Annotated in this window: 90 protein-coding genes, 3 pseudogenes and 1 riboswitch (1 of these 94 only partly in view); of the genes and pseudogenes, 46 read left to right on the top strand and 47 right to left on the bottom strand. The window is 68.5% G+C overall.

Translation table 11 applies throughout. The annotated features are described in order from the left end of the window. A protein-coding gene (locus ACWF82_RS09650; RefSeq protein WP_452499728.1) for a FadR/GntR family transcriptional regulator crosses the window boundary here: on the bottom strand, positions 1–278 show its 5' portion. Its footprint begins 394 nt before the window's first position; only the first 278 of its 672 coding nucleotides appear in the window; the start codon lies at positions 276–278; its stop codon lies off the left edge, out of view. Between the two features lie 263 nt (positions 279–541). Between ACWF82_RS09650 and ACWF82_RS09655 the strand changes: the two genes are divergently transcribed. Together ACWF82_RS09655 and ACWF82_RS09660 are read left to right on the top strand one after the other, a co-directional pair. Next, complete coding sequence (locus ACWF82_RS09655) at positions 542–2,203, top strand: 2-isopropylmalate synthase (protein ID WP_452500044.1); 1,662 nt, start codon at positions 542–544, stop codon at positions 2,201–2,203. Between the two features lie 159 nt (positions 2,204–2,362). Then, positions 2,363–3,256, top strand: coding sequence for a haloalkane dehalogenase (locus ACWF82_RS09660; RefSeq protein WP_452499729.1), 894 nt, complete (start codon positions 2,363–2,365; stop codon positions 3,254–3,256). 18 nt (positions 3,257–3,274) lie between these two features. Here ACWF82_RS09660 and ACWF82_RS09665 read toward each other — a convergent pair whose 3' ends face one another. Next, complete coding sequence (locus ACWF82_RS09665) at positions 3,275–4,282, bottom strand: YeiH family protein (protein WP_452499731.1); 1,008 nt, start codon at positions 4,280–4,282, stop codon at positions 3,275–3,277. Between the two features lie 108 nt (positions 4,283–4,390). Here ACWF82_RS09665 and ACWF82_RS09670 point away from each other — a divergent pair, with 108 nt between their 5' ends. The 3 genes from ACWF82_RS09670 to ACWF82_RS09680 all read left to right on the top strand — a co-directional run bounded on the left by ACWF82_RS09670 (position 4,391) and on the right by ACWF82_RS09680 (position 6,944). Beyond that, a complete protein-coding gene (locus tag ACWF82_RS09670) occupies positions 4,391–4,984 on the top strand; it encodes a YdcF family protein (protein WP_452499733.1) in 594 nt (197 codons plus the stop codon). A 37-nt stretch (positions 4,985–5,021) separates the two neighbouring features. Beyond that, positions 5,022–5,978 carry a LysR substrate-binding domain-containing protein gene (locus ACWF82_RS09675; protein WP_452499735.1) on the top strand — a complete coding sequence of 319 codons (957 nt, stop codon included), beginning with the start codon at positions 5,022–5,024 and terminating at the stop codon, positions 5,976–5,978. A gap of 132 nt (positions 5,979–6,110) precedes the next feature. Then, the gene (locus tag ACWF82_RS09680) at positions 6,111–6,944 is read left to right on the top strand and encodes an IclR family transcriptional regulator (RefSeq protein WP_452499737.1); all 834 of its coding nucleotides are present in this window, start codon (positions 6,111–6,113) and stop codon (positions 6,942–6,944) included. 5 nt (positions 6,945–6,949) lie between these two features. Here ACWF82_RS09680 and ACWF82_RS09685 read toward each other — a convergent pair whose 3' ends face one another. Further along, positions 6,950–8,647, bottom strand: a complete 1,698-nt coding sequence (locus ACWF82_RS09685) for an FAD-binding dehydrogenase (protein ID WP_452499739.1) — start codon at positions 8,645–8,647, stop codon at positions 6,950–6,952. 38 nt (positions 8,648–8,685) lie between these two features. On the opposite strand from ACWF82_RS09685, the gene ACWF82_RS09690 reads away from it, so the two are divergent. Then, positions 8,686–8,901, top strand: coding sequence for a hypothetical protein (locus ACWF82_RS09690; RefSeq protein ID WP_452499741.1), 216 nt, complete (start codon positions 8,686–8,688; stop codon positions 8,899–8,901). Between the two features lie 230 nt (positions 8,902–9,131). Beyond that, entirely contained in the window at positions 9,132–9,746 is a 615-nt protein-coding gene (locus tag ACWF82_RS09695) for a cutinase family protein (RefSeq protein ID WP_452499743.1), read from the top strand. Between the two features lie 18 nt (positions 9,747–9,764). Here ACWF82_RS09695 and ACWF82_RS09700 read toward each other — a convergent pair whose 3' ends face one another. Further along, positions 9,765–10,367, bottom strand: coding sequence for a TetR family transcriptional regulator (locus tag ACWF82_RS09700; protein ID WP_452499744.1), 603 nt, complete (start codon positions 10,365–10,367; stop codon positions 9,765–9,767). Between the two features lie 141 nt (positions 10,368–10,508). Here ACWF82_RS09700 and ACWF82_RS09705 point away from each other — a divergent pair, with 141 nt between their 5' ends. The 5 genes from ACWF82_RS09705 (at position 10,509) to ACWF82_RS09725 (ending at position 14,312) form a co-directional block, all read left to right on the top strand. After that, positions 10,509–11,735 carry an alkane 1-monooxygenase gene (locus ACWF82_RS09705; RefSeq protein ID WP_452499746.1) on the top strand — a complete coding sequence of 409 codons (1,227 nt, stop codon included), beginning with the start codon at positions 10,509–10,511 and terminating at the stop codon, positions 11,733–11,735. Next, positions 11,735–11,911: a rubredoxin gene (locus tag ACWF82_RS09710; RefSeq protein WP_452499747.1), complete on the top strand. Its 177-nt coding sequence runs from the start codon at positions 11,735–11,737 to the stop codon at positions 11,909–11,911. The genes ACWF82_RS09705 and ACWF82_RS09710 overlap by 1 nt, the downstream gene beginning before the upstream one ends. Beyond that, positions 11,908–12,090 carry a rubredoxin gene (locus ACWF82_RS09715; RefSeq protein WP_365040097.1) on the top strand — a complete coding sequence of 61 codons (183 nt, stop codon included), beginning with the start codon at positions 11,908–11,910 and terminating at the stop codon, positions 12,088–12,090. The genes ACWF82_RS09710 and ACWF82_RS09715 overlap by 4 nt, the downstream gene beginning before the upstream one ends. Then, positions 12,087–13,280, top strand: coding sequence for an NAD(P)/FAD-dependent oxidoreductase (locus tag ACWF82_RS09720; RefSeq protein ID WP_452499749.1), 1,194 nt, complete (start codon positions 12,087–12,089; stop codon positions 13,278–13,280). Before ACWF82_RS09715 ends, ACWF82_RS09720 begins: the two co-directional genes overlap by 4 nt. 147 nt (positions 13,281–13,427) lie before the next feature. After that, positions 13,428–14,312, top strand: coding sequence for an NmrA family NAD(P)-binding protein (locus ACWF82_RS09725; RefSeq protein WP_452499751.1), 885 nt, complete (start codon positions 13,428–13,430; stop codon positions 14,310–14,312). Positions 14,313–14,369: 57 nt separating this feature from the next. Here the strand turns inward: ACWF82_RS09725 and ACWF82_RS09730 are convergent, their stop codons facing one another. From ACWF82_RS09730 to ACWF82_RS09750, 5 genes are all read right to left on the bottom strand, one after another. Beyond that, complete coding sequence (locus ACWF82_RS09730) at positions 14,370–16,400, bottom strand: SDR family oxidoreductase (protein WP_452499753.1); 2,031 nt, start codon at positions 16,398–16,400, stop codon at positions 14,370–14,372. Between the two features lie 277 nt (positions 16,401–16,677). Continuing rightward, positions 16,678–17,781, bottom strand: a complete 1,104-nt coding sequence (locus tag ACWF82_RS09735; protein WP_452499755.1) for a glycosyltransferase — start codon at positions 17,779–17,781, stop codon at positions 16,678–16,680. Further along, a complete protein-coding gene (locus ACWF82_RS09740) occupies positions 17,778–19,109 on the bottom strand; it encodes a glutamate-1-semialdehyde 2,1-aminomutase (RefSeq protein WP_452499757.1) in 1,332 nt (443 codons plus the stop codon). The genes ACWF82_RS09735 and ACWF82_RS09740 overlap by 4 nt, the downstream gene beginning before the upstream one ends. Then, positions 19,109–20,392 carry a GNAT family N-acetyltransferase gene (locus ACWF82_RS09745; protein WP_452499759.1) on the bottom strand — a complete coding sequence of 428 codons (1,284 nt, stop codon included), beginning with the start codon at positions 20,390–20,392 and terminating at the stop codon, positions 19,109–19,111. Before ACWF82_RS09745 ends, ACWF82_RS09740 begins: the two co-directional genes overlap by 1 nt. 17 nt (positions 20,393–20,409) lie before the next feature. Next, a complete protein-coding gene (locus ACWF82_RS09750) occupies positions 20,410–21,489 on the bottom strand; it encodes a hypothetical protein (protein WP_452499761.1) in 1,080 nt (359 codons plus the stop codon). Positions 21,490–21,712: 223 nt separating this feature from the next. Here ACWF82_RS09750 and ACWF82_RS09755 point away from each other — a divergent pair, with 223 nt between their 5' ends. From ACWF82_RS09755 to ACWF82_RS09780, 6 genes are all read left to right on the top strand, one after another. After that, on the top strand, positions 21,713–22,543 hold the full coding sequence (locus ACWF82_RS09755) for a glycosyltransferase (RefSeq protein ID WP_452499762.1): 831 nt from the start codon (positions 21,713–21,715) through the stop codon (positions 22,541–22,543). Between the two features lie 5 nt (positions 22,544–22,548). Then, complete coding sequence (locus ACWF82_RS09760) at positions 22,549–23,916, top strand: O-antigen ligase family protein (protein ID WP_452499764.1); 1,368 nt, start codon at positions 22,549–22,551, stop codon at positions 23,914–23,916. A 125-nt stretch (positions 23,917–24,041) separates the two neighbouring features. Continuing rightward, positions 24,042–24,974, top strand: coding sequence for a glycosyltransferase family 4 protein (locus ACWF82_RS09765; protein WP_452500046.1), 933 nt, complete (start codon positions 24,042–24,044; stop codon positions 24,972–24,974). Further along, positions 24,971–26,566: an oligosaccharide flippase family protein gene (locus ACWF82_RS09770; protein ID WP_452499766.1), complete on the top strand. Its 1,596-nt coding sequence runs from the start codon at positions 24,971–24,973 to the stop codon at positions 26,564–26,566. Before ACWF82_RS09765 ends, ACWF82_RS09770 begins: the two co-directional genes overlap by 4 nt. Positions 26,567–26,570: 4 nt before the next feature. Further along, the gene (locus tag ACWF82_RS09775) at positions 26,571–27,542 is read left to right on the top strand and encodes a beta-xylosidase (RefSeq protein ID WP_452499768.1); all 972 of its coding nucleotides are present in this window, start codon (positions 26,571–26,573) and stop codon (positions 27,540–27,542) included. Then, entirely contained in the window at positions 27,529–28,617 is a 1,089-nt protein-coding gene (locus ACWF82_RS09780) for a glycosyltransferase family 4 protein (protein ID WP_452499769.1), read from the top strand. The genes ACWF82_RS09775 and ACWF82_RS09780 overlap by 14 nt, the downstream gene beginning before the upstream one ends. Here the strand turns inward: ACWF82_RS09780 and ACWF82_RS09785 are convergent. Further along, the gene (locus tag ACWF82_RS09785; RefSeq protein ID WP_452499771.1) at positions 28,607–29,704 is read right to left on the bottom strand and encodes a class I SAM-dependent methyltransferase; all 1,098 of its coding nucleotides are present in this window, start codon (positions 29,702–29,704) and stop codon (positions 28,607–28,609) included. The two genes, ACWF82_RS09780 and ACWF82_RS09785, sit on opposite strands and share 11 nt — an antisense overlap. A gap of 14 nt (positions 29,705–29,718) precedes the next feature. On the opposite strand from ACWF82_RS09785, the gene rfbC reads away from it, so the two are divergent. Continuing rightward, positions 29,719–30,282, top strand: a complete 564-nt coding sequence (rfbC, locus tag ACWF82_RS09790) for a dTDP-4-dehydrorhamnose 3,5-epimerase (protein ID WP_452499773.1) — start codon at positions 29,719–29,721, stop codon at positions 30,280–30,282. Here rfbC and ACWF82_RS09795 read toward each other — a convergent pair. The 4 genes from ACWF82_RS09795 to ACWF82_RS09810 are packed head-to-tail and all read right to left on the bottom strand — an operon-like array spanning position 30,260 to position 33,988. Beyond that, positions 30,260–31,294, bottom strand: a complete 1,035-nt coding sequence (locus ACWF82_RS09795) for an NAD-dependent epimerase/dehydratase family protein (RefSeq protein ID WP_452500048.1) — start codon at positions 31,292–31,294, stop codon at positions 30,260–30,262. The genes rfbC and ACWF82_RS09795 overlap by 23 nt on opposite strands. 2 nt (positions 31,295–31,296) lie before the next feature. Continuing rightward, complete coding sequence (locus tag ACWF82_RS09800) at positions 31,297–31,947, bottom strand: PIG-L deacetylase family protein (RefSeq protein ID WP_452500050.1); 651 nt, start codon at positions 31,945–31,947, stop codon at positions 31,297–31,299. Further along, entirely contained in the window at positions 31,944–32,720 is a 777-nt protein-coding gene (locus ACWF82_RS09805; protein ID WP_189034294.1) for a glycosyltransferase family protein, read from the bottom strand. Before ACWF82_RS09805 ends, ACWF82_RS09800 begins: the two co-directional genes overlap by 4 nt. Next, a complete protein-coding gene (locus tag ACWF82_RS09810) occupies positions 32,717–33,988 on the bottom strand; it encodes a methyltransferase domain-containing protein (RefSeq protein WP_452499775.1) in 1,272 nt (423 codons plus the stop codon). The genes ACWF82_RS09805 and ACWF82_RS09810 overlap by 4 nt, the downstream gene beginning before the upstream one ends. Positions 33,989–34,474: 486 nt before the next feature. Here ACWF82_RS09810 and ACWF82_RS09815 point away from each other — a divergent pair, with 486 nt between their 5' ends. Then, positions 34,475–35,974 carry a sugar transferase gene (locus tag ACWF82_RS09815; protein WP_452499776.1) on the top strand — a complete coding sequence of 500 codons (1,500 nt, stop codon included), beginning with the start codon at positions 34,475–34,477 and terminating at the stop codon, positions 35,972–35,974. Positions 35,975–36,015: 41 nt separating this feature from the next. Here ACWF82_RS09815 and ACWF82_RS09820 read toward each other — a convergent pair whose 3' ends face one another. From ACWF82_RS09820 to ACWF82_RS09830, 3 genes are read right to left on the bottom strand one after another with little or no spacing between them, the layout of a single operon-like run. After that, the gene (locus tag ACWF82_RS09820; protein WP_452499778.1) at positions 36,016–37,647 is read right to left on the bottom strand and encodes an ABC transporter permease; all 1,632 of its coding nucleotides are present in this window, start codon (positions 37,645–37,647) and stop codon (positions 36,016–36,018) included. Next, the gene (locus ACWF82_RS09825) at positions 37,644–38,579 is read right to left on the bottom strand and encodes an ABC transporter ATP-binding protein (RefSeq protein ID WP_452499780.1); all 936 of its coding nucleotides are present in this window, start codon (positions 38,577–38,579) and stop codon (positions 37,644–37,646) included. Before ACWF82_RS09825 ends, ACWF82_RS09820 begins: the two co-directional genes overlap by 4 nt. A gap of 3 nt (positions 38,580–38,582) precedes the next feature. Beyond that, entirely contained in the window at positions 38,583–39,230 is a 648-nt protein-coding gene (locus ACWF82_RS09830; protein WP_452499782.1) for a TetR family transcriptional regulator, read from the bottom strand. A 100-nt stretch (positions 39,231–39,330) separates the two neighbouring features. Between ACWF82_RS09830 and ACWF82_RS09835 the strand changes: the two genes are divergently transcribed. Beyond that, positions 39,331–41,262 (top strand): acyl-CoA dehydrogenase family protein, encoded by a 1,932-nt coding sequence (locus ACWF82_RS09835; protein ID WP_452499784.1) that lies wholly within the window; start codon positions 39,331–39,333, stop codon positions 41,260–41,262. On the opposite strand, the gene ACWF82_RS09840 is transcribed toward ACWF82_RS09835, so the two are convergent. The 3 genes from ACWF82_RS09840 to ACWF82_RS09850 form a co-directional block, all read right to left on the bottom strand. After that, a complete protein-coding gene (locus tag ACWF82_RS09840; protein WP_452499786.1) occupies positions 41,259–41,864 on the bottom strand; it encodes a phosphatase PAP2 family protein in 606 nt (201 codons plus the stop codon). The two genes, ACWF82_RS09835 and ACWF82_RS09840, sit on opposite strands and share 4 nt — an antisense overlap. A 22-nt stretch (positions 41,865–41,886) precedes the next feature. Then, positions 41,887–42,765 carry a nuclease-related domain-containing protein gene (locus ACWF82_RS09845; RefSeq protein ID WP_452499788.1) on the bottom strand — a complete coding sequence of 293 codons (879 nt, stop codon included), beginning with the start codon at positions 42,763–42,765 and terminating at the stop codon, positions 41,887–41,889. 112 nt (positions 42,766–42,877) lie between these two features. After that, on the bottom strand, positions 42,878–44,266 hold the full coding sequence (locus tag ACWF82_RS09850; RefSeq protein ID WP_452499790.1) for a DUF2252 domain-containing protein: 1,389 nt from the start codon (positions 44,264–44,266) through the stop codon (positions 42,878–42,880). A gap of 121 nt (positions 44,267–44,387) precedes the next feature. Between ACWF82_RS09850 and ACWF82_RS09855 the strand changes: the two genes are divergently transcribed. The 7 genes from ACWF82_RS09855 to gcvP all read left to right on the top strand — a co-directional run bounded on the left by ACWF82_RS09855 (position 44,388) and on the right by gcvP (position 51,487). Beyond that, positions 44,388–45,023 carry a CDP-alcohol phosphatidyltransferase family protein gene (locus ACWF82_RS09855; protein ID WP_452499792.1) on the top strand — a complete coding sequence of 212 codons (636 nt, stop codon included), beginning with the start codon at positions 44,388–44,390 and terminating at the stop codon, positions 45,021–45,023. Between the two features lie 42 nt (positions 45,024–45,065). Then, complete coding sequence (gene gcvH / locus ACWF82_RS09860) at positions 45,066–45,464, top strand: glycine cleavage system protein GcvH (protein ID WP_379308096.1); 399 nt, start codon at positions 45,066–45,068, stop codon at positions 45,462–45,464. Positions 45,465–45,641: 177 nt separating this feature from the next. Beyond that, the gene (odhI, locus tag ACWF82_RS09865) at positions 45,642–46,127 is read left to right on the top strand and encodes an oxoglutarate dehydrogenase inhibitor Odhl (protein WP_110041099.1); all 486 of its coding nucleotides are present in this window, start codon (positions 45,642–45,644) and stop codon (positions 46,125–46,127) included. A 70-nt stretch (positions 46,128–46,197) separates the two neighbouring features. Further along, positions 46,198–46,986: a transcriptional regulator FtsR gene (gene ftsR, locus ACWF82_RS09870; protein ID WP_452499794.1), complete on the top strand. Its 789-nt coding sequence runs from the start codon at positions 46,198–46,200 to the stop codon at positions 46,984–46,986. Positions 46,987–47,143: 157 nt separating this feature from the next. Beyond that, on the top strand, positions 47,144–47,617 hold the full coding sequence (locus ACWF82_RS09875; RefSeq protein WP_379033723.1) for a bifunctional nuclease family protein: 474 nt from the start codon (positions 47,144–47,146) through the stop codon (positions 47,615–47,617). A 170-nt stretch (positions 47,618–47,787) separates the two neighbouring features. After that, complete coding sequence (locus tag ACWF82_RS09880) at positions 47,788–48,345, top strand: MerR family transcriptional regulator (protein WP_189034281.1); 558 nt, start codon at positions 47,788–47,790, stop codon at positions 48,343–48,345. A gap of 76 nt (positions 48,346–48,421) precedes the next feature. Next, a riboswitch (glycine riboswitch) is annotated at positions 48,422–48,521 on the top strand. A gap of 128 nt (positions 48,522–48,649) precedes the next feature. After that, positions 48,650–51,487 (top strand): aminomethyl-transferring glycine dehydrogenase, encoded by a 2,838-nt coding sequence (gene gcvP / locus ACWF82_RS09885; protein ID WP_452499796.1) that lies wholly within the window; start codon positions 48,650–48,652, stop codon positions 51,485–51,487. Between the two features lie 51 nt (positions 51,488–51,538). Here gcvP and ACWF82_RS09890 read toward each other — a convergent pair whose 3' ends face one another. Next, positions 51,539–52,144 carry a TetR/AcrR family transcriptional regulator gene (locus ACWF82_RS09890; protein ID WP_452499798.1) on the bottom strand — a complete coding sequence of 202 codons (606 nt, stop codon included), beginning with the start codon at positions 52,142–52,144 and terminating at the stop codon, positions 51,539–51,541. A gap of 73 nt (positions 52,145–52,217) precedes the next feature. Here ACWF82_RS09890 and ACWF82_RS09895 point away from each other — a divergent pair, with 73 nt between their 5' ends. Continuing rightward, positions 52,218–53,696 carry an ABC-F family ATP-binding cassette domain-containing protein gene (locus ACWF82_RS09895; protein WP_452499800.1) on the top strand — a complete coding sequence of 493 codons (1,479 nt, stop codon included), beginning with the start codon at positions 52,218–52,220 and terminating at the stop codon, positions 53,694–53,696. Continuing rightward, entirely contained in the window at positions 53,689–54,534 is an 846-nt protein-coding gene (locus tag ACWF82_RS09900) for a Vgb family protein (protein ID WP_452499801.1), read from the top strand. The genes ACWF82_RS09895 and ACWF82_RS09900 overlap by 8 nt, the downstream gene beginning before the upstream one ends. A 123-nt stretch (positions 54,535–54,657) precedes the next feature. Here the strand turns inward: ACWF82_RS09900 and ACWF82_RS09905 are convergent, their stop codons facing one another. The 3 genes from ACWF82_RS09905 to ACWF82_RS09915 all read right to left on the bottom strand — a co-directional run bounded on the left by ACWF82_RS09905 (position 54,658) and on the right by ACWF82_RS09915 (position 57,231). Continuing rightward, positions 54,658–56,325 carry a VWA domain-containing protein gene (locus ACWF82_RS09905; RefSeq protein ID WP_452499803.1) on the bottom strand — a complete coding sequence of 556 codons (1,668 nt, stop codon included), beginning with the start codon at positions 56,323–56,325 and terminating at the stop codon, positions 54,658–54,660. Positions 56,326–56,437: 112 nt separating this feature from the next. Then, entirely contained in the window at positions 56,438–56,692 is a 255-nt protein-coding gene (locus tag ACWF82_RS09910) for a WhiB family transcriptional regulator (RefSeq protein WP_189034276.1), read from the bottom strand. Beyond that, complete coding sequence (locus ACWF82_RS09915; RefSeq protein WP_452499805.1) at positions 56,689–57,231, bottom strand: HNH endonuclease; 543 nt, start codon at positions 57,229–57,231, stop codon at positions 56,689–56,691. The genes ACWF82_RS09910 and ACWF82_RS09915 overlap by 4 nt, the downstream gene beginning before the upstream one ends. Before the next feature lie 61 nt (positions 57,232–57,292). On the opposite strand from ACWF82_RS09915, the gene ACWF82_RS09920 reads away from it, so the two are divergent. Both ACWF82_RS09920 and ACWF82_RS09925 read left to right on the top strand, forming a co-directional pair. Beyond that, a complete protein-coding gene (locus ACWF82_RS09920) occupies positions 57,293–57,505 on the top strand; it encodes a hypothetical protein (protein WP_452499807.1) in 213 nt (70 codons plus the stop codon). A gap of 110 nt (positions 57,506–57,615) precedes the next feature. Continuing rightward, entirely contained in the window at positions 57,616–58,317 is a 702-nt protein-coding gene (locus tag ACWF82_RS09925) for a DUF4232 domain-containing protein (protein ID WP_452499809.1), read from the top strand. A 17-nt stretch (positions 58,318–58,334) separates the two neighbouring features. Here the strand turns inward: ACWF82_RS09925 and ACWF82_RS09930 are convergent, their stop codons facing one another. Continuing rightward, positions 58,335–59,624 (bottom strand): acyl-CoA dehydrogenase family protein, encoded by a 1,290-nt coding sequence (locus ACWF82_RS09930; RefSeq protein ID WP_452499811.1) that lies wholly within the window; start codon positions 59,622–59,624, stop codon positions 58,335–58,337. Positions 59,625–59,626: 2 nt separating this feature from the next. Continuing rightward, the gene (locus tag ACWF82_RS09935; RefSeq protein ID WP_452499813.1) at positions 59,627–60,316 is read right to left on the bottom strand and encodes a TetR/AcrR family transcriptional regulator; all 690 of its coding nucleotides are present in this window, start codon (positions 60,314–60,316) and stop codon (positions 59,627–59,629) included. Positions 60,317–60,562: 246 nt separating this feature from the next. On the opposite strand from ACWF82_RS09935, the gene ACWF82_RS09940 reads away from it, so the two are divergent. Then, positions 60,563–62,740 carry a malate synthase G gene (locus tag ACWF82_RS09940; protein WP_452499815.1) on the top strand — a complete coding sequence of 726 codons (2,178 nt, stop codon included), beginning with the start codon at positions 60,563–60,565 and terminating at the stop codon, positions 62,738–62,740. Between the two features lie 305 nt (positions 62,741–63,045). Here ACWF82_RS09940 and ACWF82_RS09945 read toward each other — a convergent pair. Continuing rightward, positions 63,046–63,120 (bottom strand): annotated as a pseudogene (locus ACWF82_RS09945) (Lsr2 family DNA-binding protein); the annotation flags it as partial. 378 nt (positions 63,121–63,498) lie between these two features. Then, a pseudogene (locus ACWF82_RS09950) lies at positions 63,499–64,566 on the bottom strand (IS3 family transposase). Positions 64,567–64,730: 164 nt separating this feature from the next. Between ACWF82_RS09950 and ACWF82_RS09955 the strand changes: the two are divergent. The 3 genes from ACWF82_RS09955 to ACWF82_RS09965 are packed head-to-tail and all read left to right on the top strand — an operon-like array spanning position 64,731 to position 67,967. Further along, positions 64,731–66,095: a hypothetical protein gene (locus tag ACWF82_RS09955; RefSeq protein ID WP_452499817.1), complete on the top strand. Its 1,365-nt coding sequence runs from the start codon at positions 64,731–64,733 to the stop codon at positions 66,093–66,095. A 7-nt stretch (positions 66,096–66,102) separates the two neighbouring features. Then, positions 66,103–66,879 (top strand): hypothetical protein, encoded by a 777-nt coding sequence (locus ACWF82_RS09960; RefSeq protein ID WP_452499818.1) that lies wholly within the window; start codon positions 66,103–66,105, stop codon positions 66,877–66,879. An 8-nt stretch (positions 66,880–66,887) separates the two neighbouring features. Beyond that, positions 66,888–67,967, top strand: coding sequence for a HEAT repeat domain-containing protein (locus tag ACWF82_RS09965; protein WP_452499820.1), 1,080 nt, complete (start codon positions 66,888–66,890; stop codon positions 67,965–67,967). Between the two features lie 225 nt (positions 67,968–68,192). Here ACWF82_RS09965 and ACWF82_RS09970 read toward each other — a convergent pair whose 3' ends face one another. Then, positions 68,193–69,035, bottom strand: a complete 843-nt coding sequence (locus ACWF82_RS09970) for an AAA family ATPase (RefSeq protein ID WP_452499822.1) — start codon at positions 69,033–69,035, stop codon at positions 68,193–68,195. A gap of 1,044 nt (positions 69,036–70,079) precedes the next feature. Here ACWF82_RS09970 and ACWF82_RS09975 point away from each other — a divergent pair. From ACWF82_RS09975 to ACWF82_RS09985, 3 genes are all read left to right on the top strand, one after another. Continuing rightward, on the top strand, positions 70,080–70,430 hold the full coding sequence (locus ACWF82_RS09975; protein WP_452499824.1) for a hypothetical protein: 351 nt from the start codon (positions 70,080–70,082) through the stop codon (positions 70,428–70,430). Between the two features lie 130 nt (positions 70,431–70,560). Further along, the gene (locus tag ACWF82_RS09980; protein ID WP_452499826.1) at positions 70,561–70,824 is read left to right on the top strand and encodes a hypothetical protein; all 264 of its coding nucleotides are present in this window, start codon (positions 70,561–70,563) and stop codon (positions 70,822–70,824) included. A 123-nt stretch (positions 70,825–70,947) separates the two neighbouring features. Then, a complete protein-coding gene (locus tag ACWF82_RS09985; protein ID WP_452499827.1) occupies positions 70,948–71,178 on the top strand; it encodes a hypothetical protein in 231 nt (76 codons plus the stop codon). A gap of 40 nt (positions 71,179–71,218) precedes the next feature. On the opposite strand, the gene ACWF82_RS09990 is transcribed toward ACWF82_RS09985, so the two are convergent. Next, a complete protein-coding gene (locus ACWF82_RS09990) occupies positions 71,219–72,163 on the bottom strand; it encodes a CPBP family intramembrane glutamic endopeptidase (protein ID WP_452499829.1) in 945 nt (314 codons plus the stop codon). 213 nt (positions 72,164–72,376) lie between these two features. Here ACWF82_RS09990 and ACWF82_RS09995 point away from each other — a divergent pair, with 213 nt between their 5' ends. Then, a complete protein-coding gene (locus ACWF82_RS09995; RefSeq protein ID WP_452499830.1) occupies positions 72,377–72,790 on the top strand; it encodes a hypothetical protein in 414 nt (137 codons plus the stop codon). Between the two features lie 807 nt (positions 72,791–73,597). Here ACWF82_RS09995 and ACWF82_RS10000 read toward each other — a convergent pair. From ACWF82_RS10000 to ACWF82_RS10010, 3 genes and pseudogenes are all read right to left on the bottom strand, one after another. Beyond that, entirely contained in the window at positions 73,598–74,641 is a 1,044-nt protein-coding gene (locus ACWF82_RS10000) for an extracellular catalytic domain type 1 short-chain-length polyhydroxyalkanoate depolymerase (RefSeq protein ID WP_452499832.1), read from the bottom strand. Between the two features lie 36 nt (positions 74,642–74,677). Next, a complete protein-coding gene (locus tag ACWF82_RS10005; RefSeq protein WP_452500058.1) occupies positions 74,678–75,052 on the bottom strand; it encodes a hypothetical protein in 375 nt (124 codons plus the stop codon). A gap of 136 nt (positions 75,053–75,188) precedes the next feature. Continuing rightward, a pseudogene (locus ACWF82_RS10010) lies at positions 75,189–75,809 on the bottom strand (alpha/beta hydrolase); the annotation flags it as partial. Positions 75,810–76,221: 412 nt separating this feature from the next. Here ACWF82_RS10010 and ACWF82_RS10015 point away from each other — a divergent pair. After that, entirely contained in the window at positions 76,222–77,313 is a 1,092-nt protein-coding gene (locus ACWF82_RS10015) for a CSLREA domain-containing protein (protein WP_452499834.1), read from the top strand. Here ACWF82_RS10015 and ACWF82_RS10020 read toward each other — a convergent pair. The 5 genes from ACWF82_RS10020 to ACWF82_RS10040 all read right to left on the bottom strand — a co-directional run bounded on the left by ACWF82_RS10020 (position 77,310) and on the right by ACWF82_RS10040 (position 82,384). Beyond that, positions 77,310–77,981, bottom strand: coding sequence for a TetR/AcrR family transcriptional regulator (locus tag ACWF82_RS10020; protein WP_452499836.1), 672 nt, complete (start codon positions 77,979–77,981; stop codon positions 77,310–77,312). The genes ACWF82_RS10015 and ACWF82_RS10020 overlap by 4 nt on opposite strands. Before the next feature lie 112 nt (positions 77,982–78,093). Then, complete coding sequence (locus ACWF82_RS10025) at positions 78,094–79,356, bottom strand: diacylglycerol/lipid kinase family protein (protein ID WP_452500052.1); 1,263 nt, start codon at positions 79,354–79,356, stop codon at positions 78,094–78,096. Between the two features lie 108 nt (positions 79,357–79,464). Continuing rightward, on the bottom strand, positions 79,465–79,896 hold the full coding sequence (locus tag ACWF82_RS10030) for a DUF7144 family membrane protein (RefSeq protein ID WP_452499838.1): 432 nt from the start codon (positions 79,894–79,896) through the stop codon (positions 79,465–79,467). Further along, complete coding sequence (locus tag ACWF82_RS10035; protein WP_452499840.1) at positions 79,893–81,746, bottom strand: glycoside hydrolase family 15 protein; 1,854 nt, start codon at positions 81,744–81,746, stop codon at positions 79,893–79,895. The genes ACWF82_RS10030 and ACWF82_RS10035 overlap by 4 nt, the downstream gene beginning before the upstream one ends. A 104-nt stretch (positions 81,747–81,850) precedes the next feature. Further along, positions 81,851–82,384 (bottom strand): hypothetical protein, encoded by a 534-nt coding sequence (locus ACWF82_RS10040; protein ID WP_452499841.1) that lies wholly within the window; start codon positions 82,382–82,384, stop codon positions 81,851–81,853. A gap of 615 nt (positions 82,385–82,999) precedes the next feature. On the opposite strand from ACWF82_RS10040, the gene ACWF82_RS10045 reads away from it, so the two are divergent. Next, positions 83,000–83,371, top strand: a complete 372-nt coding sequence (locus tag ACWF82_RS10045) for a YybH family protein (RefSeq protein WP_189028039.1) — start codon at positions 83,000–83,002, stop codon at positions 83,369–83,371. A 21-nt stretch (positions 83,372–83,392) separates the two neighbouring features. On the opposite strand, the gene ACWF82_RS10050 is transcribed toward ACWF82_RS10045, so the two are convergent. After that, positions 83,393–83,734, bottom strand: a complete 342-nt coding sequence (locus ACWF82_RS10050) for a hypothetical protein (protein WP_452499843.1) — start codon at positions 83,732–83,734, stop codon at positions 83,393–83,395. Positions 83,735–84,009: 275 nt separating this feature from the next. On the opposite strand from ACWF82_RS10050, the gene ACWF82_RS10055 reads away from it, so the two are divergent. Next, positions 84,010–84,711, top strand: a complete 702-nt coding sequence (locus ACWF82_RS10055) for a hypothetical protein (RefSeq protein WP_452499845.1) — start codon at positions 84,010–84,012, stop codon at positions 84,709–84,711. Here ACWF82_RS10055 and ACWF82_RS10060 read toward each other — a convergent pair. The 8 genes from ACWF82_RS10060 to ACWF82_RS10095 form a co-directional block, all read right to left on the bottom strand. Then, a complete protein-coding gene (locus tag ACWF82_RS10060; protein ID WP_452499846.1) occupies positions 84,701–85,039 on the bottom strand; it encodes a 4Fe-4S dicluster domain-containing protein in 339 nt (112 codons plus the stop codon). The genes ACWF82_RS10055 and ACWF82_RS10060 overlap by 11 nt on opposite strands. Then, complete coding sequence (locus ACWF82_RS10065; RefSeq protein WP_452499848.1) at positions 85,036–86,625, bottom strand: FAD-binding protein; 1,590 nt, start codon at positions 86,623–86,625, stop codon at positions 85,036–85,038. Before ACWF82_RS10065 ends, ACWF82_RS10060 begins: the two co-directional genes overlap by 4 nt. Positions 86,626–86,686: 61 nt before the next feature. Beyond that, positions 86,687–87,622: a TauD/TfdA dioxygenase family protein gene (locus tag ACWF82_RS10070; RefSeq protein WP_452499850.1), complete on the bottom strand. Its 936-nt coding sequence runs from the start codon at positions 87,620–87,622 to the stop codon at positions 86,687–86,689. Between the two features lie 105 nt (positions 87,623–87,727). Then, positions 87,728–89,068, bottom strand: a complete 1,341-nt coding sequence (locus tag ACWF82_RS10075; RefSeq protein WP_452499852.1) for an LLM class flavin-dependent oxidoreductase — start codon at positions 89,066–89,068, stop codon at positions 87,728–87,730. A 14-nt stretch (positions 89,069–89,082) separates the two neighbouring features. Next, positions 89,083–89,979 carry an ABC transporter permease gene (locus tag ACWF82_RS10080; protein WP_452499854.1) on the bottom strand — a complete coding sequence of 299 codons (897 nt, stop codon included), beginning with the start codon at positions 89,977–89,979 and terminating at the stop codon, positions 89,083–89,085. Beyond that, positions 89,972–90,832 carry an ABC transporter ATP-binding protein gene (locus ACWF82_RS10085; RefSeq protein ID WP_452499855.1) on the bottom strand — a complete coding sequence of 287 codons (861 nt, stop codon included), beginning with the start codon at positions 90,830–90,832 and terminating at the stop codon, positions 89,972–89,974. The genes ACWF82_RS10080 and ACWF82_RS10085 overlap by 8 nt, the downstream gene beginning before the upstream one ends. Next, positions 90,829–91,911: an ABC transporter substrate-binding protein gene (locus tag ACWF82_RS10090; RefSeq protein ID WP_452499857.1), complete on the bottom strand. Its 1,083-nt coding sequence runs from the start codon at positions 91,909–91,911 to the stop codon at positions 90,829–90,831. Before ACWF82_RS10090 ends, ACWF82_RS10085 begins: the two co-directional genes overlap by 4 nt. A gap of 312 nt (positions 91,912–92,223) precedes the next feature. Beyond that, entirely contained in the window at positions 92,224–92,964 is a 741-nt protein-coding gene (locus ACWF82_RS10095; RefSeq protein WP_452499858.1) for an IclR family transcriptional regulator, read from the bottom strand. A 212-nt stretch (positions 92,965–93,176) separates the two neighbouring features. Here ACWF82_RS10095 and dhaK point away from each other — a divergent pair, with 212 nt between their 5' ends. The 3 genes from dhaK to dhaM all read left to right on the top strand — a co-directional run. Then, positions 93,177–94,178, top strand: a complete 1,002-nt coding sequence (dhaK, locus tag ACWF82_RS10100) for a dihydroxyacetone kinase subunit DhaK (protein WP_452499860.1) — start codon at positions 93,177–93,179, stop codon at positions 94,176–94,178. Further along, positions 94,178–94,798 carry a dihydroxyacetone kinase subunit DhaL gene (gene dhaL, locus ACWF82_RS10105; protein ID WP_452499862.1) on the top strand — a complete coding sequence of 207 codons (621 nt, stop codon included), beginning with the start codon at positions 94,178–94,180 and terminating at the stop codon, positions 94,796–94,798. Before dhaK ends, dhaL begins: the two co-directional genes overlap by 1 nt. Beyond that, a partial coding sequence (gene dhaM, locus ACWF82_RS10110; RefSeq protein WP_452499863.1) for a dihydroxyacetone kinase phosphoryl donor subunit DhaM occupies positions 94,795–95,289 on the top strand: 495 nt, incomplete at its 3' end. The genes dhaL and dhaM, both read left to right, overlap by 4 nt.

Consider the following 95,289-nt stretch of genomic DNA (forward strand, 5'->3'; position numbering starts at 1 on the left):
GCGGCGATGGTGGCGCCGCGCAGGACGACATCCCAATCCTCGGTGACATCGAGCGCGGTGACGAACACACCGGCGCCCTGCCTGCTGTCGAGCACTCCCTTGCCCGCCAGCTCCCGGATCGCCTCGCGCAAGGTCGACCGGCCGACGCCCAGCTGGGCGGCGAGCGCCGTCTCGCCGGGTAATCGGTGACCCAGTGGCCACTCTCCGGCACGGATCCGCGTGAGAAGGAGCTCGGCCGCTTGTGCGGCCAACGGCTGACGCCGTACCTGCGATATCACCCGAAAACCTCTCTACTTGTCTGAGGAGTTGTGGTAGAAGTGTACCCATCATGACGCACACCGCGCTTCTCCTCGGCCGCCACGGCGGGGCCTGACCGACCGGCCGCCCCGCCGTGGGGCTCTGTCGTGGCCGGTCGCCGTTATCTCGTGGCCCGATGTGGCCAGGAAGCAGAACAGTCATGAGTGCATTTCCCACCTTGGTGACCCCCGCCGGCGCCGTCGCCGCCGGCGCGCCCGCCTGGAACCGGCAGCGGCATTCGGCCATGCCGTCACACCGCTACCGCGATGTCCACCGGCGCGTGGAAGTTCCTGGTGGACAGCGGGACTGGCCGGACGCCCGGATCATCACCGCCCCGCTGTGGGTTCCGGTAGACCTGCGCGACGGCAATCAGGCGCTGGCCGAACCGATGGATCCCGACCGCAAGGGCCGGTTCTTCGAACTGCTGGTCGCCATGGGGTACAAGGAGATCGAGGTGGGCTACCCCTCCGCCTCACAGACCGATTTCGACTTCGTGCGGCTGCTGGCGCACTCGCCGATCGCGCCACCCGATGTGACCATCGTTGTGTTCACGCCCGCTCGCCGTGACCTGATCGAACGGACCGTCGAATCGGTACGCGGCATCACCAACGAGGTGGTCGTCCACCTCTACACCGCCACCGCGCCGGTCTGGCGGGACGTGGTGCTCGGCAAGGATCGCGGGCAATTGCGCGAGCTGATCCTGGACGGCGCCCGCGCTGTTCTCGCCGAGGCAGGCGACCTGCCGAACGTGCGCTTCCAGTTCTCGCCCGAGGTGTTCAATCTGACCGAACCCGACTTCGCCCTGGAGATCTGCGACGCGGTCACCGAGCTGTGGCAGGCCTCCCCGGAGCGGCCGGTGACCCTGAATCTGCCTGCGACAGTGGAGGTCGCGACACCGAACATCTACGCCGACCAGATCGAGTACATGCATCGCAACCTGGCGCGCCGCGACGGGGTGATCTTGTCGGTGCACCCGCACAACGACCGGGGGACCGGCATCGCCTGCGCCGAACTGGCCGTCCTGGCCGGCGCGCAGCGGGTGGAGGGCTGCGTGTTCGGCAACGGTGAACGCACCGGCAATGTCGACATCGCGACGCTGGCGCTGAATCTGCACGCGCAAGGCGTCGACCCGATGGTCGACTTCTCCGACATCGACGAGATCCGCCGCACCGTCGAGTACTGCACCCGGCTGCCCGTGCACGAAAGGCATCCGTACGTGGGCGATCTCGTGCACACCGCCTTTTCCGGAACGCACCAGGACGCGATCCGCAAGGGCATGGCACACCATCGCACACGCGCGGCCGAAGCCGGAGTCGCCGAGCGCGAGATCGATTGGCAGGTCCCGTATCTGCCGATCGACCCCGCCGACATCGGTCGCTCCTACGACGCCGTGATCCGGGTCAACTCCCAATCCGGCAAGGGCGGCATCGCCTACCTGCTGCAGACCGGGTACGGGCTGGACCTGCCGCGGCGTTTGCAGATCGATCTCGCCCGCCGGGTGCAAGAGCACGCCGACGACACCGGTGTGGAGGTCACCGCCAAGGAGCTGTTCACGCTGTTCGAACAGGCCTACACGTCGGCCGAGCCGCGAATCGCTTTGGCGCAGTGGCGGGTTGCCGAGGGCGCCACGGAGATCGTGCTCGAGATCGACGGTCGCGAACTGTGTTCGGTGCATCGCGATGTCGGCCCGGTCGACGCGGTGACGACCGCCCTCGCCGCGGCGGGATACCCCGTGGAGATCCTGGGTCTGACACAGCATTCGGTCGGCCAGGGCGCCGACAGCACGGCCGTGAGCTACCTGGAATACCGGGTGGGCGGCCGCACCGGCTGGGCCTACGGCCGGAGCAAGTCGGTGATCGCGGCGTCGCTCGACGCGGTGATGAACGCGGTGAACGCGCGAACGTAGGCCGTGAGTGGGGCGGCGGAGTGACCGTCGCCCCACGTGACCCGGCAACGATGGCCACGAAAAACCTGTGGGCGACAAACGAATTCAGGCCGACTCGACGACGGGGGCTACCGAGATCTCGGGTACGACACCTGTAGTCTGGCGTCGGAGGGAGGACTCATGATGATCGACTTTGTTCCCGACCGGAACCTGTACCCGTTCGAGTCCCGGTGGTTCGACTCGTCCGCCGGCCGGGTGCACTACATCGACGAGGGGACCGGACCGCCGATCCTGTTCTGTCACGGCGCTCCGTCGTGGAGCTTCGTCTACCGCCACATCGTGCGGAACCTGCGGGATCGGTACCGATGTATCGCCGTCGACAATCCGGGCTTCGGATTGTCCGAACGTCCCGCGGGCTACGGCTACACCGTCGCCGAGCACACCGCCGTCCTCGGCGAGCTGATCGATCACCTGAAGCTCGACGACTTCGTCGTGATGGGCCACGACTGGGGCGGACCCATCGGCCTCGGCGCGGCCACCACTCGCGCGGATCGGGTGCGGGGAATCGTGCTGGGCAACACCGTGTTCTGGCCGATGGAAGCGCTGGCCAACAAGGCGTTCAGCACGATCATGAGCAGCAGGCCGATGCAGCGGCGGATTCTCGAACAGAATTTCCTCGTCGAGCGCGTCCTGCTGGCAGAACTGGGCCGCAAGCTCACCCAGGCCGAGGCCGACCACTACCGCGCGGTACAGCCCAGCGCGGAAGCCCGGTGCGGACTCGCCGCGACGCCCAAGGAGATTCGCGCCGCACGTCCGCTCCTGGACCGGCTCGCCCGAGACGTGCCCGCCCTGCTCGGCGACAAGCCGACCCTGCTGGTCTGGGGCATGAAGGATATGGCGTTCCGTCCGAATGCCTATCTTCCGCGCATGCGTACCGTCTTCACGGATGTCGACGTAGTCGAGCTGCCGCGGGCGGGCCACTTCATTCAGGAACACGAACCGGACGTGATCACGGCGGCGATCGCCCGGCGATTTCCGGCGAGTGGATCTTCGGAACCATCACCTGGCCGGTGAGGGACGGATCCGCGCCGTTCAGCACCAGCCGGTGAGGAACATCAGGCCCAGGCTGGCTACACCGAGGATCAGGCCGAGCGCGCCACCGAGGAGCAGGGGGCGGATACCCGCGCTGCGGAGCCGCTCGACGCTGAACGAAGTACCGATCGCGGCGAGGACCGCGGCGATGAGCCAGCTGCTGGTCGTGGCCAGCGGTGCGGTCAGCGCGCCGGGCAGGATGCCGAGGCCGGCGACGATCGAGGCGGCCAGGAACAGGACGACGAACAGGGGGAACGCCTGGCGCAGCGAACCCGCGGGTGCGCCGGTCTCCTCGACGAGGTGACGACGCCCGACGTGCAGGCCCAGACACAGCGGAATGATGGCCAGACTCCGCACCAGCTTCACGATCACCGCGAAATGCGCCGCACCTGTGCCGAAGACGACGCCCGCCGCCAGCACCGAGGAGGTGTCGTTGATCGCGGTTCCCACCCACAGGCCGAACGCTTCCTGCGACAGGCCGAGTGCGCGGCCGAGCGGCGGATACACCAGCACGGCAGTGACATTGAAGACGAAGATGGTGCCCAGCGCGTAGGCGACCCGCTGTTTGTCCGGGCGCAGTACCGCGGTTGCCGCCGCGATCGCGGACGCGCCGCAGATCGTCGTCCCCACGGCCACCAGCGTCGCCGATTCCCGGTCGACCGCCAGCATCCGGCCGACGCAGAACGCCGCCACCGCGCCGACGACGAGCGTCCCGAGCAGCACGAGCGCCGTCTCCCGTCCCACGCTCAGCACCGACCCCAGCGGCAGCCCTAGCCCGAGCAGCACGATCGCCAGCCCGAGCAACCGCTGCCGGGCGACCTCGAGCCCTGGACCGAACAGCTCGTCGGTCGACTCCTGCCGCCGCAGCACCATCCCGGCGGCTGCGCCCGCACCCAGCGCCAGTACGGGAGCACCGATCATCGGCAGTGCCTTGCCGACCGGCGTCGCCACGGTAGCCACGAGTGCGGCGAGGGCCAGACCGGGAGCGAAGGTGCGTACGCGATTCACTCCACTACCTTCGCCGCACCGAAGAATAGGAGGTAGAGGCCGGTTTCCGAGGAGCTCATAATTATGGCTTATGGGATGGGGGTTCGGTGGGTGTGCTTTCCTGGAGGGGTGCGGAAACGAACCCGGCTGACGATCGCCGCCGGTATCGGTCTGATGCTGTGGGGTGAATGGGCGAACTGGCGCGCGTCCCGGCGGGGCGTCGGGCCCGTGCGCGCCGGGTCCGAGGCGGTCGTTGTCCTCGGCTATCGCAACACGGGGGAACGAGCCAACGCCATGAACCGGTGGCGGGTCCGTGCCGGTTTGCGTTCCATCGACCCGGGTGCGACCGAGACCCGCCTCGTACTGTGCGGGGCAGCCTGCGCGGGCCCGGTACCGGAAGCCACGCTGATGGCGGAGTACGCGACACAAGCGCGCGGATACCGCGGGGAACTCGTGCTCGAGGATTCGAGCCGATCCACTTGGGAGAACATCGCTTTCGCGATCCCGTATCTGAAGGACGCCGACCGGATCAAGATCGTCTCACTGCCCACCCACGCCGCGACGGGCCGCGACTACCTCGCGGAACAGAGCCCGGAACTGGCCGTGCGCCTCGTCCCGGGACGGGAATACCGATTCGGCGAATGGATGCCGCTGAAACCGGTCGTCGCCCTCTACGGCGTGGTGAAGGATCTGCGCCACCGACTCCGCTCCGGCGACGCCTGATGCGGAGCGACAGCGCCGCCTCACCCATAATCGGCGCATGACGCTGCCACCCGGAGCCCCCGATCTGGAGGTGCTCGACCTCCTCGTATCGGTGTCCGAACTGGGCAGCCTGGGTGCCGCCGCCCGCAGACACGGCATCAGCCAGCCCGCGGCGAGCATGCGGATCAGCGCGCTGGAACGCCGGATGCGGGTGAAACTGCTCGACCGGGGGCCGACCGGCTCCGAGCTGACCGACGCGGGCCGCGCCGTCGTCGACCACGCGCGCACCGTCCTCGCGGCCGTGCGCGATCTCGTCGACGACGTCGACCGCCTGCGCGCGGCCCAGGCCCCGCGCCTGCGCATCGCCGCCTCGAAAACGATTGCCGACCACCGCATTCCACACTGGCTTGCCGCGCTGCGCACCGACCATCCCGAGGTCCTGATCTCCCTCGAAGTGGAGAACTCGACCCAGGTCGCCGCCCTCGTCCGCGACGGCGTCGCCGACCTCGGATTCGTCGAAGGCCCGCATCCACCCGCCGGTCTCGGCAGCCGGGTGCTCGGCACCGACGACCTGGTCGTCGTCGTGGCGCCGGACCACCCGTGGGCACGCCGCACGACACCGGTCGCCCTTGCCGAATTGGCAGGCACCGCACTGCTGTGGCGCGAACCCGGCTCCGGCACCCGCGACACCGTCTGGGATCTGCTCAGCACCGCCGCGACACCCACCGGACCGGCCGCGGAACTGGGATCGGCCGCGGCGATCGTCGCCGCGGCCAGAACAGGTATGGCGCCGGCCGTCTTGAGCCGTTTGATCGCGGCACCCGATCTCGCCACCGGCGCCCTGGTCGCCGTTCCGTCCGCCGACGCTGCCCGGCTGACCCGCAAATTCCGCGCCATCTGGCGCCGCAACACCCCGCCCTCTGGGCCGGGCGAACTGCTCGTAGAACGCGCTGCCCAGCTGGAGAATGCCCGATCGCGGACCCGGCGCCCGTCGTCGAGGCAGGAACCGGCATAACCCCGAACCTGCTCGGCAACACGTGACGGGGTTACGGAATCGCCTGGTGAACCGGATGGTCCAGCGAAATGGTGCAGAAGCGGAGCAGACAGCTCTAGTCTGTATCCGCTACACACTGTGGAGGTTGGATCAATGACGGTCGAGATCGTGACCGAGCCGGCGCCGGAGGACCTGTGGACCGGATCAGGTCGGGCCGCCGGAGGTCCGCCGACGTCGATGATCGAGCGGATGACGCTGATCCTCGACGCGTTCGATGCGACCACCCCCACCCTCACCCTGCTCGGCTTGGCCGAACGCACCGGACTGCCGCGCTCGACCGTGCACCGCATCCTCGACCAGATGATCCGGCTGCGCTGGCTCGCACACACTCCCGGCGGCTACCGTCTCGGCCTGCGCGTGCTCGAACTCGGCGGGCTGGCCGCCGAGCACAACGAATTGCGCGAGGTCGTCGGGCCGCTGCTCTACGACCTCAGCCAGCGCACCGGCCTGATCGGTCACCTCGCCGTCCTCGACGGGCGTGAGGTGCTGTTCCTCGACCGCGCGGGCGGACGCAGCCAGGTCGCCATCCCGACCCGCGTCGGCGGCCGACTGCCCGCGCACTGCACCGCACTCGGCAAAGCCCTGCTGGCGACCCTCGAACCGGGCATCGCCGAAGGCTCGCTGCGTGGCAACGCCACCCCGCGCACGGCCCGCACGATCGTCGATCGTGCCGAACTGCATCGCGAACTCGCCCGCATCCGCAACCGGCAGGGCGTCGCCGTCGACACCGAGGAATCGATGCCCGGCGTCGGCTGCGTGGCGGTGCCGATCCGCGGCCGTGGCGTCGCGCTGGCCGCTATCTCGCTGTCGGGCACGGTGAACGGCGACCGCAGCGCACTCGACACCGCCCGGCTGGCGCGGGCACTGGCCGAGGTCGCCAAGGAAGCGGCACGCGCCCTGGCACCCCGGCACGGCCGCCCCCTCTAGACCACTCAGTCCGCCGCGCGGTGCTTCGCCATCGCACGGCCCGCCGCGCGACCGGAGAAGATGCAGCCGCCGAGGAACGTGCCCTCCAGTGCGTTGTAGCCGTGCACGCCGCCACCGCCGAAGCCCGCGACCTCACCGGCCGCGAAGAGACCGGGGAAGGCCGAGCCGTCGGGACGCAGCACCTGCGAGTCGAGGTCGGTCTGCAAGCCGCCCAGCGTCTTGCGGGTCAGGATGTTGAGCCGCACCGCGATGAGCGGGCCCTGGGCGGGGTCGAGAATGCGATGCGGTTTGACGACCCGGCCCGCCTTGTCGCCGAAGTACTTGCGCGCGTTGGTGATCGCGGCGAGCTGGGCGTCCTTGGTGTAGGGATTGGTGACTTCGCGGTCTCTGGCCACGATCTGGCGTTCCAGCTCGGCCGCGTCCAGCCGGGGGCCGCGGGCGATCTTGTTCATGCCGTCGACGAGGTCGGCGAGCGAATCGGCGACGACGAAGTCCACGCCGTGCTGCTTGAACGCCTCCACCGGGCCCGGCGCGCCCTTGGCGACCCGGCTGCGCAACGTGAGCTTGAGATCCTTGCCGGTGATATCGGGATTCTGCTCCGACCCCGACAGTGCGAATTCCTTCTCGATGATCGTCTGGTTCAGCACGAACCACGAGTAGTCGTACCCGGTCGACAGGATCCGGCGCATGGTCTCGTTGGTGTCGAAACCGGGGAAACACGGTGCGGGCATGCGGGTTCCGTTCGCGTCGAACCACAGCGACGACGGACCCGGAATGATCCGGATGGCGTGATCGGGCCAGATCGGATCCCAGTTGTTGATGCCCTCGGTGTAGTGCCACATCCGGTCGCGGTTCACCAGGGCGGCGCCGGCCTGCTCGGAGATGCCGAGCATCCGGCCGTCGACATAGGCCGGTACGCCCGAGATCATCGTCTCCGGGCAGGGGCCGAGGCGTTCGGTGGGCCAGTTGCGGCGGATCAGCTCGTGCGCGTGCCCGATGCCGCCCGAACTCACCAGGACCGAGGGCGCGTGGAAGGTGAACTCGCCCACCACATCCCGGTTGGAGGCGACGCCGCGTTCGGTGTCGCTCGGCGCGAGAACGCTGCCGCTGATCCCGGTGACGGCGCCGTCGTCGACGATCAGCTCGTCGACGCGATGCCGAAACGCGAAGCGCACCAGCCCGCGAGCCTCACCGGCAAGCACGGGTTCGAGGAAGACCCGGACCACCTCGGGTCCGGTGCCCCAGGTGAGGTGGAACCGGGGCACCGAGTTGCCGTGCCCGTCGGCGAGCCCGCCGCCACGTTCGGCCCAGCCGACCAGGGGTGTGACGCGTAAGCCCAAGGCGTGCAGGTAGTCCCGCTTCTCCTCGGTCGCGAACCGGACGTAGGCCCGCGCCCACTGACGCGCCATCCGGTCTTCGTCCTCGCGGTCGAAACCCGCCGAACCGAGCCAATCCTGCAGTGCCAGGTCGTAGGAGTCCTTGATGCCGAGCCTGCGCTGCTCGGGGCTGTCGACGAAGAACAGGCCGCCCAGCGACCAGAAAGCCTGCCCGCCGAGATTGGCGCGGTTCTCCTGGTCGACCACCAGGACTTTGCGTCCCGCCAGCACCAGTTCATGGGTGGCGACCAGGCCTGCGAGGCCGGCTCCGACGACGATCGCGTCGGGGATGAAATCGTCGGTGTCTTCTGGCACAGTGCTCGGCATGCTACGGAACGTAGCAGCATCAGAGACTTGGGGAATCCATGAACGTCCGAACCCGCACCGGCGCCGCCGTGCTCGTCCTCGCGGTCGCCGCCGGTCTGGGCGCCACCTCCTGCTCGCGCAGCGAGCGCTGGTGCGAACGTGACCAGGGCGACGTCCTGGTCGAGAACTCCTACTGCGAGCGCGGCGTCGCCGGCTACGAATGGGAGCCCGACCACGACAAGCCCAAGAAGAAGAAAAAGCCCAAGAAGCACTGACCGCGTCGGCGGCCTTGTGCCGCAGGCGATCCGAGACCTGAACGTGGCGCAAGAGATGCCGAGTTCACGTCGAGTCGATGCAGGTCAACGGGTATTCCATCCTTGAGCGCGCCGAATATCGTTGCGGTGGACGGTGATCGCTCTTTCTTTATTTCTCACAACGGCGTGAGTGGGTGGATGCCATGACCTATCGAAAGGTAATTCGGAACGTCGCAGGACATACAGCGCGAGTGCTGTCGGTGTTGCTACTGGCCGTCGGAATCGGGACAGCGATGTCCCCCGGGCTGACAGCGTGGGCGCAGAGTTGCGCCACGCTGGATGTCGTAGTCGCCCGCGGCACAAACGAACCCGGCTATCTGGGCTCGGTCGTTGGCGACCCGCTCTACGCGGTACTCAGCGCGCAGCTGCCGGTCGACACCTCAGCCCACCGGGTCGAGTACCCGGCGGACCTGCTGGTGCCCTCCTCGGTCTCCGACGGTACAAGGGCGATGACCGGCCACCTGCTCGCGCAGGCCGCCGCGTGCCCCGACCAGCGGTTCGTGCTCGTCGGCTACTCGCAGGGCGCGGCGGTGACCCACGGCGTCCTCGGCTCGCCTGCGATGATGCTGCTGCCGGGAATGTACGTGCTGCCGCCCTGGATGTCCGACCGGGTCGTCGCGGTACTGCTGTTCGGCGACCCGCTCCGGCTCGTCGGCGCCACCGTGGCGCCGTTGTACGCCGACCGCACCGCGAACTATTGCACCGCAGGTGATCCGGTGTGCGCGGGCGGTATCTTCCCGACCGCGCACGGCGCCTACGGCTGGGCGTTCGCGAACGCGGCCGGGCAGGTGAACGGTCGGCTGTGAGCCCGCTGCCCGCCGTCGTCAGGCGGCGGGCAGTACGCCGGACAGGACGCGCCCGATTTGCGTCACCGCGCGGTCGACGCTTCCGGTCGGCTGGAACAGATGGCTCAGGGTCAGCCGGACCATGATCTCCACGACCGAGGTGAGTTCCTCGTCGGACAATTCCGCGAGCAGGTGCAGCTCGCGCACGGTGCCGGTCAGCGCCGCGACCGCGCGGCCGAGAACCGGTTCCGGTTCGCTCATCAGGGCGGGCAGCAGGGCGGTGTCGCCCTCGCCGCGGGCCGCGAGCACGGCCTTGATCAGGGTGTTGTCGCCCGCGTTGCGCAGAGCGTAGTCCGCGGCCGCGGTCATGCCCGCGATCATGTCCGCCGGATGCGCGGCCAGCGTCTCGGCGATCCCGGCCAGGTAGACGCCGAGCTCACGCTCGATCAGCGCGTCCGCGAGTGCCTGCTTGGTGCCGATCTCCTTGTAGAGGACTGGCCTGCTGATGCCGACCTCCTTGGCCACGCGCGACATGTTGACCGCGCCCCATCCCTCGGTGACGACCATCGTGCGGGCGGCGTCGAGCATGCGGTCGCGCAACAGCTGACGCATCTCGGCTTGGAAGTTCGGCGATTCGACCACCCGACCATCGTACATGTGCTATCGAATCTGCTTCATCATTGACATTCTCCCAAAAAATGTATTCACTGAGAACACATCGCGCTATGTTGTAAACGAACACGGCAATGTCCGAGCTTGTGTCTCGGCGATCAGGAGAACGACATGACGACATCTCGCATCGACGACCACGAAGGGTCGGCGGCAGTCCTGCACTGGCGCGATCCCAAGCGCTACCTGTGGCTGTTCGGCCTGGTCGCGCCCAGTTCCGCGCTGCTGGCCTCGGCCTTCGTGCTGGCCTTCAACCAGCTGGGTTGGGAGTCGGTCGCGCCGGTCTGGTGGTGGCTGGGGCCGCTGCTGGTGTACGTGTTGCTGCCGATCCTGGATCGCTTCTTCGGTCCCGACGGCAAGAACCCGCCGGAGGAGGTGATGGAGCTGCTCGAGAACGACCGGTACTACCGGTACTGCACCTACGCCTACATCCCGCTGCAGCTGGTGAGCCTGGTCTTCGCCTGCTACCTGTGGTCGGCCGACAACCTGTCCTGGCTCGGCATCGACGGCGGCCTCGGCGTCGTCTCGAAGATCGGCCTGGCCTTCACCATCGGTGCCATGGGCGGCATCGGCATCAACACCGCGCACGAACTCGGCCACAAGAAGGACGAACTGGAGCGCTGGCTGTCGAAGATCACCCTCGCCCAGACCGGGTACGGCCACTTCTACATCGAGCACAACCGCGGCCACCACGTGCGGGTGTCCACCCCGGAGGACCCGGCCAGCGCCCGCTTCGGTGAGTCGTTCTGGACCTTCCTGCCGCGCAGCGTATGGGGCAGCCTGATCTCGGCGTGGGAGCTCGAGCGCACCCGCCTCGCGCGACTCGGCAAGGGGCCGTTCACGATGCACAACGATGTGCTCAACGCGTGGCTGATGACGGTGGTGCTGTGGGCGGTGCTGGTCGCGGTGTTCGGTCCGGTGATCCTGCCGTTCCTGCTGATCCAGGCGGTGTACGGGTTCTCGCTGCTGGAGACGGTGAACTACCTCGAGCACTACGGTCTGCTCCGGCAGAAGACCGCCTCGGGTCGCTACGAGCGCTGCACCCCCGAACACAGCTGGAACTCCGACCACATCGTCACCAATATCTTCCTCTACCACCTGCAGCGGCACAGCGATCACCACGCCAACCCGACTCGCCGCTATCAGACGCTGCGGCACATGGACGGCGCGCCCGAACTGCCCAGCGGCTACGCCAGCCTGATCGGCCTGGCCTACCTGACGCCGCTGTGGCGCAAGGTGATGGACCCGCGCGTGCTCGCGCACTACGACGGCGACATCACCCGCGTGAACATCCAGCCCGCCAAGCGGGACCAGGTCCTGGCGAAGTACGGAGCGCGCTGATGGCTGCCTACCTCTGTCCCGTGTGCGGCTACCGCTACGACGAGCAAACCGGCGCTCCCCGTGAGGGTTTCCCCGCAGGCACGGCATGGTCGGCGATTCCCGACGAGTGGTGCTGCCCCGACTGCGGTGTCCGCGAGAAGCTCGATTTCCAGCTGAGCGAGGAGGTTTCGCGATGAACGACTACAAACTGTTCCGGTGCGTGCAGTGCGGTTTCGAATACGACGAGGCGCTGGGCTGGCCCGAGGACGGCATCGAGCCGGGCACCCGCTGGGACGACATCCCCGACGACTGGTCGTGCCCGGATTGCGGTGCCGCCAAGGCCGACTTCGAGATGCTCGAGGTGAGTCGCGGATGAGCGCCAGGATCGTCATCGTCGGTACCGGTGTCGCCGGTGCCACCGCGGCCCAGACGCTGCGGCGCGAGGGGTACGACGGCGAGATCGTCCTCGTCGGCGCCGAACCGGACCTGCCGTACCGTCGGCCCGCGGTGTCCAAGGAACTCCTGTCCGGCACCGCGTCGTTCGACCGCGCGGTGCTCAAGCCGGTGAAGTTCTGGACCGACAACCGGATCGACCTGCGCCCCGCCTTCGGCGTGGAAGCCGTCGACATCGACCGTGCGACAGTGCGATTGGGTACCGGTGAGGTGCTCGGCTACGACAGCCTGCTGCTGGCCACCGGGGCGCGGGCCCGGTCGATCGGCACCGCGTCGAGCCGGGTGCACACGCTGCGCGCCCGTGCCGACATCAGCGCACTCCGCACGGCCGTCGTCGAGGGTGGTTCGCTGCTGATCGTCGGCGGTGGACTGATCGGCTGCGAGGTCGCGGCCACCGCCCGCGGGCTCGGCGCGCAGGTGACACTGCTCAACGCCGGTCCGGCACTGCTGGATCGGGTGGTGCCCGCGGCGGTGTCGGAGCTGGTGCGGCGCATCCACGTCGAACACGGTGTGGTGGTCGAGAACGATGCCGCGACAACGCAACTCGCCGACACCAGCGACGGCGTCACCGCCACCACCGCCGACGGGCGCACCTGGTCGGCGGCCGCCGCGCTGGTCGCCATCGGCTCTATCCCCGAGACCTCGCTGGCCGAGGCCGCCGGCATCGCGGTGAACAACGGCATCATCGTCGACCAGCACTACCGCACGTCGGCCCCCGGTGTCTTCGCCGCCGGTGACGCCACCACCGGATTCCACCCGCTCCGTGGCGAATTCGAACGTGGTCAGCACTGGAACTCCGCCTTGACAGCCGGCGCCGCGGCCGCCATGTCCATCCTCGGCCACCCGGCCGCGGACACGGAAGTTCCGTGGGGCTGGACCGATCAGCACGGTGTCTCGATGCAGTTCGCGGGCTGGGTCCACCCGCACGACGAACTGGTCGTCGACGGTGACCTCGACGCCAGGGACTTCCTCGCCGTGGCACTGCGCGACGGCCGCCCGGTCGGGTCGGTCGCCATGGGCAGGCCGCGTGAGCTCCGCGCGACCCGCCCCCTCATCGCCGCAGGTGAACGATGGCAGTTCGGTGCGCCACCGGCCCCGGTCGCCGTCAGCTGACACCGCGGCACCAGACGCCCTCTTCGCTATGGGATGTCCGCAGGGGGGACATTCGCGGGGAGGGCGCTGGTCAACGCCTGGGCGCGGAGTGTTCCGGTGCAGGAATCGCGGCCGGAGACTGACCGCAATCGGTCGTAGCGTGTAGGCATGGGAGACAGCGCACACGAGATGAGGATTGTCGTCACCACACCGCTCGGGCATGTGGGCTCACGCGTGGTCCGGCTGCTGGTGCAGGCGGGGGTCCGGCCGACGGTGCTGATGCGAGACCCGTCGCGGCTGGATGCGGCCACGCGCGACTATGTCGAGGTGGTGCGGGCCGACCAGGGTGATCCGGCGGCGGTGGTGGCGGCCACCCGGGGCGCGGATCGGCTGTTCTGGGTCGATCCGCCCGCACTCGTCGACGGTGATCCGGTCGCCGGGTACGCGCGGATGGGGGAGTCGGCGGCGCGAGCGGTGACCGAGAACGGGATCGAGGCCACGGTGTTCCTCAGCAGTATCGGCGCCGAGAAGCGTTACGGGGCAGGGGAGATCGACGGACTGGCGCGGACCGAGGAACTGCTGGACGCGACCGGGGCGAACGTACTGCATCTGCGGTGCGGCTACTTCTTCACCAATCTGCTCACCCAGCTCGACGAGATCCGCGCGGGAACATTGTCCACGCCGTGGCCGCTCGACCACGCAATGCCGTGGGTCGATCCACGCGACATCGGTGAGGTGGCCGCGGCCAGGCTGCTGTCCGGTGCGTGGTCGGGACGAGTCGTGCACGCCGTGCACGGACCGGAGGATCTGACCTTCGCCGACGTCGCCGACATCCTGAGCGCGGAGATCGGACGCGACGTCACCGCCGTGCGGATCACCGACGACGAGCTGCGGGCCGCCCTGCGCTCCGCGGGTCTCGGCGCGGCGCAGATCGACGGCATCGCGGGCATGTCGAAGGGACTGAGCTCGGGATTCGTTGCCGAGGACGAACGTTCGATCCGCACCACGACCCCGACCATCCTCGCCGCCTGGGCACGCACACACCTGCGGTGACGAACAGGGCCGGTCACGACAGCGTCGTGACCGGCCCTCAGTCGTGGCGACCGACGACTACCAGTGCACGCCGGGCAGCATCCGGCTCATGCGGGCAGCCGGGCCCGGCATCACCATCAGCGGGGTGAGGACCGGAGCCAGCACGGTGAGTGCGTTGCGGCTCGGCTCGGCGGGCTCGGTCGACGCGGCCTCGGCGGCCACCGGCGCCGGAACCGACTTGCCCTGCGCCGCCGTCGATTCACCGAACAGCCGGTAACCGGTGTGCATGATCGTGCGCTTGAGCGAGGGCAGGAACATCTCGACGGCCTGGGAGAACGTGCCGACGGGGGTGTCGATGCGGTCGGGACGCTCGAGCAGCGCGCGGACAACGATGTCGGCGGCACGCTCCGGGTCGGGCAGCGGCAGGGCGCGGTAGAGATCGGTGGGCGCGATCATCGGGGTGCGCACCAGCGGCATCCGGATGGAGGTGAAAGTGACACCGGCGCCACGGTTTTCGACGGCGGCGATATCGCTGAAGTTGTCCAGCGCCGACTTGCTGGCCGCGTAGGCGGCGAACCGGGGCACCTTGGTCTGGACCGCGATCGAGGAGATGTTGACGATGTGGCCGAAATGCCGCTCACGCATCGACGGCAGCAGCGCCAGGATCAGCCGCACGGCGCCGAAGTAGTTCACCGCCATGGTGCGCTCGAAATCGTGCATGCGGTCCACCGAGTTGGCGACCGACCGGCGGATCGACCGGCCCGCGTTGTTGATCAGGTAGTCGACGTGACCGTGCTCGGTCAGCAGCTGCCCCACCAGGGCGTCCACCGCGGTCGCGTCGGTGATGTCGCACGGGTAGGCGAACGCGGTGCCGCCGTCGGCGCGCACGGATTCCGCTGCGGCGGTGAGGTCTTCGACACCGCGCGCCACCATGAGCACGATCGCGCCGCGCCGGGCGACCGCGTGGGCGGTGGCCAGACCGATCCCCGAGGACGCGCCGGTGATGAGCACGATCCGGCCCGAGAGCCGGTCGGCGTCGGCCGCGGGACGACCACGGTGCGGGTCCAGGTTCGCGCGCCAGAAATCCCACAGGCGCTCGGCGTAGGTGTCGAACGCGGGCACGGTCAGCCCGGGCAGCTGGGCCTGGGTGGAATCGGCGACGAACTCGGCGGTGAACCCGACATGCGGGGCGACAGCAGCCGGAATGCCCGCCTGCTCGAACAGGAAGTCGCGCACCGCGTGCGCGCCGGGGACATGGCCGAGGCCGTTGAGCGCGCGGGCGCTACCCGGCACCGTGCCGATGCCAGCGGGCCCGCCCGCCGCGGTCGCGAGGGCGCGGTAGATGTCGCCGAAGGGCTGCGGCTCCGGGTTGACCAGGTGGAATGTGCGCCCGTCCAGCCCGTCGCGGCGCACCAGCCGCACCATCGCCTCGGCGACATAGTCGACCGGAACCACATTGGTCGCGCCCAGATCGGGCAGCGGCAACGGCAACTCGGCGGGCAGCGCCGACAGCGCGGCGATCGCCTGGAAGAAGTAGTAGGGGCCGTCGATCTTGTCCATCTCGCCGGTGCGCGAATCGCCGACCACGATCGCCGGGCGATACACCCGCCAGCGCACGTCGGTCGCTTCGCGGACCAGCTTCTCGGCGGCGAACTTGGTGCGGTGATACGGCGAGGTCAGGTTCTGGCCGAGGTCGAAATCCTCCTCGAAGAACTTGCCACGATGATCACCGGCCACCGCCACCGAGGACACGTGGTGCAGCACGGCATCGAGCCTGCGCGCCAGCTCGATCACCGAGCGGGTGCCCGCGACATTGGCCGCGTGCGCGGTCTGTTCGTCGGCGGTCATGTCGTAGACGGCGCCGAGGTGCAGCACGTGGTCCGCGCGCGGCGGCTCGTCACCCAGGCCGAGACCGTCGGCGGTCAGATCGCCGACCAGCGCGAACACCCGATCGCCGTCGGGATGCTGCGCGGTCAGCGCGGTGAACTTCGCCAGCGACTCGGCACGCACGAGCACATGCACGATCGCGGTGGGGTCGGCTGCGAGGAGCCCCCGCACCACTCGCCGACCCAGAAACCCGGTACCGCCTGTCACGATGTAGGAAACCATCGCCCCTCCTGAAAATTCTCGAAACACGGTGTCGTGCAACAGTGATCCGGCATGCGGCGGTGGATGCGGGCATCAACGGTTGAAGTCCAGCAGCAGATGGCTGGAGAGAAACCGGGCACGTCGTCGTCCCGGCTGGCCTTAACCGTACTCGTCAGTAACCTAGCTGGGCAAGCTCATGGCGCCCGGTCACCGTGTGGGAATGGTCACCCGTCGCCGCAGGTCAAAGGGTGTGTGTGACAGTTAATTTCAGTAACTGTAAGTTTCGGACAACTTGCCGCTACCGGTCCGCCAGCACGTCGCCGACGACGGCGGCCATCCTGGCGCGGAACACCTCGGGGGCGAAGGTGGCCGCGTGGTCGCGGATCTTCGCCGGATCGTAGGTCGTCGAACGGAACTCGCTCATCACCGCGGCCAGCGCCGCCACGACGTCGTCATCGGAACCGGCGGGCACGTACTCGCCGGTGAATCCGGGGTGGACCGTGTCGAGCGCACCGCCCGCGCCGACGGCCAGCACGGGCGCGCCGCACGCCATCGCCTCGACGGGGACGATGCCGAAGTCCTCGATGCCGGGCATCAGCAGCGCCTGGCAGCGCCGGTACATGTCCTGCAACTGCTCGGCGGAGGTGGCGCCGAGGAAGGTCGTCTCCGGGCCCGCGATCGCCTCGAGCTGGGCGCGGAAGCGTCCCTCCCCGAGGACGACCAGGCGAACGCCCGCACGCTGTGCCGCGCGAATCGCCAGGTCGGCCCGCTTGTAGGGCACCAGTCTGCCCGCGCAGAGGAAGAAGTCCTCGCGCGCAACGCCCGCATCGGGGGTGAACCGGGCGACGTGCACCGGCGGGTTGACCACCGTGGCGGGCAGTCCCCACCAGTCGACGACCCGCTGGGCCACCGCGTGCGAGTTGGCGACGACGTGCGTCAGCCGTGGCGCGGCGCGCAGTTCGCCGCGCCGGGCCAGTGCGCCCAGCGCGCCGAGCGCGAGCTGGCCCGCGCGGCCGCCTGCCTCCTGGAGCCGGAACTCGCGATCCCAGGCCCACCGGGCCGGGCTGTGCACATAGGCCACGACCGGTGCGTCGGTGGCCAGCGCGGCCTGGGTGGCGAAAGCGTGATGGCTGACCACCACGACATCGAAGTCACGCAGCGGCATGCGCCGGAACGCACGCGGCACCAGCGGCAGCAGCGGCGCGTGCCTGCCGCCGGTGACGGTGTGTGCCCGGCTGAGCCAGCTGTCGTGGACGGCGCCGACCGGTTCGCGAAGCCCACCCGGCGCGACGATCGGCGCGAAAACCTCGGCGTCGGGCCAGGTTTCGGCGAACTCGCCGACCACCGCCTCGGATCCGCCGAATTCGGTGAAACGTTCGTGCACGAGGGCGACACGGGTCATCGGTAGGTGCTCGCTTCGATCTGTCGGGGCGCCGCGGTACGACGCAGAGCGGGGGCGACGGGGCGGCCGCGCAGCAGCCCGTCGACGGTGCCGCGCTCGAGCGCGCGGCGATACACCGGGGCCGCCGCCGCGCACGCGGTGATCGTGGCGGCGATCGCGTCGGCGTCGTGCGCGGCCGAGGTGACGAACGACTGGCCGAGGACACCATGCTCGAGCAGTTCCTGGAGAAACAGTGTCCGAAAGGCTTGCGACGGTGCGCCTTCGGCATCCAGCGTGCGGAAGATCAGGCACGACGGCCTGCCGCGCACCTGGAGAAACTCGGCGATGCCGAGCGCGTCGGCGACGGCATTCACCCCGTCGGCGAGTTCCGTGCCCGCCTGCTCCATCCGGGTGATCGGGTCCTCGGTGCGGTAGGCGTGCACGACGGCGCGGAACGCGGCCAGCGATGCGGTCTCGGGTCCGTGCGTGGTGGACAGCAGGAAGACCCGGTCGTGGTCGGTGCGCAGGCCGCCGCGCTCCATGTACTCGCGCTTGCCCGCGAGCGCGGAAACGGGGAATCCGTTGCCCATCGCCTTGCCCCAGCACGACAGGTCCGGTGTCACCCCGTACACGGCCTGCGCGCCACCGGCCGACCAGCGGAAGCCGGTGATCATCTCGTCGAACACCAGCAGCGTGCCGTGCCGATCACACAGGGCGCGAACACCTTCCAGGTAGCCGGGCACCGGCTCGGCCATGGCTGTCGCGGCCTCGAGAAAGACGGCGGCGACGGTGTCACTCGCGAGTGTCGCCGCGAGCGCGTCGAGATCGTTGTAGGCGAACTGCACGGTGTCGACGACGGGGATCCCGGCCGCCATGTCGGTGGTCCCGATGAACCAGTCGTCGACGGAGAAGAACGGCTGATCGCAGACGGCGATCGTGGTCCGGCCGGTCACGGCTCTGGCCAGGCGCACCGCCGCGCTGGTGGCGTCGGAGCCGTTCTTCGCGAATTTCACCATGTCGGCGCCCGGCACGAGGTCGAGAAAGTCTTGCGCGGCGAGTAGTTCGAGTTCGGTGGGCCGCGAGAAGCTCATGCCGTCGGCGGCGGCGAGGGTGGCCGCGCGGACTACCGGCTCGTAGCCGTGGCCCAGGGTGACCGACCGCAATCCCATCCCGTATTCGACGAACTCGTTGCCGTCGACATCCCAGACGCGAGCACCCTTGCCGCGCACCAGGATCGGTGCCATCCGCTCGGGGTACTGGTCGGCGCCACGGGCATAGGTGTGCGCACCGCCGGGAACAAGGTCGTGCAGGCGAGCCTGCAGCGCGGCGCTGCGTTCGAAACTGCGCATCAGGTGAGCCCCCACAAACCGTGGTCGGTGTGCAGCCCGGTGGGGCCACGATGGTCGGTCAGGACACCTTCGTGCACGAAGCCGGCGGCGGCAACCGCAGCGGAGGTGACGGTGTCGTCGACCGGAATCTCGGTCGCTATCCGCCGTAGCCCGAGCGCGGTGAACCCGTACCCGGTGACCGCGCGCAGCGCCGCGGCCCAGAGTTCGGTATCGGCGAGATCGGGGTCGGTCCAGGTGAACAGGCTGGTGGCCTGACCCGGCAGCAGGGAGTCGGACAGACGGAATTCGCCCGCGTAGCGATTGTTCACGTGCAGCGCCAAGTGCAGTCCCATCGGTGACCGGAGACCGAATCGGGTGTACCACAGCGCGCGGTACCACCCGGCCCGGCGGTGCCGGCGTTCCCATTCGGCGGGCCCGACCGCCACCGTGATCCGGGTGCGGTGAGTTGTCGCGGCACGTCGCCAGGCCGATCGATCCGTGCGCGCAAGGGTGCGCACCACGGCATTCGGGTGATCGGCGACCTCGAGGGATACGGGTTCGGCGGGCACGTAGCGTCGCAGATGCTCGCGGGCCGTCCACGCGAACAGCCTGGCGGCGGCGAGCGCGACCACCGCGGGCGACACACCGCCAGACCTGGAACCGGCTGGGACCGAGGCCGATTCGGCCGGGACGAGATCGGGGAGGCGCTGCGCTGCGAGGTCGGCCGGGGTGATCGCCGACAAGGTGTGATCCCGGGGCGCCCCACCGGCGTCGTAGGCCAGTGCCATGGTGGCTTGGTGGCGGTAGCCGAGGCCGCGCACACAACGGAGGGCCGGTCGGTTGTCCGGTGCGACCGGTGCCAGCACCCGGGTGATACCACGGGTGCCGAACATGTACTCGAGCAGCAGCACGCCCACCTGCGCCATGACCCCGCGGCCTGCCCACCGCGCGTCGATCCAGCCACTCGATTCCGCGGTCGCCGAGGCCGCGTCGATGATGAAGTACTCCACCTGCCCGACGAACCGGCCGTCGACTTCGATGACCCCGGCGTACCGGTGCCCGGCCCGCATATCGGACCAGGCGACCAGGCATTCCCGTGCCCAGTGCCGGGGCGTGTGCCGCTGCTCCCAGCTCAGTGGTGCAGTGCCCCAGTACGGTTCGATGAAGGCGCGGTCACGCAGCCGGATCTCGCGCCACCGCGCGAAGTCCGACAGACGCGGCGGCCGCAGGCGAACGATGCTGTCGCCGTGGCGAACAGGGCCCAATGTCAGGCGCGACATGTCGCCCGGTGCGGGGGATGTCATGCGCGACAACCGCATGTCTAGACGTCGCGCGATCCGGTGGTCTTCGGCACCGGGGCGGCACGAACCGGCCATTGCCGGGGCAGCACCGTGGTCTCGGGGTCGTAGGCCACCGGCGTCGAGGTCCTGGTGTCACGCTTCGGGGCCGGGGCCGGGGCCGGGGCCGGGGCTGGAGCTGGGGCTGGAGCCGGGGCGGCGGCGGGACCGGGCGCCGCGGCGGGGACAGGGGTGGCTGTGGCGGGAACAGGGGCGGCTGTGGCGACCGCGGTCTCGGCTTTCCGGCTACGCCGCAACCCGCCGGTTCGACCGCCGAGCCCACCGGTACCCCCGGTGCGGCGGCTGAGCGCACCGCGCGCCAGCACCACCGCCTCGGCGACGATGATCAGCGTGGCCAGCCCCGCGAACAGGCCCTCCTGGACCGGGTGCGGGGCGACCAGTTCCGAGGTCGGATTGGCGATCACGGTCAGGCGCGGCATCCCGAGAACCTGGCGGAACTCCATCTCGCGCGCCACATCCCTGGCATCGAAACTGAGTTCCGGGCGCAGCGGATCCTCGGCCAGCCGTTTGGTGAAGGTGTCTTCGACGGCCCGCCGATGCACCTCGAGATCGGCGGCCGAACGGGCGATGGCCTCGGTGCGCATCTGGGACGCGACACTGTCGAGCGACTGCTGCACCGCCAGCACCAGCTTTTCGGCCTGCTCGGGCGACCCGGCCTGTGCCTTGATGATGAGCAGCGACGGCGCGGGCCCGGTCATCGCCGAAACCCTGGGACGCAGGTCGTTCTCCGAGGGCGCCAGCCCGTTCTTCACCACATCCGAGAGCACCCGGCTCTCGGTGACCAGCACGATGTAGGGCTGGGTCAGCTCGTTGAACACCGCGCCGATGGATTGCTGGGAGATCTGCGCGGTGAGGCTCGCCTCGTAGGTGCGGGGGCTACCGTCGCGGACCAGCCACACCACACCGCCGACGAGGGCTGCGACCACCAGGGCGATCGGCAGGGCGCGAACCAGCCGGCGCAGATGGTCGGCGATGTTCACCCCGGACATCGCCGGACGCCCCGGGTCCGCGTCGCCCGTGTCCGCCGGGTCGGTCTCGCTCACGCTTCCCCCACATCTCGCCGATCTTGCTTCCGCGATGTTAGCTGGGGTTCCACTGCGCCGCTAACCCGGTGGCACGTGGTGGGCATCACGAGTACCCCGACCACGCGTTCGGTAAACGATGTGCACCGATGTCGATGTGAATCTCGGTTGCTAGGCGGGTACTGTGCACGAAACGGGCACGCGTCGCGTGGCGCAGGCCCGATGAGTGTGTGGAGGATGTGCGGTGGTGGGGGTACCGGTGTCGGTGTGCGTCCCGGCATTCAACGCGGCACGCACGATCGTCGAGACCATCGAGTCGATCCGCGCGCAGGATTTCGCGGACTTCGAGATCGTCGTGCTCGACAATGCCAGCACCGACGGCACCGGTGACCTGGTGCGGTCCTTCGACGACGAGCGAATCCGGCTGTGCACCAACGACACCGCGCTGCCGATGGTCGACAACTGGAATCGGGTGATGAGCCAGGCCAGCGGCGATCTGGTCAAACTCGTGTGTGCCGACGACCTGATCACCCCGGATTGCCTGTCGGCGCAGGTCGATTCGCTGCGCGATCCCGAGGTCGCCGTCGCCGGCGCCAAGTTCGACGTCATCGACGACGCGGGCGCGGTACTCGCCCGGGCTCGCGGGCTGGGGAATCTGGTCGGGCGGTGTTCGTCGCGCACGGCGCTCGGCGCGTTCGTGCGCAAGCTGCCCGACGAGCTGTGCCCGACCGCCGCGTTCCTGTTCCGGCGCCACGAATTCGAGGCGACCGGGGGATTTCGCACCGACTTCTTCTATGCGATGGACATAGATCTCGTCGCGCGATTATGCGCGCGCGGCAGGTTCTACGGTCACAACCGGGTGCTGGCGGTCAACCGGGCTTCGGTGTTCAACCATTCCTCCACGACGTCGACCCTCAGCAAGCTCTCCGATGTGCTGCGGTTCAACCACCATGCGCGGCGCGAATACCGCGACCTGGTCGGTCCGGTCGACGTACTGGCAGGCGACGGCAAGGTGCTGCGCCAGGCGCTGGTGCGCCTCGGTGCGCGGACCAAGCGCCTGGCCGGGCAGGGCTGAGCACCATGGGCTCGCTGCTGTACCTGGCAGCCATCCCGGTGGGTTGGGTGTTCCTGCGCTGGATCCGGTTCCGGCCGCAGCGTGGCGTGCTGCTGGTCGCCGCACTGGTCCCGTTCAACGGTCTGCTCGAGATCGCGCCGGGCTGGATGCAGGTCAACGGCTGGAAGGAGGCGCTGCTCGGACTCACCCTGCTGGTGGCCGTCTTCGTCCCGCACCGGCAGACCGATCCGCGTCCGGTGGTGCCGTGGTGGTCTTTCGGCGCCGCGCTGTGTGTTTTCGGGGTGGTGTCGGCGTTCGTCACGGCCGGGACGCTCGGACTGTTCGCCATCAAGATCACGTTCTTCTACTTCATCGTGGTCCCGCTGATCCTGTATCTGCGCCCGTTCACCGCGCGCGACCGCGATCTGCTGGTGACGATCATGATGGTGGAGTCGGTGGCGATCGCGCTGTTCGGCCTGGCCCAGCAGGTGATCGGCGGCGCGGGCCTGGCCCAGATGGGCTACAAGTACAACGAGACGATCCGCTTCGCCGGCGGCCTGCTGCGTTCTTTCAGCACCTTCAACCAGCCGTTTCCGTATGCGTTCTACCTGGTGATGGTCCTGCTCGTCGGCGGGTCGGTCGCACTCGCGAATCCCAAACGCGCGCGCAATCGGCTGTTCCTGATGACGACGCCGATTCTGGTCCTCGGTGTCGCGGCGAGTGTGGTGCGTGCCGCGCTGGCCGGGCTGCTGGTGGGTGCCCTGCTGCTGGCGGTGGTGCGCTACCGGCGCCAGTTGATGCCGGTGCTCGTCGGCTCGGTGGCGGTGGTCGCGATCGGGGGGATCGCGGTGTCGTCGCAGGCCAGCAGTTCGCTGTTCTCCTCGTCGAGCCTGGCCGATCGGGGGACCGGCTGGAACACCGTCATGCGGACCGTCGGCAGTCATCCCTTCGGCGACGGACTCGGCTCGACCGGCGCCGCGGCCGCGCGGCTGCTGGTCGAGGAACTGGGCCCGATGGCCGGGGAAATGCCGTACGCCACCGGCGAAGTCCAGATCTATGGCCGCCCCTATCAACCCGACAACTACTACGTGAAGCTGCTCATCGAACTGGGGCCGATCGGGGTGTGGCTGTTCTCGGCGAGCCTGGTGGTGATCTACCTGATGGCGCTGCGCTCGTCCCGCACGATGCGCGGGCCCGATTCGGCCCTGGCGCTCGGTGTCGCTGCGGCCGTGCTGGCCAGCGCGGTGGCGGCGGTGGCGTCGAGCTACTTCGAGATCTTCCCGAGTGATTTCTACTTCTGGTTGCTGGCCGCGGTCGTCGGCTGCGCCGTCACCCAGCAGCAGTCCCCGTCCCCGGCCGCCGAGCGCAGCTCTGTCCCCGAGCAGGTAACGTGAACAGTGAAAGTTCCAGCCCCGCAGTGTGTTTCGGTGCGCTGGCATTGCGCCCGAACGGGGCGGGAGTGGCGACCTATCAGCGGGAGCTGCTGGGGCGGATGACCGGGCTGATGCCAGGAACCGCGATGTCGGCGCTGGTGCAGGCCGACGCCGCGCCCGCGCTGCCGGCAGGCATCGCGGCGTTGTCGCGGCCGGTCGCGGCGGGGGCCCGCCGGGCCTGGCACGGGATCGCGCCACTACGCGGCGTGGATGTCTTCCACGGTCTCGACGTCGATATTCCCCTGTCCGGTCCGGGCGCCACGGTGAGTACGGTGCACGACCTGTCGGTCTTCGATGTGCCGTGGGCGTTCAGCCGGTATCGGGCACGTGGTGAGCAGCTGCTGGTGCGGATGTCGCTGACCCGCGCCGACTTGCTCATCGCCGTCTCGGAATTCACCGCGCAGCGGATCGCGGACCGTTTCGGTCGCGAGGCGGTGGTGGTGCCGCTGGCTCCGGCCGACTGGGCGCGGGTACCCGGCGAGGCGGCCGTGGCGCGGGTGCGCGCCCGGTATCAGCTGCCGCAGCGGTTCGTGCTGCAGGTCGGCACCGTCGAACCGCGCAAACAAGTCGCGATGCTGGCCGAGGTGGCACGCGACCTCGACGTCCCGCTCGTGCTGGCCGGTGCCGGATCCGATGGTCCGCAGGCGCCGAGCGGCGCGATCGGGCTCGGTTACGTCGACCTGGCGGATCTGCCCGCGTTGTACGCGGCCGCCACCGTGGTCGCCTACAGCTCGCAGTACGAAGGCTTCGGGCTGCCGCCGGTCGAGGCGATGGCCTGCGGCGGCGCGGTCGTCGCGAGCGCGGTCGGTGCGCTGCCCCAGGTCTGCGGTGACGGCGCGGTACTGGTGGCCGACGCGACCACCGAATCGTGGGTGCGCGCCCTCCGCCCCCTGCTGCACGACGACGCAGCCAACCGGGAGTTGCGTGCGCGCGGACTGGCCGCGATGGCCGAACTGAGCTGGCAGGCGACGGCGGAGGCGACAGTCGCCGCCTATCGTGCGGCCGGGCTGATGTCGTGACGGACGAGGCCGTCTCCGCGCCACCCCGCCCCACCGAGAACCGGTCCCGGGCGCAGTCGGGTCGTGCCGCGGCCAACAACACCGCGGCGATGCTGGCCGCCCGGGTCTTCGCCGCCGTGCTCGGCCTGCTCGGCACCACGCTCATCGCCCGCATGCTCCCCGCGGTCGAATGGGGTTACTTCTCGTTCGTTTTCGGGTTGCTCGGCATGCTCGCGATCATCACCGACCTCGGGGTCGGGCGCGCGGTCATCGGCAAACTGGTGCACGGTGACCCCACCGAGGCCGCCGAGATCGCCACCTCGTTCATCGTGCTGCGCACGGTGCTCGGACTGGTCGGATACGGGCTCGCCATCGGGTATGTGCTCGTATTACGTTGTCCGGCACCGGTGGTCGCGGCCACCGCGCTCGCCGGACTGGTGGTGGTGATCGCCACTCCGAGCCACGCGTTGACCATCCTGTTCCAATCCACGATGCGGCTCACCCTGGTGGCCGCGGCCGAGTCCCTGGCCCGCTGCGTGCAGCTGGCCTTGACCGTGGCGGCGGTGCTGTGGGCGCCGACCCTGCTCCTCGTCGTGGTGCCCGCCATCGCCTACGAGGTCGTCGCCGTGACAGTGAAGATCATCGCGGTGGCGCGCGGGCTCGGCGGGCCCATCCCGGCCCGGCGCGTCGAGCTGAGCTGGTGGAGCCCGATGCTGCGCGAGGCGCTGCCGCTGAGTATCGGGCTGGCGTTGATCATCATGCTGCAGAAGGTCGGGCTGCTGCTGCTCGGGCATGTCGACAGCTTCGAGTCCGTCGGCCTTTTCGCGGTCGGCATGAAGTTCTCCGATCTGCTCGATACCGCGGCGGTGGCGGTGGTCGGACCGCTGACGACCCTGCTGATCGCCTTGTGGCCGGATGATCCGGTGCGGTTCCGGCGCTTCTTCCGCCAGGCCAACGCGGCACTGATCGTGCTCGGGCTCACGGCGCTGGTGGCCTTCTGGCCGGTCGCGGGGCAGGTGGTCGGGCTGCTGTTCGGCACGAACTTCGTTGCCGCGGCCGATGCCAGCCGCCTCCAGGTCGTCGGCGGGCTGCTCGGGGCCCTGGCACACCTGGGCCTGGTGGCATTGATGGCCACCGGCCGCAACATTCTGATTCCCTGGATCGCGGCGGCCGCCCTGGGCGTGAACCTCGCCGTGGCGTGGCCGTTGATCGCGCGGATGTCCTACGAGGGCGCCGTCATCGCGGGCCTGGCGGCGCAGGTGGTGCTGCTGGCCGCCGTCTGGCTGGGTGTGCTGACGACCGTGCGGATGCGGCGGTTGCTGCCGGTGACGACGCTGCTCGCGGTCACCGGTGTGGCCGTCGCGGTGATCGCCGCGGCGACCGCGATCGCGCACCGTTGGTCCCCACCGTGGATTCTCACCTCGGCCGTGGCCTGCCTGATATACCTTCTCATCGCCGGAAGCATCATGCGAAGGACCGAGGGATTGACGATACGAAGCTTGCGAGGGCCGAAAACTGATGACACTGTGGCGGATCGCTCGGGCGGGGCTGACCGCGGTGGTCGTCCTGGCGACAGTGCTCGGTTGCGCGCCGGAGCCGACCGCGAGCACTGACACCGTGATCCGATCAGGTCTGGGAATCTCCGGCGGCCACTCCTGGCTCCAGCTCAGCGCCGAAGAACTGGATCGGCAGATGGGTCTGGTCGCCGCGACCGGCGCCACCTGGGTCCGCATCGATATCGACTGGTCGGTGATCGAACCCGTTCGCGGAAAACAAGATTGGTCGGCGACCGACCGCGCGGTACGGGCGGCACGGGCACACGATCTGTCGGTGCTGGCGATCCTCACCTACGCACCGGCCTGGGCAGGCCCCCACGGTGGTGTCGGCGGCAGCAAAGCCGCCCCGCAACCGGTGCTGTTCGGCCGGTTCGTCGGTGACGCCGTCGAGCACTACAAGAACCAGATCGCACACTGGGAGATCTGGAACGAACCCAACGTCACGGCGTTCTTCGCGCCGCGCCCCGATGTCGCCACCTACGCCCATCTGCTGCGCCAGGCCGCCCAGGCGGTGCGCGCGCGGCAGCCGCACGGGCAGGTCCTCGTCGGCGGGTTGGCGCCCGCGGCCGACAACGGCCAGGACATCTCGCCGACGTCGTTCGTCGAGGACCTCTACGAACTCGGCGCCGACGCCGACTTCGACGCGATCGCCGTGCACCCGTACTCCTACCCCGAGCTGCCGGACTCGCAGAGCTGGTACAACGCGTTCGGGAACCTGATGCGGATCCGGCGGATCATGGACTCCCACCACGACACCACCATGCAGTTGTGGCCCACCGAGTTCGGTGCGCCGACCGGAACCGGTGCGCGGGCTGTCAGCGAGGACGTGCAGGCCAGGATCATCGAGCAGGGACTCGGTCTGGTCACCGCGATCCACGATGTCGGACCCGTTTTCGTCTACTCCCTTGTCGATGCCGGTCCCGACAGCAACGATCTCGAACAGAACTTCGGGATGCTGCGACGTGACTACACCGAAAAGCCGGCCGTGACCGTGCTGCGCACTCATGCCGAGGTGTTGCGTGCCGGTCGATAGCGGGGTGCGGGAGCTGGTGTTCGTCGCCCACACCGCGCAGGCCTCCGGCGCCGAGAAGGTCATGCTCGATGTCGTCGAAGTGGCTGTGGCGCGTGGCTACCGGGTGCGGGTGGTCTGCCCGGCAGGTCCGCTCAGCGCCCGGCTGCCCGACTCGGTCGGCCACCTCCCGATCCGGGAACTCGGGTTGACCGGTCAGCAGGGCGCGGCGCGCGTCCAGGCCGCGCTGGTCATGCTGTGGCGGTGGGTTCAGGCCGCGATCGTGCTGCGTAAGGTGTCGCGTGGCGGCAGCGTGGAGCTGGTGGTCAACTCGACCATGGCCCTGCCCGCGGTGGCACTGTCGGTGCCGCGCCGCCGGTCGACGGTCTGGCTGGTGCACGACATTCTGGCCAGCCGACGGCAATTCGTGGTCGCCAGGATGGGGCGCCGGGCCGTCGGCCGGGCCGTCGCGGTCTCCGGGCGCGCGGCCGCGCCGGTGCGGGCGCTGGGATTCGACGTGGATGTCGCGTGGCTGGGGGTGGAGTGGCCGGTCGAGGCCGCCCCGATCGTGGAGCGCAGGCCCCCGGTGATCGGCATACTCGGCGTGATCACGGCGTGGAAAGGCCATCACGTGCTGCTGGCCGCCGCCGCCGAACTGCCCGAGGTAAGTATCGAGATCGCGGGTACCGCCCTGCCGGGTGACGAACCGTATCTGGCCGCACTGCGAGAGCGGGCGGCTCGCCCCGATCTGGCGGGCCGGGTTCGCTTCCTCGGGCACGTCGACCCGCTGGTGACCGTGCGCGGATGGGACGTGCTGGTATCGGCGAGTGTGCTGCCCGAAGCGGGCCCGCTGGTGGTGCTCGAGGCGATGAGCCTGGGTGTTCCCGTGGTGGCCACCGACCATGGCGGCCATGTCACCGACGATGTCGCGCTGTGCGTTGCCCCCGATGATCCGGTCGCGCTGGGCGAGGCACTGCGCCGGCTCGTGCACGACCCGCGGCTGCGGGCGCGGCTACGGGAAGCGGGCCGCGCGCATATCGCCACCCGTCACGACCGGTCCCGCACCCTGCCCCGCATGGTCGATGCGCTCATGCCGTAGGTGCCGTCGGCCCGGCAGGGTCGTCGACGAACCAGCGGCCCTCGAGCTCGGGGAGCCGGGTGCGCACTTCGGTGAGCAGATCGGGCAGGGTCAGCAGGACGGCGCCGGGGTCGGCGGCGACGAGTTCGGCGGGGGAGATGATGGGCACATCGGTGCCCGGCATCCGGCAGCCCTGTTTGGCGGGAGAGGCGTCGGCGACACCGGCGAGCAGGCCGCGTCGCGCGCCCGCCATGGACAGCAGGGCGACGGCGCGGGACGCGGCGCCATAGGCATACACCCGAGTGCCTTGTGCGGCAGCGATTTCCAGCCATTCACGAAGTGCGTGAACGTGCTTGTCGACGACGTGCTGCAGGTCGGGCGTCGACCCGACGAGCACCTGGGCTTCGGCGGCCAGCACCCGCTCGACAGCCGGAGCGGAGGCGTGCTCACCGTGGCGGGCGGCCAAGAGCACAGTGCCGCCGTAGAGTTCGAACTCCCACGCGGTCACCACACTCATCCCCGCCGCGCGCAGCAGAGCTTGCAGCGTCGCCAGTGAGTAGTACGCGAAATGCCCGTGCCGCAACGCATTCCACTGTCCCTGCCGGACGATGGCGGCCAGCGAGTGGTATTGCACCAGCAGCACGCCGTCCGGGGCAGTCGCGGCGGCGCGCGCGGCGAACGCGGCCCGCTGATCGGGCTCGTGCATGATGCCGAAACAATCGAGAACCACCTCCGCCGCACCCTCGGTCCGCTCGGTGAAGCCGTGCTCGGTGAGCAACGGGAGCCAGGTGCCGCCGTGCGGGCTGCCGAACTCGGTCACCGTCGGCCCGTGCAGCAGGCCGGCCGTGTGCACCAGCCGCACGGCAGCCGCCGCCTGATCGCGCAGCGCCTGCGGTTCGATGCCGCGTGGTTCGGCGGTGACGGTGTCGTCGTCGGCCAGCTGAGCCAGCCCGCATCCCACGCACTGGTCCATCCGCAGCGGATGACCGGTCTCCGTCGGATCGACGGGGCTGTTGTGCGGTGGGAAGTGATCGGCAGCGGGGACAGTGCCCAGGTCGAGGACGGTAGTGAGCGCGGAATTTCCGCAGCCGCGGCACCGGCGAGTCATGGCAGGATGTCCTCGTGCGTATCGAGCGGGCCGAGCTGGCCGACGTGGTGGTGCTCGTTCCCGAGCCGTTCCGAGACGAGCGTGGTCTGTTCACCCGGACCTTCGACGCCGGGGAATTCGACGCCCACCTCGGGAGGGAGGGCGCCGCCGCGGCATTCGTGCAGGACTCGCAGTCGCGATCCAGGCGAGGAGTGATTCGCGGCATGCACGGACGTGGTGGCCGTGGGGAGGCGAAACTGGTGCGCTGCGCACGCGGTGCGGTGCATGACGTGCTCGTCGACATCCGGCCCGGCTCGCCGACTTTCGGTGCGCGCCAAGGGTTCCGGCTCGACGACGAGCACTTCCACCACCTGTACGTGCCGCCCGGGTTCCTGCACGGATTCCAGGCGCTCACCGAGGTCGCCGACGTCTGCTACCGCATCGACCGCCCGCACGACCCGGCCGAGGACCTCGGGGTCGCCTACGACGACCCCGACCTGGCCATCGCCTGGCCGCTGCCCGCAGGCATCGTCTCGGCGCGTGACGCGCAGGCGGGCAGCTGGGCGCAGCTGCGCGCTACGCTGGCGCCGGCGCACTGATCCGGCGCAGCCGCGCGTCGATTTCACCCGCGTCGCACAGCCCCTGCAGATGCGGCAACCGGGTGAACCGGCGGAAGAACGCGTCGGAGGTGAGCCCGCGTGCGGTGTATTCGGTGCACAGTTCCTCGGCGCCCGCGGGCACCGTCCAGCGCGCCTCGAAGCCGAGAACCTTACGCGCGGAAGAGAAATCGACGCGATACGAGCGGGGATCGGCACCACTCTCGCCGGTGATCAGCAGTCGCGAACCCGGCACCGCGTCCACCACCGCGGCGGCGATCTCGGCGACGGTCAGATTGTTGACCTCGGTGCCGATATTGAACGCGCGGCAGGAGATGTCGGCGGCGGGCGCGGTCAGGCAGGTGGCGAAGGCGATCGCGATGTCCTCGGCATGCACCAGCGGGCGCCACGGCGTGCCGTCGGAGAGCACCTTCACCTCACCGGTGAGTACCGCGTAGCCGACCAGGTTGTTGAGCACGATATCGGCGCGCAGCCGCGGGGAGAAGCCGAAAGCCGTGGCGTTGCGCAGGAATACCGGGATGAAATCGGCATCGGCCAGGGCGGCGACATCGTCCTCGACACGCACCTTGCTCTGCGCGTACGGGGTGATCGGGCGCAACGGCGCGTCCTCGGTGACCAGTTCGGCGCCCGCGGCGCCGTACACCGAGCAGGTCGAGGCGTAGAGGAAGCGGCGCACCCCGGCCTCCTTGGCGAGACGGGCCAGCCGCACCGACGCGTGATGGTTGATGTCGTAGGTGATCTCGGGAGCCAGCGCGCCCAGCGGATCGTTGGACAGCGCGGCCAGGTGGATCACCGCGTCGAAGCCGCGCAACTGCTCGACGGTGACCTCGCGCAGATCGACCGCCAATCCCGTGGGGTCACCGGCGAACTCGCCGAGCAGGCAGTCGGCGAAGTAGCCGATGTCCAGACCGGTGACCTCATGGCCGGCCGCCCGCAGCACCGGCACCATCACGGTGCCGAGATAACCCTGGTGCCCGGTGACCAGTACCCGCATGTTCACGTCTGTTCCCATCTGATGATCGCCTTGTCGAGCACGAACGCCTCGGCATAGGGCGCGTGGCACTGCACACCACGCATCCGGGCCAGACCGAGGAAGGCCTGCTCGTCGAACCAGTCGCGGCCTGTCTGTGACGGATAGTGCTCGTGCAGCAGCCGCGACTTGCGCTGCGCGAGTTCCGGAGTGAGCGGGTGGTACAGGGTGGGTGCCGGGGTGTCGGTCTCCCACTTGAGGATTTCGTAGCCGAGGATCAGGTGGTCACGGAACTCGGTCGGCACGAGTTCGGCCAGCAACCGGTGGTCCTGGTGGGCGTCACCGCGATGCGGGGCGAACACCACCTCGGGTTCGCCGCCGCGCCGGAACCCGGCCAGTGCGTCCTTGATCCGGTCCCAGTGCGCGGGCGCGCGACCGTCGGGGATGTCGAGCACCTCGAGGTCGGGTTTCGTGCCGGAGCAGAACGCGGTGAGCGCCGCGCGCTCCTCGTCCGCACGCGCGGTGCCCGCCCCCGACAACACCAAGGCCCGGACCTCCATCTCGGGATCGGCGCCGGTCAGCGCCAGCAGGGTGGCGCCCATCCCGATCGCGATGTCGTCGCAGTGCGCGCCGAGCACCGCGATCCGCTTCGGCGGGCGGGTGAACAGTCCGATCACGCCGATTCCCACACCATCCACGGACGCGCACCGTCGCGGTAGGCGTCGTCGAGTTCGGCGCGCTCCTTGAACGTGTCGGCCGGCTTCCAGAAACCCAGATGCCGGTAGCCGAAAAGCCTGCCCTGCCCGGCCAGCGCATCGCACGCATCGGCGATCAGATCACCGCCGGGCGGCAGCAGATCGAAGATCTCCTGGCTCAGCACGAAGTAGCCGCCGTTCTCCCACAACGGCATTCGCGCCACCGGCATGATGTTCTTCACCTCACCGGTCTCGGAGATGTCCACACAGTGGAACGAGGACTGCGGTGGCACCACCATCATCGACGCGGCCGCACCCGAGGCGTGGAAACGTTCGATCATCGTGTCCAGCGGTGCGTCGGTGAGTACATCGGCGTAGTTGGCCAGGAAGTACTCGTCACCGTCGAGATGTTCACGCACCCGCCGCAGCCGCTCGCCGATCGCCGATTCCACCCCGGTGTCGACGAAGGTGATCGACCAGTCGCTGATATCGGTGCCGAGCAGCTGGACCTGACCGTCGCGGATGACGAAATCGTTGGACGCCGTCTCCTGATAGGTGAGGAAGAAGTTCTTGATGTGCTCGGCACCATAACCCAGGCACAGCACGAACTCCTTGTGACCGTAGTGGGCGTAGTAGCGCATCACGTGCCACAGCAGCGGGCGCGGGCCGACCAGCTGCATCGGCTTGGGCACGACGTCCTCGGAACCGCCGCGCATGCGCATGCCGTAACCGCCGCAGAACAACACGACCTTCATCGGTTCACCTTCGTTTCCATGGCACCGGCCACCACCGGGTCGCCGAGAATGTCGCCGCGGTGCAGCACCGGCAGCGGATAGACCAGTTCGCCACCCCAGTCGCCGACATGGCGCAGCTGGGCGGTGATCTCGGTTTCGAGATTCCAGGGCAGCACCAGCACCACATCCGGGCGGTCGGCATCGATGCGTTCCGGCGGATGGATCGGGATGCGGGTGCCGGGGGTGTAGCGGCCGTGCTTGTAGGGGTTGCGGTCCACGGTGTACTCGAGCAGGTCGGGCCGGATACCGCAGTAGTTGAGCAGCGTGTTGCCCTTACCCGGGGCGCCGTACCCGACGACCCGCTTGCCCGCCGCCCGGCACTCGAGCAGGAAGCGCAGCAGTTCCAGGCGCACCGATTCCGCGCGCGGTCCCAGCGCGGCGTACCCCTCGGGAACGTGCAGGCCCGCCGCCCGTTCCAGCTCGAGCACCGCCGAGACCCGCGCTGTCGGCTCCGCGACCGCGTCGGGGCGCGCCCACAGCCGGATCGAACCGCCGTGGGTGTCGAGCAGCTCCACATCGACGACGGTGAGCCCGCCCACCGCCAGCGCGCGCTGCGCGGAATGGACGGTGTAGTACTGGAAGTGCTCGTGATACACGGTGTCGAACTGGCCGAGCTGGACCAGATTCAGGGCGTGGTGCACCTCGATGCTCAGCCAGCCGTCATCGCTGAGCAATCCCCGCAGCGCTCGGGTGAAGCCGCGCAGGTCGGGGATGTGGGCGTAGACATTGTTGGCGACCACCAGGTCGGCCGGCCCGTGTTCGGCGCGCACCCGCGCGGCCGAGTCCTCGTCCAGGAACGCCGTTTCGGTGGGCACACCGGCCGTCCGCGCCGCCCTGCCCACATTGACCGACGGTTCGATGCCGAGGCAGCGGATGCCGCGCGCCACCGCGTGACGCAGCAGGTACCCGTCGTTGCTGGCCACCTCGACGACGAACGACTCCGCGTTGAGCCCCAGACGCTCGGCGGCGGTGTCGACGAAACGCTCGGCGTGGCGCACCCAGCTCTCGGAATACGAGGAGAAGTACGCGTACTCGGTGAAGGTGTCCTCGGGGGTGATCAGCGCGGGGATCTGCAACAGCAGGCAGTCCTCGCACAGTCTCAGATGCAGGGGAAACGTCGATTCCGGCAGATCGAGCTGGTCGCGGTCGAGGAAACTCTCACACGGCGGGGTGGCACCCAGGTCGAGCACACTCGTGAGCCGATCGGAATCACAGAGTCGACATTGCACGCAGGGGCCCCACCTTTTACACGATCGCGAAAACTGTCACGGCCGATGCCGGACATGCCGGAAGTCGGTCCGGCGGTCCGAGACGTTACAGCCAGACGCCGTGGGGGTGGCACTTGAAACCTCTGGGACCGATATTGATTCGTGATATGTTTCGAAGTCGGCCAGGATTTCGCCAGGTCGGCTATCCGCCGGCGTCGCCGACCATTGCTCGTCGCCGTGTGATGCCACCCACTCGGGAAAGCGATTGTCCTGCATTCATATCGAATAGCCATGGGTCTACGGTTGCCCGCCCGGCGGCTGCGGTGGTATCTGGCTAACTCTCGGATCCGTTGTACCGCTGACATTTCGGTGTGACCACCAGCAAATGGTCTGTAACAATCAGCGGGCGGGCATCGAATCGTGGGGAAGTAGGACGGTCATTTCGGCCGCGTTCGGATCAACGGGGTTCGGGAAACGGTGCGTCTCCCGAAGAAGAGGTGTGGGTTCATGAGCTTCGAGCTCACCGGTGGTGGCGAAGTCGAGGTCGCCACCGCGGCACAGGCGCTGGGCCGTGCGCGGCGTGAGAGCTGGCAGGCGGCGTTCGCGCAGCGGCTGGTCGTCACCGACACCGTCGCGGTGCTCGGCGCCGTCGTCGCCGCGCAGGCCATCCGCTTCGGTGGCCCGGCCGCGCCGCCGCTGGCCTGGCCGCTGCCCTACGAGGTCGGCTACTCGGTGGTGACCTTGGCGCTGGCGGCGGGCTGGCTGGCCCTCCTGCACGGTTACGGCACCCGCGCCCCCCAGGTGATCGGCACCGGCAGCGAGGAATTCCGCAGGCTGGTTTCGGCGACCCTGCGGTTGTTCGGCGTCCTCGCGATCCTCGCGCTGCTCTGCCGGGTCGAGGTCGCGCGAGGGTATCTCGCTATCGCGTTGCCCGCGGGCCTGCTCGCTCTCGTCGCGGGCAGGCTGGCCTGGCGGCAGCGGCTGCGGCACTGGCGGGCCGAGGGCCGGTGTCACACCGCGGTACTCGTCGTCGGTTCGCCCGAGGCCGCCCACGCGATGGCCACCGCGTTCACCGATGATCCCGGCTCCGGCTATCGCGTGGTGGGGGTGTGTGTGCCCGCGGGCTCGGGCGACGGGCGATTCGAGAGGCACGGCGGGCCGTCGGTGCTCGGCGACGACCGCTCGGTGCTCGACGCGGTGCGGCGCAGCGCGGCGGAGTCGGTCGCCGTGGCGGCCACCGACCATCTCGGCCCGGCCGAATTGCGTCGTATGGCATGGGAATTGGATCCGCTCGGGGTCGATCTCATCGTGGCGCCCGGTGTCGCCGACATCGCAGGCGTGCGGCTGACGCACCGCCTCGTCGCCGGGATGCCGATGCTGCACATCGACCGGCCGCGATACGGCCGGGCGAAGTCCAGTCGCAAGGCACTGTTCGACTTCTGTTTCGCCGCGGCGGTGCTGGTGCTCAGCGCGCCGATCCTGGTAGCCATCGCGGTCGCGGTGAAGGCGACCAGTGCGGGGCCGGTGTTCTATCTGTCCGAGCGCATCGGCCGCGACGGTGTGCCGTTCCGGATGATCAAGTTCCGCAGCATGCGCCTCGATGCCGACACCGCGGTGGACGATCTGATCGAGCAGCACGGTGGCAACCCGGTGTTCTTCAAGGTCAAGGATGATCCGCGGGTGACGCAGGTCGGGCGGTTCCTGCGCAAGTACAGCCTCGACGAGCTGCCGCAGTTCTGCAACGTGCTGCGCGGCGAGATGAGCGTGGTGGGGCCGCGGCCCCAGGTGCAGCGTGAAGTCGACAGTTATGACGGCGAGATGCGCAGGCGCTTGCTGGTGAAGCCCGGGCTCACCGGGTTGTGGCAGGTCAGCGGGCGGTCTGATCTGTCGCCGGAGGACTCGGTGCGCCTGGATCTGTCCTATGTCGAGAATTGGTCCATGGTGCTCGATGTCGCGCTGATCGCGCGGACCATCGGGGTCGTCACACGCGGGGACGGCGCCTACTAGCCGAGCGGGCCGACGCGGAACCCCGCGCCGGCCCGGTTCGCTCAGCGCAGGTCGCGGCGCCGGAAGGCCGCCAGGCCGAGGACGGTGCCCGCGATCGTGACGGCGAGAAGCCAGGCGATCGGGACGATGTCGAAGGTCGCGCCGGGCAGCTTGGGCGGGTGGACGAACGGCACCAGATCCATCAGCCACTGCGGGAACGTGCCGAGCGAACCGAGCAGCACGATCACGATCATCGCGCTCAGCACCGCCCAGGCCAGCGGCGCGTACTTCGGTACGACACCGAACAGCAGCAGGGCGATCGCGGTGACCACCCAGACCGCGGGCAGCTGCACCGCGACGGCACCGAGCGACTGACCGAGCTTGCCGACGACATCGCCATCGACGGCGCCCCACACGATCCCGATCCCGATGCCCGAGACGAGCAGAGCCACCGCGGGCCCGGCGACCGCGAACAGCAGGTGGCTCGCCGCGTACCGCACCCGGCCCACCGCCGCCGCAAGCACCGCTTCGGCACGACCCGAGTTCTCCTCCTCGTGCAGGCGCAGCACCGACGACACCGAGTACGCGGCCGCGGCCGCCGCCAGCATGGTGATCGCGTAGGCGATGAACGACTTCTCCAGGTCGTCGGAGCCGCCCAGCGCGGTGACCACGTCCCGCAGGGTGCCGCTGTCGTCGAGCATGCCGCCGATGCTGTTCACCGCGCCACCGATCAGCAGGCCGTACAGGCCGAAACCGACCGTCCAGCCGAGCATCGAGCCGCGCTGCAACCGCCAGGCCAGACCGACCGGGCCCGAGAGAGCCGGGCCCGCCGCGGCAAGGCCGGGGCGTTCGGCGAGCAGGCCCGCACCGAGGTCGCGGGTGCGTAGCAGCTGGTAGGCGAGCAGGGTCGCGCCGACGGCGACGGCGGCGAGCGGGATGAGCACCCACCAGCGTTCCTCGGCGTACGGACGGATCTGCAGGCACCAGCCCAGCGGCGAGAACCACGACAGCACACCGTTTCCGGCGTCACCCACCGCGCGCACCGCGAAGGCGGCACCCAGCGCGCCGAGCGCGACACCGCGCGCGATCCGAGCCCCGTTGCTCAGCTGGGCGGCGACCGCGGCCACGGCGGCCCACACGAAACCGGAGGCGGCCAGCGCCGCGCCCCACGCCACCGAGCCCGCCGCGGGCAGGTCGGCGGCCATCAGCGAAGCGGCGCAGGCGATTCCGGCCACCGCCGCAGCGCCGAAGGTCAGCAGCAGCGCGCCGGTGAGCCCGGCGAAACGGCCGATGCTGGTGGCGCCGACCAGTTCCGCCCGCCCGGTCTCCTCCTCGACCCTGGTGTGCCGGATCACCGTGAGCACGGCGGCGATCGCGATCATCGCGTACATCGCCCCGGCCTTCCAGGTGCCGATGGACCCGAGCGAGGAATTGAACACCGGACCGTACATGGCCAGCAGCGCGGGACTGGCCGCCGTGGTCGAGGCGAAGCTGTCCAGCTGCTGCTGGGTGGCATAGAGGTCCTTGACCGAGACGACCTGCAGCGCGGGCATCAGCCCGATCAGCAGCGACCACGCGGGCGCGATGATCCGGTCGCGCCGCAGATACAGCCGCAGCATCTGCCCGGTGCCCGCGAATTCGCTTGCGGTGCGGGTGGTTCCGACGAATCTCGGGGTGGCGGCGATGGTGGTCATGCCCGCACCTTCTCGCCGTCGACCGCCGCGCCGCTCTCGACGTGGTAGTGCCGCAGGAACAGGTCCTCGAGCGTGGGCGGTGCGCTGGTCAGGCTGCGCACGCCCGCGTCACCGAGGACGCGGATCAGCGTGCCGAGGTGCTCGGCGTCGACCTGGCAGCGCAGCGTGGAGCCGTCGACCTCGACATCGTCGACACCCGGCAGCGCGCCGACATCGCCCGGATCGCCGATCAGTTCGGCCGTGATCGCGGTGCGGCTCAGATGCCGCAGCTGGTCCAGCGAGCCGGATTCGACCGTGCGGCCTGCGCGGATGATCGTCACCCGGTCGCACAGGTGCTCGACCTCAGACAGGATGTGGCTCGACAACAGCACGGTCGCCCCGCGGGCCGCGGCTTCGCGGACGCAGTCCTGGAAGATCTGCTCCATCAGCGGGTCCAGACCCGAGGTCGGCTCGTCGAGGACGAGCAGATCCGCGTCGGCCGAGAACGCCGAGACCAGGGCGACCTTCTGCCGGTTGCCCTTGGAATAGGTGCGGGCCTTCTTGGTCGGATCCAGCTCGAAACGCTCGATCAGTTCGGCGCGCCTCGTCTGGTCGAGCCCGCCGCGCATCCGGGCGAGCAGGTCGATCGTCTCGCCGCCCGACAGCGACGGCCATAGTGTGACATCGCCTGGGACATAAGCGATCCGGTGATGCAGGGCGACCGCATCGGTCCACGGGTCGCGGCCGAACAGCGCCGCCTCGCCGCCGGAGGCGCGCAGCACGCCGAGCAGCACCCGGATCGTGGTGGACTTGCCTGCGCCGTTGGGGCCGAGGAACCCGTGGATCTCGCCGGGGCCGACTCGCAGGTCGAGCCCGTCGAGCGCGGTGAAGCGGCCGAAATTCTTTCGCAGGTCATGGACTTCGATGACCCGATCGGTGGTGTGGGAGGGCATCGTCTACTCCTCGATGAGGCTGTCGAGCAGTGTCGAATCGGTCAGCATGCCTTGGGTGTAGAGCTCGAGGGCCGGGAAGGTGATCTCGTCGGACAGGTCCCGGATCGCCTTGCGGTAGTCGAGTTTTCCCTCACGCTGGATTCGCAGCTGCAGGTAGAGGTTCATGGCTCCGACATGGCAGAGCACGATGTATCTGGCCCGGGCCGCCGGATCGCGACTCGGTTTGAGCTGGCCCGCCTCGACCGCGGTCTGCGTGTACTGCACGGCGTCGGCGATCATGTGCTCCAGCAGGGATTCCGCCAGAGCGCCGCCGGCCTGGAAGCTGCGCAGCATGTAGGCGACCAGGGGGGCGTACAGCTCGATCTCGGCCATCGCGGTGAGCATCCCGGTAGGGCCCGCGGAGCGGATGACTCGCAGCTTCTCGTCGCGAATGATCTCGAGCACACGATCGTCGCAGGCGGCGCGCAGGCCGTCCTTGGAGCCGAAGTGGTGATTCACCAGGCCGGGTGAGACTCCGGCTGCCGCGGCGATCGCCCGGACGCCGACACCGAAACCCTGCTCTCCGAACAGGTCGATCGCGGTATCGCGGATCCGGGCAGCGGTGGTCAGGTCGGGGGAGGGTCCTTGCGGTACGGGCTGTTGGCTGAACACATGTTCAATATACTAAACGACTGTTCAATCGTCGAGCAAGAGTCTGTATCGGCGAGTTTCGGGCCGCCACCCCGTCGGCGACGCGGCTAGGGTCGAAGACATGGCTACCGGCACAACGACGACGGCAGAACATCTCCGCGCAGCGCTGGACGGACCGTGGCGCGCGGTGAGAGACCAGGCGCGAGTCCAGCTCGCCGACGACCGCTTCACCGGCGACCCGGAACTCGACATCCACGCGGCCAGGGCGCGCGTACTCGACCAGATGCGGGTCATCGCGACCATGGGTTACGCCGAACGCGGGTTCCGGCCCGTGAACGGCGGCACCGGCGATCCGGGCGGCGCGGTCATCGGCCTGGAGATGCTGGCCTACGCCGACCTGTCGCTGTGGGTGAAATCCGGTGTGCAGTGGGGACTGTTCGGCGGCGCGGTGGAGAACCTGGGCACCGAACGCCACCGCGACTACATCAAGCGGCTGATCTCACTCGACCTGCTCGGCTGCTTCGCGATGACCGAGTCGGGACACGGCAGCGACGTCGCCAATATCGAGACCACCGCCACCTACGACCCGGCCACCCAGGAATTCGTGGTCAACACCCCCACACCGTCGGCGCGCAAGGACTACATCGGCGGCGCGGCCGTGCACGCGCGGATGGCGGCGGTGTTCGCCCAGCTGATCACCGGCGGCGAGAACAAGGGCGTGCACTGCCTGCTGGTCCCGATCCGCGACGAGCGCGGCGCCGACCTGCCCGGCGTGACCACCTACGACGACGGCATCAAGGGCGGCCTGCCCGGGGTGGACAACGGCCGCATCGTCTTCGACCAGGTCCGGGTGCCCAGGGAGAACCTGCTCAACCGCTACGCCGATGTCGACCCGGACGGCACCTACGCCTCCGAGATCGACAACCCCAGCCGTCGCTTCTTCACCACGCTCGGCACGCTGGTGCGCGGCCGGGTGAGCGTCGGCGGCGCCGCGGCGGCGGGCGCGCGGGTCGGACTGAGTATCGCCGTGCGCTACGCGCTTGCGCGGCGTCAGTTCGCCGATCCCGACACCGGCGAGGAGACCCTGCTGATGGACTACCGCAGCCATCAGCGCAGGCTGCTGCCACTGGTGGCCAAGTCGTTCGCGCTGGCCTTCGCGCAGAACGACCTGGTGCGGCGGATGGACCTGATCCAGTCCGGCAAGGACACCGAATCCGGCGCCCAGCGCGCGCTGGAGAAGCGCGCCGCCGGCCTGAAGGTCGCCCAGACCAGGCACGCCACCCGCGCGATCCAGGAATGCCGCGAAGCCTGCGGCGGCGCGGGCTATCTCACCGAGAACCGCCTCGTCACGCTCAAGGCCGACACCGACGTGTTCACCACCTTCGAAGGTGACAATGTCGTGTTGACCCAGCTCGTCGCGAAGGAGCTGCTCACCGCCTACTCCGACGAGGTCCGCGATCTCGACGCCCTCGGCTGGGTGAAGTTCGCCGCCACCATGGCGGGCGATGTGGTGCGCAAACGATCCGGTGTCCGCCAGCTGATCCAGACCCTGCGCGACCGCAGCGACGACAGCGTCGACGACGGCGACCTGTCCAAGCGCTCGGTGCAGCTGCAGCTGTTCGCCGATCGCGAGGACTACCTGCTGCGGACCGCCGCGCACCGGCTGCGCGCCAGGGCCGCCGACACCGGCCCGTTCGAGGCGTTCAACAATGCCCAGGACCACATCCTGGCCGCAGGCGCCGCGCACATCGACCGGCTGGTGCTCGAGGAATTCGTGGACGGGATCGCCACCATCGATGACCCCGACGCCAAGGCGCTCGCCGAAACCGTCTGCGACCTCTACGTGTACGCCTCGCTGGAGGAGAACCTGGCCTGGTACATCATGCACCGGTTCATGTCGGTGGAACGGGCCAAGGCAGTGCGCCGCGGGGTCAACGAACTCGTCGACCGGCTGCGCCCGGACGCGCTGACCCTGGTCGAGGCGATGGGCGTGCCCGAGAAGATGCTGCGCGCCGAAATGCTGCACGACGCCAGCGTCTTCGAACGGAACTAGTCGCGCGTCCTGGCTCGCAGCAGGTCCGCGAGCCAGCACAGCCCGATCGCCATCGCCGCGGCGGCCGCCGCCCCACCGAGCACATCGGTGGGGTGGTGGTAGCCGAGCTCGACCATGCCGGGTGTGATCGAGACCAGCGCGAGCACGGTGAGCGCCGCGATCGTGATCCGCGCCTTCGGGTTCGGCACGAGGCACGCGAAAGTCGTTGCGACAGCGACGAGATGGACGGTATGGCCGCTCGGATAGGCGAGGTAGTCGTGGAGCTGCCTGTCCCACAACGGTTTCAGCAGCCAGGTGTTGATCGCCAGCACGACCTCGGGAACCACCAGCATGGTGATCGCCTGCCACCACTGCCGCCGCAGGGCGAACCAGCCGAATGCCGCGAGCAACAGGATCAGCACGACGGGCCCGCTGCTCGGCGCGACGAGCACCTCGGCGAGGCCGGGGGAGATCGCGTCGGCGATCGGGTCGGCCACCGCGGAGTCGAGGTCGGTCGGTCCGTCGTCGGCGGGGAACGTCAGCGGGACCGCGACCGTGACAGCGGCACCCACACCGATCGCCGTCGCGCGGACGGCGGTACGCGCGGACACTTCCTCGATCACGGACGCGACGACCAGCGGTGGCTCAGGCGGGACCGTAGGTGAGCACCGCGGTCACCACGAACCACAGCACCCAGACGATCGCGATGATCATCCCGATCGCGAGCGTGATCCGCAGGAACGCACGGCCGAAGTCGAGATCACCGTCGACCCGCGGATACAGCTTCCACGGGCTGTACCAGGGCGCAACCAGACCGCGGTTCGCCAGTTCGCGCTCGAGCTGTGCCTGTTCGTCGGCGTACTGCTCGGCTTGGGCCTGGGTGGGGCCGCCGTGCCACAGGGTCACATCGATCGGGCCGAGGAAGCCCTCGTTGAGCAGATCCTGGGGTGCGGGCAGATAGGGCAGGATGCCGAGGCCGCGGAACGCGATGGCGATGTCGTTGGCGGTCCAGAGGTTGTGTTCCTTCGCGGCCAGCATCTCGAAGTACTGTTCGAGCCGGTGCGGATCGTCGGTGACGATCACGTCGAAGCTGGGATCGCTCCACCCCTGGTGCACGTCGATCTGCGCGCCCGGCATCGGCACGATGACGCCGAGCCCGTGTACCGCGCGCTGGCCGAGCCCACGCGCCGCGAGATAGTTCTGCAGCGCGAAGGTGTGCTCACGGGAGCGTTCGAGCGGCGTCGACTTCTCGGCGCCCGCGAACCGCGCGAGCTCGCCGGAGACCATCCACGGACCGTTGAGCGGGATCTCCAGCACACCGTCCTGGAGCGCGGTGAAGGTCTCCGCCTCGATCACCACGCAACTGGTCGGCGTCCACACCACCGCGTCGAACTGATGTAGCCGGTCGTCCTGGAACAAGCTGCAGTTGATCGTGGCGACGCCGTGCGGGCTGGACGGATCCTTCCAGGTGCGCAGCCAATCGATCAGTGCCAGCTCGGCATCGGTGCCTGCCGCATTCTGCACGCGCACGAGCATGGAGTCCGCCCTTCTGGGTCGTTGGCGCCGCGGGCCGAGAACCGTTGGCGTACATCGTAGCTCGATGACCGGCGGTTGCCGGGGAAGATACGGCCGGTGTTCAGCTCGGCTCGGCCTCGATCTTGCCCGCCGAGACCGCGGCGACGAGTTCGGCGTGATCGGCCTCGGTCCGGTCGGCGTAGCGCACCGCGTAGCGGGCGATCGCCTCGTCGAACTTGTCGTCGTCGGCTTCGAGATAACCGGCCAGGGTGCGCGGGTCGAGCGAGCGGGAGTGCGCCCTGGCCAGCAACGCCCCGGCGAGCCTGCCGTAGTCGTCGAGATCGCCGGCCGAGAGCCCGGCCGGGTCGATGCTGCCCTTGAGATTGCGGAACTGGCGCACGATGAACGGGATCGAGCCGTCGAGCTCGATCGTCGTCCAGCCGAGCAGGATGTCGGTCTCGGACTGCACGCTGCGCGCGCCGACCACGATGCGCTCACCCTCGTGCCGGGGCGCCGCGGGCGGCAGGAACGGCGCGAGCGCGGACGGATTCGCCTGCTTGACCTGCAGCACCAGTGCCTCGCCGTCGTTGCCGTGCAGCAGCGCCACATAGCTGTGCAGGCCGACACTGCCGGTGCCGACGATCCGGAACGCCACATCGGAGACCGCGAAACGGGCCAGCAGGTTGCGCCGGGACTCGCGGATGGTGCCCGCGTAGCGCTCGAGCCCGTCGATCACGGCCTCGGCGACCCGCTCCTCGACCGGGGTGAGGATCGGCGGATCGCTGACGAACCGGTGCTTGCTGATATCGGTCTCGTGATCGTCGAGGTGCGCGGTCCACTTCGCGACGACCTTGGCGCTGGTGTTCTTGCGCGCCTTCTTGGCGGCCTTCTTGAAGTCGTCGAGCAGATCCTCGGCCTTGGCCTCGGTCAGGATCGACTCGTCGTGCATCGCGGTCCAGGACTGCAGGAACGGCATGTCCGCGAGTTCGGCGACGGTGCGGCGGTAGGAGCGGGCGGCATCGCGCGCGGCGCGCGCGCAGTCGTCTTCGTCGGCGCAGCCCTCGCGCCCGGCCAGCACGAGGCTGGCGGCGAGCCGTTCCAGATCCCATTCCCACGGCCCGAGAACGGTCTCGTCGAAATCGTTGATGTCCATGACGATCTCGCCGCGCTGGGTGCCGTAGAGACCGAAGTTCGCGGCATGGGCGTCACCGCAGATCTGGGCGGGCAGCCCACTGTCGGGTCCCGCGGCGAGGTCGGCGGCCATCAGGCCGGCGGCGCCGCGGAAGAAGGTGAACGGCGAGGCGGTCATCCGGCCGATCCGCAGCGGGATCAGGCGCTCGATCCGCCCCCGGTTGCTCGCCTCGACGAACTCGAGCACACTCGGCCGGTCCGGGCTCTCGGCCGCCCGGTCGCGGGCGGACACCGGGACCCGTTCCCTGGCGGCGCGGCCGCGTTCGCGCGCGTCCTCGGCGGAGACGTAGGTACGCAGATCTAAACCACTGTCGGACACAAGTGCCCAGGTTAGCGGTTCGACGCCGGACAGGCACCGCGACCGCAGGGCAACAGAACGCGGCCGGAAGTTTCGGCGTGGCCGGATGGCGCGAGCGGGGGTCGGTGCGGTATGCAGGGGCGTGGCAACCGAATCGGGAACGCCGGGCACCAACGACACCGCAACCGGTGGCGTGTTCAGCGATCGCGTCCTGACCGTGCCCAATGTGCTGAGCCTGATCCGGCTGATCGGCATCCCGGTATTCCTGTGGTTGTTGCTGGTCCGCCATGCCGACGGCTGGGCGTTCGCGTTGTTGATCGCGCAGGGCTTCACCGACTTCCTCGACGGCAAACTCGCCCGGCTGCTCGACCAGTCCTCCCGGCTCGGTGCCCTGCTCGATCCGCTCGTCGACCGGTTATACCTCGTGACGACGCTCGTGGCGTTCGTCGCACGCGGGCTGATTCCGTGGTGGATCGCGGTGATCCTGATCGGTCGCGATCTGATCCTCACCGTGACCTTGTCGGTATACAAACGCCGTGAACTGCCCGCCCCCGAGGTGATCTACCTCGGTAAAGCGGCCACCTTCGCGCTGATGTCGGCCCTGCCGTGGCTGCTCACGGGGGAGATGGATTGGGCAGGGGCGGGTTTCGGCTGGGCCTTCGGCTGGGCACTGCTGATCTGGGGCACCGCGCTGTATGTGTGGACCGGGGCGCTCTACGTGGGGCTGGCGGTCGCGGTCGCGCGTTCGATACCGCCTGTGCCGCACCGCGGGAGCTAGTCGATACTGTTGCGTGCAACGTTGACGACGAAAGGACGTCCTGTGACCCGGACCCCTGAGGATCTGCGCTACACCGAAGAGCACGAATGGGTGCGGCGGACCGGCCCCACGGCGGTTCGTGTGGGCATCACCGACTACGCCCAGTCACAGCTGGGTGACGTCGTGTTCGTCCAGCTGCCCGAGGTCGACAAGGATGTGACCACCGGCGAGAGCATCGCCGAGGTCGAGTCGACCAAGAGTGTGTCCGACATCTACGCTCCACTGAGCGGGAAAGTCGTTGCGGTGAACGAAGTTCTGGTGCAGGAACCGGAGACGCTGAACACCGATCCGTACGACGACGGCTGGCTGTTCGAGCTCGCCTTCGACGAGGAGGCGGCGCTGGATTCCGCCCTCGGTGAACTGCTGGATGCGGCGGGTTATCAAGGAGTTATCGGGGGCTGAAGCAGCCTTCACAGTTCTCCCTGCACGGGTGCGCCCCGGCAGGGTACGGTCAAAGCCAAGCGGATACGTCGGGGAATCGACGCCGGGATCTTTTCCTGGCGATGTGATCGCGCCGGTCGTGTCGCCGAATACAGCACCTGCTTGCATGGATAATCAGGTTCGAGGAGGAGAGAAACGGTGAGCGAGAACAGGGACCCGGGTTACGGGGAGACCGCGGCCGAGACGACGTCGGTCTTCCGCGCGGACTTCCTCAACGAGGTCGACGCGTCGCGCTCCGGAGAGCCGACCGGCGAACAGCCGGTTCAGGGCGTCGAGGGCCTGCCGGTCGGCGCGGCCCTCCTGGTGGTCAAGCGCGGCCCGAACGCGGGCTCGCGTTTTCTGCTGGATCAGCCGACCACCTCGGCCGGTCGACACCCCGACAGTGACATCTTCCTCGATGACGTCACTGTCAGCCGTCGGCACGCGGAGTTCCGTCAGGACGACGACTCGTTCCAGGTCGTCGATGTGGGCAGCCTCAACGGCACCTACGTCAACCGGGAGCCGGTGGACTCCTCGGAGCTGCAGAACGGCGACGAGGTCCAGATCGGCAAGTTCCGGCTGGTCTTCCTGACCGGTCCGCGCGCGCAGGCGAACGAGTCGGCGTCGGGCGCGGGGTCGCGATGACCCCTACGGTGCTGGTGCTCGCGAAGGGCGCAGTGCTGTGACAGGGGCGGCGCAGTGGGCGCGCGGAGGGATGTCGATCGGCTCCGTGCTCGACCTGCTGCGACCAGATTTTCCTGATATCACCATCTCCAAGATCCGGTTCCTCGAATCCGAGGGCCTGATCCGGCCGGAGCGGACACCGTCGGGATACCGGCGGTTCTCGGTGGCCGACTACGAACGGCTGCGTTTCGTGCTGACCGCGCAACGCGATCAGTACCTGCCGCTCAAGGTGATCAAGGAGCAACTCGAAGCGATCGACAGTGGTGCGGCGACCCTGGGCGTGCGTGAAGCGCGCGCCAGGGCGCACTCCCACCTCAGCGCCGCGGAGGCCGGGCAGTCGCTGTCCGGCGCCGCGCGCGTGGACTCCGACGGCGCAGGCCCGGCACCGCTGCGCACACTGGGCGTCGTCCCCGGCGAGATCACGCCGGACGAACTACGCGTCGACGTCGGAGTGCGCCTCACCCGCGCCGATCTGCTCGCCAAGGCGGGGATCGACGACAAGTTTCTCGACGACCTGCTGCGCGCCGGTCTGATCGTCCCCGGCGCGGGCGGCTTCTTCGAATCCGACGCGGTGACGCTGGCGCACGCGGCCAAATCGATGGCCGAATTCGGCCTGGAGGCCCGGCATCTGCGCGCCTTCAAACTGGCCGCCGACCGCGAGGCCGCCCTCGTCGCCCAGATCGCCGCGCCCATCGCCAAGAGCCGCGACGCCGACGCGCGCGCCCGCGCCGAGGAGACCGTCCGCGAACTGGCGGCACTGTCGCTGAACCTGCACGCGGCACTGGTGACAGCGGCCGTACGCGCCGCACTCGGCAACTGACACACCCGGCCACCGGATCGGGTATCACCCCGGCAACACGCCGATTTCGGCTCGGACGTCCTCGTTGCACCGACCGGAATTCGCCTAGACTCGTTGGTACGGCGAGCTGGGCAGCTGTCGTGCCGGCCGACGGCGAGTATGGGAGGCAGGACAACGCATGAGCGAGATGCGCGTAATCGGCATCCGTGTCGAGCAGCCACAGAACCAGCCCGTGCTGCTGCTGCGGGAAGCGGAGGGCGAGCGATACCTGCCGATCTGGATCGGGCAGGCCGAGGCCACGGCGATCGTGCTCGAGCAGGAGGGGGTCACCCCGATCCGTCCGCTCACTCACGATTTGATCAAGATTCTGATCACCGAACTCGGGCACACCCTCAAGGAAGTGCGGATCGTCGATCTGCAGGAGGGCACCTTCTACGCTGATCTCGTCTTCGACGGCGATCTGCGGGTCTCGGCCCGGCCGTCGGATTCGGTGGCGATCGCGCTGCGGGTCGGCTGCCCGATCTTCGCCGAGGAACCGGTACTCGCCGAGGCCGGGCTGGTGATGCCGGACGAGCGCGAGGACGAGGTCGAGAAGTTCAAGGAGTTCCTCGAGTCGGTCTCGCCCGACGACTTCAAGGCGACGGACAGCTGATTCACTTCCCGATCTTCTAGACCTGAAGTAGAGGTCGAGGGAATCGCCGCGCGCGGTGCTTGGTGCGACAACGGTGCAGGTCCGACAATGGCAGGAGTAACCTCGAAAGTCGGGCAACATCCGTCGTGACTCCGGTACTTCGAGAACGTCGGCAGAGCAAGGAGTGGTCAGTGGAAGAGCAATCGCAGGATGTGGTGCAGCCTGGCTTGTTCCCGGACGACTCGGTTCCGGACGATCTGGTCGGCTACCGGGTGCCGAGCGCGTGTCAGGTCGCCGGCATCACCTACCGTCAACTCGACTACTGGGCCCGCACCGGGCTGGTCGTGCCGTCGATCCGTGGCGCCGCGGGTTCGGGCAGTCAGCGGCTGTACTCGTTCAAGGACATCCTGGTCCTCAAGATCGTGAAGCGGCTGCTGGACGCGGGTGTCTCTTTACAGAACATCCGGATCGCGGTCGATCATCTGCGCAGCCGCGGGGTGCCGGATCTGGCCGGGATCACGCTGTTCTCCGACGGGACCACGGTGTACGAGTGCACCTCGCCCGAGGAGGTAGTCGATTTACTGCAGGGCGGGCAGGGCGTCTTCGGAATCGCGGTCAGCGGCGCCATGCGGGAACTGACCGGGGCGATCGCCGACTTCCCGGCCGAGCGAGCCACCGAGATCACCGACCGGCCCGAGGACGAACTGTCCTTCCGGCGCAAGGTGCGGGAGAACCGTAAAACCGGCTGAGTGACGAGGACTACACCCCCGGCGTGCCCCAGGTGGCGCGGCCGGGGGTTTGCTGCATCTAGACTTGATGGCGCGTCGCCGCCGTGCGGGAGAGTCCTGGATTCGTGAGAGTCCGGGCGCCGAAGGAGCAGCACCTCCCCGTCAATCTCTCAGGCAACAGGGACCGCACGGTGATTCGACGCCTCTGGAAAGCGGTGGCTTCAGGCTGCCCGCCCACGGGGAAAGGGGCACGGCTGTTCGCGGCCGGGTCACCGAATCTCTCAGGCGCCACGACAGAGGGGGAGGGCTGGTACCCGTCGACCACATGGTCGACCCGCCCGACCTTGGAGCTGCCGTGACCCGTTCGTTCGCCGACCGCCACATCGGACCCGATTCCGGCGAGCTCGCCCGGATCCTCGAGATCGTCGGCGTCGACTCGATCGACGCACTCGCGACCAAGGCACTGCCCGCGACGATCCTCGACGAGTCCGGCCTCGGCGCGCTGCCCGCGCCGGGCACCGAGCACGAGGTGCTCGCCGAGCTGGCCGCGCTGGCGCACTCCAACACCGTCGCCACCTCGATGATCGGCCTCGGCTACTACGACACGCTCACCCCGCCGGTGCTGGTGCGCAACCTGCTGGAGAACCCGGCCTGGTACACCGCCTACACCCCGTACCAGCCCGAGATCAGTCAGGGCAGGCTCGAGGCGCTGCTCAACTTCCAGACCATGGTCTCGGATCTGACCGGCATGGATGTCGCCAACGCCTCCATGCTCGACGAGGCCACCGCGGCCGCCGAGGCGATGACGCTGCTGCGCCGCGCGGGCAAGTCCAAGTCGAACCGGCTCGTCCTCGACACCGATCTGTTCCCGCAGACCAAGACCATCATCGGCACCAGGGCCGAGCCGCTGGGCATCGAAATCGTCGCGGCCGATCTGTCGTCCGGCGAGCTGCCCGAGGGCGAGTTCTTCGGCGTGATCGCGCAGACTCCCGGCGCCTCCGGCCGGATCGTCGACTACACCGCGCTGTTCGCGGCCGCGCACGAGCGTGGCGCGCTCGTCGCCGCCGGTGCCGATCTGCTGGCGCTGACGCTGATCACGCCGCCCGGTGAACAGGGCGCCGACGTGTGCTTCGGCACCACGCAGCGCTTCGGTGTGCCGATGGGCTTCGGCGGCCCGCACGCCGGTTACCTGGCCGTGCGCACCGCGTTCGCCCGGCAGCTGCCCGGTCGCCTGGTCGGTGTGTCCGTCGATGCCGACGGTGCCCCGGCCTACCGCCTGGCTCTGCAGACGCGGGAGCAGCACATCCGCCGTGAGAAGGCGACCTCCAACATCTGTACCGCGCAGGTGCTGCTGGCCATCGTCGCCGCCATGTACGCCAGCTACCACGGTGCCAACGGGCTGCGCGCCATCGCGCGCCGGGTGCACGGGCACGCCGCGGCCGTCGCGTCCGGGATCGGCGCCGCGCTGGTGCACGACAACTTCTTCGACACCGTGCTGGCCTACGTGCCCGGCGGCGCGGAAGCCGTTGTCGCCAAGGCGAAGTCGCAGGGCATCAACCTGCGCCTGGTCGACGCCGATCACGTCGCGATCGCCTGCGACGAGGCGACCACCGACGCGCATGTCGCCGCTGTCGTCGAATCCTTCGGTACCGCACGGACTCCCGATGCCACGAGCACCCAGCCCGCCGCGATCGAGACCCGCACCTCGGACTACCTGACCCATCCGGCGTTCACCCGCCATCACACCGAGACCGCCATGCTGCGCTACCTGCGCTCGCTGTCGGACAAGGACATCGCCTTGGACCGCAGCATGATTCCGCTCGGCTCCTGCACCATGAAGCTCAACGCGACCGCGGAGATGGAGGCCATCACCTGGCCCGGTTTCGCCCGGCTGCACCCGTTCGCGCCCACCGAGGACGTGCCCGGCATCCTGAAGCTCATCGGCGACCTCGAGCAGTGGCTGGCCGAGATCACCGGCTACGACGCGGTGAGCTTGCAGCCCAATGCCGGTAGCCAGGGCGAGTACGCCGGCCTGCTCGCCATCCGGCGCTACCACCTCGATCGCGGCGACGACCACCGCGACACCTGCCTGATCCCGTCGAGCGCGCACGGCACCAACGCGGCTTCGGCGGCCATGGTCGGCATGCGCGTCGAGGTCGTGAAGTGCCGGGACAACGGCGATGTCGATCTGGACGACCTGCGCGCCAAGATCGCCGACCACGCCGACCGGCTGGCCTGCATCATGATCACCTACCCGTCCACCCACGGCGTCTACGAGCACGAGGTCGCCGAGCTGTGCGCGCTCGTGCACGACGCGGGCGGCCAGGTCTACGTCGACGGCGCGAACCTCAACGCACTGGTCGGGCTCGCCCGTCCGGGCCGGTTCGGCGGCGATGTCAGCCACCTGAACCTGCACAAGACCTTCTGCATCCCGCACGGCGGCGGCGGTCCCGGCGTCGGCCCGGTGGCGGTGCGCTCGCACCTCGCCCAGTACCTGCCCGGTGACCCCCGCGAAGCCGGCTCGCACGCGGTGTCGGCGGCCACCTACGGTTCGGCATCGATCCTGCCGATCACCTGGGCCTACATCCGGATGATGGGCGCCGAGGGCCTGCGCGAGGCGACGCTGACCGCGATCGCCTCGGCCAACTACATCGCCCGCCGCCTCGACGCCTACTTCCCGGTGCTCTACACCGGCGAGAACGGCATGGTCGCCCACGAGTGCATCCTCGACCTGCGCGAGATCACCAAGCAGACCGGTGTCACCGTCGACGATGTGGCAAAGCGCCTGGCCGACTACGGTTTCCACGCGCCAACCATGAGCTTCCCGGTGGCGGGCACGCTGATGGTGGAGCCCACCGAGAGCGAGAACCTCGAGGAGCTCGACGAGTTCATCGCCGCGATGATCGCCATCCGCGGTGAGATCGACCAGGTCGGCGCCGGCGTGTGGCCGGTGACCGACAATCCGCTGCGCGGCGCGCCGCACACCGCGGCGAGCCTGGTCGGCGAGTGGGACCACCCCTACAGCCGTGAGGTCGCGGTCTACCCGCGGGGCATCGGCCACACCCGTCCGAAGGTGTGGCCGCCGGTGCGCCGCATCGACGGTGCGTTCGGTGACCGCAACCTGGTCTGCTCCTGCCCGCCGCTGGACGCCTACGAAGACTGATAGTCCTCCGACAGCGAGCACCGCCGAACTCATGGCGGGGCTCGCTGTCGTCTACGAAACCGAAGATTCTGCGGCCCACGCTGATTGAGCGAGCGTGACCGCGGCATCGGCGGCGCGGCGGGCGTGGGCGGCGGTGACCGGCTCGTGGGTGATGAACAGCCGGTGGAACAGGGGAGCCACCGCGAGCCGGATGATCTCCGTTGCGTCGACGCCGGGGGCGAGTTCCCCGCGCGCGATGGCCCGTTCGACGATCACCGCCGCCTCGGCATGCCGTGCCGCGTAGAAGCTGCGCAGTGCCGCGGCCGCGTCCGGGTGCTGCATGCCCGCGGTGACGAAAGCCGCTGCGACAGGAGCGGATTCGGGATCGGTGAAGCCCGTGCGCAGCAGTTCGGTGAGTCCGCACAGGTCGTCGGCGAGGCTGCCGGTGTCCGGGATCGGCCAGGACTGTCCGGCCGCGCGGTCGAGTGCGTCGGCGACGAGACCCTCCGGACCGCGCCAGCGCCGGTAGACGGTGGTCTTGTGCACCCCGGCCCGCTGGGCGACGGATTCCATGCTCAGGCCCTGGTAGCCGTGCTCGGCGAGTTCGGCCGTCGTCGCGTCCAGTACGGCCTCCCGTACCCGGCTGCTGCGTCCGCCGGGTCGTCGTTGAGGTTCCAAAAACAACTCCTGTTGCGTTAGTTGAATCAGGTTTGTATGGTTAAAGCTACACAAGTTGCGATTGGAGCGCTGTTTGACCACTCAACTGAGTCTGCGCGGAGTGTCGAAGTCCTACGCGGACCGGCCCGTGCTCGACGCCGTGACCGCGACGATCCGGCCCGGCGAGCGGGTCGGCATCGTCGGCGAGAACGGGTCAGGAAAGTCGACGCTGCTGCGGGTGCTGGCCGGACTCGACCGCGCGGACACCGGATCGGTGATCGTCAACGCCGACGGCGGCCTCGGACACCTCGCGCAGACCCTCGCCGGTGACACCGTCGGCGCCGCGATCGAGCTGGCACTCGCGGAGCTGCGGGACCTGGAACGCGGCATGCACGCCGCCGCCGAAGCGCAGGACATGGACCGCTACGGCGAACTGCTCACCCGGTTCGAGGCGCGCGACGGCTACACCGCCGACGCCAGGGTCGACGCGTCGCTGCACGGACTCGGCCTGGCCGGGATCGATCGGGACCGGTCACTCGACAGCCTGTCCGGCGGGGAAAGGGCCAGGCTCGGGCTGGCCTGCCTGCTCGCGGCTTCGCCGGCGGTCCTGCTGCTCGACGAACCGACCAACCATCTCGACGAGAACGCGCTCACCTGGCTGGAGAACCGGCTGCGCACCCACCACGGCACCGTCGTGCTGGTTTCCCACGACCGGGTCTTCCTCGACCGGGTGGTGACAGCGATCGTCGAGGTGGCCGACGGCGGCCTGACCCGCTTCGGCGGTGGCTACACCGGATACCTGGCCGAGAAGGCCGCCGCCCGCGTGCGCTGGGAACAGGCCTATGCGCAGTGGCGCGGCGAGATCGGGCGACTCGAGGAATTCGCGACGACCACCGCCCAGCAGGTGGCGCACGGTCGCGCGATGTCGGACAACAACAAGATGGCCTACGACCGCAATGCGGGCCGCGTGCAGAGCTCGGTCGCCTCGCGGGTCCGGCAGACCGCCGAACGCCTGCGCCGCCTGCGCGCGGACCCGGTGCCGTGTCCGCCCGAACCCCTGCGCTTCCGTGGACGATTCGCCGACGTCGGCTCGCACACCGAGTTCGCCATCGGGCCGGTCACCCTGGGATCGCGGGGCAGGCTGCTGATCCACGGCCCGAACGGGGCGGGAAAGTCGACGCTGCTCGACGCGATCCACGCGTCGGCGCCCGGCCGGGTCGGCTACCTGCGGCAGGAGGACCGCTTCGATCCGGACCGAAGCGTCACCGAGACATACGGTTTCGGCCGGGCCGCGCTCGTCGCGACCGGACTGTTCGCACCCGAGCTGCTAGATCGCCCGGTCGGTACCTTGTCGGAGGGGCAGCGGCGCAGATTGTCACTGGCCCGGGTGCTCGCCGGTGACCATGACCTGCTGCTGCTCGACGAACCGACCAACCACCTGTCGCTGACGCTGGTCGACGAGGTGGAACAGGCGCTGCACGACTACCGGGGCGCGGTGGTCGTGGTGTCGCACGATCGTGCGCTACGCCGCCGATTCCGGGGAATACAGAAGGGAATTCAGGATTTTGGCTGACATCGTGCAGGTGATCGAGGTGCCGGGCGCGCCCTACGGGGTGACCGTCGGGCCGGACGGCGCGCTGTGGTTCACCCTGGTCGCCCAGGGCATGATCGGCCGCTGCGCCGACGGTGCGGTGCGGACATTCGCCCTCGACCCCTCCGACGGGCAACCCACCGTCATCGTGACCGGTCCCGATGATGCGTTGTGGTTCACCGAGTTCCAGGGCGGCAGGCTCGGCCGCATCACCACCGAGGGCGACGTGACCAGCATCGGGCTGGACGGTCCCTACGGTGCGTGTCTCGGACCCGACGGCGCGCTGTGGTTCACCGAGCTGCAAGCCGGTCGCGTGGGTCGGCTCGGCGCCGACGGCACGATCGACCGCGTCGAGGTCGCGGGCATGCCCTCGATGATCACCACGGGATCCGATGGCGCAGTGTGGTTTACGGTGAACCAGGGCAATGCGATCGGCCGGATCGATACCGACCTGTCCCTGACGGTTTATCCGGTGCCGACCCCGGCCGCCGCACCGGTCGGCATCACCGCTGGCCCGGACGGTGCGGTGTGGTTCACCGAAATCGGCGCGGGCGCGATCGGGCGCATCGACACCGACGGCACGATCACCGAATTCGCCCTGCCCGACCCCGCCGCGCGCCCGCACGCGATCGTCACCGGACCCGACGGTGCGCTGTGGTTCACCGAGTGGGCGGCAGGCAGGCTCGGCCGGATCACCACCGGCGGCGTGATCGACCACCTCGCACTGCCCGGCGCCGAACCACACGGCCTCACCGTCGACGCCGCAGGCCACCTGTGGGTAGCGATGGAATCCGGTGCGCTGGTGGAGGTCTCACCCTGATGGGCTGTGCTGACGCAGTCGTTGGAGCAGCGCCCGTCGCACCGGGGCGGTCGGTACCGCAGTCGGCTCGATGGCACGGTGGTGGCTGCGGGCGAATAGTGTTGCCCGCGAGACCGTTCCGGGTCAGGGAGTGGTCAGCGCCTTGACCACTGCGGTGCCGAAGCTGAGGTCGTTGCTCGTCGGTACGCGGGTGTAGGTGCCACCGGTCTGCTGTGCGAGGGTCTGCAGGGTCTGGGTGCCCTGGCCGCCGACCACGACGATATCGATCCGGACCGGCTTGTCGGACTTGGTGGCCGCGGTGATCTCGGCGACGAGCGCGGGCCCGGTGAGCGAGGAGTCGTCGTCGGGACCGTCGGTGATCACGAGAATCGAGTTGGTGCGGCCGGGGGAGTAGCCGGCGACCGCGGCGCGGTAGGCGGCGAGCAGGCTGGGGTAGGCCTGGTCGGTGGTGCTCTGGGTCGCCTTGGTGGTGGTCACCGCCGAGCCGACCGCGTTGCGCTGGGTGTCGGTCAGCAGGTCGGTGGGAACCCGCACCTGGTACGGGGTGGTGCCGTCGAGGTTCTTGGCGAAGGTCCACAGCCCGAGGCCGAAGTCCGGCGGCATCACCGTCAGTGTCGAGGCCAGGGCGGCGCCCGCGTTCGCCAGCCGGGTGGTCGATCCCTCCGCGGTGCCCATCGACGACGAGACATCGAGCAGCACGGTGGCATTCACGCCGAGGACCGGGTTGGCCAGGGTGGCCTGCACCTTCTGCAGCGCCGCCTTGTCCGGGTTGGCCGGCGCCGAACCGATGGCCGGGCCGAACCCCTCGGTGGCCAGCGCGCCTGCCTGTTCGGGGGCGCGCAGGAAGTCGATGAACCGGGACGCGATGAGGTTCTGGGTCTTGTCGACCCACGGGCCCGACAGCAGGGCGGCGGGATAGTCCGCGAGCGGCGCGGTGCCGACAGGCCGGAACGCGGTGAGCCCGCCGGTGCCGAGCTGCTGTGCGGTGGCGGCCACGGCGTGCACCTCGTCGGCGGTGGGGTCGGCGGTGATCGCCCCCATCGCCGACACCAGGTCGGCGGGCACCTGGGCGCCCGCCGCGAGCCCGGAGATCGCGGCGACGACCTGGCCGGAGCCCGCGGCCTGCTCGGTCAGCGGCTCGGTGCCCGACACGGCGGCCCCGATCGAGGCGGCCGCGGCGGTGGTGGCGTCGCCGCCGGGCAGTGCCATCCGCAGCCCGCCCCAGCCGGACAGGCCGAGCTCGTCGAGCGAGCCCTGCTGCAGGCGCGGCAGATCGGACCAGGCGATCTGGTGCTGTTCGAGCGCCTGACGCAGCGCGTCGGGGACGGCCAGCACGATCGGGCTGGTGGCGATGGAGGCGGGCGTGCCCTCGATCAGTCCTGGCACGCGCACCAGTTCGATCGAGCGGCTGGAATCGGCGATCCAGAGTCCCGGCTTCGGGCCGAGCGCCGGATCCCAGTTCCCGGTATCGGCCAGGCCCGCGACCAGGGCGGCCGACGGGCGGGCCGACACCTCCACCCGCGCGCAGTGGTCACGCACCCGCGGCTTGCTCGCGTTGTAGCGGTCGGCGGCGGCGCGGATCGGGCCCGCGATCGCCGGATCGACGGTGACGTCCAGCGACGCCGGACCCTCGACGCATTCGGCGGCCGCCGCGACGTCGGTGCTGGCGGCGCGATCGCTGAGCTGGAACCAGGCGAACACGGCCACGAGCACCAGCACGAGTACCGATGCCGCGATAACCGGACCCTTGCTGATACTTCGAGATCTGGTCCCGCTGCGATGAGTACCCACGTGGCAAGTTTAAGGACACGACCTCGGCGGCCCGCACAGTGCATGCCGGTGCGCATCGGCGCTGGTCACGGCGCGGGTCCGGGCGTCACGACGGACACCCGGCCCCGGCCGGTCACTCGCGGATCACCCGTCCGCGGTCGTATTCACGACCACCCCAGACCCCCGACTGGCCGGTCTGCGCCGCGTACTCGGTGCACCCCGCGAGCAACGGGCAACCGGCGCAGATCCGGCGGGCGTAGTCGAAGTCCTGCGACGGGTACGGAAACCACGCCTCGTGGTTCGGGTCACCCCGGCAGGCGGCGCGGTGCCATTGCCCGGAATCGGACAGAGTCAGCAGTTCGGTCAGGGCGAGGTCGGTGGTAGTCATGGCGCGTACTCCTTCCAGATCCGGCGCTGGGTGCGGGCCAGCGGGTCGGGAGCCTTGGGCTCCCACAACAGCCGCATTCCCGCTTCTTCGGGGGTGCGGTCGGCCTTGCTCGTATTGCAGGGTCCGCAGCAGGCGATCAGGTTGCCCCACGTGTTCGGTCCGCCCCTGCTGCGTGGGCGGATGTGGTCGACGGTCTGCGCCCAGTCGTCGCAGTAGCCGCAACGGTGCCTGTCGCGGCGCAGGACACCGGCCAGCGTGGCGCGGCTGTCCTCACCCACCGCGGCGACGTGGCCCAGGTAGACGTACCGCAGCAGCCGGATCGTCTCCGGCAGCCCGATGACCAGGTGCTGGGACCGGATCGGGAACCGCGGCGCCCGTTCGATGACGGTCTCCGCGGCGCCGCTGATCAGCAGTGTCACGGCCCGGTCGGCGGTGATCTCGTCGAGGGCCTCGTAGCTGGCGTTGAGCACGAGCACCCTGGTGCGTATCCAGGTGTCGGAAGTGGGCGCCATCGGGTCGACGGCATGACGGATCGTCATGGGAATCACCATGTTTCGAGAGAAGTGAACGACAGTCGAAGCTGAGTGGGTTACCGCGTCAGTGCGCGAACCGGAGACGGGCCATGGCATCGTGGCCTGCGTTTCGCACGATGCGGGCCGAATCGGCGCGGCGATAGGTCGTTTCGGACTGTCGCTGTGGCGCAAGGGGTTTCACGGCCGTCTCCTCCTCTCGAAATGTCTCGTCGGTCTCGCGCCGGTGCGAATGACCGGCGTGGAATTCATGGTGGCATACGCCGCGGCGGATGTCGGCTGATTTATTTCCGGTAACGCTCCGGTTCCGAGGGGAACGGGCAAGGGGCAGGTCGCGATACATTTTCGGGGTGAGGTGCCCGTCGGGCGCACCGATCGCGAGGAGTGGTGCTCATGCGGACAGCGCTGATTCCGGCCGCCGTGACGTGCGCGGCGGTCCTGCTACTCACCGGCTGCGGCACCGATTCCGGCGGGACGAACGCGCCGGCGGAGCGACCGAGTCCGACCCTGCCCGCGCCGGGACCGGCGTCCTCGGTCAAGCCGAGTACCGCGGGACCCGCGACCCTCGTCCCACCCGCCGCCGTGCCTGTGCCGGCACCGGGCCCGCCCGTGACATCGGCCCCGGCGGCCACCGCGGGCCCGCCGCGCCCACCGAGTTTCCCGCTCCCGAATTCCGCCCCCGCCTGCGCCGACGGCCAGGTGCTGGTCGGCGGCGGCCCGGTCACCGCCGCCGCGGGTCATCAGGGCCTGACCCTGCGTTTCTGGCTGGTCGGCGCCAGCGGCCCATGCTCGCTCACCGGCTATCCCGGTGTCGACGCGGTCGGCGACACCACCACCAGCAATGCCACCCGCACGCTCCGCGGCTATCTGGGCGGACTCCCACCCAGCCAGGACGCGCCGGCCGCCGTGATCCTCACCCAGGATCACGGCGCCGAAGCCATCGTCGAAGGCACGTCCACCGACGCCGAGGGCAATCCGTGCCCCGCCTACACCGGTCTCCGGGTCACCCCACCCAACACCACCGACACGGTGCCGATCGCCGAGGCGCTATCGGTGTGTGACCTGGCCGTCCACCCGGTGACGCCGATGGGGTGATTCGGCTTCGCCCTCGACTAGAGGTTGCCCACCTCGCGTTCGAGGCGGCGGGCGACGAGGTCGCGGGCTTCCTCGCGGAGGGTGGGGCGGAAACCGCTGGGGTAGACCGGATCCGCGGGCGCGTACTGCTTGAGCACTTCCTTGGCGAGGGTGATCTTGTGGACCTCGGTCGGCCCGTCGGCGATGGCCATGACCTCGGCGTAGGTGGTCATGTCGAGGAACGGGAGGTCGGTGCTGACACCCAGTGCGCCGTGCAGATGTAGTGCGCGGCGGGCGATGTCGTTCATCACGGTCGGCATGGCGACTTTGATGGCGGCGATGTCCTTGCGGACGGCGCGGTAGTCCTGGGCCTGGTCGATGCGCCAGGCTGTGCGCAGGACGAGCAGGCGGAACTGCTCCATCTGGATCCAGCTGTCCGCGATACGTTCCTGGGTCATCTGGAAGCCGCCGAGGACGCCCTTGCGCGCGGGGCGCGACACGGCGCGCTCGCACATCATGTCGAAGGCCTTGCGCACCAACGCGACCGTGCGCATGGCGTGGTGCACGCGCCCGCCCCCGAGGCGGGTCTGCGCGACGACGAAGCCCGCGCCTTCGGCGCCGAGCAGGTGGTCGGCGGGCACCCGGACATCGGTGAACCGCAGGTGCCCTTCGTGTTCGCTGAACCCGGGCACGGTGAAATTGCGGACCAATTCCAGGCCTGGGGCATCTGCCGGGACGATGAACATCGACAATCGCAGATGCGGTTCGGCGGCCGGATCGGTCACCACCATCACGATGTGAAAGGTGGCGAACTCGGCGCAGGAGTTGAACCACTTCTCGCCGTTGATGACCCACTCGTCGCCGTCGCGTACCGCGGTGGTCCGGAACGAGGTCGGGTCCGAGCCGCCGGTGGGCTCGGTCATCACGTAGCAGGACCCGATCTCGCCGTCGAGCAGCGGCTGCAAATACTTCGCCTTCTGCTCCGGGGTGCCGAAGTGCGCCAGGATCTCGGCGTTGCCGGAATCCGGTGCCTGACAACCGAACACGAGCGGCGCCCACATCGAGGTGCCGAGTACCTCGTTGAGCAGAGCGAGCTTGAGCTGACCGTATCCGGGCCCACCGAGTTCGGGACCGAGATGGCAGGCCCACAGCCCCTGATCCTTGACCTGCTGTTGCAGCGGCCGCATCAGCGCGCGGATCTCCGGATTGGTTCGGTCGTAGGGGTTGGGGTAGAGCAGATCCAGGGGCTCGACCTCGGTGCGGACGAACTCCGCGACCCAGTCGAGCTTGCGCTGGTACTCCGGATCGGTCTCGAAATCCCAAGCCATGGTCAGCCTTTCGTGTTGTCGTCCGGAGCGCCTGCGCAGCCCCGGACAGTGCCCGGGGCGGTGAGCCCGGACAGGACGGTGTCGGTGAGGATCTCGGCGATCTCGGCGGGGGAGCGCGCACCGCGCTCGCGGTACCAGAAGCCGAGCGAGTTCAGCATGCCGAGCAGCCCGTTGGTGACGACGTGATCGGCGGTGCGCAGCTGCCCCGAGGCGAATCCCGCATCGATGACGTCCTGCCAGCGACCCTGGAGCCGGTCACGCAACCGCTGCAGTTCGGCGGCGCGCTGCCCGGTGAGCGCGTCCCCGTCGCGCAGGTGCACGGACACCGCGCGCCGGTGCGTGACGATCAGCTCCACATGACTGCGGATCAGCAGGCGCAGGGTCGCGACCGGATCGGCGCCCGCCGCGACGATGCGTTCGGCGTCGTCGAGCAGCAGCCGGGTGTAGTCGCCGAGGATCTCCCACAGCAGCTCTTCCTTGGAGCCGATGTGGTAGTACAGCGCGCCGCGCTGGACATCGGCCTTCGCGCCGATCTCGGCGACGCCGGTGGCATGGAAGCCGCGTTCGGCGAACAGATCGAGGGCGGCGGCGCGGATGCGATCACCGGTGCCCGCCGCGCCGCGATCGGCGGCGGGTGGGCGGCCGCGGCGCCGCACGGGAGCTACTGGTTCGCCGGGCTGCGCGACGCTCACCATGCCTCCACTCCGCCGGGCGACCAGCGCTGACCGCCGAGAAATGTTCCGGTCAGTACATTAATTCTCCCGGTGCCTACAATCAAGGGGTGGCTCGCCACGCCCACCGCGCTGACCCCGGCGTCTCGGCGTGGCGGAATGGACGGCGCTCCTGCGGCGTTCGAACCCACACGAGGTGTCACCACTACCCACGGGTAACATGACATCGACTTTTCCCACCCGGCTTTCTCAAAAGTGAGGCAGTAGATGACAGAGCGGATTCAGGTCGGCGGGCTCCAGGTGGCCAGCGTTCTCCACGATTTCATCGAGAACGAGGCGCTCCCCGGTACCGGCGTAGATTCCGCCGCGTTCTGGGCCGGCGCCGAGCAGGTCGTCAACGACCTCGCCCCGCGCAACCGTGCACTGCTGGCCGAACGCGACGAGATCCAGGGCAAGCTCGACGCCTGGCACCAGGAGAGCCCGGGCGCCGGCTACGACAAGGGCGCCTACAAGGAGTTCCTGACCGAGATCGGTTACCTGCGTCCCGAGCCCGCCCCGTTCCAGATCGGCACCGGCAACGTCGACGCCGAGATCGCCACCACCGCGGGCCCGCAGCTCGTGGTGCCGGTGATGAACGCGCGCTTCGCGATCAACGCCGCCAACGCGCGCTGGGGTTCGCTCTACGACGCGCTCTACGGCACCGACGCCATCTCCGAGGCCAACGGCGCGGAGAAGGGCACCGGCTACAACCGCGTGCGCGGCGACAAGGTCATCGAGTGGGGCCGTAACTTCCTCGACGACGCCGTCACCCTGATCACCGGTTCGCACATCGGTTCGTCGTACTACAAGATCGTCGACGGCGAGCTCGAGATCGGCCTGGAAGACGGCACCGACATCGGCCTGGCCGACCCGTCGCAGCTCGTCGGCTACCTGGGCGACCCCGAGGCCCCGACCTCGGTGCTGCTCAAGCACAACGGCCTGCACATCGAGATCCAGATCGACGCGAACTCGCCGATCGGCTCGACCGACACCGCCGGTGTCAAGGACATCGTGCTCGAGTCCGCGCTCACCACGATCATGGACTTCGAGGACTCCGTCGCCGCGGTCGACGCCGAGGACAAGGTCGTCTGTTACCGCAATTGGCTCGGCCTGATGAAGGGCGACCTGGCCGAAGAGGTCACCAAGGGCGGCAAGACCTTCACCCGCACCATGAACCCCGACCGCGTGTTCATCGCGCTCGACGGTTCCGAGCTGGTGCTGCACGGCCGTTCGCTGCTGTTCGTGCGCAACGTGGGCCACCTGATGACCTCCGACGCGATCATCGACGCGCAGGGCAACGAGGTGCCCGAGGGCATCATGGACGGCCTGATCACCTCGCTGATCGCGGTGCACTCGCTCAACGGCACCGCCGCGCGCGCCAACACCCGCACCGGCTCGGTCTACATCGTGAAGCCGAAGATGCACGGCCCCGACGAGGCCGCGTTCACCAACGAGCTGTTCGGCCGGATCGAGGACGTCCTCGGCTTGACCCGTAACACCCTCAAGGTCGGCATCATGGACGAGGAGCGCCGCACCACGGTCAACCTCGCCGCGTCGATCGAGGCCGCCAAGGACCGCGTGGTGTTCATCAACACCGGCTTCCTCGACCGCACCGGCGACGAGATCCACACCTCCATGGAGGCCGGGCCGATGGTCCGCAAGGCCGAGATGAAGACCCAGACCTGGATCACCTCCTACGAGGACTGGAACGTCGACACCGGCCTGGCCAAGGGCCTGCCCGGCAAGGCGCAGATCGGCAAGGGCATGTGGGCCATGCCCGACCTGATGGCGGGCATGCTCGAGCAGAAGATCGTGCACCCGAAGTCGGGCGCCAACACCGCGTGGGTGCCCTCGCCGACCGCCGCCACCCTGCACGCCACCCACTACCACCTGGTGGACGTGTTCAAGAGGCAGTCCGAGATCGCCAAGGGCGGCCCGCGTGCCACCGTCGACCAGATCCTCGAGATCCCCCTGGCCCAGTCCACCGACTGGTCCGACGAGGAGAAGCGTCAGGAGCTGGACAACAACTCCCAGGGCATCCTGGGCTACGTCGTCCGCTGGATCGATCACGGTGTCGGCTGCTCCAAGGTGCCCGACATCAACGACATCGGCCTGATGGAAGACCGTGCCACCCTGCGCATCTCGAGCCAGCTGGTCGCCAACTGGCTGCGCCACGGCATCGTCTCCGAGGCCGACGTGATCGCCAGCCTCGAGCGCATGGCCCCCGTGGTCGACCGGCAGAACGTCGGTGACAAGGCCTACCGCCCGATGGCGCCGGAATTCGACGCCTCGATCGCCTTCCAGGCGGCCAAGGAGCTTGTGCTCGAGGGCACCAAGCAGCCCAACGGCTACACCGAGCCGATCCTGCACCGGCGTCGTCGCGAGTACAAGGCCGCGCAGAAGTAGTGGTGTCAAGTGATTGAAAAGTAGCTCGTAGCAGCTCTTTTCGCTTGCGGCCCCGCGTCGGAGACATCCGAGGCGGGGCCGCTGTCGTCACTGGGGATCATCTTGGATGCCCAGCGGTATTACTACGTAGCTGCCGTTGCCGGCACGCCACGTGGAATCGGTCGGGGTATCGAGCGTGCAGATGATAGTAAGAGGTATAGATATTCGCATTCAAATAACTGGCGACCGATGCCATGGGACACACAGACACCTAGGTCAACGCGGGTGGCGAACTCAGAAGTTGGACACGCCGATCGCCGTCGGGGCTAGGCAGATGCCTTGTCGTAGGCGGCTACCACCTCCGCGGAGATCCTGCCGCGCGCAGACACGGAGTGCCCGTTCTTGCTGGCCTACGCCCGAATTGCACTCTGGTCGTTGCGCCCTGGAGTTGGTGTTCCCACCGACGCCGTCGCCTTGGACCGAGGCACCGATGCCTTGATTCCTCTGCGGCTGTCTTCGGCGAGGTTCGATACCGACGAGCCGCACATCTTCGATGCTCAGGACCGCATGTTCAGCGCCGACGATCGCCAGAATAGCTGGAGGTCGGACGATCTGAACCCCGGTATGTCGGTCACTCGGGACGTGTACTACGTCGTTCCACCGGGAACGAAGGCAGTGACCTTCTCGGGCAGCGCCGGGTTTGGTGTGCCATTTGTGCGGATACCGCTACATGAACCTCGGTAGCGCGCAGGCTGAATCGCCCCGGTGAGTCCGAAGACCTATCGGTGTGACAACCCAGCCGCTTGCTCGGCTGGGTGTTGATCGTAGTGGGCGGCCTCCATATCCGTCGGTGGGATACCGCCGCAGCAGCGATAAAGGCGGCGGTGGTTGAACCAATCGACCCATTCCGCGGTGGCGAATTCGACATGATCGACCGTGCGCCACGGGCCGCGGGATTTGATCAGCTCGGTCTTGTAGAGGCCGTTGATCGTCTCGGCGAGGGCGTTGTCGTAGCTCGATCCCACCGCGTCGACGCCGGGCTGGATCCCGACCTCCGCAAGGCGTTCACCGAACGCTATGGACGTGTATTGAGAGCCACTATCCGTATGGTAAGCAACATCTTTCACATCCCAGCCGTCATGTTCACGGGTCCAGATCGCATGTTCGATCGCGTCGAGGACCAGCGCTGTGGTCATCGAAGTGGACGTGCGCCAGCTCAGGATCCGTTGCGCATAGGCGTCGATCACGAAGGCCACATACACCCAGCCGGACCAGGTCGACACATGGGTGATGTCGGCGACCCACAGCCGGTTCGGCGCAGTCGGCGCAAACCGCCGCTGCACCAGATCCGCCGGCCGGTCAGCGGCCGGATCTGCGACGGTCATGCGTATGGTGCTGCCGTGGGTCACGCCGCGCAGGCCGAGCTCGCGCATCAACCGTTCGACGGTACAACGAGCCACTCGATGGCCTTCGCGGTTCAGTTGCAGCCATACTTTCCGGACGCCGTAGAAGCCGATGTTCTCGCGATGGACCCCGCGTGATCTGCGGCTTCAGCTGTTCGTCGCGTTGCTCCGGCTTGATCGCCGAGTGGGAGCGATATTCGTAATAGGCTGAAGCGGAAAGGTTTACGCCGAGATCACCGAGTGCGGCGCGCAGATCGACTCGACACCCCACCGCAGGCCGCCGCTTGCGCGGCGGCCCTGGTGTTCGATGCCGACACCGAGCAGGTCGGCGACCGCGCCGACCGCGGCCCATTCCGACTCGTACTGGTCGCGAACCTCCGCGACCATGTGGACCGCCCGCTCACGCAGCTCCGACGGATACTTCTTCGAACTCACGAACTTCATCTTTTTTCAGAAGATGAAGTCTCCCGACCCGCCGGGGCGATTCATTACCGAGTGCAGACCATGTCAAGTCGCGAACGCGACCGACGAAACAGGTAGCCGACTACTCGCGCGTTGGATTGATTTCGCCATCAGAATCTGATTCAAGCCTCGAACTGTGTAGGGAAGTGATCAGCATGGTGAATCTACGGATCGATCAGGCGCTGAATACGATCGCCCAGACAGTTGAGGATCAGGGCGGAAATAGCAGCGCACTTGCGCTCTCGTCGACAGCAGTCGGTATCGGAACCTCGTCCCCCGCAGAGCTACTCCAGGTTGCCGGAAATGTGCGGCTCGAGAGGAACGGCAGTCCGAAGCTGTCGATTCGGTCGCGGGGAAACGGTACCCAGCACTACAGCCTGCGCGCGACGAACGATGCCGATGCGGCTGGAGGCGCGCGGTTCGTGATCAGGAACGAGAGCCAAGATCGAGACGACCTTGTCCTCGACAGCGCTGGCAACATCCAGACCCCGGGAAACGTGCGGCTCGAGAGGAACGGCAGCCCAAAGCTGTCGATTCGGTCGCGGGGAAACGGTACCCAGCACTACAGCCTGCGCGCGACGAGCGATGCCGATGCGGCCGGAGGCGCGCGGTTCGTGATCAGGAACGAGAGCCAAGATCGAGACGACCTCGTCCTCGACAGCACCGGCAACCTACAGATCGCAGGGGACATACAGATCGCCGGGGACATGCGGCTCAGCAGGAGACTCTTCGGCGGGCTGGCACAGATCTTCCAGCTCAGCGTGTCCCAGGTTTTGACCTTCGGGACCACTGTAATGAGAGTTGGGGCGAAGCTCGCACCAGGGCGAATCGAAGTCATCGACAGAAACGACCGGCAGGCGATCACTCTTTCGAGCAGCGGCGATGGCGGCGCGGAATTGGCCGTGGGAGCGATTGAAAGCGAGGGCAACATCACCGTCCTTGACGGCATGGGGGAGAAGGTACTCACTTTCGACGGCAGCAGCGCCACCCTCGCCGTCGGCCCCACAGTACCCGGCCCGGGAGCGAGGGACGGCGACATTGTTGTCAATGATCGCGACGGGGTCCGGCGCATACACCTCGACGGAAACAGCGGCGACATAAGCCTGATGGGGGCCGATCTGGCCGAGGACTTCGAAACAGCAACTGCGGTCGAGCCCGGTTCGGTGCTGGTTGCCGTCGGGCCAGACGAGGTCACCCCGGCCACTGAGGCGCTCGACCGGCGGGTTATCGGCGTGGCCTCGGGCGCAGGCGACTGGCGGCCCGGGCTTCGGCTCGGCACCCGGCCCGGCGAATGCCGCGTGCCGGTGGCACTCGTGGGTCGGGTGTATTGCCAGGCCGACGCCGGACACGGCGCCATCGCGGTCGGTGATCTGCTCACCACTTCGCCCACCGTCGGTCATGCGATGCGTGTCAATGACCCCGCCGCGGCGGTCGGGGCAATCATCGGCAAAGCCCTGGCGCCGCTTTCGGGCGGAACCGGGCTGATCCCCGTGCTATTGACACAACAGTAGGCGCAAAATGGCTACCCTCAGTGTGCGCGGCATCGCAGACACCTGCCTCGGCAAGTCCGGTGACCTATCCCTCGATAGCGACGTGTATGGATACATATTCCGGGACACCGATGGGTCGGTCTTCGGCCCACTCGGGCCCATCGACACGCTTCCAGGCTCCGGCCAACCGACCGCCCGATCGCTGAAGCGCCACCTCGAGACCATCTCTGGCGAAGCGATCGATCTCTTCGTAATCTTGGTCGGTCACGAGAACGACTTCTCAGGTTCCGTCACCGAGGACAACGTTACCGAGATGCAGTACGCCCTCCAGGTTGCCCGCGACGTCTACGCCCAGGTCGACCTGGGAATCCGCCGGATCGAGTGGCTGCGCATCCCCGCCGCCGAGGCCACAAACGCTCACCTCAACCCCGCGGATGGTGCGGAGGCAGCCGATCTTACCAACGACTACTCGGGTCCAGAAGGAGGCATCGATGTATTTCTAGTGCAGTCGATCGGGAACGCGGCAGGCTTTTCAGAGTTGGGCGGTCCGTGCGACAAGAATGCCAGTGACGTGATGTCCGGAACTGTTCTCGAAGTCTCGAATGGCCGCCGTTCTACAGGACTCATCCTTGCCCACGAGGTTGGCCACTACCTCGGTCTTCCCACCGGGAAGGTCATAACCAATCTGATGGGTGTCGATCCCGACGGCGACGGGATCGACACTATCAACCTCAACAGCACCGACCTCACCGACAGTCAGGGAGTGACGATGCGCTCGCATTGCTCGGTTGATCCGCCCTGTTAGGAGAGATGATGGGAACGAACAATGACATGCACAGCCAGCCACGCCTCACCCCGAGAATGCGCGAGCTCATCGCTCCCGGCCGCAACTCGCGACCACCGGTCGGACATCTCTCACCCTCAGACATCGAGATGCTCATCACGGCCGCCACGCACAGCCGCTCATTCGACGAGCCGGTTAACCGGTATCGCGCTATTCAAGCACTCGCGGCCGGTGCGTCCCCCGAGGTGTCGGTGCCGATCCTCGGCCGAATCGTCGGCGAACCCGTCGCGTCAACCACCGAGCGTGTCACCGCGGCACGCGAACTTGGCCTCATCGCCACACCCGAAGCAGAAGATGCACTTGTTCTTCAGCTTCGTGATCGCGATCCACTAGTGCAGCAGGCAGTGCTCGCCGGGCTCGGCATGTTCGCCAGCCGATCCGTGCTGGGGGCACTCGATCTCAACGAACCCGCCGCCAGGGCAGTAGAGCAGCAGTTGACGCTTACCCGTGCGCTGATCGCCCACCGCCACGGACTCGATGGGCCGTTCATGCCCGAAGTCGAAGGCCTCCGGCGTCAGCCCGGCGAGATCGACCGAACCATCACGCCCACGCTCCACGTCAAGACCGCCGGAGAGACCGCGAAGGATCGCGACCTGCTGAGTGGATCGACCTACGGCATCGAGCTCAGCGACCAAAGCTACGCACTCACATGTGGACGTGCTGAATGGGCCGTATTCGTCAACCGCGAGATCGACAACTCCACGGCAACGCTCGGCCGTCTCTTCGAGCGCGCGTGGATCGCTGCCATCATGGCGCGGTGGAACCCTCAGCGCACCCCCAAATCGAGCGCATCACCGCAGTACCTCATTCTCACCCAACCGTCCGGGGGCAGCGCGCGCATCAACGTGGTGCGCACCGACGGCGAGCTCATGTACACCGGAGCCGCCGAGCAAGCCGATTCCACGCTCGCGTTCGTCATCACCGACGCCGAGCGGTCGGCCACCACCCCGACCTACATTGCCGGAAACGTCACTGCCAACGGTGTCGACTTCGACGTCGGGGTCGTCTCTGCTACCCGTCTGGGCACCCGCATAGCTGAATCAATCTGAGCCCGCTGTTCGTGGAGAAGGGCGGTTGATATGGTCGGCCTCAAGCACAATCCGCCCGCGGGCCGTCGTGCGTTGTGAACGATCCGCAGATGCAGGCTGTGGATCGTTCGTAATCGGTGTCGCCGACGATGCTCGGCATGCCCGAGCGCCGCACCCACGATTACGTCCGCGGGACCCAACAGGAAATACTCTCCGTCAATCACCCCAAACGTTGCGCCCACGCCTTCAGCCCCGTGGAACCTGTGCCACAGCGAGCTCAGGTGGGACCATCCCACGCGATCGAGGTCGACACGATGGACGTTCCCACGCCCAGAAGGAACCAACACCCAACTTCTCTCCGCTAGACGACTGAGGGGAGCACCGAGACCGGTCAAGTATCCGCAGCGTGCAGTCGTCACCTCGGGAGTTTGGCGAACCGGCGATCGCTTCGAGATCTGGACAGTAGCCATCGGTTGTATCGGCGGTGAGCGCGGGCGCATCGAGATCGACCGATTCGAACCGCTCAACCGAGTGACTGCCAGCGGTGATCTCCGCGATGAGATCTCCATCATTGTGCGCCCGGCGATGAGGGTTGATCTCGGCGCGGCGGATAATCCGGTCTCGAATCGCCGAGGTAGAGGCTGTGCAGTGGATGATCCGGATATCGGCGACCGAGACAAGCGGTAGCAAGTTCGGAACCCACAATCGCCGCTGGAAAGCAGCTTCGGCGACCACCGTGACAACAGCCCGCGCCAACACGCCGAGGACATCGAAAAATGCTGTCAGCGTAGGCATATTCAGCTCATCCCAACCCCGCTCGAGTGCCTGGCCAGCGGTCAGGACCATGCCCTGTTTGATCTCGTCGCGTATTACCGCGGGAACTCCGAGCTGCTGGGCGGTCGTGTGCGCGAGAGTGGTCTTGCCGCTACCCGCCGGTCCACTCACAACTATCAGCGCTGGCAGGGTCTGGACATCGCCTCCTCTGCCTGGCCCTGAGACGCCTTCGACCATTTCCTCGTCCCCTTCCTCGTCGTCACCGGCGCCCAACCCCCATCCTGAACAGTCCTGGCAGCGCTCGTGCTCTCTCACACCCAGCTGGCTACTTCAAGCAGGCCATCTCAGGCCTGGGCATGACACCCCGCCTCTCGCAACTGCTGTGTCCACGCACAGATCAGTCATCAAAACCACAACAGGGGAACGGGTATAGAACCACCCGTGTAGCGGAAAAGCACGACCTGCCGGCCGCTCGGCTGATCCTCGGGTATGAGGTGGATTCTCCTGTAATAGCACGGCACTACGTGCCTGACGCGCGTAGGGTTGTCGATCTGGCTGATGCGCGTGAGGGCTGGTTGTGCCCGCTGACTCCGGCCAAAACGTCCACAAAAACGGTCATAGGCTGATAACCGTTGGAAGTAACAGCAGGTCAGGCTAGGTAATTGGTCCCATGTAGCTACACCGAGCCGATCCTGCACCGCCGTCGTCGCGAGTTCAAGGCCGCCAACGACGGCTGATCCGACTCCACGTCGTCGAAATCCCCTGGGGTGACGGCGCCGGACGTACCCTCGGCGGATGCGCCGCGATCTGGTGGTCGGTGGCCTGGTCGCGGTGCTGCTGTTCGTGCTTGTACTGTGGCCGGTTTAGGTGCGGTCGCAGGTGTCGGGGTGGAATCCCCCGGTGATGAAGATCCGGCAGTACTCGTATTTCGAGTTGGCCAGCCCTGTCCTGTCGGCAGCGCCTGTAGCTACCACCGAATGATTATGTCCCAGTGGCAGTTCCGGATCCCGACAGCACAGTGCGTGCCGCATACCGCGCTGACCGAACCGCAGGCGACGGGCCTTTTATCGGAAGATGTCCGGTCCGAGTCCACGACGGCTTGCGCCGCCGTGACGGCATCGCGTCAAGGGCGCCTGCGGCGTCACCACGTGATGGCTATCGCCACCCTTGACCCGCGAGACTCTGCGCACGAAGGGCAGGCCCTACGGCGCAGGCGGGTAGCCAGCCCCCTTCATTCGCAGGCCAACCCAGACCAGGGCCAATCGTGGACCGGGGATGCGTGACAAGAGGCATATGCGCACGTCGACCCTAGGCGCCGAAGGCTGATGCTGGCCGCCTATGGTGGCCTAGGCTCTGGCAGTGCCCAAGATCTTGCTGTCGAATCCGCATTCAGACACGACGCTCGTTGTCTGGATCGAGCCTTGGGGCGAGGACTACTGGATGCGGCCAGGTGATGCGCTCACGGTCGAATTCGATGATGCCGACCTTGCCGAGCAGGCGATCGATGCCGGGCCGTTCGAGGTGTCATGGCTCGACAACGGGATAGTCGTTTGGGTGGTCTCCCGAGACGGCTGCACCATCCGGGACCGATCAGGCGCCAAGATTGAATGCGGCCACCAACGTCCAGATCAGGCCGACCCTGCCACGCCAGTACCTGAAAGTACTGGTCTTCAGGCTGACGGACAGGGACCTGCGGCCACGCCAGGCTAGGACTTGGTGCTGGTCACATCTCATCCACCACCGCGGCGAGTTGATCCCGCCATACGGTTGCTGAACGAATCAGGCGGTCTCGTAGGTTTGTTCCGTGGCGGCCATCAGGTTGAGAAATGGGAGCGGGACGGTGCTGCAGGTCCGCATCGAACCATGGGGGGAGGACTACTGGATGCGCCCCGGGGACGAGTTCACAATCGATTACGACGATGATGACCATGACGAGAAGATGATGGGTGGCCCTCATTTCGATGCCACGTTCCACGAAGGGTGGTACGAGGTGTGGGTTGGTTCTTTCGACATGGGGCTGCGGATCCGCGATCAGTCAGGAGCTGAACTCGAGCATGGTCACCAGCGGCCGATCAATCCTGCGGGACCAGTTCCGTCGGGGTAGCGCCTGCACCCCCGCGGGCCGCGCTTCACACCCCGGCAGCTGCCGGGTGGCGACGTTGCCGCCTTCGTCTCCGCCCGGTTCAAAGGCTCCGAGGGTGCGGACAATTGGCCGTGCTGCGGCGAGGTGATCCTCGATCTCGCCGCCGCGCGCGTGGCACCGTTCGCCGGTGACGGCGTCGTCGAGGAACTCGGTCCCGCCCGCACTCGACTGCTGATCGCATCCTGGTCGTGGGCCGGGCTCGCAGCCACGTTGATGCGGTTCGACACCGGCATCGAGGTCATCGGCCCGCAGACATTGCGCGACGCGTTCGCCGAGCTGTCCCACCGCGCCGAGCGCATCGCAAGAGGCCGCTGACGGCCGGCCTCGGTTGCGAATTACGTTGATACGCACACGGTTAATCGGAAATCGGGTTCGACATCACGCGACTGCTCGGGCGCGAGCTGCTGCCGCGCGCCGAAGTGCCTCGTTGGCGGTGCCGGATCTGGCCGGTGCGGGCGGCCCGACGCAGCAGGACGGCGGTGGGCACCAGGCAGACCAGCAGCGCGAACAGGCTGGCCTCCGGCCCGAATGCGCCGCCGGTCAGCAGGGAGGACCCGGACAGACTGGTGTGCAGCAGGCCGTTGGACGCGGTGCCTGAGCCGGACACCGTGACACCGAAGACACCACCCTGGATGAAGTTCCAGCCGAAGTGCAGGCCGATCGGCAGCCACAGTGAGCGGGTCGCGACGTAGGCGGCGGCGGTCAGGGTTCCGCCGGTCACGGCTATCGAGAGTGTGCCCAGCAGCGTGGCGTCGCCATTGACCAGGTGTGCCGCGCCGAACAGCAGCGCGGACACGACCAGCGCCACCACGGTGCCGGTACGTTCCTCCAAGATGCGGAACACGATCCCGCGGAACAGGATCTCCTCGGCGACCGCAACGGCCGCCATCGCGCCGGCGGTCGCGAGGAATCCGCCGACCGAGCCCCAAGACAGACCCTGGAGGCCCCCGAACGCCGCGATGAGCAGCATCATCGCGGTGAACAGGCCGGACCCCAGCAAAATCCCACGCCACAACCAGAACCACATGCCCGCGGTCGCGAATTCGTGGACGCTCGGTCGTGACTCGACGGTTCGAGACAGCCAGCGGTAGCCGACCACCCCGGCGCCTGCCAGACCGATCCCCACCGGCAGCGCGAGCGCCGGGACGGGCGCGACGAGCCGGTCGATCCCGGCGAACGCCGCGATCACGCCGAGCAACACCAGCACCAGGACGGGGAACCGGAACCTGCGCAACCGGCGCCGGCCGGTGGACAGTTCAGCGTGTGGGAACGCGCTGCCCGCACGATCTATGGGTCTCATGATTCCGATCCCTGTCTGCTGGAGGTTTTCGCAATTGCCACGGACGGCGCGACCGATAGTAGGCAGCCGGAGCCCACCGTGACATCACACTGGGGGGCGATGGGGGTAGCTCTGGCGGGGGACGACGACGGTGCCGGATAGCTTCAGCGGCGCGCACGGTGTCGTCGAAGTCACTCGGACTGGAACCGCTCGCTGTCCCGACAGCCGGAAGGAATGCTGATCTCGAGTATCGCGCAAATTGCCGAAGTTATTGGGCCAGATTATGATTCGATCGCAGTGCCGAGCGATCCACGCGGATTGTCGGCCATTATGGGGGTGGACATGTCCGATACCAAACAGTCGAGTGCGCGGTCCGGGATGATCGGGTTTGGCATCGCTGCAGTGTTGATCGGCCTGGTATTCATCGGCACGAGTTTCGTCGCGGGCAACGACGCCGAGAATCCGCGGTGCGACGGTCAGCGCATGAGCGAGGGCGATGTCTGCTACTCGTCCCGGTCGACCCAGGGCTACGAGTCGCGGGCGGGCTCCGCGCGAACCGCGTCGACGTGGCTGCTGCGGCTCGGCGGGGGTGCCGCGGTGGGCGGCGTTGTCCTCGTTATGGTCGGCGCGGCGGCGAGACGCGACTGAGCAGCCGGTCTTTCGGCGTGACTCCGCGGTGAAGCCGCCCTATACTCCACGCCACGACCGAAGCGGCCCCGGCCGACGGCGAGGTCGTCATCGATCGTGCGAACGTCGACTACGTGCACGCGGTTCGGTGATGGCGGCCGATCCTGCACCGCCGTCGTCGCGAGTACAAGGCCGCGCAGAAGTAGTGGTGTCGAGTGCTCGAAAAGTAGCTCATAGCAGCTCTTTTCGCTTGCGGCCGCGTCGGAGACATCCGAGGCGGGGTCGCTGCCGTCACGGGAGATCATCGTGGAGACCGGGTCATCAGCCTCAAAACGGTCACAAACGGAACGCGCTCGACATCGTCCACGGAAGTGGCCTATCGAGTGCGATCGAAATCGCAGGATCACCGACGGCGGACCAACATGCCGAAATCTTCGTTGAAGGAGCCGATTCTACAGGTGGACTTCCGGCCACCCAGTACGCCGGAGTAGTACGTCACAGAAGAGGCAGCGCCGGGGTCGACACGAGTCGGATACGGCGAGGTCTGCACCGAGGGAGAAGACGAGTCATGGGAACACACCTTCGATCGTGCTGGGAGAGCCGGGTGGTTGCGAGGCCGCCATCGACCCGGTGTCACCTGTGATCCGGGCAGTGCTGCCGAGGTGGATGGCCTTCCCGAATTCCGTACGGGTGCAGGGTGTTTCGACAGCGTGCGGGCATACTCACGGAGTACGCACGCACTCTCGCGAATAGGAGCCCGACAGCGACCTCCGACGGAATCGGAGGGGTCGAGATGTAACGGATCAGCGGGGCGCCGGACGGCCGGGTTCAGCAGGCTCGTTGCGGGCCGGGAAGTCGGTGCGCCAGGAGGAAGTTCATCATTCTGCGCTGCAGGGCCAGACCGTTGGTTGATTGCATCAGTAGCCCGCCGCCGATGTGATCCGGACCGATCGGCGTGAGGAATTGAGCCAGCTCGCAGCCCTGGTTCGAGTAGTGCTCGATGGTCGCGGGCACCGGGTCGGCGGTGGTGGTGACGGCGGTCGGGGTGTCCGCGAGGGTGAGGTTGCCCGCACGCCGGTCGGCTCCGAGCCACTGCAGGATGTTGGCGCGCCCGATCGGGTAGAGGCTGGTCTGGTCAGCCAGGTCCTGGAGGAAGAAGGCGGGGACCGGGCGGGCGCGCGGGCCCATGGCCGCGACGATGCTGGCGCCGGTGAGGTCCGCGTGTGGCGGCTGCGGGTTGATCCCGTACGGCCCTCCGGCCATCGGCGCGATCGCGGCGTACAGGTCCGGGTAGGTGGCGGCCATGACCGTGCTCATGCCGCCGCCCGCAGAGTAGCCGCCGACATAGACCCGGTCGCGATCGATCCCGAACTCCTCGATCAGGGTGTTGGTGATGCCCGCGACAATCGACGGCTCACCGGTCTCGCGCTGCTGGTTGGCCGGATCGAACCAGTTCCAGCAGTGGCGCTCGTTGGCCGCTCGGGTCTGGATCGGGTAGGCGAGAACGAAGCCCATTTCGTCGGCGACCCGCGTCAGAGCGAACTCGTTGCCGGCCAGCTGCGCCTGCGGATCGGTGCAGCCGTGCAGGTAGATCATCAGGGGCTTGCCCGCCGTGTCGCCGGGCGGGACGTGTAGGTAGTAGTCGCGGGTGCCCGCGGCATTGGTGTAGCTGCGCTGGGTGACCTCGGACGCGCGTGCCTCCGGGCCGCTCAGGGTGCCCAGACCCGATACCAGCACCGCCAGGGCAACCGGGGCAGCGAGACGGCCCGGTGAGATGATGTGCCCGACGATCCGCCGCAGCGTGGCGCAGATGGATTCGAGCGCCGGCCTTCGCGAGGAGTCCGTCCGCAGACCTGAGTCGATCGTTTTCATAGATTCCCTTCCTGGGTTGGCCGTACAGCGCCGCACCTATGACGGCTGATCCAGCGTTCCGAGCTCGGCGAGCGTGTTCGTGAGCCCATTGCCCTGGCCGCGGAGCTCGGCGTCCAGGTACGCGCGCGACGCCTCGGCTGGGATCCGCAGGCTCTCTTCACGTTTCAGCGTCCCGAGCAGCGCAGGAATAGGCGGGAGATACAGCGGTGCGTCGGTGAACCCGAGGTGCGCCGCGCCAGGGACAGTGAGCCGGTAGCTGGGTTCGGCAGCGGCGGCGAGTAGCGCGGCGGCACCACCCAGCGAATGACCGGCCACCGCCGCGCGATCCACATCGAGCCGACCGGCAAGTAACCCCGCAGCGCCGACGTCGGAGAGCTGACCACGGTCGATGTTCTCCAGTGCGTCGAGCACGAACCGGAGGTCCGCCGCGCGTACCTCCGTCCGTCCACACCGCTGCCCCCCGCTCGTCTTCGGAATCGTTGCCCGTTGCGGTCACGGTGCTGCGTACCACTGTCCCGTCACGCCGGACCACGACTCCGGAGTCGTACGGGTGGTCGACGGCGGCCACGACGTAGCCGTGACTCGCGAGTTCTTGTGCCCACACCGTGCTCTGGGTCCGCACCCCGCCCAGCCCGGGGGAGAACAGCACGACTGGCCAACGTGGTCCATCGGGCGCGGGGGACGCGTCCAGAGCTGACCTCCTCCGGGCCTTCACCGCGTCGTCCAGCACGAACGACGGCATGCCGTACATCTCCGCCGTTCCGTCGGCGACCGTTCGCGCCTCGGTGTCGTCACGCCCGAACAGGGGTGCATCCGGCCCGCCGCCTCGGGCGGCGGGATACCACAGCTGCACCGTCACGAATCTCCGGTCGTCCGGTGCCGGCGTCGCGGTTTTTTCGCGCTGCTTGTCGACCAACTCGACAACCGTCGTCCCGACCGCCGCACGTCCAGAGCGGCGGCCACGCGTTTGCCACGGCTTCGGTCGCCTGATCGGGCCGGCGCCGCCCTCAGTCGGTACCACGCAACCCCACCGGTTACGAGGGCCGCGACGGCCACCGGCCAGAACTGCCAACGCCAGCCCTGGGCCGCCACCGATGCCGCTCCGCACAGCACCGTCAACAGGAAGGCAGCCGCGGTCCACGCCGCACGGACCGGGCGCGGTGTCCATTCGGCCACGGCCAGCAGTACGACGCTCGCAGCGGTCGCAACCGGCAGAAAGTTGCTGGTGTGCAGGTCCATTCGATTGCTCCTGAGCGGTGTACGGCCTCGGTGGTCTGCACGATCCTTTCAGCGCATCGCACTGCAGACATCAGCCCCAGGTCGTACTGGTGTGCGCCCCTGGGATGAACTTCACCGGGACCGCCGAACGGTGTGCCGTATGAAGCCGTTCCGCTGTGTCACGGGAAACGGTCGATCTTGGATCAGCGCCGGGCCGAGCGAGGCGAATCCGTAACTCCGAAACGGATTTCCGGAAACACGCCCGAGGAGCACCACTCTGCGACATAGTGGTATACGCTCGCGTACCTCACTCATACGCGGGCGTACCTCACTCGATGTTCGTGAATTGGATCAGTAACTTTATGAGGACGAGCACATCCCCCGCGGCGGCCCGCGCCGTCGCCATCACAGCCCTGATCGTTGGTTCCGCAGGCGGATTTCCCGGGGCGGCCTACGCCGACAACGCACCCGGTTCTCCCACGGTGATCACAGTCGACACCACAGCAGACGGCGTCGCGGCCGATCCACAAAGCGGGTTATGCCGTACTGCCTCCGGCACCTGCACCCTGCGAGCGGCGGTTCAGACGGCCAATGCCCGGCCGGGGAGCACAGTCGTGGTGCCCGAGGGGCGCTACATCTTGACGATCCCGCCCGACCCACAGAAAGTGCAGGGCCGCAACCCGGATCCGACCACGGGAGACCTGAACCTCACCGCGCCGACGACGCTGCGTGGCGCGGGCCGCGACCGGACAGTGTTGGATGCCAATGGGATCGACAGGGTGCTCAGTATCTCCGCGCCCGTGACGTTGACGGGATCGACCGTGACCGGCGGAGTCACCGCGCAGCATGAGATCCCGTACTACGACACCGGCGGCGGCGGAATTTCCAATTCGTCGAATCTCGTACTCGACGATGTCGTGGTCCGGGGTAACAGCGCCGGGTACGGCGGCGGGATCTTCAACGTGCCGGGGTCGGACCTGCAGACGAGAAACACGACCATCACCGGCAACACATCCGGCGAAGCGGGCGGCGTGCGATGCGATAACACCTGCACCTTCACCGACTCGACGATCTCCGACAACCGCGTGGTCAATCCCGAAGTGTGGTACCGCCCGGGTGGATTCGCTGGACGCGGCGGCGGCGTAGACGTCCGGGGCCGGGGCGTGGTGACTTTCGATCGTGCGACCGTCACCGGAAACAGCGCCTCGGACGCGGGTGGTGGCATCAACGTGGCGCCCGCCTACCTCGACACCCTTCCACAGCAGGTGACGGACGTGGTGAATTTTCCAGTGGGCACCGTGATATTGCGGAACTCCACCATCCGGGGAAACACCTCCGACACCGTTCGGGCCAACTGCGCGAAGGTGTTCGCGAGGATTGTTTCCGAAGGCGGCAACACCAGCGACGACGATTCCTGCGACCTCACCGGGCCGGGCGACAAAGTCGTGCCCTAGCCGGCAGGGATTTCCAGCCCGAGCAGCGTGCGGTGGATGTACAACACCATGTCCTCGAGCTCGAGCAAGTTACCTCCGGCGCGCAGGGTCCTGCGGACGGCCTCGTTGGTCGCATCGGTCACCGCCAGATACGCGTCGTCCGGCACCGATGGATCAACGGGGCCTGCCGCTGCACGCCATGATCGGATGAACCCGGCAAACCAGTGCTGGCATCGCTCGAACGACTCGATCGCGCGCGGCCCGGCCGGGGCGGTCTCCAGATAGAACGAGCGGGCGAACGACGGTTCGTCACGCAACAGGGTGAGGTATTCGCGAACTCCCAGCCGCAGTGCCTCGAACGGCTCCACCGGTCCGGCGAATACCTCCCTCATCACGTGCTCGAGATGCTCGATCATCAGATCCCGGCCCGTCTCGGCCGCGGCGAGGAAGCACGCTTCCTTGTCCGGGAAGTGCTGGTAGAACGTCCGGCGCGAAACCTTCGCCGCCGCAGCGATATCCGCGATCGTCACAGTGAGATAGCCGCGATCCGCGACGACGACCGTCACCCCGTACAAAAGCCGCTGCCGCTGTGACCCGGTAACCAGCTCACGAGCAAGGCCATGCGGCCCGTGCGGCAACTCCGCCAGGGTCGGCTCCAGCAACTTCTTACGTCCCATCTGCACCTTCATATCAGGCGCGCGCCTGGCGTGAAGAGCCGGTTCGGCAGACCAAAGAGACTCCGGTCCGCACGGATCGGGGTCTCTGCCGCCTCGGCGCCACGATCACCGTGGCCGGAATCGCTCACCGCGTTCGGCGAAGTTCTCCGGTATCGCCGTGAATAGCCAAGTCCCGCAGCCGGAGCCAATCGATCGTGGGCGCGGTGGCAGGGGTTCCCGGCCGGTTTCGCGGTACCAGCACGCGCAGCGCACCTGATTCGATGACGCAGCGCACGGGGGTGTCGAACTGAAGGGATTCGCCGTCGACGCCGACCGGGATCCGCGGTGCGTCGGTGTCGACGGTGACTTCGAGCGTGGTCCGCTGTGTCAGGCCGCGGCTGCGGGTGCGACGGATCAGGCCGACCGCGTCGCGGGTTTTCGCGACCGAGAGGGTGACCGCGCCGAGCGTGCCGCGATCGAGACGATCCCGTCGGCTCAGCCCGGCGAGATCGCTGGTGCCGTAGGGGTTGTTGCTGACCAGGATCGCCTGCGGCCCCGTGATCGTCGTGCCGTCGACGCGCACGACGAGCCGGTTGCCCGCGTGCCCGGCGAGGAGATCGGGGAGCAGGCGCAAGACTGTCGCGGTCTTGTCGTCGCGGTAGGCGGGACTGCGCACGATCTCGGCGTAGACGCCGAAAGACGCGTTGTTGACGAAGGGCAGGCCGTTGATGCGGCCGAGGTCGACGCGCAGCTCCACCCCGTCGCGGAGGGCGTCGAGTCCGGCGGCCGGATCGGCGCGGTCGAGGCCGAGGTCCATCGCGAAGTGGTTCCTGGTCCCCGCGCTGATCACCAGGAACGGCAGTCCGTGCTCGGCGGCGATGCCTGCCACCAGCGCCTGGGTGCCGTCACCGCCCGCCACCCCGAGCAGATCCGCGCCTCGGGCGACGGCCTGCCTGGCCAGCGCCTCGACATCGACGGAGCCCTCCAGCAGGACAACCTCGGCGCCGAGTTCCTCGGCTTTGCGGCGCAGATCGAACTTCTCGACCTTCCCACCGCCGGAACGCGGATTCATGATCAGGAACGGATGCCGGGCCTGCGGGGCGGGCTGCTCGACCGCGGCGGTGCGCGGACTCCCGGTGCGCAGCGCGACGCGCGCGCAGGCGAGCGCCAGCAGGGCCGATCCGGCGGCGAGCAGCGCCACCCACAGCAGGTGGGCGCGCACGAAGGCCACGACGACGAAGATCGGCGACAGCACCGCGATCGCCAGCGACACCCAGCGCGCCGGGCCGTTGATGGTCAGAAACCAGTACAGCGCGGCGACCGTGACCACGACGCCGCCGGTACCAACGATCAGCAACCCGAGCGTCCCGACCACCCCCGCGAACAGCACCGGAATCACGGCTGTCATCGTGGCGAAGAGGAAGGCCGCCCTGGCCGCCCAGCATGGGATCCGAGCCGCGGAGTCATCGTTCACCGTGCGCACCGCCGATCGTCGTCGCACATCGCCGGAATGGACTCAGTGTTGGGGCTGCCAGGCCATGACGGCCCAGATGACGGCCACACTGAGCCCGATGATCACGAGGGACCAGGCCGGGTAGTACGGCAGGGACAAGAAATTCGCGACGATCACCAACGCGGCGACTCCCAGCGCGCTGTATCGGCCCCAGGTCGTCCCCATTACCAACCCGACGCCGACGACCAGCGCCAGCACGCCGAGCACGACATGGACCCAGCCCCAGGTCGTGGTGTCGAATTTGTACACATATTCGGTTCCGGCGACATATATTTCGTCGCTCTGCAGGGCGGAGATACCCTGCAGGACCGAGACTGCCGCCAAGATGAGAAGCATGCACCCGGCCACGACGGATATTCCCTCCGCGACGGCCTGCCGCTGAAAAGGCTCTGCCTCGGGCGGGGGGCGGTGCGCCGGTGGTGTATCGCTCGTCATTTTCGACTCCTCGTGGTTGTGGACGGCGGCTCGGCCTCGGCGCGATCGAGTTCCTCGTCGAGTGCGAGGGCGGCGGCGATCAGAGCCAGGTGGGTGAATGCCTGCGGGAAATTGCCCAGTTGCTCGCCGGACGGACCGATCTCCTCGGCGAACAGACCGACGTGATTGGCATAGGTGAGCATCTTGTCGAAGGCGTAGCGGGCCTGTTGCAGCCTGCCGGTCCGCGCGAGTGCTTCCACGTACAGAAAGCTGCACAGGTTGAAGGTGCCTTCGGTCCCGCGCAGACCGTCCGGCGAGGCCTCGGGGTCGTAGCGGTAGACCAGGCTGTCGCTGACCAGCTCCCGGTCCATCGCGTCGAGGGTGCTCAGCCACATCGGATCGGTCGGTGACAGGAAGCCCATGCGGGGCATGAGCAGCAGCGACGCGTCGAGCACCTCGGTGGCGTAGTGCTGCACGAACGCCTGGCGCTGCTCGCTCCAGCCCCGCTCGACGATCTCGCGGAAGACCGCGTCGCGTTCGGCCGTCCAGCGGGCCAGCTCGGCGGGTCTGGCCTGCTCGGTCGCCATCCGGATGCCGCGGTCGAAGGCCACCCAGGTCATCAGCCTGCTGTAGGTGAATTCCTGTCTGCCGCCGCGTGTCTCCCAGATTCCCTCGTCCGGCCGGTCCCAGTTGTCGGCGAGCCAGTCGAGGAGACCGGTGAAGGTCCGCCATCCGGTGATGGCGGCCAGATCGGTGGCCTGGGCCAGGGCGTCGGCCGCCTCGCCGTAGATGTCGAGCTGGATCTGGTCGGCCGCGCCGTTTCCGACCCGAACCGGCGCCGAACCCTGGTAGCCCTCCAGGTGAGTCAGGATCACTTCGTCCAGCCGGGGGTCGCCGTCGACGCGGTACATGATCTGCAGCGGTTCACCCGAGACCGTCCCGCCCGCCTCGACCCGGTCGCGCAGCCAGTGGCGAAACGCGTAGGCCTCCGCGGTGAACCCGAGGTCCATCAAGGCCCGGACCGAGAGGGAGGCATCCCGGATCCAGGTGTAGCGGTAGTCCCAGTTGCGTTCGCCGCCGATCTGCTCGGGCAGTCCCATGGTTGCCGCCGCGATGGGCGCACCGGTCGGCGCGTAGGTGAGCAGTTTGAGGGTGATCGCGGAACGGTTGACCTCGTCGCGCCAGCGGCCGCGGTAGGTCGACGAGCGCAACCAGGTCTGCCAGAAGTGACGGCACCGGTCGAATTCCTCGGCGATGCCATCCCACGCCGGGGCCGCCGCGACGGGCGCGCCCGCGGCGGTGGTCGTCAGCACGACGGCGGCTCGCTCACCCGCGGCCAGCGTGAATCGTGCGGTGACATCCGTGCCGTCGGTGTGCAGCGCGATCGGATCGGTGGTCTGCAGATGGAGGTCGGCGGTGGCGGACCGGAAGACGGCGGTGCGGTCGTCGGCGCGATCGAGGGTGTGGGTGCCGCGGCCGTAGTCGAACCGCGGGCGGCACCCGAGGGCGAAGGTCAGGCTTCCGCGCACCACCCGCACGACTCGCACCAGCTGGTGCCGGTCGGTGGGCGCGGTGTGCTCGATCGGTGCCATGAAGTCGGCGACCTCGCCGACGCCGTCGGGCCCGGAGAACCGGGTGACCAGGACGGCCGTGTCCGGGAGGTAGAGCTGGCGGACGGTGCCCGCTGCGGCGGTGTCGACGGCGATCGAGCAGTACCCGCCCTTCTCGCTGTCGAGCAGCGAGGCGAACACGCTGGGGGAATCGAATCGGGGAGCACACCACCAGTCGATCGTTCCGGCGGACGAGACCAGCGCCGCGGTCTGGAGATCACCGACGATGCCGTGCTCGTCGATGGGTGGGTACGCGTTCACGAGCGCTCCTCCCTCGGGACCGTCCGCCCGGTGGCCGGCCGACTTCAGCCAACCAGCGGACCGCGTCGGCGGCCTCACCCGGAACGGGTGAATCTCGTGTCCGGTCAGTGGGTCAAGACGACCTTGACCGCGACGACGGTGGTGGCCGCGCAGGTCAGGAGTACCGCCCCGATCAGTGTCGAACGGTCGGGACCCCGCCCCTGGAGCCGATGGATGACGAAGGCGATACCGCCGATCCGTACCAGCATCACCACCTCCGCGAGTATTTGGGCGGTGCGCGGTTCGAGCCACCCGATCGCCGCGGACGCCAGGATCGCGCAGGGCACCACCGCCGAGCTGAGGATGGGCAGCGAGTCGCGCAGATTCGCCCAGCGCTGCGGTGTGGAGCGGGGCGGGTTGTGCCGCACCGATCGACCGACGCTCTCGGCGAAGGAGTGCGCGATGAACGTGGACAGGGCGGTGCCGAGGACGACGAGGATGCCGACGTTCTCCGCGGACGGCGAGACCGGGATCAGCGCGGCCAGGATCAGGATGTTGCCGTAGATGTAGGCGCTGATGCGACTGGTCGCGTTGTTCTGATCGAGCGGGGCGCGGGCGAGCAAGGGGCGATGCAGGAGCTCGTATCTGTTGCCTGCCATCGGTCCTCACCGTGTTCGTCGGGGCGCCACCGGTCTCACTTCGGAAAGGTTTGCTCCCTCGGTACTATATATTTCGACGGCGAATTCTGTGGACCGTCCGTGCCGGTCGGAAATGCGCCCCGACCGGCAATTGATCGGCCGACATGCCGACCCGAGCGGAACTGGAGCGTCGGGTAGATTTCGCGCCGGCACCCGCCTCACCTGCCTAAACGGCGATCACGTTGTCGGCGAGACGAATACACGAACGCGCTCGCTGGTAATGCTCCAATGCCGGCGATATCGCGTCGTGATCGGCGGCAGCGAGTTGCTATGGTGGGCAGGCGAATCGTTCGTCCGAATGTTAGGAAGCTTGATGGGAAGCACTGCTCTCGACGTCATTGCCCTGCTGGTCAACCGTGCCGCCGGTTTCTGGAACTGGATGGCGACCGGCTCTGCGGGATTCCCGCCGCTGTGACGGTGTGACCTGTGCGCGCGAAACCCCCGAAAGCCCCTCGGCTTTCGGGGGTTTCGCTATGCCGGTCTCCGGGGACCTGCACGGGGCACGGAGCCGGACGTCCGGTTCTGTCGGACCCCGGCGTTACCGTTGGCGCACAGCCCATGTCGAGGAGGGTGACGATGACCGACAGTGTCGACGGCGTGCGGGAACGAGCGCAGCGTCCGGAGGATCTGAGCCGGCTGGTGGTCGAACGGCTCAACGCCGGCGACGTGGACGGCCTGGTCGAATTGTACGAATCCGATGCGGTGCTCGCCCTGCCGGACGGGGTCGTGGCGACGGGGATCGAGGAGATCCGGGCGGCCTACGCGCGCCTGGTGGCCGACCGTCCGGTGTTCCAGCCGGGGCCGCAGGCGCCCGCGCTGCAAGCAGGCGATCTCGCACTGACTTCGTCGCGGCTGCCCGGCGGTACCGGCGCTACCGTCGAGGTAGCGCGCAGGCAGCCCGACGGTAGCTGGCGCTGGATCCTGGATCAGCCGAACGTGCTCGGCTGATCAGTCCCGGAATCCGGGGCGTCAGTTCTGGTTCAGGCCCGTCGAGAGCACGACGACGACCTTGTCCTGGGTCACTTCGCTGACCCGGACATCCATGCCGTTGGATGCCTGCGACTGCCCCACCGGCACGGTGACCTGCTGACCGCCGACGCTCAAGGTGACCACGTCACCGTCGACGGCGACCAGTTCGGCATCGATGCCGAGGACCGAGGCCTTCGCGTTCACCCCGCGATCGAAGGTGACGGTGCAGCCGCTGACGGTGCACTCGGAGGTGGTGCCGTGGCCCGTCATGGTGCAGGCGGACGCGGTGAAGGGAAGCAGGAGGGCAAACGCGGACAACGCGATCAGCCGACGAACAGGCATGACGGCCAGTGTAGTGCGAGCCGGCCGGTCGCCGTGGAAAGCGTGGACTAGGGATCGAAGGTACAACGGATCGGTCTCGCCGTGTTGCGGGCCTCCCGTGCCGGTAATAGCGTCGCTGAGAGGTAACTGGCATCGCAGCATTGGTGCCGATCGTGTCCGGTGCGTGTCGGGGTGACTGGTCGAAGCTGTCGATGGCGGACAGATCTGCCGGTCAGCCGGGTGGTCGCTGGGAGCGGCGGCGGAGATCGGGAGGTGGGACCATGATCGCGGGCGAGATGACTGTTGCCAGCCGCTGGTGGTGGCGGCCGGGGTGGACTCCGGGACGCTCGTTCTATGACTGGCAGGTCACCCCGACCCAGCCGGTCGCCGACAAGCTGGTGGAGATCTTCGCACCCACCATCGCCCGGCTGCCCGGGCTCGAGCAGGTCGACGCGGCCCGCCTGCGCGTCGGTGTGCAGGGGATCGGCTTCGTCGACGGGGTGAAGGGGATGCACCTGGCGGCGCTGGTCGCCGGCGCCAGGGCGCGGCTGGCCGACCACGCGCCGTTCCAGATGGCGTTCGGCCCGCCGGTGGTGACCGCCGACTCGGTCCGCCTGCCGATCGCCCTGCCCGCGGAGTTGCTGAGTGTGCGCGAGGACCTGACCGGCGCGCTGACCGACGTGTGGATCCGGGAACGGATTCCCGAATTCGGTGAGCCGCTGCGCCCGTATCTGGCACTGGCCCACGCCACCCGCGCCACGCCGGTCGGGCCGCTGCGTGCGGCGTTCGCGGAGGACGGGTTCGCCGACTTCACCCTCGACGACACGGTCTCGGCGATCTCGCTGGTCGAATTGCAGTGCGAGAACGGGCGATACGACTTCGCCGAGGTGAGCACCGCCGACCTGCTCCGGGTGCCGGAGCCGGTCGTCGAACCCACCGTCTACGACGATCCGCTCTTCGGCGCGCTGCGGTGGCCGGAGGACGTCCTCAAGGGGTGAGCCGGGGCGGCGGTGCGCCGTGCGGCAGCCGCGGACCCACGGCGAGACGGGCGCCCGCGATCCGGCCGTTGCCCCAGCCGAGCTTCTCGCGGTAGCGGCCGATCTGCTCGGCCGGCAGCGTGGCCGTCGGTGCGAGCGGCGCGGCATCGGGAGCGACGTAGAGCGCGTCCGCCGGGCAGTAGGCCTCGCACATGAAGCAGGTCTGGCAATCGGATTGCCGTGCGATAACCGGTATTCCGGTGTCGGTGCGGTCGAAGACGTTGGTGGGGCAGGCGAGCACGCATTTGTCGCAGCCGATGCAGTCCTGCGCGCGCAGCAGTTCGATCACGACGCCACCGCCAGGCCGGAGTTGTGGGTCAGCGCCGTACCGGTCCACGGTGCGTCGAGTCCGCCGGAGACCACATGGTGATGCTGTGCCGGGTCGGTGCCGGGATGGTCGGCGCGTTTGCTCATGCCGCGAGTCTCGGTGCGCGACAACGTCGATCGATACATCAGCCTGCCCACCGCGGTGATCGCCGCGGCCTGCCTGGCCCGCACCCGCTCGTCGCCGGTCGCCCCGCCCAGTTCCGCCGCTGCCGCGTTCCACAGCTCGTCCAGTCGGGCGAGTGCGGGCCGCAGCCGATCGCCGTGGCGCAGATAGTTCTTTTCGAACGGGATCAGCTCGTGCTGCGCGGCCGTTACCACCTCGGCGGCGGTCAACGATCCGGAACCGGTGGGCCGCAACCCGACTCGGCCCGCACCCTGGACCTCGCCGCCGCGCGACGCGGAGCGGGCATAGCGCGCGGCGCCCGCTCCGGCCCAGCTGCCCGACGACATCGCCCACGCCGCATTGTGACTCCCGCCGCCGGTGAAGCCGCCACAGATGCGCTCCCTGGTCGCCGCGTCGCCTGCCGCGAACAAGCCGGGAACCGTGGTGGCGCAGTCGTCGTCGACCACATCGAGGCCCCCGGTGCCGCGGACGGTGCCCTCGGCGAGCAGGTCGATCTCGAAACGCTGGGTGAACGGGTCGATGCCGCGCCGGTCGAACTGGAGGAAGAAGTTCGGCTGACCGAGCCGCATCTGCGCCTGCACGGTCGCGTCGGCGCGATCGAGTTGAGCGAACACCTTCTCCCGCACCAGGGTTCGCGCGATCACCGACCGGCCCCTGGTGGAGCCCGCGTCTTCCAGCACCCGTCCGTCCTCGCCGAAGAAGGTGGCGTAGCCGTAGTACGCGGTCTTGGTGATCGTGGAGCCCTTCGGCACGATCGCGTAGGCGTTGGAGAATTCCATCCCCGAGAACCTGGCGCCGACCTCCGCGGCCATCAGGGCGCCGTCGCCGGTGTCGACATTGGTGCCAAGCGCCCCGGACAGGAACGCGCAGCCACCGGAGGCCAGCACCACCGCGCCCGCGGTGATCCGGTAGTCGCGGTCGAGCTGACGCTGGTGACCCGCGGCGCCGCGCACCGCGCCCGAGCTGTCGACGAGCAGTTCCAGTGCGGGGGAGTGATCGTGGATCCGGACGCCGATCCGCTGGAGCCAGGCGCGCATCCGGCGCATGTACTCGGGCCCCTGCACACCGGTGCGCAAGTGCTCGCCGGTCGCCGGGTCGACCGGGAACGGGTAGCGGCCTTCGACGGCGAGCCGGTTCATGTTCGTGTAGGTCTGGTCGAGGACGCGGTCCATCCAGTAGTGGTCGGCGAGGTGGCCACCCAGCGCTTCGCGGGCCGCCTTGGCCGAGGCGCGTGCCTCGGCTTCCGGCGCGACGTACCAGACGCCGGTACCCGACGGCGCCGTGGCACCGCTGGTTCCGCAGTACCCCTTGTCGACCAGGATCACGTCGGCGCCGGACTCCCGGGCGTGGATCGCCGCCCAGGAGGCGGCCGGACCGCCGCCGATCACCAGGACGTCCGTACTCGCGTGCCAGGTTTCGCTCATCGAATCGTTCTCCTGTCGGAAACCGGTGCCCGGCCCGGAAAGCCGGGCACCGGAAAGGTTTTCAGGCGCCGGTGAATTTCGCGCCGGCCACCGAGCTGGACGCCACACCGTCGACACCGACCGGGACATCGCCCTCGAGGGTGGTGCGGTAGAGCACCCGGGTGACGTCGAGATGGTCGAGATCGCTCGGCGCCAGGTGGGCGGTGGCGCGGTTGTCCCAGAACGCGATGCTGCCCTTCTCCCACCGGAACCGGACGGTGTAGGCGGGGTGGGAGGTCTCGTCGAAGAGCAGCTGCAGCAGGGCATCGCTCTGTGGTGGGGTCAGGCCGATGATCCGGGTGGTGAAGCCGGGATTGACGAACAGCACCCGCTCACCGGTCACCGGATGCACCCGTACCACCGGGTGCTCGGTCACCAGCGGCGAGGCCGCGATCTTGCGGGCGTAGTCGCTGTCGGCGTCCCACGGCGGGATCCGGCCACCGAAGCGGTGCTCGGCGCGCAGGCCGTCGAGGAAGGCGCGCAGCGATTCCGGCAGACCCGCGTAGGCGGCGGCCAGATTGGTCCACTGGGTGTCGCCGCCACGCTCCGGGGCGATCTCCGCGCGCAGGATGGAGGCGGCGGGCGGGTTGATCAGCGGGGAGACGTCGGTATGCCACTGGTTGGTGTAGCTGAACTTCCTGCGGCCGAACCGCTTCTCGTAGAGGCGGCTGTCGACGGCGAGGATCTCGGGGTGCTCGGTGGGCGCGTCGTCGTCGTAGGGGTGTGACGGGGTGACGGCGCCGAAGCGGCGGGAGAATGCGATCTGCTCGGCGTGGCCGATCTGCTGGTCGCGGAAGAACAGCACCTTGTGCCGGTGCAGTGCCGCGGTGAGCTCGTCGACGTCGGCGTCGGTCAGTTCCCGGCGCAGGTCGATGCCGGTGACCTCGGCGCCGATGTGCCCGGCGACCGGGGCGATCTCCAGTGCGGTGGCGGTGCGGGGGCTTTCGATGGTGGTCATGTCGTTGGTCCTTCAGGGGAGCAGGCTGGGACGTGGGTGGTCATCGGCCCGGACAGGCGCTGCTCACCACCCGCATGAGCTCGATGTCGAGTCGCCGGGTGCGCATCAGGCGCTCACCCGTGAATCACGCTGGGCGAACTGGCTTTCGACGGGGTCGAGCCCGTAATGACCACGCAGCGTGGTGGATTCGTAGTCGGCGCGGAACAGGCCGCGTTCCTGCAGGATCGGCACCACCCGGTCGACGAAGTCCTCGAGGCCGCCGGGCAGGTACGGCGGCATGATGTTGAAGCCGTCGGCCGCACCCGCGTCGAACCAGGATTGCAGCTCGTCGGCCACCTGCTCGGGGGTACCGGCGAAAGTCCGGTGCCCACGGCCGCCGCCCAGCTTGCCGATGAGCTGGCGCACCGTGAGATCCTCGGTTTCGGCCAGCTCCTTGACCAGCGTGAAGCGGCTCTTGCCGCCCTCTATCTCGCTCTCGGCGGGCAACGGGGGCAGTGGTGCGTCCAGTGCGTGCGTGGTGAGGTCGACGCCGAGCATGGACGAGAGCTGGCGCAGCGCGTAGTCGGGCGAGATCAGGTCGGTGAACTCCTGCTCGAGTGCCTTGGCCTCCTCGACGGTGTCGGCGATGAACGGAACGAGGCCGGGCAGCACCTTCAGTTCATGCTCGGCGCGACCGTATTTCGCCAGCCGGGACTTGAGATCGCGGTAGAACCGGACGCCCTCTTCCACGGTGCGTTGCGCGGTGAACACCGCTTCGGCACGGTGCGCGGCGAACTCCTTGCCGGACTCCGAGGATCCGGCCTGCACCAGCAGCGGCCTGCCCTGCGGACCGCGCGGCGAATTGAGCGGGCCGCGCACCCGGAATCGCTCCCCGGCGTAGTCGAGGGTGTGCACCCGGGTGGGGTCGGCGAAGACGCCGGCCTCGGTGTCGAGCACGATCGCCTCGGACTCCCAGCTGTCCCAGAGCGCGACAGCCACGTCGACGAACTCCTCGGCCCGCTCGTAGCGACGGGCGTGCTCGGGAATCGCGTCGAGGCCGAAGTTGAAGGCCTCGTCGACGCTGCCGGAGGTGACGATGTTCCACCCAGCCCTGCCCGCGCTGATGTGATCGAGCGAGGCGAACTTGCGGGCCAGGTTGAACGGCTCGTTGTAGCTGGTCGAGGCGGTGGCGATCAGGCCGATCCGCTCGGTGGCGGTGGCGATCGCCGACAGCAGCGTCACCGGCTCGAACACCGCGAGGGTGTTGCGTTCGATGCGCGGGCCGACGGCGAGGGTGTCGGCGAAGAACACCGAGTCGAGCTTGCCCCGCTCGGCGATGCGGGCCAGGTTCTGGAAATGCCGGACGTCGAGCACGCGGTGCGCGTCGGTGCGCGGGTGGCGCCAGGCGGCCTCGTGGTGGCCGACGCCCATCAGGAAGGCGTTGAGATGGAAGGTCTTGCGGGACATGGGGAAACTCCTGGTCAGGCGTCGGTCGGTGAGGTGCGCCAGCGCGACAGGCGGCGTTCCAGTGCGACGAGGGCGAAGTTGAAACCGAGACCGATCAGCGAGATGGCCACGATGCCCGCGTACATCTGCGGGATCTGGAAGTTCTGCTGGGCGGCGGTGATGAGATAGCCGAGTCCGGCGCGGGCGCCGACCATCTCCGCGGCGATGAGCACGAGGATCGAGCCCGCCGCCGCCATCCTGATTCCGGTGAAGATGGACGGGATGGCCGCGGGCAGGATCACCTTCTGGAACAACCTGATCGGCGAGAAGCCGAGCGACACCGCCGATTTCACCAGCAGCGGATCGACGGTTCGGACGCCGGTGATGGTGTTGAGCAGGATCGGGAAGAAGGTGGCGTAGCCGATCAGCGCGATCTTCGACGTCTCGCCGATCCCGAGGATCAGGACGAACACCGGCAGCAGCGCCAACGCGGCGGTGTTGCGGAACAGCTCGAGTACCGGATTCAGGAAATCCGACACCGGCTTGTACCAGGCGATGGCGATCCCCACCGGCACCGCGATCACCAGGGCGATGGAGAAACCGGTGACCGAGCGGGTGAGGCTGGCCGAAACATGCTCGCCCAGTTGCCCGTTGGCGGTGAGTTCGGCGAAGGCCTGCACCACCACCGAGAACGGTGGCAGGAACACCTCGTCGACAACGCCGAGCCGCGGCGCGAGTTCCCACGCGCCGAGCAGCAGCACGAAGGCGAGCAGGGGTTTGGTGATGCGCACCAGGGTGGTTGCGCTCGTGCGGGCGGCGCGGACGAGTCCTGCCGGGAGGGCGGGCCTCGGGATCGCGACGGCGGTGCGCGGCGCGGCCGGTTCGGCGGTGACCTCGCTCGGGCGGACGAGCAGGGGGACGGCGCTAGACATGGGCGGGACTCCTGTCGGTGGACGCGTCCGCGGCGGCGGCGCTGTCGTCGGTCGCGAGTTCGAGCCGCTGGGCCCGGCTGACCTCGCTCTGCAGTTCGGTCCAGATACGGTGGCGGTAGTCGCGGAACTGTTCGCTGGAGCGGACATCGTTGTCACCGGTGCGGTCGATATCGATGTCGATCACGGCCTTGACCCGGCCCGGCCGGGAGGTGAGCACCGCGACGCGCTGACCGAGATACACGGCCTCGTCGATGCCGTGGGTGATGAACAGGATGGTCTTGCCGGTCGTGCGCCAGATGCGCAGCAGTTCGTCCTGCAGCGACTCCCTGGTCTGGGCGTCGAGCGCGGCGAACGGTTCGTCCATCAGCAGGACCTCCGGGTCGAAGGCCAGGCTGCGGGCGATCGCGACGCGCTGCTTCATGCCGCCGGACAGTTCGTGCGGGTAGCGGTCGCCGAACCCGGCCAGGCCGACCAGTTCCAGGTAGTGGTCGGCGATCTGCCCGCGTTCCTTGCGGGCGACGCCTTTGGCTTCGAGCCCGAACTGGATGTTCGCACGAGCGGTGCGCCACGGCAGCAGCGCGTACTGCTGGAACACCACACCGCGGTCGAGGCCGGGGCCGGTGATCGGTGCGCCGTCGAGCAGGATCTGCCCCGAGCTCGGTGTGCTCAGGCCGCCGAGCAGGTCGAGCAGGGTGGACTTGCCGGAACCGCTCGGCCCGACCAGGACGAGGAATTCGCCTGCACCGACCTCGATCGTGATGTCGTCGATCGCGGTGAACTTCTCGGCCGTCCCGCGGACGGCGAACTGTTTGCCTACGCCGTGCAGCGCGAGTTTGGCTGTGGTGCTGCTCATTTCGCTGCCACCACCTCTCCGGTCGGGCCGCTGGCCGGCTGGTAGGTGCCGTTGGCGTAGGGGTTGTCCTTGTTGGTGAACAGATCGGTGGCGGTGATCTTGCCCGTGGGCAGTTCGCCGTTGCGCTCGAGCCAGTCGATCCAGATCTGGATCTCCTTGTCCGCGATCACCGCACCCGGCACCGGAATGCCGGAGCTACGCCAGTAGTCGAGCAGTTTCAGATTCTCGTTGCGGCCGCGCTTGGTGATGATGTCGGTGAATTTGGCGATCACCTCGTCGCGCGGCGTGATCTGCAGCCAGCGGGTCGCACGAGCAGTGCCCTGCACGAAATCCTTGACCGCCTCGGGATTCTGCGCGATGAAGTCCTTGCGGAAAACGTAGGTGCCGTAATCGAATTCGCCGAAAATGGCGGTGTCGGTGAACAGTGGGCGCACGCCACCGCGCCCGACGGCGGTCTCGCGCCACACGCTGTTCAGCGCGCCGACGTCGATCTGACCGCTGCGCAACGCTTCCTCGGTATTGACCGGCGGCACGACGATCAGCTGCACCTGCTTGATCTCGGCCTCGGTCAGGCCCTGCTGGTGCAGCCATTCGCGGGTGACGAACTCGTGGTGCGCGCCGAGCGTGTTGACGCCGACCTTCTTGCCTATCAGGTCGCGGGCGCTGGTGATCCCGGAGTCCTCGCGGACGAAGTAGCCGGTGTAGGACTTGGCGTCGGAACCGTAGGAACTCAGTACCGACTGCACGGGGGCGCCACCGGCGGCGAGCTTGACCACCGCGCCGTTGAACGCGCTGCCGAATTCGATCTGCTTGGTGGCGGCGGCCTGGATATTGGCCGGTCCGCTGGTGGTATCACCCTCCCACTGCAAGCTGATCTTGCTGAAGTAGCCGAGGTTGTCGGCGAGTTCGTAGGCGGTGACAAGGCCGGTCTGGCCCTGATAGCGCAGCACGGTCTTGCCGTCGGCGGTCGTCGGCGCCTCGGCGGCGCCGCACGCGGTGACCACCGCGAGGGCGGCGGGAGCGACGAGCGCGGCGGCGAGCGCACGCAGCGGACGTCGTCGGAAGATGGTGGACAACATGATTCGGGGTTCTTTCTGCGGCACGCGTGACCGCGCGGCGGGCCACACGGGCGCACGCCGCGACGATCCGCGCGAACGGATTACCGGGAAACGAGAAAAGGCGAATCGGCGACGGAGAATGCCGCCGCGCTGTCAGCTGCGACAGAATCCGGGGGACAGGCGCATCAGGTCCACCGTTCGGCGGCGGACGAGCGCGGGGGATTCGATCATGTCGAGACTTTCCTTACAGGTGCGGCGAAGGGTACGCCGCATCGAATTACATAGTGCGCCTGTCGGTATCGACCGGGCAATGGTGTTTCCGCATCGTGGAAATCAGGGTGCGCCGAATCCCGTACCAGCGGCGGCGGTGTGGAAATACGGACCGATCCGCACGGCGATCTGGTGCATCGCGGGCACGACGGCGCGTACGAGATCGCGGTCGAGGCGCACCGCGCGCGCCTGCACACCCAGCGCGCCCCACACCTGCTTGTCGGGTCCGAGCACGGGGACCGCGATCGCGCGGATCGGTTCCTCGCTGTCGATCTCCTCCACCGCGAACCCGCGCCTGCGCACGGTGTCGAACAGTTCGCCGTTGCCGCGGTCGGCCCTGGCCGGTGTGTGCGCGAGCAGCGCGTGGCCGACGGCGCTGGCGCTGAGCGGTCGGCGTTCCTGCGGAATCTGGTTGTGGCAGAAGGACACCGGTGGCCGGGCCTGGAAGACGGTGAGAGCTTCCTCCGCGTCGGGCACGCTCAGGCTGACGGTGATCTTGATGCCGGCGGCGAGCGCGTACAGGTGCGGAGCGGCGGCATCGAGGCCGAGCCGCGACAGCGCCGGCCTGGCCAGGCAGGCCAGACCGTGCCCGATCCGGTAGCGGTCGGTGGCCGGGTCCTGCTCGAGCAGCCTGCCGCGCACCAGGGCCTGCGCGAGCCGGAAGGTGGTGCTCACCGGCAGTCCCGATCGCTGCGCCAGCTCGCTCAGCGACAACTCCGGATCGCCCCCGTGGAAGCAGTTCAGCACGTGCACCGCGCGGTCGACTGCTTGCGCGCCGGAACGCGGCGGTTCGGTGGTGGTCATGGCGGACTCCCTCTCGACGGGTGCCGTGAACTATCGCCACTGTCGTGACCAGGCGCAATGTTTCCGCGCAGCGGTAGCGGAATTCGACGGCACCGGCCTGCGGAAACGGGCGTGGGCGGCGCGCCGGTCGAGGGTGCCCTTTCGAGGAATCACTCGCGGGGTCAGGGGACCCGGGCAGAATCGATCCCACGGGCCATCTGAGGAGAGCGCAGATGAAGAAGCTGATCAACGATCCGGCGACGGTGATCCATGACGCGCTGTCCGGTCTTGCCGCGGCGCATCCGGAGCTGCGGGTCGACCTGGACAACCGGCTGGTGTTGCGCGCCGAGCCGCCGACACCGGGCAAGGTGGCGCTGCTCTCGGGCGGCGGCTCCGGGCACGAGCCGCTGCACAGCGGGTTCGTCGGCCTCGGCATGCTCGACGCCGCCTGTGCCGGTGAGGTTTTCACCTCGCCGGTGCCGGACCAGATCGTGGCCGCGACCACCGCCGTCGACGCGGGCTCCGGGGTGCTGCACCTGGTCAAGAACTACACCGGTGACGTGATGAACTTCGAGATGGCCGCCGAACTGGCCGCCGCCGAGACCGGCGCCACGGTGCTGTCGGTGATCGTCGACGACGACGTCGCCGTGCAGGACAGTCTGTACACCGCGGGCCGTCGCGGTGTCGGCGGGACCGTGGTGGTGGAGAAGATCGCGGGGGCAGCGGCCGAACAGGGCCGTCCGCTGGCGGCGGTGGCCGAGGTCGCGCGCACGGTGAACGAGCGCACCCGGAGCATGGGGATGGCACTGACCTCGTGCACGGTCCCCGCCGCGGGCAAGCCCACCTTCGCGCTCGGCGCGGACGAGATGGAGATCGGCGTCGGCATCCACGGCGAGCCGGGGCGCCGCCGCACGGCACTCGCGCCGGCGAGGGACGTGGCCGCGATGCTGGTCGAGCCGATCCTGGCCGATCTGCCGTTCGCCGAGGGCGACCAGGTGATCTGCTTCGTCAACGGGCTGGGCGGCACCCCGCTGCTCGAGCTGTACATCGTGTTCGGCGAGGTCGCCCGGATCCTTGCCGCGCACGGCGTCGAGATCGTGCGCTCACTGGTCGGCCCGTACATCACCTCGCTGGAGATGGCCGGGTGTTCGGTGACATTGACCAAGCTCGACGACGACCTGCTGGCACTGTGGGACGCGCCGGTGCGCACGCCGGCCCTGCGCTGGGGCGTCTGATGACGACGATCGATGCGACGCGGTGGCTGCGTGTGTTCGCGGCACTGATCGATGAGCACGCCGACGAACTCACCGCGCTCGACGCCGCCATCGGTGACGCCGACCACGGCAGCAATATGCGGCGTGGCACCGCGGCCGTCGTCGCCGCACTCGATGACGATCCGCAGCCGACCGCCGGTGCGGTGCTGAAACAGGCCGGCATGGTCCTGATTCGTAGCGTCGGCGGCGCGAGCGGACCGCTCTACGGCACGTTCTTCCTGCGCGGTGCCACCGCGACCGGTGACGGCGAGTTCGACGGGCCGACCTTCGCCGCGGCGTTCCGGGCGGGTCTCGACGGCGTGGTTGCCCGGGGCAAGGCCGAATTGGGGGACAAGACGATGGTCGACGCGCTCGTGCCCGCGGCCGACACGCTCGACGAGCAGCTTGCCGCCGGAGCCGACCTGGCGGTGGCACTGGATGCCGCGCTGGCCGCGGCGACGACCGGGCGCGACGCGACCATCCCCCTCGTCGCCCGCAAAGGCCGTGCTTCCTATCTGGGGGAACGCAGTGCGGGACACCAGGATCCGGGCGCGACCAGCGCGACCTTGCTGGTCGCCGCGGCCGGGCAGGCGCTGTGGTGATCGGGATCGTCGCGGTCTCGCACAGTCATACGCTCGCGCAGGCGGCGGTCGCGCTGGCCGGGGAGATGCTGGGCGGGCAGCCGGTGCGGATCGAGATCGCGGCCGGGCTGGATGAACAGACCTTCGGGACCGACGCCGTCGCCGTGTCGGAGGCCATCGCCGCAGCCGATAGTGGTGACGGGGTGCTGGTGCTGATGGATATGGGCAGTGCGGTGCTGTCGGCTGAACTTGCGCTGGAACTGCTGGCCGGCGAGCATCGGGTGCGGCTGTGCGCTGCGCCGTTCGTCGAAGGTCTGATCGCGGCCGCGGTGTCGGCGGCGGGCGGGGCCGATCTGGACGCGGTCGCGGATGAGGCATCGAATGCGCTGGCGGGCAAGCAGACTCACTTCGGAGCCGGAGCCGGAGCCGGAGCCGGAGCCGGAGCCGGAGCCGGAGCCGGAGCCGGAGCCGGAGCCGGAGCCGGAGCCGGAGCCGGAGCCGGAGCCGGAGCC

It is taken from the genome of Nocardia sp. NPDC055053, assembly GCF_053608285.1.

Bases quoted from the DNA above. Each gene is read 5' to 3' on its own strand.
- ACWF82_RS09925 (WP_452499809.1), top strand. From the start codon at position 57,616: ATGCGGACAGCGCTGATTCCGGCCGCCGTGACGTGCGCGGCGGTCCTG.
- ACWF82_RS10080 (WP_452499854.1), bottom strand. From the start codon at position 89,979: ATGTCTAGCGCCGTCCCCCTGCTCGTCCGCCCGAGCGAGGTCACCGCC.
- ACWF82_RS09740 (WP_452499757.1), bottom strand. From the start codon at position 19,109: ATGCGCAGTTTCGAACGCAGCGCCGCGCTGCAGGCTCGCCTGCACGAC.
- ACWF82_RS09835 (WP_452499784.1), top strand. From the start codon at position 39,331: ATGGCTACCGGCACAACGACGACGGCAGAACATCTCCGCGCAGCGCTG.
- ACWF82_RS09710 (WP_452499747.1), top strand. From the start codon at position 11,735: ATGGCTGCCTACCTCTGTCCCGTGTGCGGCTACCGCTACGACGAGCAA.
- ACWF82_RS10065 (WP_452499848.1), bottom strand. From the start codon at position 86,625: ATGAGCGAAACCTGGCACGCGAGTACGGACGTCCTGGTGATCGGCGGC.
- ACWF82_RS10015 (WP_452499834.1), top strand. From the start codon at position 76,222: ATGAGGACGAGCACATCCCCCGCGGCGGCCCGCGCCGTCGCCATCACA.
- ACWF82_RS10070 (WP_452499850.1), bottom strand. From the start codon at position 87,622: ATGACCACCATCGAAAGCCCCCGCACCGCCACCGCACTGGAGATCGCC.
- ACWF82_RS10050 (WP_452499843.1), bottom strand. From the start codon at position 83,734: ATGCCTGTTCGTCGGCTGATCGCGTTGTCCGCGTTTGCCCTCCTGCTT.
- dhaK (WP_452499860.1), top strand. From the start codon at position 93,177: ATGAAGAAGCTGATCAACGATCCGGCGACGGTGATCCATGACGCGCTG.
- ACWF82_RS09660 (WP_452499729.1), top strand. From the start codon at position 2,363: ATGATGATCGACTTTGTTCCCGACCGGAACCTGTACCCGTTCGAGTCC.
- ACWF82_RS10030 (WP_452499838.1), bottom strand. From the start codon at position 79,896: ATGACGAGCGATACACCACCGGCGCACCGCCCCCCGCCCGAGGCAGAG.
- ACWF82_RS09730 (WP_452499753.1), bottom strand. From the start codon at position 16,400: ATGGTTTCCTACATCGTGACAGGCGGTACCGGGTTTCTGGGTCGGCGA.
- ACWF82_RS09725 (WP_452499751.1), top strand. From the start codon at position 13,428: ATGGGAGACAGCGCACACGAGATGAGGATTGTCGTCACCACACCGCTC.
- ACWF82_RS09795 (WP_452500048.1), bottom strand. From the start codon at position 31,294: ATGCGGGTACTGGTCACCGGGCACCAGGGTTATCTCGGCACCGTGATG.
- ACWF82_RS10095 (WP_452499858.1), bottom strand. From the start codon at position 92,964: ATGACCACCACCGAACCGCCGCGTTCCGGCGCGCAAGCAGTCGACCGC.
- ACWF82_RS10025 (WP_452500052.1), bottom strand. From the start codon at position 79,356: ATGACAGCCGTGATTCCGGTGCTGTTCGCGGGGGTGGTCGGGACGCTC.
- ACWF82_RS10090 (WP_452499857.1), bottom strand. From the start codon at position 91,911: ATGTTGTCCACCATCTTCCGACGACGTCCGCTGCGTGCGCTCGCCGCC.
- ACWF82_RS09785 (WP_452499771.1), bottom strand. From the start codon at position 29,704: ATGACTCGCCGGTGCCGCGGCTGCGGAAATTCCGCGCTCACTACCGTC.
- ACWF82_RS09995 (WP_452499830.1), top strand. From the start codon at position 72,377: ATGCTGATCTCGAGTATCGCGCAAATTGCCGAAGTTATTGGGCCAGAT.
- ACWF82_RS10020 (WP_452499836.1), bottom strand. From the start codon at position 77,981: ATGAAGGTGCAGATGGGACGTAAGAAGTTGCTGGAGCCGACCCTGGCG.
- ACWF82_RS10045 (WP_189028039.1), top strand. From the start codon at position 83,000: ATGACCGACAGTGTCGACGGCGTGCGGGAACGAGCGCAGCGTCCGGAG.
- ACWF82_RS09990 (WP_452499829.1), bottom strand. From the start codon at position 72,163: ATGAGACCCATAGATCGTGCGGGCAGCGCGTTCCCACACGCTGAACTG.
- ACWF82_RS09715 (WP_365040097.1), top strand. From the start codon at position 11,908: ATGAACGACTACAAACTGTTCCGGTGCGTGCAGTGCGGTTTCGAATAC.
- ACWF82_RS09910 (WP_189034276.1), bottom strand. From the start codon at position 56,692: ATGACTACCACCGACCTCGCCCTGACCGAACTGCTGACTCTGTCCGAT.
- ftsR (WP_452499794.1), top strand. From the start codon at position 46,198: ATGTCGATCGGCTCCGTGCTCGACCTGCTGCGACCAGATTTTCCTGAT.
- ACWF82_RS09720 (WP_452499749.1), top strand. From the start codon at position 12,087: ATGAGCGCCAGGATCGTCATCGTCGGTACCGGTGTCGCCGGTGCCACC.
- ACWF82_RS09930 (WP_452499811.1), bottom strand. From the start codon at position 59,624: ATGGCTTGGGATTTCGAGACCGATCCGGAGTACCAGCGCAAGCTCGAC.
- ACWF82_RS09815 (WP_452499776.1), top strand. From the start codon at position 34,475: ATGAGCTTCGAGCTCACCGGTGGTGGCGAAGTCGAGGTCGCCACCGCG.
- ACWF82_RS09675 (WP_452499735.1), top strand. From the start codon at position 5,022: ATGACGCTGCCACCCGGAGCCCCCGATCTGGAGGTGCTCGACCTCCTC.
- ACWF82_RS09825 (WP_452499780.1), bottom strand. From the start codon at position 38,579: ATGCCCTCCCACACCACCGATCGGGTCATCGAAGTCCATGACCTGCGA.
- gcvP (WP_452499796.1), top strand. From the start codon at position 48,650: ATGGTCGACCCGCCCGACCTTGGAGCTGCCGTGACCCGTTCGTTCGCC.
- ACWF82_RS09875 (WP_379033723.1), top strand. From the start codon at position 47,144: ATGAGCGAGATGCGCGTAATCGGCATCCGTGTCGAGCAGCCACAGAAC.
- ACWF82_RS09705 (WP_452499746.1), top strand. From the start codon at position 10,509: ATGACGACATCTCGCATCGACGACCACGAAGGGTCGGCGGCAGTCCTG.
- ACWF82_RS10040 (WP_452499841.1), bottom strand. From the start codon at position 82,384: ATGGCAGGCAACAGATACGAGCTCCTGCATCGCCCCTTGCTCGCCCGC.
- ACWF82_RS10055 (WP_452499845.1), top strand. From the start codon at position 84,010: ATGACTGTTGCCAGCCGCTGGTGGTGGCGGCCGGGGTGGACTCCGGGA.
- dhaL (WP_452499862.1), top strand. From the start codon at position 94,178: ATGACGACGATCGATGCGACGCGGTGGCTGCGTGTGTTCGCGGCACTG.
- ACWF82_RS10085 (WP_452499855.1), bottom strand. From the start codon at position 90,832: ATGAGCAGCACCACAGCCAAACTCGCGCTGCACGGCGTAGGCAAACAG.
- ACWF82_RS09820 (WP_452499778.1), bottom strand. From the start codon at position 37,647: ATGACCACCATCGCCGCCACCCCGAGATTCGTCGGAACCACCCGCACC.
- ACWF82_RS09960 (WP_452499818.1), top strand. From the start codon at position 66,103: ATGGCTACCCTCAGTGTGCGCGGCATCGCAGACACCTGCCTCGGCAAG.
- ACWF82_RS09685 (WP_452499739.1), bottom strand. From the start codon at position 8,647: ATGCCGAGCACTGTGCCAGAAGACACCGACGATTTCATCCCCGACGCG.
- ACWF82_RS09655 (WP_452500044.1), top strand. From the start codon at position 542: ATGCCGTCACACCGCTACCGCGATGTCCACCGGCGCGTGGAAGTTCCT.
- ACWF82_RS09690 (WP_452499741.1), top strand. From the start codon at position 8,686: ATGAACGTCCGAACCCGCACCGGCGCCGCCGTGCTCGTCCTCGCGGTC.
- ACWF82_RS09680 (WP_452499737.1), top strand. From the start codon at position 6,111: ATGACGGTCGAGATCGTGACCGAGCCGGCGCCGGAGGACCTGTGGACC.
- ACWF82_RS09915 (WP_452499805.1), bottom strand. From the start codon at position 57,231: ATGACGATCCGTCATGCCGTCGACCCGATGGCGCCCACTTCCGACACC.
- ACWF82_RS09965 (WP_452499820.1), top strand. From the start codon at position 66,888: ATGGGAACGAACAATGACATGCACAGCCAGCCACGCCTCACCCCGAGA.
- ACWF82_RS10000 (WP_452499832.1), bottom strand. From the start codon at position 74,641: ATGAAAACGATCGACTCAGGTCTGCGGACGGACTCCTCGCGAAGGCCG.
- ACWF82_RS09745 (WP_452499759.1), bottom strand. From the start codon at position 20,392: ATGACATCCCCCGCACCGGGCGACATGTCGCGCCTGACATTGGGCCCT.
- ACWF82_RS09765 (WP_452500046.1), top strand. From the start codon at position 24,042: ATGTCGGCGCTGGTGCAGGCCGACGCCGCGCCCGCGCTGCCGGCAGGC.
- ACWF82_RS09940 (WP_452499815.1), top strand. From the start codon at position 60,563: ATGACAGAGCGGATTCAGGTCGGCGGGCTCCAGGTGGCCAGCGTTCTC.
- ACWF82_RS10075 (WP_452499852.1), bottom strand. From the start codon at position 89,068: ATGTCCCGCAAGACCTTCCATCTCAACGCCTTCCTGATGGGCGTCGGC.
- ACWF82_RS09760 (WP_452499764.1), top strand. From the start codon at position 22,549: ATGGGCTCGCTGCTGTACCTGGCAGCCATCCCGGTGGGTTGGGTGTTC.
- ACWF82_RS09735 (WP_452499755.1), bottom strand. From the start codon at position 17,781: ATGACCCGTGTCGCCCTCGTGCACGAACGTTTCACCGAATTCGGCGGA.
- ACWF82_RS09805 (WP_189034294.1), bottom strand. From the start codon at position 32,720: ATGAAGGTCGTGTTGTTCTGCGGCGGTTACGGCATGCGCATGCGCGGC.